The organism is Bradyrhizobium sp., assembly GCF_004799445.1.
Taxonomy (GTDB): Bacteria; Pseudomonadota; Alphaproteobacteria; order Rhizobiales; family Xanthobacteraceae; genus Bradyrhizobium.
The window spans coordinates 1-99,385 of record NZ_SSNA01000121.1 but is presented as its reverse complement, the minus strand read 5'-3'; the positions used below and the strand labels follow the sequence as shown (position 1 = coordinate 99,385).

Sequence of the window (99,385 nt, the reverse complement as noted above, 5' to 3'; positions counted from 1 at the left end):
CGGTAATCTGATTGAGCTTGGAGTAACGCGTGTTGGCGTCGTCGCCCTGCTGCATGACCCATTGCTTGGGATCCTTGGCCAGCTTGTCCAAAGCTTCGTCGGCACGTAACGCCGATCCATGCAAAGCCACGAGGCTGACACCGGTAGCGAGTAGCACCTTGCGCATAATGAATCCTCCCATTTGTGAACGAAGGGGTTCCGTAAAAACGGTCCACTTTTCAGTTGTGTTCGTCGGTATTCCTACCCGGTTCGGGAATAGGAAACTTGCCTAAGAGGGAAGTGCGTTTGCGCGAAAGCGAAACACAACGAACTTTTTGGCCGGCGCCCCTGATTTTCGCGGGCGGCCAGCCTTCCGTGCTGCGATGCGTCAGCCCTTTTGCCCCAATCCATCGGCGGATAACGCGCGAACCCTTGGGTTGAGGTTTCGCTTGACGGCGCTGAAACTAAGTCGGAGGATTATCAAAGGGATGTCAGGAAGCCTGCTGCTCAAATCCCAACGACCGCCTTAATTTGAGGTAAAAGTCACTCCATCATGACTCGATGCCTTGCGCGGCAAGTGGTCATGTTTTTGATCTCGAATCGGTGGCTGGATAATGTCCGACACGGTCCGCTCACTTAACACTTCCGGATTGGCGCCGAAGAAGCAGATCCAATGTTGGTCAGATGCACTGACCGATCTCTGCGGCCAATTCGACATTGATCCGATGGAGGCTTCGTCCTTCGAAGGCCGGATCAACTACACGACGGTTTCGAAGCTAAAGCTCTGTCAGATCGAGGCCAGCCAGCATCGGCTTGCCCATACCGCTTCGCGCGCAAAACTGGGCGGCCATCCGTTCGTCAAGATACATTTTCAGACTTACGGGATCTCGCATTTCGAGCAGGGCGGTCGCCGCATCGAGCTGACGCCCGGCGACTGTCTCGCCTACGATGTCTCCTGCCCGCACACGATCGTCAGCCCGACGCTGACGCGACACGATGTCGTCATCGTGCCGAAGGAACTGCTGCAGGAACGCGGCTTCCGCTCAGCGAAGATGTCGGCATGCAAGCTCTCGGCGCGCACTGGCACCGGCCGGATCGCCTATGACTTTGTCCATGCCGCGTTCGACGAAGCGACCAAGCTGTCGCCGAACAACGCGATCGGGGTGGCCGATTCGCTGATCGACCTGCTGCTGTTGCCGCTCCGCGAGCCCGACGCGATGTTCGATCGAGTCGGGCCCGAGGCGATGTATATCCGGGCGCAGTTCTTCATCCGCGAACATCTGCGCGACCCGGAACTTTCGATCGACCAGATTTCGGCGGCGTTGCGCTGCACCAAGCGCTATCTGCACATGTTGTTCAGCGACAGGGGCACCACCATCAGCGACTACATCCGGCACGCAAGATTGCAGAATTGTCGCCAGGAACTGGAGGCCCAGCCCGGAAAAACCGTCACGGACGTCGCATTTTCGTGGGGCTTTTCCAGTTCGTCGCACTTCAGCCGCGTGTTCCGGGAATATTTCGGAATTGTTCCGTCTGCGATTCACAAAGCACAGCACGACGGTCTGTCCACCGACTTTCCCTGCGAATAGAACTTCGGCTTCGGCGCGGCGAACGGATATCAGCCCTGCATGCGTGCCGACGCATGCTCTTCCGCATCACCGCCTGGGCACATGAATGCAAGGGTGGCAGGACACCGACCACGGCTCGACGCAGGCATCGCCGATCGAGCCGGGCCGGTGGTTTCGATGCGGTTTATTTGCGCGCTGCGCAGGCGTACATGTTGATTTCCATGCCGACCGGCACTTCGACAATTCTAGGGGTCTTCCAGGTCATTTCATCCTCCCAAGAGTTTTTCCAAGAGTTTTTGGCGCGAACTCCACGCCGAAGCTGAACCTAGGACCACGCCCGGCACCGCGCAAGTCTCCCCGCGCCAGGCCGGCCGGCGGAGATGGCAGGTTCAAATCCGCAGATATTGAAATCTGTTCTGGCGTGGCGTTCGTATCCGGCGGATCGGCGCGATGCTAGCGCGATGTTTTTGCAGACCATCCGGAGACCGCAAAACGACTGCTCGCACCGAGCGACGAAAACCCGGGATGTATCAGGGGTCGATCGCGCGCCATTCGCAATAAACGATCTTTATGCTATTGAAATCGCGTTGTAATTCTTCGCCGGTGACGCTGCAGCGCCTTGAAAAGGAAACGGCGCGCGGCGCTGCTGCGACCCCGCGTCAACCGCGGCTGAATTTCCCGCAATCGGACGGAAGAGATGCGTCGCAGCAGGCCACTCTCATGATATATGCCCAATATACGTCTGGGATGAAGACCATGCCGACTCGCGATTTTTTTCGCCGGCCAATACGAGGAACGTTTTGAAGTCGAAAACACCGAAGAAACGCCGGTCTCGAGAAGTCGAGGCAGAGGATGGTACGCTCACGGATCGCGCCTATCGCGAACTTGAAGAGATGATCGTCACGCTGCAATTGAAGCCGGCAACGGTGTTGTCGGAGCAGGCTCTCGCCCAGCGCCTGAAAATCGGCCGAACCCCGATCCGGGAGGCCCTGCAGCGGCTGGCGAGGGACGGGCTCGTCGTGATCATGCCCCGGCGCGGCATCATGGTTTCCGAGATCAATTTGAGACTGCAACTGCGGCTGCTTGAGGTGCGACGTGAGCTGGAGCGCTTGATGGCAAGCCTGGCGGCCGAGCGGGCCACCCCCGACGAACGTCACGAATTTGCCGAGGTGGCGGAAGCCATGCTCGCCGCCGCCACCAAGGCCGATGACCTCGCCTTTATGCGCCTTGACCAGCGTTTCAACATTCTGATCGCCACCGCCGCCCGAAACGAATTCGCGCGGCGGTCGATGGGGCTGATGAACGCGCTGTCGCGCCGGTTCTGGTACCAACACTATCAGGAGGTCGCGGACCTTCCGCTGGCCGCCAAGTTGCACGCGGCGGTCGCGCTAGCCGTCGCGCAAAAGAAGGTCAAGGCGGCGGCCACCGCGTCGGACCGGCTGATCGACTACATCGAGGATTTCGCCCGCAAGACGCTCGATACCTGAGCCATCAATCGAAGGTAATGACGCTGCGGATGGCTTCGCCGCGCTTCAAGGCGCCGAAGCCGTCGTTGATTTCATCAAGCGTGATGCGGCGGGAAATCAGCTCATCCAGCATCAGGGAGCCATCGAGATAGGCCCGCGCCAGCAGCGGGAAATCGCGGCGCGGCCGCGCGTTGCCGTAACTGACGCGGCGGATACGCTTCTCCTGCATCAGGGAGCCCCAGCGAAACGCGACGTCCTTGTTGACGTCGATCTTGCCCAGCCAGATCACCTGACCGCCGGGCCGCACGGCCCCGGTAGTGGTCCGAAAAGCCGCAGCGCTGCCCGCCGACTCGATAACGACGTCGACGCCGCGGCCGCACGTTTCGCGTTTTCCGGCTGCGACCGCGTCATCACTGGATGCATTTATGCCGTGGGTGGCGCCCAGCCGCCGCGCGAGTGCAAGTTTCGCCGGATCGAGATCGACGGCGATGATGACACTTGCGCCTGCCAGCCGCGCGCCTTGCACCGCGGAAAGACCGACCGCCCCGCAGCCGACCACCATCACGCTATCGCCGCGCGCGATCGCGCCCAGATTGAGCGCGGCCCCGACACCGGTCATCACCCCCGCAGCCGATCAGGCAGGCGCGGTCGAACGGGATCTGTTTCGGAACCGGAATGGCCTGCTGGTCGGACACGATGCAATATTCGCCGAACGAGCCGAGGAACATCAACTGCTGAAGCGGGCGGCCGTCGGCCAGATGGTTGCGCGCTTCGCCATCGAACGGCAGCGCTTTCGGTCCCTCGCCGAGATATTGCTCGCACAGGATCGGGCTGTCGCGGTCGCAATAAAAGCAGTGCCCGCAATGCGGATTCCAGGACAGCACCACATGGTCGCCTTGCTTTACCCCGCGCGCGGCGGCACCGACTTCTTCGACAACTCCGGCGGCCTCGTGTCCGAGCACGATCGGCAAGGGATAGCGCAGCGATCCCTCAATGACCTCGAGATCGGTATGGCAAAGGCCGGCGGCGCGGATTCGAACCAGCACGTCGGTCGGCTTCAACGCCGCCGCGGTGACGGTTTCGATCGACATGGGCGTGCCCGCCGCATGCAGCACAGCGGCGCGATACTGGAGTGCCATTTACGCGACCGCTTTTCCGTCAAGCGCGGTCAGCGCCAAATCGATGTCATCCGATGTCATCTCCCATTCATTGCCGAAATTCGCAACAATGGCGCGCATGAAGGATTCGACCGCATCCATCGCGGCCGCCTTGTCGCCGAGATGGTCGACCAATATTGCCAGCGCCAGTTGACGCGGTTCGGGTCCCTCATAGCTCCATTCGAAACCATTTTTGCTGAACTCCATCACATTCACGCTGGGATCGAGTGGCGCACCGTCCACGGTGACCTTGACGCCGTCGATGGTCCGGTCTCCCGAATAAACCTTCATGTTGTCCTCCTGTGTTAAGACCTTGCGCATCTGCCCCGGTCAGGAAGCGGCCTCGATCTTGCCCGCAATCACCCGCATGACGTCGCGGTCCCGATAGGCTTCCGCGAGCGATCCCGAAAACATCACCTCGCCCCGTTCCAGCACGTAGATGCGATCGGCGTAGTCGGGAATGTGATGGACATTCGATTCAGCCATCAGAACCCCCCTTCCCATCGCCCGGATCGAGGCGACCCCGGCTGCGATCGACGGAATGATCGCGGGCGACAAGCCTTCGAAGGGTTCGTCGAGAAGCAATAATTTCGGGTCGAGCGTCAATGCCCGGGCAATCGATACCATCTTGCGCTCGCCGCCGGAAAGCTGCGCGCCGCCGCGGGCGAGATAGTGGCGCAACTTCGGGAATACGGCGTAGGCCTCCTCGATGCGAACACCGGCCGGGCGGCCCGTTGGCCGGGTCCAGGTCGACAGTTCGATATTCTCCGCGACCGTCAGATCGGCATAGACTTCCGACTCCTCGGGCGAAAAGCCGATGCCGCTTTGCGCGATCTGCCAGGTCGGCAATTTGGTCAGGTCGGCGCCGTCAAGGCTGATGCCGCCCGACAGCGGGCGGCGATAGCCCATGATGGTGCGAAATGTCGTGGTCTTGCCGGCGCCGTTGCGCCCGACCAGACAGACGAGCTCGCCTGCCGCCACCGACAGGCTGATGCCATTGAGGATGCGGCTACCCTCGATGTCCACTTTCAGATTCGACAGCGTCAGCATCGTGTCAGCCTTCTCAACGTCCTTGCTCAAGTTCTCGGGCGAGTTCCGACCACCGCGGCAATCATCGCCGGATCGGCAAAGAACGCGTCGGGCGGCATGTCGCCAAGCACGCAGCCCGCCTGCAAGGCGACGATGCGATGCGAGTAACGCTCGACGAGGTCCATGTCGTGCTCGACCTGCACGATGGCGCGCACGCCCGCTGCCTTGGCGGCGCTGACGAGAACTTCCATGATGGCGTGTTTGTCACCGGTCGACACGCCGCTGGTCGGCTCGTCCAGAAGAATGACCTTCGGATCGAGCGCAAAGGCGCTCGCAATGTCGAGCAATTTCTTCTCACCCTGCGACAACGTCGAAGCCACGGTGTCAAGTTTGGCGCGCAGCCCCAGGACTTCGGCGATGCGTTCGGCATCCGCCTGCAGCACGTCATCGCGCTTGAGCGAGCGGAACGGATTGGAGACGCGGCGCAAACGCGAGGCGATGGCGACGCACAGCGTTTCCCGGACCGTCAGGGCGGGGAAGATGTTGACCAGTTGAAACGCCCGCGACATTCCGAGCCTGGCGAGTTCGACCGGCCCGATGCCGGCGATATCGCGGCCCTGGAAGCGAACCTCTCCGACGGTGGGTCGCAACAGACCGGTCACGACATTGACCAGCGTTGTCTTGCCGGCGCCGTTCGGCCCGACGATCGAGACGAATTCGCCGTCGCTGACCCGAAACGAGATATCGCTCAGCGCCTTGAACACGCCGAAGGCCTTGGAGACGTTGATGGTCTCGAACAAGGGCGCATCGCCGGGTGCGGCTGCGGGTTGCGGGTGCATCTCATCCCTCTCCATCGCGGCGGGCAACCAGATACCCGATGGTGCCGGCCAGACCTTGCGGCATGAAGATGACGAGAAGCACCAGCACGCTGCCCATCACAAACCGCCAGTATTGGGTGACGGCCATGACGAAATCCTGCAGCACGACGAACACCAGCGCGCCGATCGCCGGACCGGCGAAGGTCCCGCTGCCCCCGAGCACCGCCATGAAGACCAGATTGCCGGAATGGGTCCAATAGGCCAGTTCGGGATCGGCCAGGCCGGTGGTGACGGCAAGGATGGTACCGCCGATGCCGCCATAGACCGCCGAAATCACGAAGGCCGCCAGCCGCATGCGAAAAATCTCCACCCCGACATAGGCGGCCTTGCCGGCATTTTCGCGGATGGCACGCAGGTGCAACCCGAATGGCGACTGGGTGATGCGCCACATCGCCAGACCAAGCAGCGCGAACAAGATCAGGGCATAATAATAGAACGGGCCGGTGAGAAACGCCGTCTTGCCGCCGCGCCATTCCATGCCGAGCAACAGCGGCCGCAACACGCGCATGCCCTGGTCGCCGCCGGTGACGGCGTAGAACTTGAAGAGAAAGGAATGAAACAGCATGCCGAACGCGAGCGTCAGCATGCCGAAGAAAATCCGGGTGTAGCGGACGCACAGCATGCCGATCACCAATGAGACCAGGGCGGACAGCAGCGCCGCCGCGATCAGGATGAGCTCGAAGCTCAGAATGCCGAATTTCGAGGTCAGCGCCGCGGCGGTATAGGCTCCGACGCCGAGGAACAGCGCGTGCCCGAACGACAGCAGCCCGGTGGTGCCGAACAGCAGATTGAACCCGAGAAGCGCGATGCCGTAACCGACAAAGGGCAACATCAACAGCAGCGCATAGGGCGAGGCGGCCAGCGGCAGCAGCGCCATGACGGCGATCAGGGCGAGCAGGACCCACAATCCATTGACGCGCAACGTTCGCCGCACGGTCACCGGGGAAGCGATATCGACCGACGATTGGCTCACGCGGTCGCCTTTCCGAACAAGCCTGCCGGGCGGAGAATGAGCACCAGGACGACGACCAGATACACCGACAGCATTTCCAGTTCAGGGACCAGCGAAATCGCCGCCGCGCGCATCAGTCCGACGATGAGCGCGCCAACCAGCGCACCGCGCATGCTGCCGAGACCGCCGATGACGACGACGGCAAAGGACTCTACCACCAGATCGACCGCCATATCGAGCGATGCCGCGCCGGAGGGCACCACCAGCGCGCCGCCAACCGTGCCCAGCATGCAGCCGACGGTGAACACCAGCGCGAACACCTTCGAGGCGTTGACGCCGAGGCCTTCGGCCATATCGCGGTTTTCCGCGGTTGCGCGCACGATGCGTCCGGTCTTGGTCCGCTCGAGGAAAAGCCCGAGCAGCGCGGCGATGGCAAGACTTGCCGCTATCACCAGCAGATTGTAGGTCGGCACCCGAACTCCCAGAAAATGCGCCGTGCCGTAGGCGAGGTAGACATTGTCCATCGTTCGCGGCGTAGCACCCCACAAATAGCGAAACGCATCCTGAAACATCAAAAGAAAGCCGAAAGTGATCAGGAGCTGATAACTTTCGTCGCGGCGATAGACCGTGCGCAGCACGCGCTCGATCGGCAGTCCGACGAGACCGACCGCCAGCCCGGCAATGATCAGGACCGGGAAGAACAGCATGGGCGGCATGCCGAGCTTGATGGCGATGCCGACCGCGGTAATCCCGAAATAGGCGCCGAGGGCGTAGAACGATCCGCAGGCCAGATTAACGATTTTCTGGACGCCGAACACGAGCTGCAGCCCGGCGGCCACCAGAAACAGCACGGCCGCGTGGAAGGTCCCGCCGAGAACGACATCCACCAGTTCGGTCATGCGTCAGACCGGCATCTTTGCGGTCTTGATCCAATCCCAGAAATCCGCCCCCGGCGGCTTTTGCAGCTGTTCGGCCTGGAAGGTGTCGATCGAAGCCAGCGTCGGGAAATCGTATTTGTTGGTGTTGGTGGACGGCCCCTGATAGAAGACCTGCTCGGCGATCTTGTCCTTGCGGAAGCGGCCCTTGCCACCGAGGCTTTCGACCTCCAGGCCCGGCATCGCCTCGGCCACCTGCTCCGCCGTCGGCCATTTGCCCGCCGCCTTTTGCGCGGCCTCGACGCCGGCCTTGTAGGTGGCGAGGGCGAAATACGCCCTGTCGGCCTCCCAGTGCGGCACTTCCTTGTAACGGTCCTTGTAATCCTCGACGAAAGCCTTTTGCAGCGGCGATGCCTGGGGATGATCGAAATACAGCGTGTTGTGTCCGAAGATCACGCCTTCCGGCATGAATTCCTTCTTGAGCTGGTTGATCTGCCATCCGGCCGCCGGCAACACAAGTTTGACGCCATCGAACAGGCCGGCGGCATTGCCCTGCTTCATGAACACCGGCAAATCGGCGAACAGCATTGAAGAGAAAATCAGATCCGGCTTGGCGGCATTGAGGGCCGCGATATGCGAGGTCAGGTCCATGGTGCCGACCTTCGGCCATTGCTCGGCGACAAATTCCGCCTCGACGCCGTAGCGCGACAGGATCTGGCGAAATGCCTCCCAATTGTTCCGTCCGTAGGAATAATCGGGATTGATGCCGGCCACCCGCTTGAATTTTCCCTTGAAATGCTTGATCGCCAGCAGCGAGCCCATCACCGCTTCGCATTCATTGTCGGTTGAGCGGAACACGTAGCGCGGCTTCGGCATCGTCTCCTTGACGCCATCCTGGGTGGTGCCGTCCCACATCACGAGCAGCGCCTGCTCCTCCTCCGCCACCGGTGCTACACCGAGACTGACGCCGGTCGAGATCAGCCCGTGAACGGCCTCGACCTTTTCCTGCAGGATCAGGCGTCGAAAGCGCTCGATGGTATCTTTCGGGTTGGTCTCCTCCTCGAGCACCAGCTCGATCTTGCGGCCGGCGATGCCGCCGTCCTTGTTCATCCGCTCCGCCGCCCATTGCACCGCGCGAATTCCGCATTCGCCGGCGGTGCCGGCCACGCCCGATCGCGGCGCAATGATGCCTATTCTCAGCGGCTTTTGCTGCGCCAGCGCGGGCGCAAATATGGTCGGGGTTGCAGCCGCGAGGGCGGTGAGGCCGGCAAGCCCGGAAAAGTCGCGACGCGTGAGCTTCATAGGTGCCTCCCATCATGATGCGCATCTGTCGCGCGCTATGTTGGCATACCATAAATATATCAGGAACAGCGCAGCAAGCGCTTTTTTCGGGCCACAATAAATTCCGAAAACGGCTTTGCCGTCTAATAGATTGGTGATATATTAGGCTACGCCTTTGATATGCTGGAGACGTTGTATGGAACTATCATCAAGCCCGATGACCGAACGGCAGCGGAATTACCGGGCAACCTACCGGCACCGCATCGCGGGATGGTACAATGGCTGGCTCCACGCCTTCGTGATCTACGTGATCGGGCTAACCGCCCTGTCGGTGTATTTCGCCAATATCAGCGACCTGCGCTGGTGGGAATTGGCGATCGTTCCGGTGACCTTCCTGGCCGCGAATTTCTTCGAATGGTGGATCCACCGCTTCGTCATGCACCGGCCGTCGCAGGTGAAAGCGTTCCGCGCGATCTACAACAGGCATACGTTGATGCATCACCAGTTCTTCACCGAGAAGGAGATGCGTTTTGCCGATCACAACGACTGGCGCGTGACATTCTTCCCGCCCTACGCGCTGGTGACGTTCACGATGATGTCGATCCCGCCGGCGCTTGTGTTGGGCTGGCTGATCTCCCCTAATGTCGGCTGGCTGCTGATCTCGACCACGACATCGATGTACCTGATCTACGAGTTCATGCACTTCTGCTGCCACGTCGATGAAAACTGGTTCGTCCGGAACGCGCCGTTCGTCAATACAATCCGGCGCCATCATACCGCCCATCATGACCAGTCGATCATGATGGAGCGAAACATGAACCTGACGTTTCCGATCATGGACTGGCTGCTTGGCACGTCGGATCTCGATCGCGGACTGATCGGCCATCTCTTGAACGGTTATGACACCCGTTTTGTCAAAACCAACATGCGCAAGACCGCGCGGACGCCGAGGCCGGATCTGGCCGGGCCGTCCACGGGGTTTGCAACCCCGGCTGAATAGGCGCGTTCGAACGGCAGGAAGAGACATGGACGCGATCGAGCCGCACTGGATTTCGCTGCTCTGGTTCGCTGTGCTGGCGACGATCTGCACCGTCTCTTTCCTGGTTGTCGCCGGGATGTTTCCGCTTCATTCGCGCCCGGATTCGGCCAAATCGGGCGCGGCGACGCTGCTGGTGGCGGGCAACGCGTTGTTGCTGGCGGCATTGTCGATAGCGACCGGATTTTTCGGCTACTCCGAACTGAGATGGAGCACGCTGATCGTGGTCGCCGGTCTGGTGCTGCTGTTCGCGCCCGGACTGTTCGAGGCCTGGCCGTCGTCGTTCCGCGATGGGCGCAGCGGACTCATGGTGCTGATCGGTATTCAGCTATTGGCCCTGGCAACGCTTGCGAAAATCGCAGGACCGCCCTGGGCAAACCTGTCATAATTTCGTTCGGAGGAAATCGCGATGCCCGTCAAAATCAAGCTTGGCCTTTCGCTGGTGACCGTCCTGGTGACAGCCATCGCCTTTTATTATCAACATATCCTTGGGCACGATCGTATCCAGTATGTCGTCGCATTCCTCGGATTTTTCATGATCTTCGCGATGTGGCTGTTCCCCGAAGTCAAGCGCGAGGAATCGGCCGGCGGAGTTGGCGCTCCCTAGGGGAATCGAACCCCTGTTTCAGCCTTGAGAGGGCCGTGTCCTAACCGCTAGACGAAGGGAGCGTTGGGTTAGGGAATAGCCTCGAAATCCTGCCGCGGCAAGGCGGGTTTGGGCATTTTCGGCACGCGTGATCTTGTCGCCAAACCGCCTACACCCGGGTAGATCAGGCCTTTTAGGGCTCGCTCACAAATTTGAGCCGGCCGGTGGCTTTGAGCGTATGGGCGTCAAAGGTACGGATTTCGGTGGCCCCGCCGACATCCAGCGTCACCACGAGGCGATCGCCGGCTACGCCCGTGGTGACGATCCGTGCCCCTTTCGGCAGCGTTGCCGTGATGTCGGTGGCGACAGTGCTTCCCTCGGTGCGGAAAAGGCGGTAGCCGATGGCGATCAGAACGGCCGATACCGCCAGCGCCGTGGTAAGGCCCGCAATCAGCATCATCCGCCGTACCCGCGTAAACAGCGCGGCCTGTTCGGGTGTCGGTTCGGGCGCCACTGTTTCGGTCATGCAAGACTCTTCAAGGGATCGGCTCTTCTTTGGAACAAAACTCGAATAGCGCTCAAAGGCTGGACGTCATCGTCGCCGGCGACGAGGGATCGACCCGGCTCGACCGCGTGCTGGCGCTGCGGCTTTCCGGGCTGTCGCGATCGCGGCTGAAGGCGCTGATCCTCGCAGGCCAAGTCTCGATTAAAAACGTCTCGATTAACAGCGCCACCGTCAAAAGCGCCCCCGTTCGCGATCCCGCTTATCATGTCGCCGCCGGCGATACGATCACAATCGACGTGCCCGAAGCGATCGATCCCGAGCCCAAGGGCGAAGATATCGCGCTCGATATCGTCTACGAGGATGACGACATCATCGTCATCGACAAGCCGCGGGGGCTGGTGGTGCATCCGGCCGCGGGCCATGAGACCGGCACGCTGGTCAACGCGCTGATCGCCCATTGCGGCGCCAGCCTGTCCGGGATCGGCGGCGTCAGGCGCCCGGGCATCGTGCACCGGCTCGACAAGGATACCACCGGGCTGATGGTGGCGGCGAAGAACGATCGCGCCCACCAATCGTTGACCGAGCAATTTGCCGACCACGGCCGCACCGGCGCGATGCGGCGCGGCTACCTGGCCTTTGTCTGGGGAACGCCGAACCGGCAACGCGGCACCATCGACGCGCCGATCGACCGGCATCCCTTTGCCCGCGAGAAGATGGCGGTGCGTGACAGCGGCCGCGAGGCCGTCACGCATTGGGAGGTCCAGGAGTCCTTCAACGGACGCGACGGCAAGCCGGTCGCAGCCCTGCTCGCCTGCCAGCTCGAGACCGGGCGCACCCACCAGATCCGGGTGCATCTGGCCCATATCGGCCATCCTCTGCTGGGCGACGCCGTCTATGGCCCCCACTTCAAGACCAAGGCGAGCCATCTCGGGCCCCAGAGCCAGGCGGCCCTGACCGCCCTCGACCGCCAAGCGCTACACGCATACCTCTTGGCCTTGGAACACCCCAAAACCGGGGCGATTCTGGAGTGGATCTCGGATTTGCCCGCCGACCTCACCCGCTTGCGGGAGTCCTTGCGAGCGGCGCTATGACGCAGGCGGTTTTGAAAAGGTAAGCTATGACAATAGGTTATGGCAGCCACACGGGGACGTGACGGCGGCTATCCTTCCAAAAGCCCCCCGATTTGGTGTATGTTGCACCTGCGTTGAATATCCAACGCGGAACATCGCAGAGCGACTGGCTTTAACACAGCAGCCGTCTGCCGGGCCCGCCGCTATCGGGGGCCTGAACCACTGGAGGGCGCTAAATGGCCCGTACAGCTACCCTGCCGATTCTCAACGGAGAATCCGGCCTTTCCCGGTACCTCGCCGAGATCCGCAAATTTCCGATGCTGGAACCCCAGCAGGAATACATGCTCGCCAAGCGCTGGCGCGAGCATGACGATCGCGACGCGGCACATCAACTTGTCACCAGCCATCTCCGGCTCGTGGCCAAGATCGCCATGGGCTATCGCGGCTACGGATTGCCGATTTCCGAGGTCGTCTCGGAAGGCAATGTCGGCCTGATGCAGGCGGTGAAGCGGTTCGAGCCCGAGAAGGGCTTTCGACTCGCCACCTACGCCATGTGGTGGATCAAGGCGTCAATACAAGAGTACATCCTGCGTTCCTGGTCGCTCGTGAAGATGGGCACCACCGCGAACCAGAAGAAGCTGTTCTTCAACCTGCGCAAGGCGAAGAGCAAGATCTCCGCGCTGGACGAGGGTGATCTGCATCCCGACCAGGTCAAGCTGATCGCCAAGCGCCTCGGCGTGACGGATCAGGACGTTGTCGACATGAACCGCCGTCTCGGCGGTGATGCCTCGCTCAACGCGCCGATCCGCGACGACGGCGAGGCCGGCGAATGGCAGGACTGGCTGGTCGATACCTCGCCCAACCAGGAAGTCCTGATGGCCGAGCACGAGGAGTTCGATCATCGCCGCGAGGCGCTGACTGGTGCTATTCAAGTGCTCAACCCCAGGGAACGCCGCATCTTCGAGGCGCGGCGTCTGGCGGAAGATCCGATGACGCTGGAAGACCTCGCCGCCGAATTCGGCGTGTCGCGCGAACGCGTGCGGCAGATCGAGGTCCGCGCCTTCGAGAAGGTGCAGTCAGCCGTCAAGGGCACGATCGCCCGGCAGGAACAGGCCGCGCTGGAAGCCGCACACTAATCTTCGCGGCATACCGACGAGACACGAAAGCCGGCGGCAGCGCCGGCTTTTTTGTTGGCGCGGTACCGGTCCCGGCCCCTCAACGAAGGGTGCTGAGATAATCCGACAGTGTGGTGGGATCGCCAAACGTGCTCTGCCGCAAAGGCTGGCCGCTCAACAGCACGCCGGCCTGGGTCTTGTAGTCAGGAGGCACATGGTCGGTCGGCTTCAGCGGCGGGCTGAGAAGATTGCGATAGCGATCATAGGCCTGTTGGGTGCCGACGAAGATGCAGACGCAATGCTGCGGTTCGGCATACAAATAACGCAAGGCGTCGCCAACGCCGTTCGCGACGAAGCGATGCGCTGATAGCATACGCAGCGCTTTTTTCCCCGCCGGATCGTTGGCGACCTGGATACGAAAACCGGCAGACGACAGATAAAAGCTGTTCTTTTCCAGGAACGGCTTGCTCGGCTCCTCCGAGGCGGCCAGAACCGCGGCATGAAGCAACAGCACAACCGCCGGAACCAGGCGCAGGGCCTTGATGCCATGGACCCGAAATCGATGCCGACAGTCCGCCGCGACCGGCCATAGGGTCGATGCTGACACTACAAATTCCTCTGCCTTAAGCCTTGTCCACCGGTTACCCCGGCTATCACGCCGCGAACAGTGTGCCAGGATTGTGTTGAACCTCAAGCGGCATCCGTCCGACTAGGGGTAATACGCGTCTCGATCCCACCCAGGCAACGTCCGCGTCAAGGGACAGCCATGTCGATCACCCTGCAATCAACCGTCGGCGGCTTTTCGCCCGAATTCCTGCGCCGGCTGCCCGCCGTCGAGCAGGCGATGATCGCGCATGGGCTCGAGCCCGCGCAATTCGTGATCTCGAAGGACCGCGCCACGCCGCCCTCGGTGCCGTTCATCGGGCCATTCTTCTACGACTACACGGTGTTTGTCGGCGATGAGCACTTCACCGTCACCGAGCCGAACGACATGATATTCCTGGACTACTTCTACCAGCGCTGCATCGCCGAGGACGAGATGTCTCCCGAGCAGGAGCGGCGCAAGCGGCGCCCCGGCCTGATCCACCGCTTGCTCAATTGGATGGCGCAGCCGATTTGAAAACGAGGGCAGCGCCAGTGTAACCGTCGTCCCCGCGCACGCGGGGACCCATAACCACCAGCGCCTGTTGATATGGAAGGCGTCAGCCACATTGCCTGATTGATGAATCACGCGGTATGGGTCCCGGCGTTCGCCGGGACGACGTGAGACAGCCCTACTCGCCCCACTGCCTCGCCAGCGCCGCCAGCGCGCAGCCTTCGCAATAGCGCGCGTCCTTGAAGTCGATCCAGTTATGCGCATAGACGCGCTCGAGCGGGATACCATAGCGCGCCCGCAACACCTTGAGCAGGATCCGCCACGCCGCGATCTGGGCCTCGGTGGCGCCCCGCGTCACGTCGGGATAGTTGCCGGCGAATTCCACCCCGATCGAGGTGTCCTTGTTGACCTGGTGATAGGTCTTGCTGTTGTCGATATATTTGTTGTCGTTGCGGTCGGCGCCGTCGGTATGGGTGGGGACGAGATGATCCGGCACCGCCCAGTACACCGTGCCGTCGGTTTCCACCCAGACCATGACGCCGCGCCGTGTCGGGTTCTTCGACTGCGCGAGCGCGCCGCCGCGGGCCGAGCCGGCCGGCCCCTCGGTCTGGTGCACGATGATGTTGCGCCAGGGATGGGCCTTGGCGATATCGCCCCAGGGCGCGAGCCAGACCACCTTCAGCCCCGGGATCTCCGGCGTGCCGGACGCCCGCGCGATCGCCTCAAGGTCCGGCGATTGGGCTGCGGCTGGACAGATGAAGGCGATGGCGGAAAGCGCCATCGCCAGCAGACGAAACTTCATGGTTCAAGGCCTGGTGGACCCTCTGCCTAGCACGATTCAGGCGTGCCGGTGCGCCGCTACGTCCCGTCCCGTGTCGGGCTCGGGCACCATGGGCGGCGAGAGTTCGTAAACCGCATGGCGGTTCTTGCCCTGGTTCTTGGCGACGTAGAGCGCATGGTCGGCGGCGGCGATCAGGCGGTCCGGGAATGCGCCGATCTCCGGGGTCCATTGCGCGACGCCGATCGAGACCGCGACCGGAATCTCCGTCCCCACGCAGGCGGCGGCGTCGGCGCGGCAAACGTCGATGATCCGGCGCGCGATCATCGCACCCTCCTCCACTGTCGAGTCCGGCAGCACGACGCAGAACTCGTCGCCGCCGGTGCGTGCCAGCATGTCGCCGGGCCGCAACCTGGTCTGCGTCATCAGCGTGAAGTTCTGCAGGCAGGCGTCGCCCGCGGCGTGGCCGTGGGTATCATTGACCGCCTTGAAGCCGTCGAGATCGATCACCAGCAGCGCGAACGGCGCGTTGCTGCGCTCCGACCGCGCGCATGCCTCGGTCAAGCGCTGCAACAGATGCCGCCGGTTGCCGACGCCGGTGAGATCGTCCATCAGCGCCAGATCGGCGACCTCGTTGCGCAGCCGGTCGATCGCCATCAGCAGGAAACCGAAATTCCACGCCATCGACAGGAACATCAGCGCCAGGATCATGATCGACTGGGTCAGGTTGAACTGCACGAATGAGAAGTCGCCGCCGATACGGAGGATCTTGTCCACGGCGCGGAAGGCGTAGATCCCGATGGCGAACACGGTGATGATGCCCGCGAGCCGGGCCCCGGGATTGACCCGGCCATCCCGCGACGACAGCAGCAACCGCAGCGTCAGCGCCAGCGGAAGCGACTGGCCCACCGTATAGACCAGGATCCGCATCGTCGCGCTGTCGTAGCCGGCCAGGAAAAACGCCATACCGGCGAAGCTCAATCCGGTGATCAGCGCGGTGCCGCGCCAGGTCACCGGCTGGTCGTAAAACCGCTTGATGCCCATCGCGGCGAGGCAGGAGGCGAAAATCACGACCGTGCCGCCGGCCAGCAGCGGGACTAGCGAGTCCACCACCATGGTCAGCATCGCGATCGTCGTGCCGAGGGCGGCGGCGAATGCCGAGCCGGTCCAGAACCGCGCCGCCTCGAAGGCGGGGTAACTGCGCACGACATAGGCCCAGATCAGGCCGAGCGCGAGAAAATTGACAACGAACGCCGTCCACATCGTCGGAACGTTCAGCATCGCGAAACCAGAACACCCATGGTCCTGTCTCCCCAGTTATCGACCAGCCCGCCCACGACTATCCCCGTAGTCTTGCCGGCAACATGCGGCCGTGTCGCTTAACGGACTCTGACCCCCGGCGAAGCAATCGAAGCCGTGGTTTTGAAATGATGAAGATTGCGCGGCAGCCCTCGACCGAGACGGAACGCAGCGGCGCGTTGGCGCATCGTTAACCGCGATCTTTCACGCCTGTGCGTCGAAGATTCGCCGGCGTGGAGCCCATCGCGGCGCCGAAAACGGGTCAAAATGCATATCAGCTGTGGATAACGTGATGACACATGCGTGACAGCGCGGGGCAGCAGCCCGCGAATCTGTTGGGATCACGATTGAGGATGTTGCGAGGTTGGCCCTCCGCCGAGCATGCCTCGTGTCGCGTTTCCATCCATTAACCCAGATGAGGATGCTATGGCTAAGAAAGCGAAGAAGGCGAAGAAGGCTAAGAAGGCCAAGAAGTCGAAGAAGAAGTAACCTATCAGCCCGGGTGGAGCGCTCAGCTCCGCCCGGGCTCCCAAAGCGGGCGAGTTCAAAAAGCGGCGGGCCTTGAGCCCGCCTTTTGATTTTTGGGGGGACTTCTAGCTCGTCATTGCCCGCGACAAACGCGAAGCGTTTGCGCAAGGGAGCGATAGCGACGAAGCAATCCAGTCTTCCTGCGCGGCCCGATGGATTGCTTCGCGGAGCCTGTCATCGGGCGCGCATTCGCGCGACCCGTTGGCTCGCAATGACGGTGGAGGACCCGGGACACCCTCCCCCGCTCTTGCGCGGCGCGCGGCGAACCCGCAAAAAGTGCATTCCTTGTCCCGAACTGGAGCTTGCACCCCATGACCGCGATCCGTGGAGCCGCCGCAGCCGTCACCGGTGCTGCCAGCGGCATCGGCCGGGCGCTGGCGATCGAGTTGGCCGCCCGTGGCTGCGATCTGGCGCTCGCCGACCGCGACGAGGCCGGGGCGCAGGCGGTGGCCGCCGAGATCGCCAAAGCCCATTCGCAAAAAGTCAGCGTTCACCGCGTCGACGTCAGCGAGGCGAGCCAGATCGCCGGCTTCGCGCAGGCCGCGATCGCGGCCCATCCTTCCCTCAACATCCTCGTCAACAATGCCGGCGTGGCGCTGCTCGGCCAGTTCCACGAGATCGACCAGGCCCAGATGGACTGGCTGATGAACATCAATTTCTGGGGCGTGGTGCATTCGACCCGCGCCTTCCTGCCGCAGCTTTCGACCCGGCGCGAGGCCCATATCGTCAACCTCTCCTCGATCTTCGGCATCGTCGCCCCACCGGGACAGACCGCCTACGCCGCGGCGAAATTCGCGGTGCGCGGCTTTTCCGAAAGCCTGCGCCACGAGCTGCAGATGGCGGCAAGCCCGGTCCGGCTTTCGGTGGTGCATCCCGGCGGCGTGCTGACCAATATCGTGCGCAACTCCCGCGCCGGCACCGGCGTCACCGACAATGAGCGCCGCGCGCAAACCATCGAGCGGTTCGACGCCATCGCCAGGACCACGCCGAAGGACGCCGCACTTCGGATCATCCACGGCATCGAGAAGAACCAGCCGCGCATCCTGATCGGCGGCGACGCCCGCTTCATGGACCTGCTGCAGCGCTTCCGCCCCGCCACCTACTGGAACGTGATGGCGAAGCGGATCGCGAAGGCGGCGAACAAGGGGAAGAAGGCGAACGCGTGAGGCCCCACCCTCCCCTGGAGGGGGAGGGTCGGCGCGAAGCGACGGGGTGGGGTGATCTCTCAGCACGGGCACCGATCGTTTGGACAGACCGTCACCCCACCCCGTCTCGCATCTTGCTTCGCGCGATGCGAGCCGACCCTCCCCCTCCAGGGGAGGGTAAGGAACCGCGAAATCGTCCACGGAATTTTCGGATTCCATTTTCAAACAGCCAAGCGTGTTTTGAAACCGTCATTGCGAGCGATAGCGAAGCAATCCATGCAGCAACAAGGCGGTGGGAGTGGATTGCTTCGTCGTTTCACTCCTCGCAATGACGACCAAATACAGCTTCGCGATCTCGCCGCTTGTTTCGCGCGAGGTTTGGCCTGCTCGTTCCGCCCTCGCTTCAGAGGGCGCAGGGAATGCCGGGCGCCCGATGCGCCCGATAGCCGCGTGTGCAAGGTGAGTAGTAGAACGCACACGCGTTAGTCAGGTCACACCGGAATCACCCGGCATTCCCCGCGCAATGGTTTTACGGCTTATTTCGCGCTCTCCCCGGTGACCGGGCTTTCTTGCCACCGTCACCTCGCGGATACCTCCGCGAAGCTTGACACCAGCGTCGGGGTGTCAGGACCACACGACTTCGCCGTCCGCAAGCCCACGCTCTCGTCAGTAGCGTGGTTCGCGTCCACCGCATCCCGCCCCACGTCCGTGACGATCGCGAAACGCCCCTCTGTCGGGACGGGATGATTTGATTCTATTGCTGCGTCTACCAGTGCGTCAACAGCTATTTCGGAAAATCAGAAGTTGGCCAGGATTTCGGCGCACGGTTTCGCTGGGCGAGGAGCCGTCATACCCTCCCCTGGAGGGGGAGGGTCGACGCGAATGAAATGAGCGGCGGGGTGGGGTGACGGTCTCTCCTTTCGAGCAGCGCCCGAGTTGCAAGACCGTCACCCCACCCCGTCTCGCATCTTGCTTCGCGCGATGCGAGCCGACCCTCCCCCTCCAGGGGAGGGTAAGGACGGTGCCGCTCACCGGCCCACCAGCTGATCGGCAAAATACGCGATGGTCTTGCGGTAGATCGTGGCGTGGTTCCATTCGCGCATCGCCTCGAAATTCGCCGTCCCCTCCCCGTAGGGCGCGCCCATCTTGAAGCCGTTGGTGTGCAGCAGGTTGGCGGTGGAGGCGAGCACGTCGGCGACGCTGTGGCGCAGCTCGACGCGGCCGTCGCCGTCGAAATCGACGCCGTATTTGATGTAGGACGACGGCAGGAACTGGGTCTGCCCGATCTCGCCGGCATAGGCGCCGATCATCTGGCTGATCGGAAGGTCGCCGCGCTGCACGATCTTCAGCGCCGCGAGCAATTCGCCCTGGAACAGTTCGGTGCGGCGGCAATCATGCGCCAGCGTCGTGAGCACGCGAAACACCGGCAGTTTGCCCATGTCGCCCTTGCCGAAATCGGTCTCCAGCCCCCAGATCGCCACCAGAATCTGCCGCGGCACGCCGAACTTGGCCTCGATGCTCGACAACAAAGCGGCGTGGCGCTGCAGCATGGCGCGGCCGCCATTGATGCGCCCGGGGCCGACCCGGGTCGAGACGTACTGCTCGAAACTCTTGTTGAAGGTGTAGCGCTGGCGGCGGTCGAAATTCAGCACCGCCATGTCCTGGGTCACCCCGCCGAGCGCCTGCGAGATCACGCCCTGTGAGATGCCGCCGGACGCGGCTTCCGCCGAGATGTTCTGGACGAAGGCATTGAAATCGCCGCCGCAGCGGGCGGCGTCGGCGGAGGTGGCGGCGAGCAAAGCGCCGAACAAGACGGCCGAATGACAGAGGATAACCAAACGAGACCTGAGCATCATCGATTCCCTTCGAGTTGCCGCGATCATGGCACGGGAAAAACCGGCGCGTCAAAACTGACCGGCCTCCTGGCTCAAGCGTGCGCCGCAAACGCCCTTGATCCGCATCAATGCCGCTCGCGGGGCCTCTCTTAAGCTGAGACCAAAGGGAGAGCCGCCATGATCGGAATTACCCTGACCTCGGACCAGATTCGCAATGCGCCGGCTGACGTGCGGCGCTGGATCGAGCATGAGGTGATCGCGTCGTTGAGCCTGGCCGCGGACGTGCCGACGGCAGCCAGCCCGGCGCAAGCCGCCCATCTCGCCAACTGCAGCGCCGAAGAGGCCGCCGCCGTGGCGTCGCACATCCAGGGCATGATGGCCGCGGTCAATGTGTTCTTCGAATTCAGCCGGCCCGGAATCTCGTTCGGCCAGCCCGCCGTGATGGCGTACGGGCTGATCGACATTTTGCATCACACCCGGCTTGCGAATATCGAGCAGGTGATGGGCTGTCTCGAACTGATCAACCAGACGCTGGCGCAGCTGCGCGGCGATCCCTCGGCGCGGTTCTGCGGCTTTGACAGTGAAGGCCATTGCCTGATCGCGCCGCAAACGCAGGCGAGCATCGCCGCCCTCTGGCAGAGCGTGATCGCGAGCCAGCAGCCGGAGCCGAGCAGCGCGGCGGCGTAACGGTTTGTGCCGGCGGCCGAGCCGCTGCGAGTCCAGACGATCTCCGCAGGCTCAGTTCAACTCTCCCCTTGTGGGAGAGGCGCAGGCCGCCAAAGGCCGCCGTCTAAAGCGCCGTCATCCTTGAGCGCGACCAGCTTGAACGACCGCGGTGCGATACTAAAGCCGGGATGAATTTAGGTTGGGGTGCTTGCTCCCTCTCCCCGCTTGCGGGGTCGAGACGAGCGAAGCTCGCTCTTAGAGGGTCGGGGTGAGGGGGACTCACGTCAAAGCCGGACTCGCGGATAGTCCCCCTCACCCGATCACTTCGTGATCGACCTCTCCCCGCAGGCGCGGCGAGGTGACCGAACCATCATGGGCTCGGTTTCGTAATTGATTTCCCTCAAAGTGAGAGTCCGCAGCTTCCAATAATCTTAAAAAAAAGCACTGAGAATGCTGTGACGCGTGAGGGAGGAGGCGGACCATGGCCGAGATCACCCAGTTCGTGGTGATGCCGTTCGATTACGTCGGCACCGACCTCGTCGCGGGTGAACCCGTCAGATGTGCGAGCCCGGACGCCGCGATCGAGCGCGCGCAAGGACTCTGGAAAATCTTTGGCCATGCCGGTGCCATCGCCTTCAGCCGCACCAGCGATTTCGAGATCGGCAAATTCGACGACAGGCATATCCTTCGGCGATTTGGACACGTGCCCGGCGACTATTGACGATCAACCCCGGCGCGCACCCGATCCCGACGCGGGAAGCCCAAGGTGGGACCCGGAGAATATCGCCCCGGGCCCCAGCAAGAACCGGAACAGCACCCTCTGACCGCTCGGTGGTTGCTGGAAAAACCCTAGTCCGGCGAATCGCTGGCCACATTGACCCAAAGCAAGCTCCTGGGAACAACGGTAGTAGTACGGGATGTCTTTGGCTACGCGCGCCCTGGCGCATGATCCGCTTCGGTGGAATCCTGACCTCGGCCTCTTGGTTCGAGACCTCATCCCGAGAGTCTGACCGAAAATGCAGCCAGCAAAACAAGGCCTCTAAGACCGTCATTCCGGGGCGATGCAAAGCATCGAACTACGATGTGCAATTGCACATCGGAGAATCTCGAGATTCCCCGATGCGCAATTGCGCATCTGAGGTCTGGTGCTGCGCACCATCCCGGAATGACGCCGAATACGATGGGCTTGCATTTCGCCAAGAAACTGCGCGTCGTTGTCAGCTTGAACGATCACGGCGCGATCCTAGATGTGGGCGCACGACAAGCGAGCCGCGATGCCGAACGAGATACGCGACAGCCACCCATCATCCCGCCGGCTTTCGCTGTGGCGAACGCCGCTGTTTCGCCTGCTCGCGATCAACCTCGCGATCGGCACCATGCTGGCAGTGTTCCTGGTCGGCGGCCTGCTGTGGCTCAATCCCGGCGGCCTGCGCCACCTGATCTTCGCCGACCGCTCGCCCGCCACCGCACTCGGGCTTCTGCTGTTCGGCTTCATCGTCACCTTCGGCTCAACCGCGATGGGCACCGCGATCATGGCGATGGGGCGGCGGGAGGGGGAGGACGATGAGCCGCGCGGCGGAAGGCGGTTGATGGCGCAGGAGATTGGGCAAGCCTTGCGGCAGACACGTTCGCGATCCTAGCGCGACCCCAGGCGCCGAATCTTGATCGAGAAAAAAACGGCGGGCTTTCGCCCGCCGCTTTGTTTCGATGGATGCCCGGGTCATCTTGCGCCAAGACGCGCTTCGCGCTTTCGCCCGGGCATGACGATCTGAATTCTAGTTATCCAAAAAGCTCCGCAGCTTCCTGCTTCGCGACGGATGCTTCAGCTTCCTCAGCGCCTTCGCCTCGATCTGACGAATACGTTCGCGCGTCACCGAGAACTGCTGGCCGACTTCTTCCAGCGTGTGGTCGGTGTTCATGCCGATGCCAAAGCGCATGCGCAGCACGCGCTCCTCGCGCGGGGTCAGCGAGGCCAGCACCCGCGTGGTGGTTTCGCGCAGGTTGGACTGGATCGCGGCGTCGATCGGGAGGATCGCGTTCTTGTCCTCGATGAAATCGCCGAGATGCGAATCTTCCTCGTCGCCGACCGGGGTTTCCAGCGACAGCGGCTCCTTGGCGATCTTCAGAACCTTGCGCACCTTCTCCAAGGGCATGCCGAGCTTTTCGGCGAGTTCTTCGGGAGTAGGCTCGCGGCCGATTTCGTTCAGCATCTGGCGCGAGGTGCGCACGATCTTGTTGATGGTCTCGATCATGTGCACGGGGATGCGGATGGTGCGGGCCTGATCGGCAATGCTTCGAGTGATCGCCTGCCGGATCCACCAGGTCGCATAGGTCGAGAACTTATAGCCGCGGCGGTATTCGAATTTGTCGACCGCCTTCATCAGGCCGATATTGCCTTCCTGGATCAGATCGAGGAATTGCAAGCCGCGGTTGGTGTATTTCTTGGCGATCGAGATCACCAGACGAAGATTGGCCTCGACCATTTCCTTCTTGGCCTGGCGCGCCTCGCGCTCGCCCTTCTGCACGCCGTGCACGATCTTGCGGAATTCGCCGATCTCGAGCCCGGTCAGGGCGGCGAGCTGCTGGATCTCGCCGCGCAGCTCCTTGATGCGGTCCTTTTCGTGATGGACGAAATTCTTCCAGCCCTTGGCCGACAATTTCGAGACGCGGTTGAGCCAGCGCGGATCAAGTTCCGAACCCTGGTAGTTCTTCAGAAAGTCTTCGCGCGCGACGCCGTGGCTGTCGCCGAGCCGAAGCAGCCGGCCCTCGAACGACACCAGCTTCTTGTTGATGTCGTAGAGCTGCTCGACGAGTGAGTCGATGCGGGCCTGGTTGAGCCGCAGCGACTTCACCTCGACGATGATTTCGTCCTTCAGCTTCTTGTATTTGCGCTCCTGCGCCGGCGACAGCGTCTCGTTCTGCAGCTGGTTGGAGATGTCCTGCTCCTGCAGGCGGCGCAGCTTCTTGTAGTTGTCCGCAATTTTATCGAAGGTTTCGACCACCTTCGGCTTCAGCTCGGCCTCGATGGCGGCCAGCGACATCTGGTTTTCGAACTCGTCGTCGTCCATGTCGGAATCGGCTGACGCCTCCGAGGTGCTTTCACCCTCGGCGGCGGCGGCTGGCGCCGCGGCGGCACGGAACGGGGTCGGCGCCGGGGGCGCCGCGGGCGGTGCGGCCGCGGCCGGTACCGCCGCGCCATTGCCGTCGGCCGCAGCGACCGGCTGGCCGTCGGGGCCGACCGGGGCTGCGAGCAGCGGGTTCATGTTGTTCTTGGCGTCGGGGCCGGCATAGGTCGCTTCGAGATCGATGATGTCGCGAAGGAAGATCTTTCCCTCGTTGAGCTCGTCGCGCCAGATGATGATGGCCTGGAAGGTCAGCGGGCTTTCGCACAAGCCAGCGATCATCGCCTCGCGGCCGGCCTCGATGCGTTTCGCAATGGCGATTTCGCCCTCGCGCGACAAAAGCTCCACCGTGCCCATCTCGCGCAGATACATGCGGACGGGATCGTCGGTGCGCTCGCCGGGCTCGGACTTCTTGACTTCGGTGACGGCCTTCTGGGTGACTTCGACCAGTTCGTTGTCGGTCTCGTCCTCGGCCTCTTCCTTGTTCTCTTCCTCGGAGTCGGCGTCCTCGGCCTCGGAGACGTTGATGCCCATGTCCGAGAGCATCGACATGATGTCCTCGATCTGCTCCGGCGAGGTGGTGTCGGACGGCAGCACTTCGTTGAGCTGATCGAAGGTCACGAAGCCGCGCTTCTTGGCCTGCTTGATCATCTTCTTGACGGCGGCATCCGACAGATCGAGCAACGGCGACGGCGCTTCGGCGGAATCCTTCTCAGGAGCGTCGGCTGCCTTGTCGTCTTTTTCCTTGTCCTTAACCTGCAGCGTCTTTGCCTTGCTGGCCATTCATTGCTCCCAAACGCGCTTCAATCAGGATGCGTCGCCGCGCCCGCCTGAATCACTAGATGCCTTACGACGCGGAAAAGGCGGCGCACAACCTCGCCACCCCAAAATTGCGCTCACCGATTTCGAACTCTTAGCCCGGCGCGTATTCCGCAAAAGTGGCCTTCCGGTTTTGCGATCAGAATACGCGCCAGTTTATTTCTGACGCATTTTCTAACGGCGAACCGGCCTCCACTTCGCCGGAAAATGCTCCAAAGCCATTAAGCTTCGATTAACTCTGTTTTTGCCGCCAAACCATGGATTTGGCGAGTCTTTTCGCGGTTCCGGACCGTGCCGTCCGCATCATTTTTTAATCAGACGGTGCGCTGGAACCGGCCCGACGATTCGCCGAACCCCTCGATCAGGGCCTCGGTGCCGTCCACTTCCGCCATCCGGGCCTTGACGTCCCGCAGCCACGCCAGATTTGCCTCACTCGCCTCCTCACCCAAGGCGAGTTCGGCATCCTTCAATTCCCTAAGTAATGAGTGCCATTGGCGATGCAAGGAGACGAGCTGGTGCCAGGTGGAAAGAACGTCCTCCCGCGCCGCAGCCGGTTGCGCGCCCCACACCGCCGAGGTCGTGATCGCTCCTTCAACCCTTTGAAGTGCTTGCGAAAATCCACCCGCGGCGAGGTCGGCGCGCATCTTCTCGGTTTGTTCCGAGGGCTCCGGCGAGTGGTGATGGTCGTTGGCGAAGGCCGCGATGATGCCGGCGCGCAATTTGTGCGCTTCGGGGTGGGCCAACTCCAGTGCGGCGACCTCCTCGAGATGGTCGTGCAGCAGCCAGGGGTGATTGATCAGGGATTGCAGGATCAGCGCCTCCCGGCGCGACATCGCGCTGCGCTGGCCGCGCATGATCGGGCTGGTCGCGAGCTGCGAGCTCGCCGCCTGATAGGGCCCGCGGTTGATGGTCTGGCTGCCGGCGGAGGCCTGCGCCCGGCCGCCGGGGAAAGCGAATCGGCCCGCCGCGCCCGGGGTAAACGGGACCCGGGCGCCGGAGCGGCGGCCTGATTCGGCGCCGTAATTGCCGGCAGGCCCGCCGCGAAAGCCGCCCCTGGCGTAGCCGCCGCGGCCGCCTTCCGGCGCAAAAGCCCGCTGCAGACGTTCGCCGAGATCCTGACGGTAATAACGCCGCACCACTTCGTCGCGGATGCTGCTTGTGATTTCGCCGATCCGCTTTTCCAGCGCCGCGCGCCGTTCGGGGGTGGCGAAGCTGCCGCCTTCGATTTCGCGCGACCAGATCACTTCGGCAAGGCCGCGCGCGGCGCCGATCACCTCCTCGATCGCCGCCCGCCCGCCCGAGCGCGCGAGATCGTCGGGGTCCTGCCCCTCCGGCAGCAGCGCGAAGCGAAGACTTTTTCCCGGCAACAGATGCGGCAGCGCCAGATCGGCGGCACGCCACGCCGCCTTCTGCCCGGCCTTGTCGCCGTCGAAACACAGGATCGGCTCGTCCGCCATCTTCCACAACAGCGCCAGCTGGTTTTCGGTCAGCGCGGTGCCGAGCGGCGCGACGCTGCCGGGAAAGCCGGCGCCGACCATGGCGATGACGTCGACATAGCCTTCCACCACCACCAGCGGGCTGCCGTTATGGGTGGCGAGCCTGGCCGGCGCGAGGTTGTAGAGATTGTCGCCCTTGTGAAACAGCGGGGTTTCCGGCGAGTTCAGGTATTTCGCCGGCTGATCCTTCTCCAGCGCGCGGCCGCCGAATGCGATCACCCGGCCGCGCACGTCGGTGATCGGAAACATCACGCGGTCACGGAACCGGTCATAGGGCACCGGGATATCGTCGCCGCCGATCAAGAGGCCGGCTTCCACCATGTCCTCGACCGGAATGCCCTGCGCGCCGAGATATTCCTTCAGCGCAAAACGTTCGCCCGGCGCGTAGCCGATCCGGAACTGCAATTGGGTGTTGGGCGAAATGGCGCGGTCGGCGAGATAGCCGCGCGCCTTGGCGCCGTTGCGCGCGGCGAGCGTATCGGCAAAAAATTTGGCCGCGAGTTCCATCACATCGTACAGCGTCTTGCGGCGCTGCTCGTGGCGCGCGGCATCGGGCGTCACCGCCGGCAGCGGCACCCCGGCCATCGCAGCCAGACGTTCGACGGCTTCGGTGAAGCCGACGCCTTCGGTCTCCATCAGGAAGGAGATGATGTCGCCGTGCTTGCCGGAGGAGAAGTCGTGGTAAAACCCCTTCTGGTCGTTGACGGTGAACGACGGCGACTTTTCCTGTTGAAACGGCGACAGCCCCTTCCACTCCCGCCCCGCCCGCTTCAACTTCACGCGCCGGCCCACGACTTCCGAAACCGGAAGCCGGGCGCGCAGGTCATCGAGGAATTGGGGCGTAAAGCGCATTTGGCTAACGAGTTTGCGGTGAGTCGGGCGGTGCTGCCAACCGACTAGGGATATAGGGTGGCGGGCTCAAAATACGAAGATTATTGGCCTTCTTGCCGCTATTCACAGGGGCGCCTCCCCACCGTCATTCCGGGGCGATGCGAAGCATCGAACTACGATGTGCCATTGCACATCGGAGAATCTCGAGATTCCGGGATCGCGTCTTCGACGCGCCCCGGAATGACGTGCAAGAGGTCGGCCGCCCCTACTCCGCCAAGAACCGCCCCGAGGCGATGCGCGGCAGGTGGTCGACGGGCCAGTTGTAGAGATAGGTCCAGGCCTCGCTCGCCGCACCCTCGGCCGTCGTCACCGGGAACATCCGCCTGATATACTCGGTCGGCTCGGCAAAGCCTTCGCCGCAGGCTTCATACATGTCGAACTCGCGCAGCAGTTCGGCCGGTTGGCGCAGGCGAAACAGCTCGCCGGACACGACATCCCCGGCATTATCCGACGCTACCAGTCCCGGATAATGCTTGACGAGATAGAGCCGGCCGCGGCACCGCGCCTCGCCGACAAAATCCGCGCTGCGCGACAACAGCTGCGCCATCGGATGATCGAAGCCGCGCATCAGCGTGCCGTAGACGAAGAGCTGGTCGGAGGTCATGGAATTTCTATAACCGTCATTGCGAGCCAACGGGTCGCACGAACGTGCGCCCGATGACAAGCTCTGCGAAGCAATCCATAGAGCTGCACGCGAGGCTGTGGATTGCTTCGTCGCTCCGCTCCCTTGCGCAAACGCTTCGCGTTTGTCGCAGGCAATGACGACGTGAGACAAGCGAGCCTAAGCCGCCACCACCTCTTCGCTGATCACCACGAATTTCGCCAGATTCATCCGGCCGAAGCTCGTGGTCAGCGCCACGTCGGCGGCGTCGCGGCCGGTGCCCATCAGGATGCGGCCGATCCGCGGATGATTGTGCCGGGCGTCGAAGGTGTACCACTGGCCGGACAGATAGGCCTCGAACCAGCCGGAGAAATCCATCGGATCGGGCTCGGGCGGAATGCCGATATCGCCCATGTAGCCGGTGCAATAGCGCGCCGGAATGTTCATGCAGCGGCAGAAGGTCAGCGCGAGGTGGGCAAAATCGCGGCACACGCCGGTGCGCTGCTGGTAGACGTCGAACGCCGATTTCATGTGGTGGGCGTGCTGATAGCCGAAGGTGACGTGATCGTGCACGAAGCTGCAGATCGCGGCCACCCGCTCCCAGCCCGGCCTGGTATTGCCGAACAGCGACCAGGCGATGTCGATCAGCTTGTCGGTCTCGCAATAGCGGCTCGCCATCAGATACAGCAGCACCTCGTCGGGCAGCTGATCGATCGGCAGCTGCTGCGCGTCGGGCGCCACGGCGTCGGGCAATCCGGAATCGCGCACCAGCGCGCTGCCGCGCAGGGTCACGCCGCCGGCGGGGGCACCCAGGCGCCCGCAGATATTGCCGAAACTGTCGCGGTAGAATCCGATTGGCACATCGGGCTCGGCGATGACGGTCTCGGCGCCGATGATGTCATGGCGGCGCGAGGGATGGATCGACAGCATGATCACCATCGGCGTCGGCGCCACCGCGGCGTAGGCGATCTCGAAGCCGACCCTGATTTCCACGATCAGGCCTCCACCACGTGATCGGCAGAGACGACGTTGATGCTGACCTCCATGCCGGCAAAGGCGTCGGCCGAGCCGAGATAGCAGCCGTGCAGCGGGATGGCCTGGCGCGGATCGCGCGCCACCGCGACGCGCACGAGGTCACGGGTGCCGACGATGCCGTTGGTGGGATCGAACTCGATCCAGCCGGCGCTCGGCAGATAGACCTGAACCCAGGCATGGGTCGAGCCGCCGCCCTTGTAGCCATGGGCGCGATCGCCGGGGATGAACAGATAGCCCGACACGAAGCGCGCGGCGATGCCGAGCCGCCGCAGCGCCTCGATCATGAACAGCGCGTAGTCGCGGCAGGTGCCGGACCTCGTCTGCAGCGTATCGAGCGGATGCTGGGTGCCCTGCTCATGCCGCTTGCGATAGGTGAAGGCCTCGCGGATGCCATGGGTCATGCCCGAGAGAATCTTGAACGTCGGCGTCGGTCCCTCGGCGTCGAGAAAATTCCGCGCCCACGCCGACAGCTCGCCTTGCGGATCGCCATATTGCGGCGTGATGAACTGGACGAGGTCGGGAAACTCCTCGTCGTCGTAAAGGAACGGATAGAAATAGGCCGGATCGTCCGGGGTCAGCGCATACTCCTCGGCCGGATTGTGCTCGACGGTGGCGGTCGAGGTGAAGGTCAGGGTTTCGGCGCGCTCGTCGAAGATTGCGATCGCGACGCTGTTGCCGAACACGTCATGAATCCAGCGAAGCTGCATCGGCTGCGGCTCGATCTCAAGGTCGTAGGCGAGCACGCGCAGATCGTGCGTGTCGCGCGGGCGCAGCATGATCCGGTGTTCGCCGAACGCGACGGGGTGCGCGTAGCGATATTCGGTCTTGTGATGAATCGTCAGGAGCGGCATCGTTGATGCAATAATTATGACTTTGTGGGGTGTAATCTATACCGATCCCTGCACATTTCTAAATCGGCATGCTGATTCGATAGGCAAATGGGCAACGAACAATGAGTTTGGACGGCGCCGGCGACACATCATTACTCCTGGGCGAGGAAGATGTTCCACCGGTCGTGGAGCAAACGGCCTCCGGCTCCTCGCCGTTCCTCTTGACGTCGGATCATTACGGCCGGGCCATCCCGCGCGGTCTCGGCGATCTCGGCCTGCCGGAGGACGAACTGGCACGGCACATCGCCTGGGATATCGGCATTGCCGGCGTCGCCAACGCGCTGTCGAAACATCTCGATGCGCATCTGGTCGCGCAGCCCTATTCGCGGCTGGTGATCGACTGCAACCGGCCGCCCGACGCAGCAAGCTCGATCCCGCGCATCAGCGAATCAACCGTCGTTCCCGGCAATGAAGGCCTCGCCCGCGATGCCGCCGAGGCGCGGCGCCGACAGGTGTTCGATCCCTACCATCGCCGCATCCGCGAGGTGATCGACCACCGTCTTCGTCACGGCATCCCGACGGTGCTGGTGGCGCTGCACTCCTTCACCCCGGTCTATGCCGGGATCGCCCGGCCCTGGCATGTCGGCACGCTCTACCAGCGCGACACCGGCCTGCCGCCGCTGCTGCTCGGGGGTTTGCGCGCGCAAGGCGACCTCGTGGTCGGCGACAACGAGCCTTACGCGGTGAGCGACGAGACCGACTACACCATTCCCGTGCACGGCGAGGCGCGCGGCCTGATGAACACGGGAATCGAGATCCGGCAGGATTTGATCGCCGACGAGACCGGGCAGCAGCAATGGGCGGAGCGGCTGGCGACTATTTTTGGCGAGATCGAAATGGAGCTGCGCAAGCGCGGGCTTATCGTTCCCTCCCCCCTTGCGGGGGAGGGTTAGGGAGGGGGGCCACGAGTCCGGTGCTTGTGGCTTACCCCCCACCCCAACCCTCCCCCCGCAAGGGCGGAGGGAGCTCACCGTTCGCGTGGCAGATATCGAGAATGAATTGCGCTCAGCTACTGTTGGTGACTGGCCGCGTTCACCGCGCCCGCGTCAGCGCCAGCCAGATGCCGCCGCCGATCATGAAGCCGCCGGAGACGCGCGACAACAGCCGGGTGCGGCGCGCCGAGAAGAACCTTCGCGCGCGGCCGGCGAGCAGCGCGTAGATCGAGTCGGTGATCGCGCCGGTGACCATGAAGGTGACGCCGAGCAGCGCGACCTGCGAGACATGGTCCCTGCTCATGTCCATGAACTGCGGGATGAACGCGCCGAAGAACACCAGCACCTTGGGGTTGGAGAGCAGCACCAGAAATCCCTGGAGGAAGAACCCGCCGCGCGGCGGCGGCGGCGCCTCGGCCTCGACGCCCGCGACCGGCACCCGGATCAGCTTGATGCCGAGCCAGACCAGATAGGCCGCACCGGCAAAGCGCACCCAGTCGAACCAGTAGCCCATGGTGGCCATCAGCGAGGTCAGCCCGACCGCGACAATGCCGATCACGATCGCCAGGCCCGCCTGCACGCCGGCGATGTTGGTCAGCGCCGCGCGGGTGCCGTGGCGCAGGCCGTTGGCGATGACCAGCGTCACGACCGGACCCGGCAGCAGCGCCAGCGCAATGCAGGCGGCGACGAAAGCAAGGTAGACCTGGAGGGACATGGCGGGACTCGCGTTAATCGAGATGTGTTCTCGATTATGCATGGTTACTCCGACGAACGGAAGTCGCGGCGCTTCTCCCTCTCCCCGCTTGCGGGGTCGAGACGAGCGAAAGCTCGCTCTTAGAGGGTCGGGGTGAGGGGAATTCTCCTCGGGCTCGGTTCGCGGAGAGTACCCCTCACCCGATGCACTTCGTGCATCGACCTCTCCCCGCAAGCGGGGCGAGGTAAGGAACCGCGCGCCTCAACCCCCGTCCATCGCCTTCGTCATCCAGCGCGTGATGTCGCGCGAGGCGAGGAAATCCAGCGCCACGCGCTGGACGTCGGGCGCAGCCCCCGTTCCCTGCGCGACCGCGACCATGAGGTCGCAGCCGCGCGATACCGCGATGCCGATCGCGCTGTGCCGCACGCCGCCGGTCAGGTGCAGATCATAGGTCCGCAATCGCCCCTGCATATCGGCGACGCGGATCACCTCACCTTCCCGAAGCGGGACGAAACGCTCGCTGATCAGATCGAGATCGGCGACGCGGTCGACTTCGTCGTCGTCGGCCACCCCGGTGTCGCAATTGCAGAAGCCGATCTCGGGCCGCAGATAGACTTCGACCTCGCTGCCGCAGACTTCGGTTTCGCAACGGAAGGCGCGCCCGGCGGGCCAGCCATCGCGCGGGAACGGCCATGCGATTTCGCGCCAGCCCGCGCCTGTGGCGCGGACATGCTGATAACCGGCGACGCCTGAGGCGGCGAAAATCGCCACGGCAAACGCTGATATCAGCAGTCCACGCATCTTCATCGCATGCCCTATGGCAGGCCGGCCACGGCGCGCGCCGGGCCCGTCAGTTCCAGAATGTGCAGGCCGGTGTTGGCGCGATCGACGATATAGATATAGCCGCGCTCATCGGTCTCGACATTGTTGGTCTGGATCGCCACCTTGCAGCGATCCTTGCCGTCGATCTTGACGCAGCGTTTGTCGGTCGCGGCCGTGATCGCGGGGATGAAATAGCCGACCTCGGTCGGGTGGTAGGGATCGCGGATGTCGAGCGCGCGCACCCCGGCATTGAAGTACGAAATGAACGCCATCTTCTTGTAGAAGACCGGCGCCATGCTTTCGTTGGAGGAGTGCGCGCCGAACCGCCCTCCCCGGTCGCAGAACCCGCCACTGGCCTCCCGCGCGGTGTAGCTCGAAATCATCATCGGACGATTTTCAACCGTGACGTCGGCGAACCAGACCATCTGCCGCGGCTCGGCGCATTCGTTCAGGATCTCCTCGTCGACGATCATGACGATGTCGCGGTCTTTGCCGTCCTTGTCCTTGGCGAATTCGGCGATCGGCATTTTCAGCATCGGAAAGGTGGTGTGGGCGCCGTTGAAGGCCGACATCGGCATCCGGGAAATTTCCGGATAGCGAAGGTTGTCCGGCGTCGGCTCTTTCGGCCCGTTCAGCAGCTTGTCGCGATCGACGATCTGCAGGAAGCCGCCCTTGTCGGTGCCGTAGCCGAAATAGACGCGGTTGCCCTCGGGGCCCGCCGAGATCGGTCCGTGCACTTCGGTCGGCACCGCGCCGGTTGCGCCGGGCTCCTGGCCGGGAAGGCCGAAATCCCTGATCTTGACCGGATGCGCGGGATCGCTGAGATCGTAGATCATGGTCATGCGGCGGGTACGCCAGTCGGGCAGGCCCGACACCAGGAAGGCGATGCCGGTCTGGCATTCCCACCAGTTCTTGTGGGTGTCCTTCAGGCCGGCGATCCGCGTGATGAGCGCTGGATTGACGGGGTCGGCGACGTTCCAGATTTCATGGGCTTCGCCGCCGAAAGTGCGCAGCATGTAGACCGCATTCGGATCGCCCTTCGGCAATTGCTTGCCGTCGCAGACGCGCACCATCTGCGCGCCGCCGCCTTCGTACTTGCCTTCCTGTCCGGGAATGTGACGCAGGTATTTCGGATGCGCAGGATCGGTGACGTCGATGATCGAGGTGCCGTTCGGCTCGGCCTTTCCGGTCATCGGATTGACCGGATCGGGAATCTCGTCGGTGCCGCCGTGGTGGCCGACATAGGCGATCCAGCGGTCGCCCTGATGATGGATGGTCGGCTGATAGGCGCTGCGGGCCTGCAGGTCGCTGTACCCGACCAGTTTCATGTTGGAGGCTTCGGGCGGTGCCCCGATCACCTGACTCTGAATAATCTGGCTCTGGGCCCAAGCGCTGCCGCCGAGGAAGAAGAAGGCCGAAAGAAAAGCTGCCGGTTTGACGTAACGGTTCATGTTTTTTCCCACCCAGGCTGTCGAAACCAATCTGCGTTGGCTGGCGCTACATAGCACGCCAAAACGCATTTTGCGAAAACACCGCCCTTGACATGCAACCATTTGGTTGCCTATTATACTAGCGCCCACTTTCCGAAGTTCGCCATCCGTCTCAGCAACCACCTACGCGAACTTCGGAAAGATCATGGGCACTAGCAAAATGAGTTGATTTTAGTGCCGCTTTTCGATTTGAAGTCCCTGATACGAATTGCCGGTTGCACTGCAGGGACTTCAAATCGGCGGCACTAACCCATGGATGAAGTCTTCAAGGCACTGGCTGACGCGTCGCGGCGCTCCTTGCTGGACAGGCTTCACGCCAAAAACGGACAGACCCTGAACGAACTCTGCGACGGCCTCGCCATGACGCGGCAGGCGGTGACCAAGCACCTTGCGATCCTCGAGGCCGCCAACCTGGTCACCACCTTCAGGCATGGCCGCGAGAAGCTGCACTACCTCAACCCGGTGCCAATCCATCAGATCGGCGAGCGATGGATCAAGAAATTCGAGCGCGGCAAGTTGACCGCGCTCAGCGAACTGAAAAAGCAACTGGAGAAGCGCGATGAGTAAACCGGAATTCGTCTACACCACCTATATCGAGACCTCGGCGGAGAAACTCTGGCACGCCTTGACCGACGGCGACTTCACCGAGCGCTACTGGTTCGGCCACCGCGTCGCCTCGGACTGGAAGGTCGGATCGCCCTATCGCTTCACCCACCCGGAAAGGCCGTCGCCCAAGGGCAAGGTCTTGATATCGGATCCGCCGAGGAAGCTCGCCTATACCTGGGAAGCCTGCTCCGACGAGTTGAAGCATGAACGAATCTCACGCGTGACCTTCGATCTCGAACCGCGCGGCAATATCGTCAAATTGACTGTCAGGCATGACAACCTCGACGAAGGCGGCAAGACCTTCCTCGGTATTTCGGAAGGCTGGCCGATGGTGCTTGCGAGCCTGAAGAGCATCCTCGAAACCGGTCGCCCGCTGCCATCCGACCTCAAGTCGAGCTCGCAGAAGGAAGAGACCCATGCCTAAGCCCGAATTCATCTACGTCACCTATATCGAGACCACGCCGGAGAAACTCTGGCATGCCTTGACCGATGGCAACTTCACCGAACGTTACTGGTTCGGCGCCCGGCTCAGGTCGGACTGGACGGTGGGCTCCTCATTCGAGATGGTGCGAAGCGATGGCACCGTCTCCGACGCCGGCAAGGTCGTCGAATGCGACCCGCCGCGGCGGCTGGCCTATACCTTCGTGAATCAATCGGACAAGTACCGAAACGAATTCCCCGCGCTGGCGACGTTCATACTCGAGCCGTATGGCAAGCTCGTCAAGCTGACGCTGACCCATCAAGGCTTCGCCGAGGGCAGCAAGTTTTTCGAAGGCATCTCCAAGGGATGGCCCGCCATCCTGTCCAGCCTCAAGAGCATCCTTGAAACCGGACAGCCGCTCGATATCCCCTACGCCGCGCTGAAGCTCGACAGCTGAGGATGTGATGAACATCGATCATTTCAAACCCGCCACCGTCTACACCATCTACATCGCCGCCACGCCGGAGCAGGTGTGGCAAGCGCTGACCATGAGCGAATTCAGCCGGAAGTATTTCTTCGGCAACGCCGTCGAAATCGATCTGAGGGTGGGCGGCGCGTATATCGTGCGCACGCCGGATGGCGCGCTGCATATCAGCGGCGAGGTGATCGAATGCGATCCGCCGAAAAAACTCACCTTCACTTTCAACGTCAACTGGCCCGAGTTGATCGAGAAGCTGGGACCGACGCTCGTGAGCTACGAGATCGAGCCCGCCGGCGACGCGGTCCGGCTCACCATGACCGAGGCGCATGACCGGCCGCTCAGTGACGATATCCTGTCAGGCGGGCGTCAGGGCTGGCCGGCGATCCTCTCCAGCCTCAAGAGCCTGCTGGAAACCGGCGAAGCGCTCGTCATCAAGATGCAGCCGCCGCAGCGGATGCTGGCGGCGTTGAAGGAGATGGGGATCAAGACGCCGTAGTAGCCCTCACAAATCGATGTCATTCCGGGGCGCGCGTCAGCGCGAACCCGGAATCTCGTGCCAATCACCTCGAGATTCCGGGTTCGATGCTTCGCATCGCCCCGGAATGACGGTCAAGACGCCACCGGCGCCACGATGCGGCGATAGAGATGCCAGGTGGCGTGGCCGAGCACCGGCAGCGTCACCAACAGGCCGAGGAAGTAGGGCAGCGCCGAAACGACCAGCAGCACGACGACGATCGCCGCCCATCCGATCATCGGCACCGGGCTCATGACCACAGCGCGTACGCTCGTGACCATCGCGGTAACGAAATCGACGTCGCGGTCGAGCAATAGCGGGAACGACACCACCGTCAGCGAGAACAGAATCAGCGACAGCGCAGCACCAACGAGGTTGCCGATCGCGAGAAACACCAAGCCCTCATTGGTGGTCAGCACCACCGTGATGAATTCATGCAGGCTGGAGAACGAGGCATTGAGCCCGATCAGCAGCGCGATCAGCAGGCGCACCTGGTACATCCAGATCACGAACACGAACAGCGTGACAAAGGCCATCCATCCGATCTCGCTGCGTGACGTCACGGCCGACCAGATCCCGGCCATCGAGATCGGCTGCCCGGCCTCGCGCCGCCGGCTGACTTCGTAGAGCCCGATGGCGACAAACGGACCGATCAGCGCAAAGCCGGCCGCCAGCGGATAGGCCAGATAGACCAGGCCAAACGCGGTCAGGCAAAGCTGGATGACGATGCCGCCGCCGGCATAGAGCGCGCCGAACAACAGGCCGTAAAGCGGGGTGGCCTGGAAGTCGCGCAGGCCCTGCCCCAGCGCCTCGGCGATGTCGGCGGCCGTGATCCGGCGTACCACCGGATCAACCTTGCCGGAGATGGACGTCATCGGCTCCCTCCGAATTGTGTGCGTCCATTCACGCAGGGCAGCGGCGAAAGCGTGTTGATCTGGGTCAAAACAGCGCCAACTCTCGCGTCGTCCCTGCGCAAGCAGGGACTCCGCCATCGTCATTCCGGGGCGCGCGTCAGCGCGAACCTCAGATGTGCAATTGCACATCGGGGAATCCCGAAATTGGCTTGCGTCCTTCGACCCACTTCGAGATTCCGGGTCTGCGGGCTTCGCCCGCATCCCGGAATGACGGCGCTACGCACCGTCACCCCAGCGTCCGCAGCTCCCGCCGCAGCACCTTGCCGGTGGCGGTCATCGGCAAGGTGTCGGTGAATTGCACGAAACGCGGATATTCGTGCGCGGCGAGCTGCACTTTCACGAACTGCTGGATGTCGCGCGCCAGCGCCTCGTTCGGCGCAAAACCCGGACGCAGCACGATCCACGCCTTGATCGATTCGGTGCGCACGGGATCGGGAATTCCGACCACCGCCGACATCGCCACCGCCGGATGCTTCATCAGCGTATTTTCGATCTCCGACGGTCCGACGCGATAGCCGGCCGTGGTGATCACGTCGTCCTCGCGGCTGACGTACCAGAAATAGCCGTCCTCATCCCGGACGCCGAGATCGCCGGTGAGCAGGAATTCGCCGGCAAATTTCTTTTCCGTGGCTTCCTCGTTCTTCCAATAGCCGAGCATGGTGCAGGGATTCGGCTGGCGCACCCCGATAATGCCGCGGCTGCCGGTCGGCAATTCCTCGCCGCGCTCATTGACGATGCGGACGTCGAATCCCGGCGTCGCCTTGCCCATCGAACCGGGGCGGATCGGAAACAGTCTTGAGTTGTTGCCGACCACGAGGTTGCATTCGGTCTGGCCATAGACCTCGTGGGCGTCGATGCCGAAGGTCGCGCGCACCCATTGCAGCAGTTCGGCGCCGAGCGACTCGCCGCCCGAGAGCATGCTGCGCAGCTTCACACCGGAATGCCCGACCTCCGCCTGCCGCATCAGCTTCAGCGCGGTCGGCGGCAGGAACACGTTGCGCACGCCGTGATCGGCCATCAGCTGCATCGCCGCCTGCGGCTCGAATTTCCGCGCGCGGTACCCGACCACGGGCACGCCGTGATACCAGGCCGGAAACAGCGCATCGAACAATCCGCCGATCCACGCCCAGTCGGCCGGCGTCCACATCACGTCGAAGGGCTTTGGCATGAAATCATGCACCATCTCGACATTCGGCAGATGGCCGAGCAGCACGCGATGGGCATGCAGCGCGCCCTTTGGATTGCCTGTGGTGCCTGAGGTGTAGATGATGATGGCGGGATCTTCCGCCGAGGTATCGAGCGTCGAAAATTGGTCGGATGCGGCGTCGACCGATGACCAGAACGATTTGGTGCCGGCCGGAGCCGTGCCGCCGGTGACGTAGACATGCTGCAGGTCAGGCAGCCGGTCGCGGATCTTCGCGATCTTCTCCCAACCCGCCTCGTCGGTCACGATCGCCCTCGCGGCGGAATTCGACAGCCGGAATTCCAGCGCATCCTCGCCGAACAGCGCAAACAGCGGGATCGACACCAGGCCGGAACGCCACGCCGCCAGATGCACGACCGGCAGTTCCAGCGACTGCGACAGAAACACCGCGACCCGGTCGCCGCGCGTCAACCCACCGGCCTTCAGCACATTGGCGAAACGGCGCGACATCGCGGCCAGCTCGTCGAACGAGGTGCGCCGGGCGCCGCCGTCCTCGTCGACATAGATCAGCGCCAGGCGGTTGGTGCCGTCGGCGTGGCGGTCGCAGCAGGCGGTCGCCATGTTGAACCGCGCCGGAATCTGCCAGCGGAAATCGCGGGTGAGTTTTTCGTAGTCGGTGGTCTCGGTGAGCATGAATGTCAGACTAGACCATTGCCATTGCAGCACCAACAGCTTCCACTCGCCGGAAGGAAATCAGCGCGCCGCCCGCTCCATCCTGATCTCCGCCTCGAGGCTTGCGACATCGCGATAGATCGAAGCGACCGCGAGCACGCGTCCGCCGCTCTTGTATCGCAGCAGGCAATCCTTCGCGGCGATATCGCCGTCCACGGCGATTTCGTCCCACTTCTCGGCGTGACCGACATAGTTGATCGGCACGTCGTAATGCTGGCTCCAGAAGAACGGCACGGCCTCGAAGGCCTCGCGCTGTCCCAGCATGTTGCGCGCGGCGGTCTGGCCCTGGCGTTCCGCCACCACCCAGTGTTCGACACGAATGGTTTCGCCGGAATGCGGATCCGGCCAGCGCGCAATATCGCCCGCCGCGTAGATACCGGGGATGCTGGTCTCGAGATACGCATCCACCGTGACGCCGCGATCGATCGCGAGCCCAGCCTTCTCGGCCAAAGCCAGGCGCGGGCGCACGCCGACACCGATCACTACAACATCGGCATCGAGCACGCCGCCGCTCTTCAGCGTCGCGCGCTTGCCATCGATCGATGTCACGGTATCGCCGAGATGAAAGATGACGCCGTGCTCCTCATGCAGCGCCCGAACGAAGTCTCCCATCTCGGGTCCGAGCACGCGTTCCAACGGCCGCTGCTCCAGCCCTACGACGTGCACCTCGATATCCCGGGCTCGCAGCGACGCCGCGGCCTCGAGTCCGATGAAGCTCGCCCCGATCACAATCGCGCGGCGCGCGCCGTTCGCTGACGCGATGATCGCGCGGCAATCGGCCAGCGAGCGCAACACATGGACATGGGGCTGGTCCACGCCTGAAATCGGCAGGCGCACCGGCTCCGCCCCGGTAGCCAGCAGCAGACGGTCATAGGGAACAGTTTCGCCTCCGGCGAGAACCACGTCTCTGGCCCTGGCGTCGATCGATGCGACCTCGGTCCCGAGCCGCAAATCGATCCCCGCGTCGGCGTAAAAGCCCTCGGGGCGCAACGGCAGCCAGTCCTCGGGCGCGCTGCCGGCGAGGTAGTCCTTTGACAGGTTAGGCCGATCCACCGGTGCGGCCGCCTCATGGCTCAGCATCACGATGCTGCCGCGATAATCCTGCCGTCGCAGCATCTCGGCGGCGGCAAACCCCGCCGCACCTCCGCCGACAATCACGATTCTGGCAGGCGCATCGACAGCGCCCTTGATGCCGGGTTTAGGCTGTTCGCGCTTTTGCCTGACAAAAATGCGCTCGCCCTCCCGCTCCACCTTCCAGACCGCAATGGCTGAGAGCGCCGGGGCGCGGGTCGCTTCCCCGGTACGCAAGTCGAAACAGGCATGATGCCAGGGACAACGGACGCTCTCGCCGTCCACAAGGCCTTCGGCGAGCGGGCCGTGATAATGGCTGCAGTGGGCGTCGATGGCGAAAATCTCGGATCCCGAACGCACCAGCAGCACGTCTTCGTCGCCGACATGCCCAACCAGCATGTCGCCGGAGAATTCGGAGGGCATGACACCCTGGGACAGATCGGGACCGGCGGGTGGAGCTTGCTGATCTGCCATATCGACCTCCGTTATTGTTGAATCACCCCGTCAGCGCCGCCTTCACCAGGCCGCTGGCCTTGCCGAAATCCATCTGGCCGGCGTATTTCGCCTTCAAGACCCCGATCACCTTGCCCATGTCCTTCATTCCGGCAGCGCCGGTTTCGGCGATGGCGGCCGTGATCGCCGCGTTGACGTCGGCTTCCGACATCTGCTTCGGCAAATAGGCGGAGATGATCGCGATCTCCTCGCGCTCCTGCGCGGCGAGCTCGGCGCGACCGCCCTTGTCGTAGAGCTCGACCGATTCCTGGCGCTGCTTGATCATTTTCTGGAACACGCCGAGCAGGTCCGCGTCGGACAAAGGTGGCTTGCCTTCGCCGCGCGCGGCGATGTCGGCATTCTTGATGGTCGAATTGACCATCCGCAGCGTCGAGAGCTTGCGCTCGTCCTTGGCCCGCATCGCGTCCTTGACCGCGTTGTTGATGTCGTCGCGCAGCATCGTCTGTTGTCCTCTCACTGGCCGTCACGCCGTGGTGGCCGAAGTCCCTGATCTAGGCCGTTCGCGGCATTCACACAACTAGCTCCCCATCCATTCGACCAGGGCGTCCGCGGTCGCCTCGGGCTGTTCGACCTGCGGAAGGTGGCCGCAGTGCGAAAGGATTGTCAGCTTCGCCCCGTGAATGCCGTCCGCCATCTCCACCGACAGCTTGTTCGGGATGGTGTTGTCCTCGTCGCCGGACACCACCAGCGTCGGGCATTTGATCCATGCCAGCGCCGGGCGCGAATCCGGCCGGCTCATGATGGCGGTTTGCTGGCGGACGAAGGCCTCGGCGCCGATGTCGTCGCCCATGTCGTAGACCAGCTGATGCAGCTCGGCGTTGCCGCGCCGCGACGGATGCACGAAGCCCGGAAACAACTCATCGAGGATGGCGCGATATTCGCCCGCCTGCGCCCGCGCGATCTGACTTCTGCGGCGAGTCGTCGCCTCCGGCGTATCCGCGCGCGCCTGGGTGTTGATCAGCGCCAGCCTCGCCACCCGCTCCGGCGCCTGCCGCATGATTTCGAACGCGATGTAGCCGCCCATCGAATGCCCGGCCAGCGCGAAGCGCGGCGGCGCCTCGGCGAGAATCCGCCGCGCAATCGCACCCATGTTGTCGTCACGAACGTGATTGGCGACCGTCACCGGCCCGCAGCGCCACAACGCGGGAACGACCGGGGCGAAGATCCGGGGCGACGACACCAGCCCCGGAACCAGCAAGATCGGCATCGCATTGTCCATTCCAAGGCTCCGGAATCGGTAAATCTCGGGGAAATCGGCAGGCAGGCGCGGCCGGCAGATTAAGAGCGGGGCATCGCCTGTCAAATATGCGCAAACTGCATGTGAATCGGCGGTTTACGGCTTTGACGCCCGCGCATGCGAAGACTATGTAATGCGCTCATGACATCAACCGAAAACGCCTCAGCCTGGCCGGACCACAAGCCGACCGCGCTTCTCGTGCTGGCCGACGGCACCGTGCTGGAAGGTTTTGGCCTCGGCGCCGAGGGCCATGCGGTCGGCGAAGTCTGCTTCAACACCGCGATGACCGGGTATGAGGAAATCCTCACCGATCCCTCCTATGCCGGGCAGCTCATCACCTTCACCTTTCCGCATATCGGCAATGTCGGCACCAACGACGAAGACATCGAGACGGTGAACATGGCGGCAACGCCGGGCGCGCGCGGGGTGATCCTGCGCGCCGCCATCACCGCCCCCTCGAATTACCGCGCCACCCGCCACCTCGACCAATGGCTGAAGGCACGCGGCATCATCGGCCTTTCCGGCATCGACACCCGCGCCTTGACCGCGTTGATCCGGAGCAACGGCATGCCCAATGCCGTGATCGCGCACGCCGAGGATGGCGCGTTCGATCTGCACGGCTTGAAGGAAGAGGCGCGCGAATGGCCGGGCCTCGAGGGCATGGACCTGGTGCCGATGGTGACCTCGGCCCAGCGCTTCACCTGGGACGAAACCCCGTGGGCCTGGGAAAAAGGCTTCGGCCGGCAGACCGAGCCCGAATTCAACGTCGTCGCCATCGACTACGGCATCAAGCGCAACATCCTGCGGCTGCTCGCCGGCGTCGGCTGCAAGATCACGGTGGTGCCGGCAACCACCTCGGCCGAAGACATCCTGGCGATGAAGCCCGACGGCGTGTTCTTGTCGAATGGCCCCGGCGACCCGGCCGAGACCGGCAAATATGCGGTGCCGGTGATCCGGAAGGTCATCGACTCCGGCACGCCGACCTTCGGCATTTGCCTCGGCCACCAGATGCTGGGGCTGGCGGTCGGCGCCAAGACCAAAAAAATGCACCAGGGCCATCACGGCGCCAATCACCCGGTCAAGGACGAAACCACCGGCAAGGTGGAGATCACCTCGATGAACCACGGCTTTGCCGTGGATCAGGCGACGCTGCCGAAGGGCGCCACGCAGACCCATATCTCGCTGTTCGACGGCTCCAATTGCGGCATCCAGATCGAGGGCAAGCCGGTGTTCTCGGTGCAGTACCACCCGGAAGCTTCCCCCGGCCCGCGCGACTCGCATTATCTGTTCAAGCGGTTTGCGGATCTGATGCGGGCCAAGCGCGCGTAGCATTCCAGCACGGCAGTCGTCATCCTGAGGTGCTCGCCGTCTTCGGCGAGCCTCGAAGGATGAGACTTTTATACGCGTGGCCCATCCTTCGAGGCGCGCAAGGGCGCGCACCTCAGGATGACGGCGCGGCGCTCGGAAACATGATGCGCAAAACGCTGGTGCAATAACGCTCAGTTTTATATGATATACATCATTGCAAAATAGGACCAGCATCAATGACCGCCCCACCCGCGCGCAAGATCGAATACGGCGTGACGCCTCCCGAAGTCATGGCGTCGATGGCGGGGATCGATTTCGTCCGCGCGATCTTTGACGGCAGGCTGCCGTCGCCGCCGATCATGCAGCCCATCGAGCCCTTCGATTTCACCGCCGAGCCGGGCGTGGTCGCGTTTCACAGCACGCCGGCCTTCCGGCACTACAACCCGATCGGCTCGGTGCATGGCGGCTACGCCGCGACGCTGCTGGATTCCGCGATGGGCCTCGCCGTGCATTCGATGCTGCCGGCGGGGACCGGCTATACCACGCTGGAATTCAAGATCAGCTTTATCCGCGGCATGACCAAGGATACCGGGGTGGTGCGCAGCGAAGGCCGCATCCTCAACGTCGGCCGCCGCGCCGCCACGGCCGAGGCCCGCATTACCGATGCCAAGGGCCGGCTGCTGGCGCATGCCACCACGACCTGCCTGGTGTTCGAACTTCCAGCCGAAGGCGCGAAGGGGATGTGAAACCTACGCCGCGTTGCTGCCTTCCTGACGGCTGGCCTCGAACAGGAACCAGGTGCGCCGCTCGGTCTCGTCGATGAACGTCTCGAGCAGGCCGGCGGTGCCGGAATCCTCGTGATCATCGCAGAGCTTGTGGGCTTTTCGCATCGCCGCCGCGACGTGCTTGTTGTCTTCCATCAATTCGCGCAGCATCTCGCGCGGCGGCACATAGGCCTCGTTGTTGTCCTGAATGGTCTGCAATTTCGCGATCTGGCCGATCGAGCGCAGCGTGGTGCCGCCGAGCTTGCGGACGCGTTCGGCGAGCTGGTCGGTGGTCGCGAAAATCGCGTCCGACTGCTCGTCGAGCATCAGATGATAGTCGCGGAAATGCCGGCCGCTGACATGCCAATGGAAATTCTTGGTCTTCAGATAGAGCGCGAAGGCGTCGGCCAGCAGCGTGTTGAGCGCGGCCGATATCTTCTCGGATGCGGCCTGCGGCAGATCGGTCGGGGTATCGAGATCGGGAGAAACTTTGGCGGACCTGTTATCGGGCTTGGCTTTGCTCACGATGGACCTTCCTGTTAGGAACCGGGACACTTAAGAACAGACACGGGCGGCGATGGACATCGGCGGCCGGACCATCTAACGCATCGAGTGCGCCCCCGGTTCCATCGACCGGAACCCGTTTTACCGGACCTCTGCGACACATGGACGACTGGATCGACTATTACGATTCCACGCATACAATTTATGCGAGCAAGCTGCATCGTGACCTGCATTTCCAGCTGATCGCCAGGGATATCATCGGCTACATCGCCTCACCCGATGCGGTGGTGCTGGACTATGCCTGCGGCGAAGCGCTGTCGGCGGCCAAGGTGGCGGATGCCTGCGGCAAGCTATACCTGGCCGAGCCGGCGCCGGGCGTGCGCGGCCGGCTGATCGCGCGCTTTGCCCCGAACACCAAGATCCGGGTGCGTTCGCTGGAAGATTTGCGAAAAATGCCCGAAAAATCCGTCGATCTGGCGATCATGAACTCGGTCGCCCAATACATGACATCGGAAGAACTCGATACCGCGTTCGCGACGGTCCGGCGGCTGCTGAAGCCCGGCGGCCGCCTGATCGTCGGCGACGTGCTGCGCCCCGAAGTCGGCATGACCAGGGATGTCATTGCGCTGCTGCGTTTCGCGCTCACCCACGGTTTTCTGAGGGACGCGCTGATCGGGCTGGTCTCGACCGCGTTGTCGGACTACCGGCAATTGCGCAGCCGCGTCGGCCTGCAGCGTTACGGCGAGGCCGAGATGATCGCGAAACTCGCCGCCGGCGGATTTACCGCCTCGCGCGCGCATTTCAATATCGGGCACAATCCGTGGCGGATGACGTTCGTGGCGCGCCATGCGTTTTCGCCCCAATAATTTTGGGCGCGGTCGGTTAGGGTTAACCGCAGCTCGGCATGGCCCACCGCGGGGCGATCGACCATGATGCGACCGGCCCGGTGGCGGAAAGCGTCGACGCGAGAGCAGTGCATCGCTCTTTATCCTGGTTCAAATCCAGGCCGGGCCTCCAGCCTTCGCTGCTAGCGCAGCTTCGGCTCGGCAGGCCTCAATTGCGGCGAAGGCCGCGCGTTGCTCGAAGAGCGAAGGCGGGTCGCTGCCCACGAGCTTCGGCCCGGCAACCAGCCCCGATCAGCCTTTCGGCGGACCAGCCTGCCCAAACCGGCCCTAGCCGCGCCCAAGCTGCCGCGAAGGCGGGAAAATGCCGGTTGATGGGGTCTCTAATGCCCTTTCGCGGCTGCGGAATCTGGTCTAAAGACCACCCGCGCGCGAGGTTGATCCCAAGCGCCGGGTTGAGGGGACGCGCGGTAGGCGCGCCCTTTTTTTGTGCCCGTTTTTCTGTTCCCGCGAGACTTGATGCCCAAAAGAACCGACATCTCCACCATCCTGATCATCGGCGCCGGTCCCATCGTGATCGGTCAGGCCTGCGAATTCGATTATTCCGGCACCCAGGCGGTGAAGACGCTGAAGGACGAGGGCTACCGCATCGTCCTGGTTAATTCCAATCCGGCGACCATCATGACCGACCCGGAACTGGCTGACGCCACCTACATCGAGCCGATCACGCCGGAGATCGTCGCCAAGATCATCGAGAAGGAACGTTACGTCATCCCCGGCGGCTTCGCGTTGCTGCCGACCATGGGCGGACAGACCGCGCTGAACTGCGCGCTGTCGCTGCGCAAGCAGGGCACGCTGGCAAAATTCGACGTCGAGATGATCGGCGCCACCGCCGATGCCATCGACAAGGCGGAAGACCGCGGCCGCTTCCGTGAAGCCATGACGCGGATCGGACTGGAAACGCCGCGCTCGATCCAGACCAAGAACCTGCCGGACGCGCTGCGGGCGCTCGATGATATCGGCCTGCCCGCGATCATCCGTCCGTCCTTCACCATGGGCGGTACCGGCGGCGGCATTGCCTACACCAAACATGAGTTCATCGAGATCGTCGAGCGCGGCATCGACGCCTCCCCCACCGACGAGGTCCTGATCGAGGAATCGGTGCTGGGGTGGAAAGAGTTCGAGATGGAGGTGGTGCGCGACAAAAAGGACAACTGCATCATCATCTGCTCGATCGAGAACCTCGACCCGATGGGCGTGCATACCGGCGATTCCATCACGGTGGCGCCGGCGCTGACGCTCACCGACAAGGAATACCAGATCATGCGCGACGCCTCGCTGGCGGTGCTGCGCGAGATCGGGGTCGAGACCGGCGGCTCCAACGTGCAGTTCGGCGTCAATCCGGCCGACGGGCGCATGGTCGTGATCGAGATGAATCCGCGGGTGTCGCGCTCTTCCGCGCTGGCCTCGAAAGCCACCGGCTTCCCGATTGCGAAGGTCGCGGCGAAACTGGCGGTCGGCTACACGCTGGACGAGATCGCCAATGACATCACCGGCGGCGCGACGCCGGCCTCGTTCGAGCCGACCATCGATTATGTCGTCACCAAGATTCCGCGCTTTGCATTCGAGAAGTTTCCCGGCGCCTCCACCACGCTGACCACCTCGATGAAGTCGGTCGGCGAAGTGATGGCGATCGGCCGCACCTTTCAGGAGAGCCTGCAGAAGGCGCTGCGCGGTCTGGAAACCGGCCTCACCGGTCTCGACGAGATCGAGATCGAGGGCCTCGGCCGCAGCGACGACAAGAACGCGATCCGCGCCGCATTGGGCACCCCGACGCCGGACCGCATCCTGCAGGTGGCGCAGGCGATGCGGCTCGGCTGGAGCAATGAGGAGATCTTCACCTCCTGCAAGATCGATCCGTGGTTCCTGGCGGAGATGCGCGGCATCGTCGAGATGGAAGCCAAGATCACGCACAACGGCCTGCCGGCGAATGCGTTTGGCCTGCGGACCCTGAAGGCGATGGGGTTTTCCGACGCGCGGCTGGCGGTGCTGACCGAGACCACCGAGGCCGAAGTCACCGCGCGCCGCCACGCGCTCGGGGTTCGTCCGGTATTCAAGCGCATCGATACCTGTGCCGCGGAATTCGCCTCGCCCACCGCCTACATGTATTCGACCTATGAAGCGCCGTTCGCAGGTGCGCCGGCGGACGAGAGCGCGCCTTCGGACAAGAACAAGGTCATCATTCTCGGCGGCGGGCCCAACCGGATCGGCCAGGGCATCGAGTTCGACTATTGCTGCTGCCACGCCTGTTTCGCATTGCACGACGCCGGCTATGAAACCATCATGATCAACTGCAATCCGGAGACGGTGTCGACCGACTACGACACCGCCGACCGATTGTACTTCGAGCCGCTGACCGCCGAGGACGTGCTCGAAATCATCGCGACCGAACGGAAGAACGGCACGCTGCACGGCGTGATCGTGCAGTTCGGCGGCCAGACCCCGCTCAAGCTCGCCCACACGCTGGAGGCGGCCAATGTGCCGATCCTCGGCACCTCGCCCGACGCCATCGATCTGGCCGAAGACCGCGACCGCTTCAAGCGCGTGCTCGACAAGCTGCGCCTGAAGCAGCCGAAGAACGGCATCGCCTATTCGGTCGAGCAGGCCCGCCTGGTGGCCGCCGACCTCGGCCTGCCGCTGGTGGTGCGCCCGTCCTATGTGCTGGGCGGCCGCGCGATGCAGATCATCCGCGAGGACAGCCAACTCGGCGATTACCTGCTCGGCACCTTGCCGGAACTGGTGCCGGGGGACGTCAAGGCGCGCTATCCCAACGACAAGACCGGACAGATCAACACCGTGCTCGGCACCAATCCGCTGCTGTTCGACCGCTATCTGTCCGACGCCACCGAGATCGACGTCGACTGTCTTTGCGACGGCAAGGACACCTTCATCGCCGGAATCATGGAGCATATCGAGGAAGCCGGCATTCACTCCGGCGACTCGGCCTGCTCGCTGCCGCCGCACTCGCTCGACGCCCAGATGATCGCCGAGCTCGAGCGGCAAACCCGGGAGCTGGCGCTCGGGCTCGACGTGGTGGGCCTGATGAACGTGCAGTATGCCATCAAGGACGGCGAGATCTACGTGCTCGAAGTCAACCCGCGCGCGTCGCGCACGGTGCCGTTCGTCGCCAAGGTGGTCGGCATGCCGGTGGCGAAGATCGCCGCGCGGCTGATGGCCGGCGAGAAGCTCAGGGACTTCGATTTGAAGAAGCGCAAGCTCGGCCATGTCGGCGTCAAGGAATCGGTATTCCCGTTCGCCCGCTTCCCGGGCGTCGACACCGTGCTCGGTCCGGAGATGCGATCGACCGGCGAGGTGATGGGGATCGACCGCTCGTTCGAGGTGGCTTTTGCCAAGAGCCAGCTCGGCGGCGGCACGCGCGTACCGCGCAAGGGCACCGTGTTCGTTTCCGTCCGCGATACCGACAAGACCCGCATCGTCGACGCGGTGCGGCTGCTATATTCGCTTGGCTTCAGGGTGATGGCGACCTCGGGCACGCAGCGTTTCCTCGCCGATAGCGGGGTACCGACCGAAAAAGTGAACAAAGTGCTGGAGGGACGGCCGCATATCGTCGACGCCATCACCAATGGCGACATCCAGCTGGTCTTTAATACCACCGAAGGACCGCAGGCGATGGCCGACAGCCGCTCATTACGGCGTGCTGCCCTCTTGCATAAAGTACCATATTACACCACTCTTTCAGGTGCCGTGGCGGCTGCCCAAGGCATCCGCGCCTATCTGGGCGGGGACCTTGAGGTCCGCACCCTGCAGAGTTATTTTTCCGAAACCTGATCCCTGGGCCGGGACTTCGCGTCCGGCAATCGATCGGCAATGAAGCCCTCATGACCGGAACTCGTCCGTCATGAGGGTGTTCTGTTTCGGCGTTTGTGCGTGCCGCGGATTGGTCCGCATGAAGTTGAAGGACAAAGACAGATGATCGAAAAGGTTCCGATGACCGCTGGCGGCTATGCCGCTCTCGAGGTCGAATTGAAGCAGCGCCAGTCGGTGGAGCGTCCGCGCATCATCGAGCATATCGCCGAGGCGCGCTCGCATGGCGACCTTTCGGAGAACGCGGAGTATCACGCCGCCAAGGAAGAGCAGTCCCACAATGAAGGCCGTATCGCCGAACTGGAGGACAAGCTCGCGCGCGCCGACATCATCGACATCAGCAAACTGTCCGGCGACACCATCATGTTCGGCGCCACCGTGACGCTGGTCGACGAGGACACCGACAAGAAAGCGGTGTGGCAGATCGTCGGCGAACCGGAAGCCGATGCCAAGAAGGGCCGCATCTCCATCACCTCGCCGCTGGCGCGAGCGCTGATCGGCAAGAAGAAGGGCGCGTCCGTGGAAGTCGTCGCCCCCGGCGGCGCCAAGGCCTACGAGATCACCAAGGTCGAGTGGCGCTGATCCCGGCGCAATTGAATTGAACGAATCGGCATTGGAGAAGGCTGCGCGGCTTGCGCGGCCTTCTTGCTGCGCTGCGAATGCGGTTTCCCGCCGGAATATTTTTCATGTAAGAGTGTTTTGGCCGCAGCGCGCGATGGGGTTGCGTGCACTGCAAAACGAAGATGCGTGTCAAACAGGGGGATATGACATGGACCAGATGCTTTCCAAATTTCAGCCGGTGGCACTCAGCCTGTTTCGCTTTGTGACCGGCTTGCTGCTGTTTCAGTATGGCATTGCCAAGATCCTGAAGTTTCCGGTGCTGCCCAATTTCGCCGACCCTCCTCCCTTGATCCTGACCGCAGGCGGCCTCGAACTGGTGCTCGGCGCGCTACTGATGGTCGGCCTGTTTTCGCGGATCGCGGCTTTCATCCTGTCGGGCGAAATGGCGTTTGCCTATTTCATTGGACATTTTCCGCGCGGCTTTCTGCCGCTGATCAACAATGGCACCGCGGCGATCCTGTTCTGCTTCGCCTGCCTCTATCTGGCGACCGCAGGCGGCGGGCCGTACAGCCTGGACGCGATGATGGGCAAGAAGAGCTGACGGCGCGGTTCGTCATTGCCTGCGACAAACGCAAAGCGTTTGCGCAAGAGAGCGTTAGCGACGAAGCAATCCATTCTTCCTTTGTGAATCGATGGATTGCTTCGCGGAGCCTGTCATCGGGCGCGCATTCGCGCGACCCGTTGGCTCGCAATGACGAGGGAGCAATAAGCGCTAGCGCGGCACTTTCAGATCAAGCGGCACCGCGGCCTCGTATTTCGAATTGTGCAGCACCAGCGATGTTCTGACATTGCGCACGTGCGGCGCGGCGGTCAGATGGGTGACGAAATTCTGGAACGTCGCCATGTCGGGCGCCACGCATTTCAGGATGAAGTCGACTTCGCCCGACAGCATCCAGCATTCCCGCACCAATGGCTCGGCGCGCACGAAATCCTCGAACGCGCGCAAATCCGCATCCGCCTGACTGGACAGATGCACCGAAGCGAACACGGTCACGTCGAAACCCAGCCGCCGCGGATCCAGCAGCCCGCGATAACCCTGGATATAGCCTTCTTCCTCCAGCGTCCGCACCCGGCGCAGGCAGGGCGGCGGGGAAATCCCGACCCGTTTGGCCAGTTCGACATTGGTGATTCGGCCATCGGCCTGAATTTCGCTGAGGATTTTGAGGTCGATCTCGTCAAGGTTCTTCGACACGCGGTTCCCGGTCCTGTGGGCTGAGAAAGCTTAGCGGTAATAACGGCAACACTCTTAGCGCAGCTGACCGCGCGGACGCAATTTTATTGCGCGTGCGCTGCGCCATATTCCCTGTTCACGGGAAATTTCGCGGATTTGGATTGCAATTCTTGCATAGCTTGCCAGATACCCTAGACTTGGATTTGACACTTTCGGCGCCGTCGCGATGCGTTTGCGGGCGCAATCCGCTCAAGCACTGACCAAATTCCCTTAAGAGAGGGATCTACCCATGCCTGCCCCTATCCATGCGAAGGTCGTGATCATCGGTTCCGGCCCGGCCGGTTACACCGCCGCGATCTACGCTGCCCGCGCCATGCTCGAGCCGGTTCTGATCCAGGGCATTCAGCCGGGCGGCCAGCTCACCATCACCACCGACGTGGAAAACTATCCGGGCTTCGCCGACGTCATCCAGGGACCCTGGCTGATGGAGCAGATGGAGAAGCAGGCCGCCCATGTCGGCACCAGCATCGTCACCGATCTCGTCACCAGGCTCGAACTGGCCCAGCGGCCGTTCCGGCTGACCTGCGACAGCGGCGACGTCTATCTCGCCGAGACCGTCATCCTGGCCACCGGCGCGCAGGCGCGCTGGCTCGGCATGCCCTCGGAAGAAAAATTCAAGGGCTTCGGCGTCTCGGCCTGCGCAACCTGCGACGGATTCTTCTATCGCGGCAAGGAGGTCGTCGTGGTCGGCGGCGGCAACACCGCGGTCGAGGAAGCGCTGTTCCTCACCAATTTCGCTTCGCAAGTCACCATCGTGCACCGTCGCGATCATTTCCGCGCCGAGCGCATCCTGCAGGACCGCCTGTTCAAACATCCCAAGATCAAGGTGGTGTGGGACAGCGCGATCGACGAGATCTGCGGCACCGAGAACCCGGGCAAGGTCACCCATGTCAGGCTGAAGAACGTCAAGACCGGCGCGGTCACGGAAGTGGCGGCCGACGGCGTCTTCATCGCGATCGGTCACGCGCCCGCGACCGACCTCGTCGCCGGCCAGATCAGGCTGAAGCCGTCCGGCTATGTCGAGGTGGCGCCGAATTCAACCGCGACCTCGGTGCCCGGCGTATTCGCCGCCGGCGACGTCGCCGACGAAACCTGGCGCCAGGCGGTCACGGCCGCCGGCCTTGGCTGCATGGCCGCACTTGAGGCCGAACGCTTTCTCGCGCTTCGCGCGAGCGACCGCGCGGCGGCGGAATAATCATGGCTCGAACCCGCGACGGATTTACCGACATGGACTGGGATAAGCTGAAGGTGTTTCACGCGGCGGCTGAAGCCGGAAGCTTCACCCATGCCGGCGAGCAGCTTGGCCTGTCGCAATCGGCCGTTTCCCGGCAGGTCAGCGCGCTGGAGCAGGAGCTTTCGGTATCGCTATTTCACCGCCATGCCCGCGGCCTGATTTTGACCGAACAAGGCGACCTGTTGTTTCGCACCGCGCATGACGTGTTCATGCAGCTGCAGGCGGCGCGCGCCAAACTCACCGACAGCCGCGAGCGGCCGAGCGGCGACCTCAAGATCACGACGCCGCCGGCCCTCGGCATCAACTGGCTGATTCCGCGGCTCCACGAATTCACCGCGCTTTATCCGGAGATCCGGATTTCGATGATCGTCACCGACGAGGAGCTCGACCTCTCGATGCGCGAGGCCGACGTCGCGATTCGCACCCGCAAGCCGACCCAGCCCGACCTGATCCAGCGCAAGCTGTTCTCGATCGGTTTCCACGCCTATTGCTCGCCGGAATACATCAAGCACTTCGGCACGCCCCGCACGCTCGACGACCTCGACGCCCATCGCATCATCATGCTGAGCGATACGCAGGTTCAACCGCATTTGCAGAACCGCAGCTGGCTGATCGATGCCGGCCGCAACGGCTCCGGTCCGCGCGAGGCGTATTTCAAGGTCAACAACATCCTCGGCCTGGTGCGCGCCTGCCAGCAGGGGCTGGGCATCGCCGCGCTACCGGACTACCTGGTCGAAGAAAATAACCGGCTGGTGCAGCTGTTCGGAGAATCGGATTCTATTCAGCTCGATACCTACTTCGTTTATCCCGAAGAGTTGAAGACCGTGGCGCGGGTCCAGGTGTTCCGCGACTTCGTGGTCAGCAAGGCGCAGCGCTGGCCGTCTTAATTATCGCCCGATAACCCTCGGAGTCCGCATGACTGACATGCGGCATGGGCGGTTGCTGCAAGGCACCCACGCGGCCCATAATGTTTCCACGCTGAGCATTCGCGTTGCGCTATGTCCCCCTCCTCCAGTGGCGCGAGCGCTCAGTTATCCCTCTTGGAAGGTGATTGTGTCGGCCTCACATGGCCAATACCTTAAGCCGGGCTCTCGTGAGCCCGGCTTTTTTTCATGCGAAGGTGGTTTGCGCGCGCTCGCGAGCCCCGGCTGCTCGCGCTGCATTGATTCCCCTCACGGCGCCGTTACTGCCGTTGACAGAATCCGTGACGCCAAGCATCATCGCCGCATGATCACAAATTCGTGCATCGCAGCGCTGTCGAAAAAAGCCTCCCTTCCGGGGGCTTCGGATCGACGCGTGCGATAGATTTCTCGCTTTTGCCCGATCTGCAAAACCCCGCCGCGAGGTCCGGGGTTTTTTCTTGTCCCGTCTCCGGCTCAAGCCCCTCAAGGAGATGGACCCATGACTGACCTCGAATCTTCCGGCCTTCGATCCCTGCTGCACGGCCTCTGGCTGCCGCTGATTACGCCGTTTCGCGACGGCGTTCTCGATGAGGCCTCGCTGCGGCGGCTGGTGCGGCACTACGCGGCGCTGCCCGTCAACGGGCTGATCCTCGCCGCCACCTCGGGCGAAGGCCTGACGCTCGGCATGGCCGAGCTTGAATGGATCGTCGAACTGACGCGATCCGAGACCGTGGGCAACAAGCGTTATATGCCGATCTGTCTCGGACTATCCGGCAGCCACACACGGAAGATGTGCCACACCCTGGATGAGACGGCGGCCTGGCCGATCGATGGCTATCTGATCGCGAGCCCGTATTACTCGCGACCATCGCAACGCGGCCTCAAGCAACATTTCAGCGCGCTCGCCGATCACGCCGCCTGGCCGATCGTGCTCTACAACATTCCCTACCGCACCGCCGTCAATCTTGCCAACGAGACGCTGCTCGAGCTCGCCGCACATCCGAACATTGTCGGCCTGAAGGACTGCTGCGCCGACCGCGCGCAGTCGATCGACCTGCTGCGCCGGCGGCCGGCCGGGTTTCGGGTTCTGACCGGCGAGGACGCCCTATGTTACGAGGCGCTGACCGACGGCGCCGATGGGGCGATCCTGCTCTCGGCCCACATCGAGACCGAGAGCTTCGCGGCCGTGGCCGCGCTGCTGAAGCAGGGCCAGCGCGACGCCGCACATGCACGCTGGGAGAGCGTATCCGATCTGACGCGGCTGTTATTCACCGAGCCAAGCCCGGCCGCGGCGAAATATTGGCTATGGCGCACGGGCCTGATCGACAGCGCCGAGGTTCGCCTGCCGATGGTGGAAGCCAGCCGCGAACTCGCGGCGCGGCTTGATGCGGAGATCGAGCGGCGGCTTCCCGGCATTGCGCCGAGCCAACCGGTCGCGCCGATGCGCGTCCGATGACAGCCTCAGCGTCTATTTTTCAATTCTCAAGGGGCTGAAATTCATGCGATAGCTTTGCGTGATGAAAGCCGCGACGGACAGGATCGAGCTATCCCGAAGGTGAGGCGTCAGATGTCGACGACAATTCGAGCCGGACGGACGGCTTTGTGCGGCCTCGCCGCGCTGCTTGTCCTTGATGCCGGGTGCTTCGCTCAGGCACCGGCCTACAATCCGTACCGCCCGGTCAAGGGCTTGGCGGACGGAGGCGGCCCCAGCACGCCGGGCGGCGAATGGGCGAAACTTCCCGGCGGCCGCGAGATGGGGCCGCCGGCGTCTCTGAGCGTCGACGTCGACGGCGAGAGCATCTGGGCCTTTATCCGATGTGACGAGACCGATCCGGTGACGGTCGCAAAGGGCGGCCGGTTCGGCATCGACTGCATGCTGCCCGACGGCAGGCTCAAGCCTCACGACACCATCTTCAAGTTCGATCCGAAGGGCAACGTCGTCAAAAGTTTTGGCGCCGGAATGTTCATCTGGCCGCATGGATTGCATGTCGATCGCGACGGCAATGTATGGGCGACCGATGCGGCCGGCGAAGACGCCGTCGCAACGGCCGCCAAGGCGGTGGTAAAAGCCGGGCACTTCGTCCGCAAGTTCTCGCCGGATGGGCAAGTGCTGATGACGCTCGGCGAACCCGGCGTCGCCGGAGACGACGAGTACCATTTCAGGTCCCCGGCCGCCGTGGTGACCGCGCCCAATGGAGATATCTTCATCGCCGACGGTCACGGCTCGAACAACCGCATCGTGAAGTACTCCAAAGACGGAAAGTTCATCAAGGCCTGGGGCAAGACCGGGTACGCGCCGGGCGAGTTCCGGACGCCGCACTGCATTGCCATGGACAAAAGAGGCCGGTTGTTCGTGTGCGATCGCGCCAATACGCGGATACAAATCTTCGACCAGGACGGCAAATTCCTGGCGGCGTGGCACCAGTTCGGCATGCCCAGCGGGATCGCCTTCTCCGCCAACGATGAAGACCTGATCTATGTCTACGACTCGGAGTCGGACAATGTGGAAAATCCGGGATTCGAACAGGGCATCAGAATTGGCGATGCGCTGAGCGGCTGGGTGAAATATTTCATTCTGGATCCGGGCGGTAACCCGGCCACGACGACAGGGAGCGGAGCCGAGTTCGGCGCAGTGGACAAGTTCGGCAACGTATTCGCGGGCGAACCGCGGCCGCGCCTGCTGCGGAAATATGTCAAGGTCAGGTAGTTACGATTACCGCGCGGGGGCTTGTGCGCCGCACGGTCCGCAACGAGAATATCCGCAAGAAAAATAACAGAGTTCTGCCGGGGAGAAATCGTCATGCTTGGATCATTCAAGGCGCTGTGGCTTGCCGCGATCATCGCAAGTCTTGCGGGCCCCGCTTTTGCCCAGCCATTGCCTGCGCCGATGGGACAACCCTCTCAAGCGCCCGGGGTCCCGAAATTCCGGCCTGAGCCGTACTGGCCAAAGCCATTGCCCGGCAACTGGATCGTGGGGCAGGTCTCGGGCATCGCGGTCGACCGCAACGATCACATCTGGATCATCCATCGGCCTTCGACCCTGTTTGACGATGAGAAAGGCGCGACCAAGAATCCGCCCGAGACCAAATGCTGCACGGCGGCGCCGCCGGTGCTGGAGTTCGACCAGGAGGGAAACCTGCTGAGATATTGGGGCGGCCCCGGCGCGGGTTACGATTGGCCAAAATCGGAGCACGGTATTTTCGTCGACAGTCAAGGCAATGTCTGGCTGGCCGGCAACGACAACGCCGATAACCAGATCCTCACCTTCACGGGTGACGGAAAATTCCTCCAGCAGATCGGCAAGGCCAATGTGACCAATGGCTCCAACAGCCAGGACAGTCTTGGCAGGCCGGCGCACATGATGCTGGACGAGCCGGCGGGCGAACTCTACGTGGCGGACGGCTACAAGAACCGCCGGGTCATCGTGTTCGACGCCAAATCCGGCGCCTTCAAGCGGCTGTGGGGGGCTTATGGGCACAAGCCGAGCGATGAAAAGATGGCGGCCTACAAGCCTGACGCCCCGCCGTCGGAGCAGTTCTCGAACCCGGTGCATTGCGTCCGGATATCCAATGACGGTCTGGTCTATGTCTGCGATCGCGCCAATGATCGCATCCAGGTTTTCCGCAAGGACGGCAGCTTCGTGAAGGAATTCCGGATCGAGCCCGAGACGATGCAGAACGGTTCGGTCTGGGATCTCGTGCTTTCGGAGGATCCGGGGCAGAAATACATTTTCATTGCCGATGGCGCCAACGGTCAGATCACCACGATCAGCCGGGACGATGGCAAGGTGCTCACCCAATGGGGCCGTCATGGCCACCAGCCCGGCCAGTTCAAATGGGTGCACAACATTGCGATCGACTCGAAGGGAAACATCTACACGGCGGAAGTCGGCTTTGGGCACCGCACGCAAAAATTCCGCCGGGTGGAGTGACATCGAGTGGCGCGGGCTCGGTCCCAGGCTAGCTCGATTGAATCAAACGGAAGGCCTCGTCCAACAGATGCGGGGTGTGCTTCCCGGGCGAGAACTTGCACGCGCGGTCGAAGTAATCCCTGAGCGCGGGCCGGAATGATGGATGCGCCGTGTTGTTGATGATGAGCCCGGCCCGCTGTTTCGGAGACAGGCCGCGCAGGTCGGCGAGGCCGTGCTCGGTCACCACGATCTGCACGTCGTGCTCAGTATGATCAACATGAGTCACCATCGGGACGATGGATGAGATCGATCCGTGCTTGGCGGTCGAGGGCGTCATGAAAATCGAGAGATAGGCATTGCGGGCGAAATCACCGGAGCCGCCGATGCCGTTCATGATGCTGGTGCCGCGGATGTGGGTCGAGTTTACATTGCCGTAGATATCGGCCTCGACCATCCCGTTCATGGCGATCACGCCGAGCCGCCGGATGACCTCCGGATGGTTGGAGATTTCCTGCGGCCGTAGCACGATGCGGTCCTTGAGCGTGTCGAGTTCGCGGTTGAACAGCATGGCGGCGTCGGAACTGAGCGACAGCGCGGTGGCGGATGCGAGCACCATCCGGCCGGACCGGATCAGGTTTAGCATGCCGTCCTGCAGCACTTCCGTGTACGCGGTCAGCCCCGTGAACGAACAGTCTTCGAGTCCCGCCATCACCGCGTTGGCCACGTTGCCGACCCCGGACTGGATCGGAAGCAATTCTGGCGGCAACCTTCCGCGGCGGACCTCGTGGCCGAGAAACTCGATAATATGGCCGGCGATCGCCCTCGATGTCTGGTCTGGCGGGGCGAAGGCCGTGTTGCGGTCAGGCGCATTGGTCTCGACCACCGCGATCACCTTGCTCGGGTCGCAGCGAAACGTGGCCTCGCCGATCCTGTCGCCGGGGGCGAGGATGGGAATTGGCGTCCGGTGCGGCGGCAGCCTGGTGCCGTAGTAGATGTCATGCATGCCCTGCAACGCCGGGTTCATCCACGAATTGACCTCGAGAATGATGCGGTCGGCCTGATCGAGCCAGGTCTTGTTGTTGCCGATGGAAGTCGAGGGCACCAGACTGCCGTCGGGCAGGATGGCTGCGACCTCGACCAAAGCCACATCCAGATGCCCGAGAAAGCCGAACCAGACGAACTGCGCGACGTGGCTGAGGTGGATATCGATATACTCCATGGTCCCGGCATTGATGCGTTCGCGCGTGACCGGGTCGGACTGGTAGGGAAGGCGCAACTCGATGCCGTCGACCTTGGCCAGCGCGCCATCCAGTTCGGGCGCGGTGGAGGCGCCGGTCCACACGCCGATCCGGAACGGCTCCCCGCGCGCGTGAGCTTCCTCGATCCGGCGCGCCAGCGCCTGCGGTACGGCCTTTGGATACCCTGACCCGGTAAAGCCGCTCATGCCCACATTCGCGCCATGCGGCAGCAGCGCCGCGGCATCGTCAGCCGACATGATTTTTGAGCGAAGTGCCGCCGACATTACCCGCGAACTATCAATCGTCATTAAAGGCCCCGTAATCAAAAGAATTCTTCCCTCAACTCGCTCCAGCAGCGAGGAGGACGGAAAAGCCAGTCTGGCAACATCGACCATCACGTCTTTAACGCCGACAACAGCTGGAGCATTTGACGGACATCAAACAAGGCCGATCAGTCAGCAAGATCGCGGAGCTCATGGACTGTCGGCGGCGCCGGGCGCTAGTCCGGCATCGGTCATCTCTGAGGTTGCCCCCTGTGGTTAATGCATGGTGACCGCAGCCATTCAAATTCGCCCCATGCGGCGGTCCCCATCTTCAGAATTTGAGGCTAATTGACGTCCCCAGCGGCAAAAGGCGGGGAAAACAATGACCACTCAAAAAACCAGATATCCGAATTCCGAACGCGCCGAGAGGATGCAGGATCTTCTTCTGGTGTCGTCGTTCGGATTGTGGGCGGCGCTGCTCGGCCTGTCGCCGGTGCTGGCCTTCCGCCTCTTGATGGGAAGCTGAGACGGCATTAGCCCGGCCCGAGCAGGCCTGAAGCGGTCGGGCTCTATTCTTGTTCGACGCGTTTTCTTGACGCGAACCGGTACCCACCCCCGGATCAAAGTCCGAGGGCATGCTTCGCTCGAAAACGCTGCTCTATCTGACGCGTTTTCTTGACGCGAACCGGTACCCACTTCGCTCGAAAACGCTACCGCTGTGGTTAATCCTCGGTAGCACCTGTGTTCAAAATGCGAGCGATGTTGCCGCCGGCTTTTTAAAATTCCGCGTGTATCCATGCCGCCATAACAGCAAGAAGCGCGGGGCATCATGAGCAATCAGAACGATTCCTTACCCGAACACCGGGGCTTTAGCATGCAGGACATTCTTTGGGCGGTCGGCATCTGGTCGGTCATCCTGAGCCTGTCGCCGGTCATCGTGTTCTATATGCTGATGGTGGCTTGAGGTCGCGCGTCCTGCGCCTGGTGCCGGTTAGAGCAAGATCGGTTCTGATTGCATCAGAACCGACGCTCTAATCTTTTTTTGACGCGTTTTCTTCACGCAAACCGGTATCCAGTTCGCTCGAAAACGCTCTAGCCCGCCGCTCCGCGCCAATGCGCGCCCGATGACGGGCGCAATCCATGCGCGACCGGAAAAGATTGGATCGCTTCTAGCGTTGCCCGCAATGACGATGGATGCGTGGTCGCGTGCGGACCACAACAGAAAAACGCGCGGAGCCCGCGCGTTCTTTGTAGAACTGGCCGTGCGGCGAAACTACGCCGCCTGCTTGTGCATCGTGCCGCTCGCCGACGCCGTGCCGCGGATCGCCTTCACCGAGCGTTCGATCGCAGCCCATAACCGGCTGATCTCTGCCGCTGCGCGGCCTTCGGCGTAATATTCGCGGGCACCTTCACCCTTGCCGAGTGCCATCAGCAGATCGGCGCGGTTGGTGATCTGGCCGCCCCACACCGGCGCACGGAACTTGGTCAGCGCTTCCCGCGCAAGCGTCACGATGCGACTCTCCACCTCGTCCCTGCGTGCCGGGGCGCCGTTGATCACGACTGCATAGGGCTTGCGCGCGGCGCGGCAGGTCTGAATCGTTTCCTGCACGGCGTTGACGTCGAAGACCCCCGGCCGCGCCGGAATGATCACCATGGTGGCGTTCCTGATGGCATCTTCCACGACCGCTGACGTGTTCGGCGGCGTGTCGATGAACACCCATTCGAAGCCGTCACGCTTGGCGGCGGCGACGATGCCGCTGACGGAATTGACCGCCGTCTTGATCGGCGGCTCGTTGGTTCCCCGCAACTTGTGCCAGAGCGTGAGCGATCCCTGCGGGTCGGCATCGACCATCAGGCATGGCTTCGCTGCTTTATGGATATGCGCGGCAAGATGAGCAGCCAGGGTACTCTTTCCCGAGCCGCCTTTACGCGATGCAAAAACAATGACGTTCATACCTTGGCCTCCAGATTGCCCCCAGATATGGAAAATGAATCAGCGCGCTGATTCGTGAAAGAAAAATCTACAATCAACCACAACAAAGCCGCGATTTATCGGAGAGGCTGCTTTTTGAGTCACACCATGCACTGCGGCATGCCCGAAAATTGAATCGCGAGGGCGTTTTTTGAATCGCGATGCGCGATTTTCCTGCCGGCTTCGGCAAATCCGACGCGGTTCAACCTATCCGAGTATCGACGCCGTCCCATTCATATGGCCAACGGCGGGCGCCGGGCGCGAACAAACCGAGTCCGGATGACGCGAGGCCGCCTTCGCGGCAGGCAGATGCGCGCGCCGACAATCCGGCCGCATCCATCATCAAATGCATGTGGACGCCGCCGTTCAGCGGCCAACGCTAGAGCATGATCCGGACCCGAAGGGCCGCGTTAGCGCAAAGTGGGCTGCGGTTTTCCGAAAAGATCATGCTCAAACAAAAAGATAGAGCGAGATGACGATTCAACGAAAAGTCATTTCGCTCTAGGTGGGCTTTCTGGGTTTGCGCGGTTTTCGCAGGTGGCCCGGCCTGATGCTGAGCGGTCTTCCCGCAGCAACCGGCACGACCTCAGGTTCGGCCCGGAAGTATGCCCGGCAACCCGGACTGAGCTGGGATTGCTTCCTGACCATGCAGGCCGTGACGCGGTCGACATCCGGAATCTCCGCGTTGCACAGCTGGAACGCATCGCCGCTGCAGGCTTGCTCCTCCTCAGGCGTGTAGGCCCGGCTCGCGGCAGGCCACATCAGCAATGACAGCGCCACCGCCGACATCAGCGTGAACTGGAAATTTCCGGGCCGGACGGCAAAGCCGAACATGAATCCCCCAAGCGTTGATTCGCGAAGTGTGGGTGAACGAAGCGGAGGTGGCAAGCAGAAGCGGACCCCCTGCGTCAGCCTGTAGCGGCAAGCCGCGCGCTCGGGGACGACAGGCTCTTCACCCCACGAGATGCAATCTTGCGCCATGTTTTGCGCGCGTGCCGCGAAAGGCAGGACGAGCGGCATGGCAGGTGATCAGCCGGACGTCGTCACGGCGTTGCGTTTCGGGATAAGGCTAAGTGGTACAGTTGGGTGGGCTCGAACCACCGACCTCCTGTTCCACAGACAGGCGCTCTAACCAACTGAGCTACAACTGCATCCCTTGCGCGGCCCCAAAAAGGGGTCGCGAACCGGGCGGAAACTAGGTGCAACGCCGCACTTTGGCAAGGCCGGGCGACCCTACTTATGTCGTCCCCGCGAACGCAGGGACCCATACACCGTGCCGGTGCGATATAGGCCAGGAGGCCGCGGCGAGATTTCCTCCTAGCCGCTCAAAGTGGTGATTATGGGTCCCTGCGTTCGCAGGGACGACACCATTTTTAACCTCAACCTCGCGCCGCAGCCTTGCCCGCGCACCGCCCAAAACAAAAAGCCCGGGCTTATCGCCCGGGCCTTTTTTGCAATGGTGAAGGCTGGCGCGATTACGCCGCCGGCTTGAACAGCTTCGACGCGCTGGTCTTGATCGGCTCGACGGTTTCGGCCGCGACCTTCTGCGACAGTTCGGCGAGCTCCTTGCTGTAGGCGGTGAAGGCCTCGTACTGCTTCTTGGCGTGGGCGGTCCACAACTCCATCGCTTCCGAAGGCGATTTAACGCCGATCAGTTGCTGGGCGAAGTCGAGTGTCGCGGTGCTGTTGGACTTCATCATTTCCATCAGCTTGGCGGAGTAGGCGCTGGCGCCCTTGTTGGCGCTGGCAAACACCGCCTCGATGGTGCCGTTGTGGGTTTCGGCGACGTCCTTGAACTTGGCATAGCTGTCTCGCGCCTGCGAGACACCCTTTTCGGCGAACGCGCGCATCTGCTCGGGGACCTCGAACGGGATGATGGAGGCGGAGAAGGGATCAGTGGAATTGGCCATGGCATTTATCCTTCGCAACGGGGTGAAAAGGTGTGACCCCTTGCGCGCCCGGTTACCTCCGGGAACGTCGACTTGGATCACCTGGTGGGAGCGCCCTTTGTGTCGGGCTTCCGACAGATAACACCCTTATCATGTCAATTTTGTGCAATGCAATGCAATTTAAGGTGCAAAGCGGTAATAGCAGACACGTGCGGGGTGCACCCTTGAGGCCGGGGGGGTCGCGCCATGAGCCTCCCCCGGCCTTCCGCCAGCAGAGAAAGCCGGCCGGCGCCTGGGGCCCTTCAGCCTCTCAAACTCTGCCGGTCTTCGGCAATCCTCAGGTTTTGGGTTTGGCGGCCTCCAACGTCGCGTGGCTGACAATCTGGCCCATTTCGCTCGCCTGCTCGGCCAGCGACCGCATCTGCGATTGCACGTATTCGCTGTGCAGCCGCATCACTTCGGTGAGATCCTTGGCGTGCAGCAGCGATTGCGCGTAGTCGAGCGCGGCCTGCACGTTCTTTTCGGCATAGGACATCGCCTTGGCGCCGATGTCCCTGGCGCCGGCGCGAACGGTGGCGCCGCGCTCCTCGAGCGAGCCCGCGGTCGCCTGCGCGCCGGTGAGGAATTTCTCGAAAGCCTTGCGGGCCTGGTCGAAGCTGGCCTCGGCCATCGATCGCATTTCCTTGGGAATCTCGAAACGGTCATGCCCATTTTCGCTCATGGTTCCACTCCCTGCAGGGCCATTCACAGCCCGGTTGTCGGTACGCCCCAGCCTATCGGCATAACGCTGCGCCGACATGACGCGGGGCCCTGCTCGTGGAGATTTGATGCTTGCAGCACCCAACGCCCGAGCCTAAGGGCAAGGTCCAACAAGTTAAGGTTATCGGGCCTTTGCAGACCGCTCCCGCGACCAGGCCGTGGACCTGCGGTCGCGCGCGGGCGATACTAACGGTCCGTTAAGGCTGTCATCGTCTGGCCGCCGCTATCTGACGCCATGATCGGGCAACAGCCAAACCAGTCGGTCATATCACCACAATGAACAATGCGGAATTCCAGTTGCAAGGCGTCGGCGATCCGCGACTGGCGGTGCATGCAACGAGCCCCCTCCCCGCATGGCTGTGGTCGACCGACGGCACGCGGGTGCTGTGGGCCAATCCGGTCGGCGCCAGGCTGTTCGGCGCGGCCAATGGCGCCAGCCTCGCCAAAAAAACATTCGGCCCGGCGGATTCGCATCGGCGTCAGGTGGCGCAACTCGCCCACCGGCTGCCGCCGACAGGAACGATCCGGCTGCAGCGTCTGCGCGGCTTCGGCACGGCGCTCGGAGCGCTCATCACCTGCGGCTGCGCGCGGCTTGAATTTGCCGACGGCAGCCACGGCATTCTGATCGTGGCCGCCGAGCCGGTCGGCCGGCCGATGCCGCTGGTCGAGCGGCTGCAACGCCTGGTCGAAGACATCGACAGCCCGATCGCCGCCTTCGCCCGCGACGGCATGTTCGTCGGCGCCAGCGACGCCGCGCGTTCGCTGCTCGGTTTTAGCAATCTGTCCGAAGCCGGCCTCGACGACGCGCGCGAAGGCGCGCTGAAGCAGGGCCGCTCCGAAATGCCCGTTGGCATCGGCCACATGGTGCTGCAGCGGGTCGGCAGCGGCGCCGATGTCGGCCTGGTTGCGCTGATCGCAACCGGCGCAACGCAGGCCGCGCACCTCAGGCATCCCGCGCCAGATGCGGCGGCGACGCCGGCACAGCAACCGATCGCTGCGCCCGGCGATCTGCCGATCCCCGACTATGAACGACCGGCGATCTCAGGCGAAGCGCCGGCCGAGTTCGCCTTGATCGACGAATTCGCCGAAGCGCCCGATAGGTCCGCGGTCGAACCCATCGCTGCCGAACCACCGCCTGTCGCAGCCGTGGCCGATGCGCCGGCGCCTGCGGCCGTGGCCGAGCCACCGGCCGTGAATGAGGCGCCCGTCCCGCCCTCGGTCGCACCGCAGCCGGTCGAGGCGCCGCAGTTCGACGAGCCCTCGCCGCAGCCGCGCCGGCATCCGCTGCGCTTCATGTGGCAGATGGATGCCGATGGCCGCTTCGCGCTCGGCTCCGACGAATTCACCCGCCTGATCGGCGCGCGCACCGCCGCCGGCTTCGGCCGGCCGTGGAGCGACATCGCCGAGACCTTCGGGCTCGATCCGGAGGGCCGCGTCGTCAAGGCGATCGCCACGCGCCATACCTGGAGCGGCATCATCCTGGACTGGCCGGTCGATGGCGGCAGCCACCTGGCGGTGGAATTGTCCGGATTGCCGGTCCATGACCGCGCGCGGAATTATGCCGGCTATCGGGGGTTTGGCGTCTGCCGTGATCTCGACGGCCTGGCGCGGCTTGACGCGCTGCGCCGCCAGGAAACCTTAAATCAAGCATGCTTGACTCAGGAATGCTTTAACGACGCGGCGACGGCGCCGGAGACCGTCCCGCAGCTTGCCGTTGCCGCCGACCTTGCCCAACCCTGGCCTGCCGCGGAGCCGCCGGCGGCGCCAGATGTCGCTGCCTCCGCCGCTGCGCTGGAATCGCCGACCCGTCCCGAGACTTCACAACCAACCGATTTGGAAACACCTGTGGAACCGCCCAAGGAAGTGCCCAAGGAAGTGCTGAAGAACGTCGTGCCGTTCCGGCCGATCAGCGAACCGAGAGCGCCGGTGCTGTCGCCGGTGGAAAACAGCGCCTTCGACGAGCTCGCCCGGCAATTGTCGGCGCGGCTCGAGAACGAGAACGGCGCTCCCGCCGCGGCGGAGGCGGCTGTCGAGCCGCAGGCCGCACCCGAAACTCCCGAGAAGATCGCCGAGCAGCCGAGCTGGCTGGCGCGCCCCGAGCCGCCGGCGCGCGGCGAGACCCGGCGCGACCGGATGCTGCTCGATCTCTTGCCCGTGGGCGTCCTGATCTATCGGCTTGACCGGCTGCTTTATGCCAATGCGGCGTTCCTCGAGCGCGTCGGCTATCCAAGCCTTTATACCCTGGAGCAGGCCGGCGGTCTCGACGCGCTCTATGTCGAGCCCGGCGTCTCCAGCGCCAGCAGTACATCGGACACCGGGACGCCGGTGACGATTGCCGCGCCGCAAGCCGCGGGCGAACACACCTCGGCGATCGACGCGCGCCTCTACACCATCAGCTGGGACGACGAGAGCGCGCTGGCCTTGATTTTCTCCGGCGCGGGCACGCAAGGCGCAGGTTTGGAAAGTGGAAAGGTCGCGGCCGCGATCGGCCATGCCGTGCCCGCGCCGGAACCATCCGCCGTCGGCCACGCCGATGCCGAAGAGCTCGGCGCCATCCTCGATACCACGGCCGAAGGCATCGTGATGTTCGATGCCGAGGGCCACATTAACTCCTGCAATCGCAGCGCCGAAGCGCTGTTCGGCCACGACGGCGCCGAACTGGTGCGGCGCAATGTCGCCGAGCTGTTTGCGCCGGAGAGCCAGTCCGCGGTCAAGGACTATCTCGGGGGCATCAAAGGCAGCGGCGTCGCCAGCCTCCTCGATCACGGCCGCGAAGTCCTCGGCCGCGTTCGCGGCGGCGGCCTGATCCCGCTGTCGATGACCATGGGACGGACCCGGCCCGATGGTCCGAATTTCTTCGCCGTGTTCCGTGATCTGTCGCAGAGCAAGACCAGCGAAACCGAACTGCGCGAGGCGCGGCGGCTGGCCGATCGCTCGGCGAACGCCAGGGCGGACCTGCTGGCGCGGATCAGCCACGAAGTCCGCACGCCGCTCAACGCCATCATCGGCTTTGCCGAAGTGATGATCGGCGAGCGGTTTGGCGCGCTCGGCAATGAGCGTTACGTCGAATACATGAAGGACATTCGCGCCTCCGGCGAACGCGTGATCGCCATCATCGACGACCTTACCGATCTCAGCCGGATCGAGACCGGCAAGCTCGATCTCGCCTTCGCCAGCCAGAACCTCAACGACCTCGTCGAAAGTTGCGTCGCGGTGATGCAGCCGCAAGCCAACCGCGAACGCATCATCATCCGCACCTCGCTGGCGCACATGTTGCCGCCGGTCGTCGCCGACGCGCGCGCGTTGCGGCAGATCGCGCTGAATCTGATCGGCAATTCGATCCATCTCGCCAATGCCGGCGGCCAGGTCATCGTCTCCACAGCGCTGACGGATTTCGGCGAGGTGGCGCTGCGGGTCCGCGATACCGGCCACGGGCTCAACGACAACGAGGTCGCCGCCGCGCTGGAGCCGTTCCGGACGCAAGCCCCCTCGGATCAGGCGCCGGACGGCTCCGGCGTCAGCCTTTCACTGACCAAGGCGCTGGTCGAAGCCAACCGCGCACAATTCCATATCAGGACCGGTGCGCGTTCCGGCACGCTGATCGAAGTGGTGTTTTCGCAGGCGATGGCGAGGGCGTGAGGCGCACCTCGACAACGGTCGATCAAATCGTGGCGCAATTCAGTTCCGGCGAAATGTGCTGAACTGAAATTTCTGCACCGCGCCCCATGGCGTGGCGTGGTCGTGCCGCCGCGCGTCGATCAGTTTGAAATCAGTCCCGAGAATTTCCGACAGGGAGCCTGCGTCGTAGCGGACGATCGGCAATCCGCTGCACTTCTCCGGGCCGTCCAGGGCGAAGGTGCCGATCACGACATAGCCGCCGCGCTTGACGGCCTTTTTCAGCCGCTCGACATAGGCGGACCGATCGGCCGGATCGGTCAGGAAATGAAACGCGGCACGGTCGTGCCACAGATCGTAAGTTTGGGTTGGCTCCCAGGTGGTGATATCGGCAGCCACCCATTGGACTTCGGCCGCCCTGCTGCCGAGACGCTTTCGGGCTGCATCGAGCGCGGCGGCGGAAAGATCCAAAACCGTGATCGGCCCGAGATTCCGCTCGACCAGGATATCAACGAGTCGTGACGCGCCGCCTCCGATATCGATGATGGAGGCAGCTTCGGAAAGACCTGCGAGAGCGATCAGTTCAAGCGACGGCGCGGGATTATCCTGAAACCAGCTGACTTCTCTTTCGCCCTTGGTGGTGTAAACGTTCTCCCAGTGGGATTTTCTGCTGACATCACCCATGAACGTCTCCTTCCTCGCAAATGCTGCAAGGTCCGACAAAGATGGTTACGCCTCCTATACTAGACAACAAGAGCCCGTCGTCGCCTTCCATTTTCCTGCCCTCCGCGCTGTTGCGCGAGGCGCGGCGCCAAAAGAACCTCCCGGCCGCGGAGGTGCCGGCGGTATGCATTCTCGATCCCGATGGCGACATTGTGCGCACGCTTCGGAAAAGAGGAAAAACCAGACGCTTTGCGGATTGGCCCTGTTATCACACGGAACTGGATACTTTCGCGCTTGCCGGGCAAGAGGTCGGCATTATCGGACGGGTCGTTGGCGCGGCGTTCGCGGTTCTGGTGGCGGAAGAATTATTCGCAAGCGGCTGCCGCCTGCTGGTCAGCCTTACATCGGCCGGTCAGATCGTGGCTTCGGGACCGCCGCCCTATTTTGTCATCATCGACCGGGCGTTGCGCGACGAAGGGACGAGCTACCATTACGCAACTCCTGCCGAGTTCGCCGAGGCTGACCCCCGGCTTGTCGAAACCGCGGAGAAGGCCAGCCCGAAAGGCGGACCGCGCGTGGTCGTCGGGGCCACCTGGACGACGGACGCGCCGTTTCGCGAGACGGCGGAAGCGATTGAGGCCGCCCGAAACAAAGGAATTCTTGGCGTCGAGATGGAGGCGGCGGCGCTCTACGCCTTCGCGCGATCCGCCGGCGTGCCGCTGCTTTGTCTCGCGCATATCACCAATACCATGGGCCGGGATGGCGCTGACTTCGAGAAAGGCGAAGCCGATGGCACAGAGGACGCGCTGAGAGTACTGGAAAGCATGATTGATGCGCTTTGTCGCGAGGCTGCCCGCGCCAAGGATTCCGCCAGCTAACGAAGGTAGTGCAGGCTTAAGCCACCATCTTCGGCGCTGATTTCCTGCGCCGGTCGACGCCGGCGAGCAGCGGCCCGTACGCGACGGCGAATCCGAAGAACGCGGCCGCCCAGGCCAGCGCGGCAAGGTGCAGCAAGGGCTCGCTATGCGCGGGCTCGATCACCGCGCAAATACGCGACACCGCCGCGACGACGACCGCGGCGTAGATCGCCTCGGTGGCGAGCGAAGCGGTGAGCGGCTGGCCGGTGTGCCCAAGCGTCGCGCGGCTCATCACCGCGAGCGTCATGATGCCCGCAGCTCCCACCATCCAGGCGTGAATGCCGGCGCCGACCGGAACTAGGTCAAAAGCGGACGCGGCATTGAGCAGGAATCCAAGGGGTATGAAGGCATAGCCGACGTGCAGGATCAACAGCAGCCGCTCGCGCCAGGTCCGGTCCCCTGCCCAGCGTCCGAGCCGCACCAGATGCAGCACTCCGGCCAACGCGAGTGCGCTGCCGGTGAGACCGCCCACCGGGCTGACGACCCAGCACAATGACGCCAGCGCGCCGACGGCGACGACGATGATGTCGAAGCGGCCGAACGGCACCGGCAGGCGGCCGGGATTTTCGCGCACCAGCCAGTTGCGGGTGAAACTCGGAACGATGCGCCCGCCGATCAGCGCGATCAGCAATACGACCACCGCGATGCCGAAGCGGACGGCGATATCGGCCGCGCCATGAAAATGCGCCTCGAGGTGGAAAGCGACATTGCCCGCGAGCAGCAGCAGCAGCACCATCACCACGTTGAGATTTCGCCAGTTGCGGCCGGCGAGGATTTCGCGGGCCGCTGCCGCCGCGACCAGCAGCAGAAAGCCGCTATCCACCAGCATCGCGACCAGCCAGCCGGTGTGTGCCGAGAACGTCACGCCGGCACGGCCCGCCAGCCAGACCGCGACCAGAGCCATCAGCGGCTTGCCCTGGATCGGCAATCGTCCGGTCCAGTTCGGGATCGCCGTGAACAGGAAACCGGTAATCACGGCCGGCAGATAGCCAAACAGCATCTCGTGCACGTGCCAGTCGCGCGGCGCAAAACCCGAGGTCAGCGTGATCTCGCCATGGAACACCGGCAACCAGACCAGAATGACAAGCCCCGCGTAGATCGATCCGAGCAGGAAGAACGGCCGGAAGCCATAGGAGAACAGCGGAAGCCCATCATAGGTTCGCCTTTGCGGAGTTGCGGTCACGGCTGTTGCTGTCCGATCTTGGTTCCGCCCTGGTGCGGTCTGGACGGCGCGCACGTCGCGAGGCCGGCCAGCATCCCTTCTAGGGTCAATCCGGGTGCCATTGTTGCGCCAGCGCAAACTTCCGCTTGATCGGGAACCTCAATCGCAGTCTAGATTCTTGATTGGACGCGTTTTCTTGACGCGAACCGGTCTCCACTTCGCTTGAAAACGCTCTAGATTCGATTGAAATGACGGAATGCTGCGGGGGAACATGGCCACTGTCGATCATTCGCTGGTTGCCAAGCTGCCGCTGTTTGCGGGTTTCGGCACCGAAGAGCTCGATGAGATCCTGCGCGAAGCCCGCTCGCTGCGGATTGCAAAGAACCGCAACGTCTTCGAGCAGGGCGAAGACGCCCATTCATTCTTCGTGCTGCTGCACGGCCATGTCCGCGCCAGCAAGACCACGCCGATGGGGGAACAGGTCGTGGTGCGCTATGTCGCGCCCGGCGAGACCTTCGGCGTCGCGATGGCGATCGGGCTGCAGCGCTATCCGGCCACCGCCACGGCGGTCGACGACAGTGTCGCGCTGGCCTGGCCGTCGGCGACCTGGCCGCGCCTGGTGGCGCGATTTCCGGCGCTCGCCGCCAACACATTGCAGACCATCGGCAGCCGGCTGCAGGAAACACAAACCCGCGTGGTCGAGATGTCGACGCAACAGGTCGAACAACGCGTCGCCAACGCGCTGCTTCGGCTCGCCAAGCAATCCGGGCACAAGGTCGAGCACGGCGTCGAGATCGGTTTTCCGATCAGCCGCCAGGACATCGCGCAAATGACCGGCACCACGCTGCATACGGTCAGCCGAATCCTCAGCAGTTGGGAGAGCCGCGGGCTGGTCGAGGGCGGGCGGCAGCGCATCGTGCTGCGCGAGCCGCACAAGCTGTTCATGCTGGCCGAGCCATCCCCTGACGGCAGCGAGCCGCCGGCCCGGCCGTAGCGAAACCGCCTCACACCAGGGCGCCTCATGCGCAGGCGCGCAGCGCCTCCAGAAAGGCGCCGCGGTCGACGCCATGCTCGCGGCAGGCATCGTCCACGGTATGGAAGCAGGCGATCGGACAACCGACGCAGCGCATCCCGAATTGAAGAAACACCCTGATGGTCTGCGGCGATCGGCTCATGACATCGTCGACCAGATCGTCAAATCGAATGGGCATGCCCGCCTCCGTTCTGCAACGAATGGTAAGGCGGCGGTCCACACGGCTCTTTGTCCCGGCGCAAGCTTTGCAGCGGTTCCCGGAGCGTTGATGAGATGAGATCGAGAGCCTGAATTAGTCCGCGGCGACGCCATCAAACGGCCATGGCCCGTGGCGAAGCCGCTGATGTCTGAATCTACTTTCGGCTTTCGGCGGCACAGCGGACATCGTCAATCCCCTGCTGTCTCGACCCGCTCGTGAATGACCTAACTGAGACATCGGGCCGCTCAGTTTTCGTCGCTGGTTGGTTGCTATTTTCACACCCCGCTGGTCGCAAACTGGTGGTCCCTTGCACAGGCAACGTATGCGGCGGCGCGAATTTCATCACACTTCTAGGCGGCGCGGCGGCTACGTGGCCGCTGTCTAATCCGCGCGGGTTACGCCGCTCGTGGATCGTTGAGTGCCGCCGCCACGCGAAGCTCCATCGGGTCTCGTTCGCCAGTAGCCGCACGATCCAATATTTGTTTGGCGATACGAGCTTGAGCGACCGGCGTGCGCATTTGGGGTGGCAGATCGCTAACTGCTTCGTCAAAAATATCGCGAAACAAGCTAAGCTCCTCTGGTTGGAAAACGCCATGTACCATCACAACCTCCGCACTCGTGGACAGGAACCTAAAACTTATGCCCAGGGAGAAATAGAATTGTCGGTCTATTTGCCGACTCAACGATGAAAAACTTTTTGCGACGACTGCTTGAACGCATTGCAGCAGAAGTCGAAAATTCAGACTTGGCTAAAAATGCCTTGGAGCATCGCAGATTGGTCTAAGAGCCTTTTATAACACTCACACGAGATCTGCTCTAGCTTATGGCGATCCAGTATATGAATCACGCCACGGGAGTAATTAGTAACCCCCTGATCATGAAGCGTTTTGCCGACTGCGGTCACCGACGTCCGCCGTACGCCACCCGCGCCTTGATCTAGATCATGAGCCTCGCGCGACGGCAATGCTTTCCTGCGTACGCAGCGTTCCGAATGGAGATTAGCGCGAGACCGCGAACGGGAGGCGCAGATGACCTACCATTTCTCCAAGACTATCGACATGAGATTTGATGACGCAGTGGTCTGCACGAAGGAAGCGCTCAAACGGCATAAGCTCACAGTGCTTTCGGAAATCGATATGAAGGATACCTTGAAGAAGGCGATCAATATCGACTTTCATCCGTATCTGATCCTCGGCGTATGCAATCCACAACTCACCTATCGAGCGCTTCAGGCGGAAGACAAGATCGGAGCCATGTTGCCCTGTAACATCGTTCTGCAGCAGCGAGATGATGGTCGCGTTGAGATATCCGCGGTTGATCCTGTTGCTTCCATGCAGGCCATCACACACGTCGTTGTGGACCAAGTCGCCCGAGAGATCCGCTCTCACTTGCAGAGATTGATCGATGAAATTGGCAATGCAACCGAACCAGCAGGCGCCAGAAAAATCGGCAAGCGCCTCCGATAGAACCAAAAATACACTCGAATGGAACGTATTAAATCGTTCGGGCGCATGATCAAAGTGACTTTCTGGTGGTCATCCCGGTACCTACGTGTGTTGCAGGAGTGAGCTGAAGTAACAGCCGGTGATCTTTCAATTTGGGCGTATTCAAATCCTGGAGGAGGGTTCATGATCAAAGATGTCATCCTCAACCTAGAGCGCCACAAGTCTCGGGACTGCGTTCGCGACTATGCGATTACGGTTGCGAGGACGTTCAATGCGCATCTGGCAGGAGTGGCTTTCGCCGACGGAGCGAATATTCCATTGGGGGCTTTTGGCGACGGAGCGAATATTCCAGTTTTCATCGTGTCGGGACAAATGTCGATAGGATTACCCCCCAACGTTATTGCGGACATACTGGCCGAAAATGAAGAGGCTGCACGCAGCGCAATCCAGCGTTTCGAGGCGGCGGTCAAGGGCAGCCTTCTTTCGGTCGAGCATCGACTGGTTGAAGTGCCCGCCTCATTTTCGGAAATGGCGCGACGTTACGATCTAAGCATCGTCATGCAATCCGATAATAAGAATGGGGTGAACAATGACATTTTAATCGAGGCGGCGCTGTTTGAGTCCGGGCGGCCTGTCATTGTTGTGCCCTACATCCAGAAGGAAGGAATGAACCTAGATCGGATTGTGTGCTGCTGGGACGGCAGCCGCGCTGCGGCGCGTGCCATCAACGATGCATTGCCGCTGCTGCAAAAGGCCCGCGCCGTCGAACTGTTCATCGTCGCCAACGAGAAAACCGGAAATGGGCGGGAGATTCGCGGCGTCGCAATCGGCAGTCACCTTGCCCGTCACGGTATCAAGGTCGAGGTTGTAACCCTTCCGGCCGCCGATATCGACGTGGCCAATGTCATTTTGTCGCGGGTCGCAGATTGTTCGGCGAGCATGATCGTGATGGGCGGTTACGGGCATTCGAGGTTTCGCGAATTCATACTTGGCGGTGCGACACGCGGCGTATTGACCACGATGACCGTTCCCGTATTTATCTCGCATTAGCCGGCTATTCGACCAAGTGGGGCGGCAATCGGTTCTTCGCATGCGGTGTTCTGATCGAGTAACGTTGATGATTTCCGCAATTGGCACTTCGCGTCATGTCGCTGCCCTGCGGAATTTGGTCGCGATCGGGGCAAAGCGGACATCGGCCAAGCCGTGTCAATCAAGCTCGATTGATGCGTGCGCGCCTGGAGCCCTTGCGGTTTCGATTGAATCAAAACGGGGCTCTGGATTCTTGATCTGACGCGTTTTCTTGACGCGAACCGGTTTCCGCTTCGCTTGAAACGGCCTAGACCGCGCGGCTATGCAGCTGCTTCGATCCGTCGAGATGCGCGTCGAATGCGGCCGCGACGCTGCGGACCAGAAAGCGCGAATCGTCCCGCACCGCCAGCGAGGCGCCGTCGAGTTCGACGACGCCCGAGGAAATCAGATCCTTCAGGCGGGACGAGGATTTCAGCATTTGTTCCGGAGCCTGGCCGTGCCGCGCGCAGATCGGGTCGAGGTCGACGCCGAAGTCGCACATGATGCGCTCGATGATCTCGGCGCGCAGCCGGTCGTCGTCGGTCAGGGCATAGCCCTTGACCGTCGCCAGTCTGCCGCCGGCGATGGTTTCGCAATAGGCGCGGGTGGGGACGTCGTTCTGCACATAGCCCTGCGGCAGATGCCCGATGGCGCTGGCGCCGAACCCCAGCAGGACGTTGCTGGCATCGGTGGTATAGCCCTGGAAATTCCGGCGCAGCGTGCCCTCGCGCTGGGCCACCGCCATGGCGTCGTCGGGCAGCGCGAAGTGATCGAGCCCGATCTGCTGGTATCCGGCCTCCTTCAGCGCGTTGGCGATCGCATAGGACTGATCGAGCCGGGCGAGGCTGTCAGGCAGCCAGGCTTCGTCGATCTTGCGCTGATGCTTCTTGAACGATGGGACGTGGGCGTAGCCGAAAACCGAAAACCGATCCGGACGAAGCTCGACGCAGCGCCTGACGGTATCGAGGCAGGAGGCGACGGTCTGATGCGGCAGTCCGTAGATCAGATCGAAGTTGACGCCGGTGATGCCGGCTCGCCGCAGGCCCACGGTCGCATTTGCGGTCTCCTCGAAACTCTGCACCCGATTGATGGCGCGCTGGACCACGGGATCGAAGCTCTGCACGCCAAGGCTCGCCCGGTTGACGCCGCCAAACCCGAGCGCGTCGATCATCGCCCCGGTCAGCGTGCGTGGATCGATCTCGACGGCAATCTCGGCCGAGGAAAGCACAAAGAAGGCCTGCCTGATCGAGCCGATCAGATCCATGAACAGTTCAGGCGCCATGATCGTCGGCGTGCCGCCGCCAAAGTGGATATGATCGACCTGCATGCGGCGTTCGATCTGCCTCGATACCAGATCGAGTTCGCAGCGCAGCGCCGCGGCATAGACCGCAATTGGCTCGTCGCGGCGAACCACCGAGGTGTGACAGCCACAATACCAGCACATCGACCGGCAGAACGGGACATGCAGATAGAGCGAAGCGCTGGCGTCGCGCGGGATCGCCTTCAGCCATTCGGCATAGGTCTCAGGGCCGATGGCGGCCGAGAAATGCGGGGCGGTCGGATAACTGGTATATCTCGGTAAACGCTCCTGTCCGTAACAGGCGGCAAGATCCGGTCTCATTCGTATTCGTCTTCCCATTGAATCGCGTCGGTGGGGGCCTCGTCCGCCCCCGGTTCGACATTCAATAGCCCGGGAAAGGGGGAGCCACTTTGCGCTCCCTCAAAGACCGGCGCGCATTTTCGGACAATGCTGAATAATCGAGCGATTAATCGGGAGCCAAGGCCATGAGCCTGTTCGTCCTGGATGCCATTTTCCGGGTTTTCGGGATCCGCGGCCCTATCCCCGGACCCGACGACTTCCACGGCGGTCCAGAAAGATCGCCGCTCGCCGCCAATGGACATTCCCTGACGCAAATTCTGGCGGTCTTCGTCGCCGTCGCCACGCTGCTGTCGCTGGTGGTGTGGGCGGCGGTCTGGCTGGCGATCAGATCGCTATAGGCGCCCTGCCCAGGATCGACCCAAGATTCGAGCGATCAGTTGGCCGCATGCGACGCCGGCAGGAAATCGCCGATCGCGTCCAGGAACGCCTCGGGCGATTGCAGCTGGGGGACGTGCGCGCAGCCGCCAAGAACCTTCAGACGCGCGTTCGGCAGGCCGGCGGCCAATTCCCGGGACATCGGCGGCGGCGTCGCCTCGTCATGCTCGCCGACCAGCACCAGCACCGGCACCTCGACCCGCGCCAGCTCGCTTCGAAGATCGAGTTCGGCCAGCTGCGCGCAGGCGGCCTGAAGCACGTGCGGATCGGTCTTCAGGAACGCCTCGCGGCGATCCAGCATCAGATCGGGATGCTGCGCCTGAAACTCCGGCGCGAACAGCCGGCGCATCGCCACATCGGTGATCGCAGCCAGCCCCTTGGCCCTCGACGCCGCCGCCATGTTGCGAAAGGCTTCGCGCCCGCTTTCCGAAAACGCCGCCCCGCAATCGGCGAGAATGAGTCGGCTGGCGATGGCGGGATGGCGGATCGCCATCTGCAACGCCACGAACCCGCCATAGCCGTTGCCGAGCACGATGGTCTCACTGCCGGCGGCCGCCTCCTTCACCGCCTCGGCCATCCGGTCGGCGACCGCGGCGAGGCCGCCATCGACGGGCTTTGAGGCGCCGAAGCCGGGTAATTCCGGGACGATCACCCGATGCGACCGCGACAGCGTTGGGAGGATGGCGTCGAAACTCGCCCGGTCCGACAGCAGCGAGTGAAACAGGAACAGCACTGGCGCTTGGCCGGATCCCTGACCGGATCCTTGGCCGGATTGCGCCGCGTTGACCGTGCCATTGGCGAAAAGTCGGTCCATGCCGGTCTCTTTCTTTCAAGCTGAGCTGGAGGCGGCCCCGATCGAGGGTGGGGTCCGGTGGTGCGGACCGATTGATAAATCAAAATTCAGCCTTTTCAAGCCTTTGTCGCTTGACGTGATATTTCACGACTGCGAGACTGAGCACGTATCCAGAGAAATTATGATGCTTTTGCGCGACAATGTCTATGAAAGCCTGCGGGCTGATATCCTGACCTGCCGGCTCGCGCCCGGCGATGATATGCGCGAGCAGGAGCTCGCCGAGCGCTATGCCGTCAGCCGCCAACCGGTGCGCGAGGCCCTGCTCAGACTGGAGCGCGAACACCTGGTCACGGTGCAGCCGCGCCAGGGCTACAGGGTCAATCCGATCTCGCTGTCGGACGCACGCGACCTGTTGCGCTTCCGCTTCGCGCTGGAGCCGGCCTGCGTCGCGGAAGCCATCGAGAACGCCGCCGACAGCGTGCTGGCGGCGCTCGACGAGTTCAGGCGCTTTGCCGGCGACCACGAGGAATTCATCGCCTACAACCGCGCCTTTCACGCCGCGCTGGCGCATGCTTCCGGCAACCGCCGCATGGCGCAAGCCTTGTGCGACCTGATCGGACAGGCCGACCGTCTGGTGCGGGTCAGCGTCGCCAATGTCAGGGATCACGATCCGACCCAATTGGTGGCCGAGCACGTCAGCTTGATCGAGGCGATGCAGCGCCGCGACGCGCGCGGCGCCGCGCGGATCATCAAGGCCCATATCAGCCAGACCGAAAAGCGCGTGCTGCCGGCGCTCAAGCGCAACGCGGTTGTGATCGAAGCATGATCCGGAAAAGTGGGAACCGGTTTTCCGAGAGGATCATGCTCAAACGTGGAGAGATGAGATCATGATCCGCGCTCGGGATAAACGTGAAGCGTTTGCCCGGGGATCAGGATCGAAGGAGAGACCTATGAATATTTCCACAAAGCCAGCGACGACCGACGTCGAAATCCACGGCAATTTCGTCGACGGCCGCGAGATCGAGGCCGGCGCCGGCGAAATGCTCGACGTCCGCAATCCCGCCACCGGCGAGGTGATCGCGCGGATTCCGAACTCGACCGCCGATGACGTCGACCGCGCGATGAAAAGCGCGCGCGCTGCCTTCGAAGGCCGCCCCTGGGGCGGCATGGACATTCGTGCCCGCGCCCGGCTGGTCAATCGCCTCGCCGATGCGTTCGAGGCCAATCTCGAGCCGCTCTACCGGCTGGAGACGCTCAACAACGGCCGGCCGCTCAACGAGACCCGCGCGCAGCTGTCGCGGCTGCCGGATTTCTTCCGCTACTTTGCGGGGCTGGCGCTGGCACGGCGCGACGCGGTGATCCCGGTCGAGGGCGCCTACCTGAATTATACGCTGCGCACGCCGATCGGCATCGTCGCCAACTGCACGCCGTTCAACCACCCCTTGATGATCATGTGCAAGTCGCTCGCGGCGGTGCTGGCGAGCGGCTGCGTCACCGTGGTCAAGCCGTCGGAATATACCCCGCTGACGACGCTGAAGCTGGCGCAGATCTTCGCCGAGGCCGGGCTGCCGCCCGGCGTGTTCAACGTCGTGCTCGGTCTCGGCCAGACCACCGGCAAGCTGCTCGCCGAGCATGGCGACATCAACAAGCTGGTGTTGACCGGCGGCACCGAAGCCGGCCGCATCGCCGGCAGTGCGGCGGCGAAAGTGTTCGCGCATCAGACCATGGAGCTCGGCGGCAAGACGCCGGTCATGGTGTTCGACGACTTCGACGTCGACCAGGCCGTCAATTATGCGGCGTTCGGCGCCTTCATCGGCGCCGGCCAGACCTGCGTCTGCGCCTCGCGCCATCTCGTGCAGGCCTCGGTCTATGACGAATTCGTCGAGAAGCTGACGGCCAAGACAAAAAGCATCCGGATCGGCGATCCCTTCGATCCCGCCACCCAGCTCGGGCCGGTGATCTCGGCGCGGCAGCGCGACCGCGTGCTGTCCTATTGCCAGTTCGGCCGCGACGACGGCGCGCGGCTGGTGGCCGGCGGGGCGGCGGCAAAAGTGCCCGGCCATGACAACGGCTACTTCGTGCAGCCGACGGTGTTTGCAGATGTGAAATCCGACATGCGGATTTTCCGGGAGGAAGTATTCGGGCCCTTCACCTCGGTGACGCCGTTCCAGGACGAGGCGGACGCGCTGCGGCTCGCCAATGATTCGCCGTTCGGGCTCGCGGCGGCGATCCGCACCCGCGACGTCGGCCGCGCCCATCGGCTCGCCGCCCACGTCAAGGCCGGCATCGTCTGGGTCAACGACCATCACCGTCTCGACCCGGCCTCGCCGTGGGGCGGCGTCGACGACTCAGGCGTGGGGCGTGAATTCGGCACAGAGAGTTTTGACGACCACTTCAACACCAAGAGCGTGATGGTCGCGACCCACAACCAGCCGTTCGACTGGTACCGCGACACGGCGACCCAGCGGCGGTTGAATTGAACGACCGGTGTTACTTCGTCATGGGTGGCTCTATCCCCTCATCCTGAGGAGCCTGCGCGAGCAGGCGTCTCGAAGGATGAGGCCGCCACCGGGGCCTCATGGTTCGAGACGGCGCAAAAGCGCCTCCTCACCATGAGGGTCTAGTGACGCAGATCTACTTGAATAAACGAGAAGAGATAAAAACGATCAACGGGGGAACACTTCAAATGGCTCACGCAGTAAACGCCGGCGCACGTCTCGACCGGCTGCCGATCTCATCGTTTCACTACCGGATTTTCGGGCTGGTCGGCGCCGGCATGTTTTTCGACGGCTACGATCTCTACGTCGCCGGCGGCGTGCTGGCGTCGGCGGTCCAGAGCAAGTTCTCGACCGTTCCGCAGAACCTGCAATTCATTTCGCTGACCTTTGTCGGCATGACGCTGGGCGCGCTGATCACCGGATTTGTCGGCGACAAATACGGCCGGCGCTTCACCTACCAGATCAACCTGTTGATCTTTGGGCTGGCGTCGCTGGCGGCGGCGTTCGCGCAGGACATGAACCAGCTGATCGCCTGCCGCTTCGTCCAGGGCCTCGGCTTAGGGGCCGAAATCGTGGTCGGCTATTCGACGCTGACCGAATTCGTGCCGCCGAAGACGCGCGGGCGCTGGCTGTCGATGATGGCTTTCATTGTCGTGGCGGGCTTTCCGGCAACCTCGCTGCTCGGCTATTTCATCATCCCGAACTTCGGATGGCGGCCGATGTTCGTGATCGCCGGGGTCGGCTCGCTGATCGTCTGGTACCTGCGCAAGAACCTGCCGGAATCGCCACGCTGGCTCGAATCGGAAGGCCGCATGGAACAGGCCGAAACCCTGATGCAGGCGATCGAACAGGAGGCCTCGGGCGGCAAGCCGTTGCCGCCGGTGGTGGTGCCGGCGCCGGTTGCGCAGGTCGCCGCGGTCGACCTGATCAGGCCGCCGCTGCTGCAACGCATGCTGGTCGGCTCATGGGTGCTGATCACGATCAATACGCTGATCTTCGGCTTTGTGATCTTCCTGCCGCAATTCTTCCTGCGCCAGGGACTGACCATCACCAATTCGCTGGCCTATACACTGGTGCTGTCGGCCGCTTCGCTGGTCGGCTGCGCGCTCGGCGCTTACACCTCCGACGCCATCGGACGGCGCTGGAGCATCATCGGCGCATCGATCGTCACCATCGTGGCCGGCTATGTCTATGCCCGCTTCGATGCGACGGCAGATCCGGCGATCGTGCTCTCCGTCGGCTTCATCCTGGTGGTTGCGATCTACGTGCAGACCGCGATCCTCTATGGCGTCTATACCCCGGAGCTGTTTCCGACCGAGATCCGGCTGCGCGCCAACGGTATCTGCAACACGTTCGGACGCGGCGCCACCGTGGTGTCGCCGTTCATCGTCGGCGCGCTGATGGCGTCCTACCAGCTGCCGGGCGTGGTCTGGCTGATGATCGGCCTGGTGGTCGTTCAGATCGTGGTGGTGTGGGCCTGGGGCGTCGAGCCGCGCAACCGCGGGCTGGAGGATGTCGCCGCCGCGACGGCCTAGTTCACCGTCATTGCCTGCGACAAACGCGCAGCGTTTGCGCAAGGGAGCAAAGCGACGAAGCAATCCAGTCTTGTTGCGGCTGTATGGATTGCTTCGCGGAGCCTGTCATCGGGCGCGCATTCGCGCGACCCGTTGGCTCGCAATGACGAATTAGAGAACAGCCTGCCTTACGCGTTCTGTCGTCCCGGCCAAGCGAAAGCGCGAGCCGGGACCCATACGCCGTGTCGCTCGTTTTGAGAGACGCTGTTCGACGGCTTTCGCACAACAATTAAGGCTTGTGGTGATGGGTCCCTGCTTTCGCAGGGACGACGATAACCACCAGCAAGCCTCACGCGTTCTTCAGCGCCACCCGGAAATCGGCTTCGGTCTTCGACTTCACCTCGTCGAGCGTGACGCCGTCGGCGAGCTCGATCAGCGCCATGCCGTCCTTGCCGTGCTTGTCGATGGTGAAGACGGCGAGATCGGTCACCACCATGTCGACCACCTTCTCGCCGGTCAGCGGCAAATTGCACTTCTTCAGGAGCTTCGGGCCGTCCTTGGCGGAATGTTCCATCACCACCACGACGCGCTTGACGCCGGCGACCAGATCCATAGCGCCGCCCATGCCCTTGACCATCTTGCCGGGGATCATCCAGTTGGCGAGATCGCCGTTCTGCGCCACCTGCATCGCGCCCAATATAGAGAGGTCGATGTGGCCGCCGCGGACCATGCCGAAGGATTCGGCCGACGAGAAATAGCTGGTCGACGGCAATTCGCTCACGGTCTGCTTGCCGGCGTTGATGAGGTCGGCGTCTTCCTCGCCCTCATAGGGAAACGGCCCCATCCCGAGCATGCCGTTCTCGCTCTGCAGCTGGACGTCGATGCCGTCGGGGATGTAGTTCGAGACCAGCGTCGGAATGCCGATGCCGAGATTGACGTAATAGCCGTCGCGCAATTCCTTGGCGGCGCGGGCGGCCATCTGTTCACGGGTCCAGGCCATCAGACTTCCTCTCCGGTTGCGGCGACCGCGTCGCGCTTGCGTGTATTGCGGAACTCGATGCGCTTGTTGCCGGTGCCGACCTGGATGATGCGCTTGACGAAAATACCGGGGGTGTGGATGTGGTCGGGGTTGATCTGGCCGGCCGGCACCAGATGCTCGACCTCGGCCACCGTGATCTTGGCGGCGGTGGCCATCATCGGATTAAAATTCCGCGCGGTCTTGCGGTAGACCAGATTGCCGGCGGTATCGCCCATCCAGGCGTGGACGATGGTGAGGTCCGCGAACAGCCCGCGCTCCATCAGGTACTTCTCGCCGTCGAATTCCTTCACTTCCTTGCCTTCGGCAATCAACGTGCCGACGCCGGTCTTGGTGTAGAACGCCGGAATTCCGGCGCCGCCGGCGCGGATCCGCTCGGCGAGCGTGCCCTGTGGATTGAATTCGAGTTCGAGTTCCCCGGCGAGGTATTGCTGGGCGAACAATTTGTTCTCGCCGACATAGGACGAGATCATCTTCTTGATCTGGCGGGTTTCGAGCAGACGGGACAGCCCGATGCCGTCGACCCCGGCATTGTTGGACACTACCGTGAGATTTTTCACCCCGGAGTCGCGGATCGCGTCCGACAGCGTCTCGGCGATGCCGCACAGGCCGAAGCCGCCGGACATGATCATCATGCCGTCCTTCAGGATGCCGTCGAGGGCCGATTTGGCGTCGGGATAGACCTTGTTCATGATAGGCGACCTGATGGAGGGAGGCGCCAGCCAATGCAGACCGGCGCGCTTTCCAGCGATTATTAGGCGAATTCTTCGCAATGCGTCAATGACGGGGGCTCGCGCTGTCATTCCGGGGCGATGCGCAGCATCGAACCCGGAATCTCGATATTCCGGGTCTGGTGCTAACGCATCATCCCGGAATGACAGCGTGAAGGGGTCAATGACGGGGCTGGATGCTTACGGGTCACCTCGCCCCGCCTGCGGGACAGCGTGACACGCCCTCTCCCCGCCTGCGGGGAGAGGGTCGGGGTGAGGGGGGCCCTCCATGCATTCGACTCGCGGAGAGTCCCCCTCACCCGATTTGCACCGGACGACGCTGCGCGTCGCCGACGCAAATCGACCTCTCCCCGCAAGCGGGGCGAGGTGACCCCGGGGAGAGGGGGACAGCCAACGGCCTTGAAAGCGTCAAGAAAACCCATCAAGTTGCGCGGGTTGGCGTCGGATTTCGTGTCCTGCCCGGCTTTTCGGCAGTGACCCCTGACATCGAGCCGACGTAAGGTTCAACCGGACCTGTTCCAACCAGATTAGATTTAACCGGACTTTGGATATCTCATTGACGATAGCCCAGGGAATAAGGCGCTTGGGGATGCCGATTGCGGCGTTTCTCGGCGTGGCGCTGATCGGCCTGATCGCGACCTCCTGGTTCCTCAACCGGGATGCGCTGCGCCAGGCGGTGGAGGCGCAGATCCGCGCCGTCACCGGGCTCGATCTGGTGGTATCAGGCACCACCGAGATTTCGGTGTTCCCGGCCAGCTATATCAGCTTTCACGATGTCGGCCTGAAAGGCGGCGCGGCCGCCGACCCGGCGCTCGCCGTCGACGTGCTGACCGCGAATCTGCGCCTCTTGCCGCTATTGCTGCAGCGGTTCGAGATCTCCGACGTCATGATGCTGCGGCCCCACATCCATGTCGTGCGCGACGCCAAGGGCGACAGCAACTGGACGCCTTTCATCTCCACCATCGCGCGCACCATGAAGCCGGGCGCCGAGAATCAAGTGTCGTTCTCCGAGATCAGGATCCAGGACGGCACGCTGACCTACGAGGATACCGGCCACCAACTCACCGAGCGGCTCGACGACATCGACCTGTCGCTGGCGTGGCCGTCGATCTCGCGCTCCTTTGCCGCCACCGGGCAATTCGACTGGCGCGGCGAGCGCGTCGACGGCTCGATCTCGGCCAGCGACTTCATCGCGGCCTTGTCGGGCGACCGCTCCGGATTGAAGGCGCGGCTCTCCAGCGCACCCCTAAAGCTCGCGTTCGACGGCACGGTGGCCAACCGCACCAGCCTGATGATGGAAGGCACGCTGACAGTGGATTCGGCTTCCTTGCGCAATGCGCTGCGCTGGACCGGGCAGCCGCCGCCGGGCTATGGCGGCTTCGGCCGCTTCGCGCTGAAGGCGCGCGCCAATCTCGTCGGTCCCTCGATCGCGCTCACCAATGTCAATGTCGAGCTCGACGGCAATGTCGCCGAGGGCGTGATGACCTATGCCAATAACGGCCGCCAGTCGCTGCAGGCGACACTGGCCGCCGACAGCCTCGACTTCACGCCCTATATCTCGACCTTCCGCCTGCTCGCCTCCGGCGCGCATGACTGGAACCGGCAGCTGTTCGACCTGAATTCGCTGTCGACCACCGACCTCGACATGCGGTTGTCGGCGGCGCGGGTCACCGTCGGCCCGACCAAGCTCGGGCGGACGGCGTTCGGCGCCAATTTGCGCGGCGGCGCGCTGGCCTTGAGCGTGGGCGAGGCGCAGGTCTATGGCGGCATCGCGCGGGGTTCGTTCGGCGTCGCGCGCACCGACGCCATGGCCGACGTCAAGGCCCAGTTCCAGTTCACCGATGTCGACCTGCAAGCCTGCGCTAGCGAATTGTTCGGCATCAACAAGCTAAGCGGCCGCGGCAATCTCAGTGTCTCGCTGGTCGCCTCGGGCTCGTCGCCGTTCGGGCTGGCGTCATCGCTCGACGGCACCGCGACCCTGACCGGCCATGACGGCGCGATCTCGGGCTTCAATGCCGAGCAATTGCTGAAGCGGCTGGAGCGCCGGCCGCTGTCCGGCGGCGGCAACTTCCGCTCCGGCTCGACGCCTTACGACAATCTCAATGTCGCGGTGAAATTTTCCGATGGCATCGCCACCGCCGAGGATGTCCGCGTCGAGGGCCCCGCCGCGCGCCTGACCCTGACCGGCACGGCTTCGGTGCCGGCGCGCGAGTTCGACCTCAAGGGCACCGCCAGCCTGACCTCCGCGCCGAACGCCGCGCCCGGCTTCGACCTGCCGTTCGTGGTGCAGGGCCCGTGGGACGATCCCTTGATCTTTCCCGATCCCGAAAGCCTGATCCGCCGCTCGCCCGCGAGTGCGCCGCTGTTAGATGCGGTGAAGGACCGCAAGACGCGCGATGCCGTGAAATCGGTGCTGGAGCGGTTCACCGGCGGCGGCAAGGCCGTGGTGCCGGAAGCCGCGGCGCCGGCGAGTGCACCGGCGGTGGGGAATGCGAAGGCGAATTGAGGGCTGGCAGGTTTGCTGAAGCCAAAAGGGGAAACGACGCCGCTGACCCGCGATAACAGATATTCAGGTTTGAGGCATCATGCGAAGGTGCACTCGTTTCGGATCGTCACGGTGATCCTGGCCTGGGTGTTTATCGCCGCTGCCTTTTACCAGTGGCCAGAGCTGCTCACAGGCCTTCAACGCGCGATACAGTGGGGCATGGAAGCCATCGGCGATAGCATTCCGTCTCCATGGGGTCCGCGAATCGAATTCGTCTTCAGGGAGATCGGTGGCTTCGTCTGGCTCCAGATTACTTTGATCGTTGTTTTTCTACGTATGATCTTGTCCGGCATTGCAAGCATCTGGCGTTTGCTGAGAGCACGTAGGCTGGATTAGCGAAGCGTAGCCCGCATGAGCGCAGCGACATCCGGGAGCTTCTTTCCTCCAATCCCGCATATCGCTGCGCTCATGCGGGCTACTTGCTAACGATACGCCACGGAATTCGTCTCTACGAGCCAACGATCCGCACGAGGGATTATAGCTTGAGGCGGACGCTCGACAACCAAGCGAGCAAATCCGCCTCCTCGCGAAAGATTTGCCGGAGAGCGCCCTCGATCATCGGATTAACGATTGCGCTACGCATTCGCAATGGGCAAGATCTGCGTCGGTCTCAAGACGGACTCGAGAACGCTGTTTCCGTTCGGCGACAACCGCTCAATAACGGACCGAGCGCTCTCTTTTGTAGGCTTACACCTCAGAGAAGATGCGTCGATCGCCTAGTTGACGCGGCCTTCTCCACAGCTTGCGGATTCTAGGTCATATCGCGATCATCACCAGACAGCCGCGACGCAAACACGCGAGGTTGATTGGCGCGGCTTGATCCGGCGTTTACCAGCCAAATAAGACGTGGCTCTTTATGCTACGGAAGGCCGTCCGACCCGCTTTCCATCTCTGCGCCTAAAAACTAATTTCCTGAACCGGATCAGGCTGATGCTAGCTGTCCAGTCCCCCTCCGCAAAAATATTTCCCTTCTCGCTTGCCCCAAATCACATCCATATTCCCGCCATCCCGTCCCACTCAGAGGGGCGTTTCGCGATCGTCACGGACGTTGGAACGGGATGCGGTGGACGCGGCGGCGGCGCAAGACGAGCGGCGCTGATCCGCCTTCCCCGAAGGCTTCGGCGGGACGGTACCAAAACCGCCGGGTGCTTTTGGCTAGAAGGCGTTCGCGGACGGCGAAGTCGTGTGGTCCTGACGCCTCGACGCCGGCGTCAAGTTTTCGCAGGGCGACTTGCGAGAGCGACGGTGACAAGAAAGCCCGATCACCGGGGAGAGCGCGAAGGAAACCGTTAAAACCATCCGCGTGCGGGAATGCCGGGTGATCCCGGTGCGACCGTGGTGACTAACGCGCGTGCTTTCTACACACCACGCGCGGCTGCGGGTGCAACGGGCACCCGGCATTCCCCACGCCCTCTGTTTTTCGGGGCGGAAGATTGAAGCACACCCCGGGCGCGATGGCGCCGCGGGAGGTTTTCGGCTGTTTGAAAATCTGGATTACCAACAGTCGATCCGTCATCCTGAGGTGCGAGCGTAGCGAGCCTCGAAGGATGAGCGGCCCGGGGCCGTCGTCCTTCGAGACGGCCGCGTTGCGGCCCCCTCAGGACGACGGTTCCGGGGTCGACCGATCCGCCTCCTACGCCCTACCTACGTCTGACAACATCCCGCTAGATCGCGCCGCCGCACTGCGCTAGGCTTTCACCCAACCGGTTAAAAAAGCTGGGTCAATCAGGGAGAACGACGTGCAATCCAGGGTAACAAGGGCGCTTTCATTGGCGATGGTGGCTGGCGGGCTGTTTCTTGCCGCGGCGCCTGCGATCGCGCAGGAAAAGATCACGGTCTGGTGGAGCAAGGGCTTCTACAAGTCCGAGGACGACGCGCTGATCGCGGCGATCAGGAAGTTCGAGGCCAAGACCAATATCAAGGTCGAGCTGTCGCAATACGCCATCCAGGACATGATCCCGAAAACCGTGGCGGCGCTGGATTCCGGCACCGTGCCAGACGTCGCCTTCTCCGATAGCTACGACGTGCAGGCGTCCGGCAAATGGGCGTTCGAGGGCAAGCTCGAGGACCTCTCCGACATCCTGGTGCCGATGAAGGCGGCGTTCGCGCCGAACACGCTGGAGACCGCGTACCTCTATAACGACGTCACCAAGAAGCGGGCCTATTACGGCTTCCCGATGAAGCAGCAGAGCATGCATGTGCAGATCTGGGGCGACATGCTGGCCCAGGCCGGCTTCAAGCAGGCCGACATCCCGACCAAGTGGGAGGATTACTGGTCGTTCTGGTGCGACAAGGTGCAGCCGGCGATCCGCAAAGCCACCGGCCAGCGCATCTACGGCGTCGGCCAGCCGATGGGCGTGGAATCCACCGACAGTTTCCAGTCGTTCTACACCTTCATGGACGCCTACAACGTCAAGCTGGTCGACAATGACGGCAAGCTCTTGGTCGACGATCCCAAGGTGCGCGACGGCCTGATCCACGCGCTGAAGGATTACACCGACACCTACATCAAGGGCTGCACGCCGCCCTCCTCCACCACCTGGAAGGACCCCGACAACAACGTCGCCTTCCACAACCGCACCATCGTGATGACGCACAATTTCACGATCTCGATCGCGGCCAAGTGGTTCGAGGATTCCACCAATCCGGCGCTGACCGACGAGCAGCGCGCCGCCGGCAAGAAGGCGTATGAGGAGACCATCATCACCGCCTCGTTCCCCAACAAGCCGGACGGCACCCCGATCAAATACCGCTCCGACGTCAAGACCGGCTCGATCTTCACCGCGGCGAAAAACAAGGCGGCGGCTAAGCAGTTCATCAGCTTCATGATGCAGGAGGACAATTTGCGGCCCTATGTCGAGGGCGCGCTCGGCCGCTGGTTCCCGGTCACGACCGCGAGCCAGGCGAGCCCGTTCTGGCAGGCCGACCGCCACCGCAAGGCGGTCTGGACCCAGTTCACCGGCGGCACCACGCCGTTCGACTTTACCAAAAACTGGAAGTTCACCATCCTCAACAACGAGAACGTCTGGGCCAAGGCGATGAACCGCGTGGTCAGCGAAAAGGTCCCGGTCGACAAGGCGGTGGACGAACTGATCGCGCGCATCAAGGAAGTGGCGGGGTGAGGCTTGTTTCTCCCTCGCCCCGCTTGCGGGGAGAGGGTCGGGGTGAGGGGGACTCTCAGCGAGCGCGATTGGTGGAGAGTCCCCCTCACCCGCCGCTTCGCGCCGACCTCTCCCCGCAAGCGGGGCGAGGTGCATCGAGTTCGCGTCAATACTGATGGCATCTCGTTTCTAGAGTAACACCATGGCGATCACGCTCTCCGCATCCGACATGCCCTCGGCCCCGCTCGCGGCGCGGCTGACGACGCCGCAGGTCTGGGGCATCGTGATGGTGACGCCGTATCTGCTGGTGTTCCTGGCGTTCGTGGTCTATCCGGTCGGCTACGGGCTGTGGCTGGCGCGGGCGCCGGCGAACTATGTCGCGCTCTACCATGATCCGATCTTCGCGCGCGCCGCGGTCAATACGCTGATTTTTCTCGTCATCGGCATCAACATCAAGATGCTGATCGCGCTGTTTTTGTCCGGCTTCTTCGTGCAGCAGCGCGCCTGGATCAAATGGCTGTCGGTGCTGTTCATCCTGCCCTGGGCGGTGCCCTCGATCCCGACCATCCTGTCGGTGCGCTTCATGCTCAATCCGGAATGGGGCATGGTCAACCAGCTGATCTTCAAGTTCACCGGCGAGGACGGCCCGAACTGGCTGAACGATCCGGCGGTGGCGCTGACCATGGCGATCGGCGTGCACATCTGGAAATCGCTGCCGTTCTGGACCCTGATCCTGATGACCGGGCGGCTGGCGATCTCGCAGGACCTGTTCGAGGCCGCCGAGGTCGACGGCGCCAACTGGTGGCAGAAATTCCGCTTCATCACCTGGCCGTCGATGCAGACGCTGTACATCACCTGCACGCTGCTCTCGATGATCTGGACGCTCGGCGATTTCAACAGCGTGTACCTGTTGACCGGCGGCGGGCCGGCCGATCTCACCCATGTGCTGGCGACGCTCGGCATCCGCTATCTCAGGCTCGACCAGCTGAGTCTGGCAATGGCCTCGATCGTCTGCGCGCTGCCGCTGGTGGCGCCGCTGATCTATTTCATGATGAAACGGTTGTCGCGATGAAGCTCGCCTCATTACGGGACATCACCTTGCGCGACGTCGGCACCGAGGCGCGGCTGCTGCTGATCGGCATCCCCGTGTTCATCTGGACCATGATTCCGATCTACCACATGTTCGTGTTCGCGATCTCGCCGAAGGAAGACGCCTTCTCCGGCAAATTGTGGCCGACCCATCCGACCCTGCACAATTTCCACATCGTGTTTTACCAGCAGCATTATTTCCTGCGGGATTTCTGGATCCAGTTCTGGAATTCGCTGGTGATCGCGGTTTCGGTCGGCGCGCTGACGCTGTTGATCGCGACCTTCGCGGCGTTCTCGATCTCGCGGCTGCGCGTTCCCGGCGGCCGCTGGGTGATGAATCTGGCGCTGTTCACTTATTTCATCCCGGCGGCGTTCCTCGCGGTGCCGATGTACCGGACCATGGGCAATTACGGCCTGCTCAACAGCCACTGGGCGCTGATTCTGGCGATGGTGACGATCGCCTCGCCCTATGCGATCTGGGTGCTGAAGCAGGCCTCCGACAAGCTGCCGGTCGAGCTCGACGAGGCCGCCGTGATGGACGGCGCCACCGCTTTGCAGATTTTCCGGCTGGTCTACATCCCCCTGATGATGCCCTCGCTGGTGGCGATCGGCACCTATGCCGTGCTGCTGGCGTGGAACGAATATCTCTACGCGTTCCTGCTGTTGTCGAACGACAAGGAGATCACGCTGCCGGTGGCGCTCGGCAACTTTCTCTCCGCCGACGATTCGCCGTGGGAACTGCTGATGACCACCGGCTTCATCTACGCGCTGCCGCCGGCCGCGATCTACTACGCCTTCAAGCGCTACATGGTCGGCGGGCTGACGGCGGGCGCGGTGAAGTCGTGATAGCGAAGTCGAAACGACTCTGCCGTCATTGCGAGGAGCGCAAGCGACGAAGCAATCCATTCTTTCTTTACGCGGCCAGATGGATTGCTTCGCGGAGCCTGTCATCGGGCGCGCATTCGCGCGACCCGTTGGCTCGCAATGACGGAGGGCTACAACGGCGCCGCACTCTCGCCGCGCGCATCCGACAGCTTCGCCGCCAGCGAGGCGCCGACGATCACTACCGCGATCGCGCCGATGATCAGCGTGCAGATCGCGTTGATCTCCGGCTTCACGCCTAGCCGCACCTCCGAATAGATCCGGATCGGCAGCGTTGAGGAACCAGGTCCGGTGGTGAAGCTCGCGATCACGAGGTCGTCCAGCGACAGCGTGAACGCCAGCATCCAGCCCGCCGCGATCGAGGGCAGGATCAGGGGCAGCGTCGCCGCCAGGAACGCGCGCAGGGGATCGCAGCCGAGATCCATCGCCGCCTCCTCGAGGGTCGGATCGAGCGCGCCGAGGCGCGACTGCACCACGACCGCGACGAAGCACAGGGTGAGCGTGGTGTGGGCGATGGTGACGGTCCAGAAACCGCGCTCGGCGTCGAGCGCCACGAACAAGAGCAGCAGCGACAGCCCGGTGATGACCTCGGGCATCACCAGCGGCGCATAGAGCATGCCGGAAAACAGCGCCCGTCCTCTGAAATTTGCTCCGCGCGACAGCGCCACCGCGGCCAGCGTGCCGAGCAGCGTCGCCAGCGTTGCCGAACTCGCCGCCACCCGAAAACTCATCCAGGCGGCATCGAGCATGGCGCGGTCGTTGAAGAACTCCACGTACCAGCGCAGCGACCAGCCGCCCCACACCGTCACCAGCCGTGAAGCATTGAACGAATAGATCACGAGGATCACGATCGGCAGATACAGAAACGAAAACCCCAGCGCCAGCGCGGTGATGTTGAAAGGTGAGAGTTTGTTCGATCCGCGCGCCATCATCGCGCCTTCCGCAACGAGACGCGACGGCCTCTCCGTTCCCTCCCCCCTTGCGGGGTTCGAGGCGAGCGAAAGAGCACGATCATGCGCATCATCACCGCGCCTCCAATTGCCGGCGCTGCAAGCGGTCGTAGAGCAACAGCGGCGCCAGCAGCAACAACAGCAGCACGACCGCGGCGGCCGACGCCACCGGCCAATCCTTGTTGGTGAAGAATTCCAGCCACAGGGTCTGGCCGATCATCAGGGAGTCCGAACCCGCCAGAAGATCGGGGATCACGAATTCGCCGACGATGGGAATGAAGCAGAGCAGCGCGCCGGCGGCCACGCCCGGCAGCGACAGCGGGAACGTCACCAGCCAGAACGCGCGGGCCGGGGACGAGCCGAGATCGCTCGCCGCCTCCAACAGCGCCGGGTCGAGTTTGGCGAGCGTCGCGTAAAGCGGAAGGATCATGAACGGCAGATAGGAGTAGACGATGCCGAGATACATCGCGCTGTCGGTCGAGAGCCACACCACCGGCGCCGATACCAGATGCAGCGCCAGCAGCACCTGATTGAGCAGGCCGTCATGCTGCAGGATGTTGATCCAGGCATAGATGCGGATCAAAAACGAGGTCCAGAACGGCACGATCACCAGCATCACCGCCACGCTCTGCCAGCGACGCGGCAGCCGCGCCATGCCGTAGGCGATGGGATAGCCGATCGCCAGCAGGATCGCGGTCGAGACCGATGCGACGACCAGGCTGCGCAGATAGGACAGGACATAGAGGTCGTCGGAGACGAGGAGCCTGAAATTGTCGGCCGAGAGCGCCGCGAACGCCGCCTTGATCGCCTCCCACCCCGCCGTCAGGTCGAACACCGGCGTGTAGGGCGGTTGCGCGATCGCGGTCTGCGACATGCTGATCTTGAGGACGAAGGCGAACGGCACCAGGAAGAACAGCGCCATCCACAGATAGGGCGCGATGACGGCGAGCCGCGCCGGGCGGGTGAAGATGGATGGCGCGCTCATTGCTCCAGCACCACGCAATCGTCGGGCGTGAACCACGCCACCACGCGCTGGCCCGGGCTATAGGCGTCGAGATCGAGCCGCGCGGTATTGGCCATCGACGAGCGCAGCACGGCGCCGCTGTCGAGCTTCACCTTGTAGGTGGTCAGACCGCCGAGATAGCCGACATCGGTCACCACCCCGTCCAGCCGGTTGATCGCACGCGCGTTGACCGCGTCCGACGCCGGGCCACGGCGCGACAGCTTGACCTTTTCGGGGCGGATCGCGACGCAGACACTGGCCTTGGTGACCGGCTGCCGCGGTTCGGCGACAAAGACGGTTCCGGCGTCGCGCGTGGCGATCGCCAGCCGGCTGTTCTCGCGTTGCTCGACCTGGCCCTCGAACAAATTGACGTCACCGACGAATTCGGCGACCCAGCGCGAACCGGGCGCCTCGTAGAGCTCGCGCGGCGTCGCCACCTGTTCGAGGCGGCCGGCATCCATCACGCCGATCCGCCCGGCCACCGTCATCGCCTCTTCCTGGTCGTGGGTGACGATGATGAAGGTCAGGCCGAGCCGCCGCTGCAGCTCCATCAGTTCAAGCTGGGTGCTTTCACGCAGCTTCTTGTCGAGGGCCGCGAGCGGCTCGTCGAGCAGCAGCACCTGCGGCCGCCGCGCCAGCGACCGCGCCAGCGCCACCCGCTGCTTTTGACCGCCGGAGAGCTGGTCGGGCTTGCGTTTCTCGAGACCCTCGAGCTTGACCAGCGCAACCATCTCGGCGACCCGGGTGTCGTGCTGGGGGCGCGGCATGCCCGCGCGTTTCAGTCCGAACGCGATATTGTCGCGGACGTTGAGATGGGGAAACAGCGCGTAGTTCTGGAACATCATGTTGACCGGCCGCTGATGCGGCAGCACCTGGGCGATGTCCTTGCCGTCAAGCAGAATGCGGCCTTGGTCCGGCGTCTCGAAACCGGCGAGCATCCGCAGCAGCGTGGTCTTGCCGCAGCCGCTCGGGCCGAGCAGGGCGAAAAACTCGCCGGCGCGGATGTCGAGCGACAGCCGGTCCACCGCACGGAAGGCGCCGAACTTCTTTACCACCGCGTCGATGCGCAACAGCGGCACATCGGCCGCGGGTTGCGGTTCGGGTCTTGCCGAATCCGCATCCCATGCCGCCTTCGCTGCGTCGTCGGTCATGATGCCAGCCTGCCCCATCGTTGCCGCAAGCTAGCGGCGGAACCGCCCCGGCTCAACCGCAGCGCTGTGGATGGCCGCATTATTATCGACCATGTTACGCCGCCGTCGCCATGAACGCGGCCAGCGCCTCGCGATCGGCTGGCCCCATGGTCAGGCCAAGCTTTGAGCGCCGCCAGAGAATGTCGTCCGGGAAACGCGCCCATTCGTGGATCATGAGATAGCGCACCTCCGCGCCCGTCAGCTCCGGCCCGAAGGCCGGACCAAGATCGGCCCGGTCACGGGCGTCCCCAAGCACGACATCAAGGCGCGAGCCGTAGGCCGAGACCAAACGAAGGGCCTGATGCTCGGTCAGGAATTTCCAGCGTTCGCGCCCACGCTCGACCTCGGTCTCGAATTGCGCCGAGGCAAAATCGCCGCCCGGCAGCGCAGCGTCCGCGGTCCAGCGCGGCGACATCGGGTAGAACGGCGTGAGCCGGGAGACCGCGCGCTCGGCGCGCAGCCGCGAGGTCGTGACGTCGCCGCCGAAGATCGTCAACAGCGGTGCCCTGCCGCGCCGCGCGTCGAACGCCATCGCACCATCACGCTTGCCGGCCGGGCCAGTGACCATGTTGGCGCCGGAGACGCTCCTGATCACGTCGGAAGGATCGACCCGCTCGCGAAAATACCGGTTGGCCGCATCACAGAGATAGGTGATTTCGTCGGCGTCCATCGACACTGCGGCCGGATCGCCCCTGAACATCTTCGCCACGGTGCCGATCAGCGTGAAATCGCGCTGGTAGGGACTGGCGAAGATCAGCCGGCGATCATGGTTCTGGAAGACATAGACGTTGTCGGTCTCGAACAGGCGCCTGACGATGATCTGGCTCATCTTGGTCACGACGGCGCGCGGCGGCGGCATGCGCAGCACGGTTTCCGCGACCGAGCCGGCCCAGGCACCCGACGCGTTGGCCAGCGACCTTGCCGTGATCACCCGCCGGTGGCCGCGATCGATCACCACGAGCCGCCAGGTCTCAAGCCGGTCGGCGCGAACGCAGCGCGCGCCGGTATGGATCGCCGCGCCCCGCTCGGCGGCATCGACCGCATTGGCGACCACCAGCCGCGAATCGTCCACCAGGCCATCGGAATATTCGAACGCGGTGCCGAACGGCCGCTTCAACGCGTTGCCGATCGGATGGTGTGTGACATCGATGGTTGCCGACGCCGGCAGACCGCCCTGCGGGGCGAGCCGGTCATAGAGCAATAACCCCAGCCGCAGCAACCATGGCGGACGCTCGTCCGAATGGGCGGGGATCACGAAACGGATCGGACGCACCAGATGCGGCGCGATCCGCCTCCAGGTGTCGCGTTCTGCCATTGCCTCGCGAACGCGCCAAAACGCCCTCCGCTCCAGCGCGGCGAGATCGCCATGGATCAGCCGTGGCGTGGCGCACGAGGCGGCGCCACCGAGGTCGCCCTGCTCCAGCAGAATGACCCTGAGCCCGCGTCCCGCCGCGTCGCGTGCGACGCTGACACCGTTCAAGCCGCCGCCGATGATCGCAAGATCGTAGTCCGCCATCCCGGGACCATAGCGTTTTCGAGTGAAGGGGATAGCGATTCGCGTCAGGAAAACGCTTCAAACAATAAGGCAGTGCCTGGTTCTGATTTACCTGGAGCCGAGGATCTAGCCGGTCTTGCGCGCGGGCTCAGCTGCATCTCCATCGTCACGGCCGACCAGCGCGGCGTATTGTCCGATCGGCAGAGGCTTGCCGAGGAAATAGCCCTGCACCGCGTCGCAGCCCACCTCGGCGAGGAAAGCGAGTTGCTCCTGGGTTTCCACGCCCTCGGCGACGATCGACATTTCCAAACCGTGACCAAGGCCGATCACGGCGCGGACGATCGCCGCCGATTGCGGATTGCGCCCGAGATTCACGACAAAGGCGCGATCGATCTTGATCTTGTCGAACGGAAACGCCTGCAGATAGCTCAGCGAGGAATAGCCGCTGCCGAAATCGTCCATCGAGATGCGCACGCCGAGCGCTTTCAGCCGCCGCAACAGCGCCAGGCCGCGGTCGAAATCCTCGATCAGCACGCCCTCGGTGATCTCAAGCTCCAGCCGGCCCGGCGCCAGGCCGGTTTCGAGAAGAATCGAATGCACGAGACTGACGACGTCGCCGTGCATGAATTGCGCCGGCGACAGATTGACCGCGATCTGCAGCGGCAGCGGCCATGAGGCGGCCTCGCGGCAGGCCTCGCGCAGGATCCATCCGCCCATCTCGACGATCAGGCCGCTCTCTTCTGCGATCGGGATGAAATCCGAGGGCGGCACGAAGCCGCGCACCGGGTGCAGCCATCGCGCCAGCGCCTCGAAGCCGATGATTTCGCTCGAGGCGACGTCCTGGCCCGACTTCGCCTGCGGCTGATAATGCAGCGACAATTCGCCGTTCCTGATGGCAGCCGAGAGGTCCTGGTGCAGCACGCGACGATCGCGAATCTGCTGGTCCATCTCGGGCTCATAGATGCTGATCGAGCCGCGGGATTTCGCCTTGGCGCGAAACAAGGCCGCGCCAGCGTTCGCAAGCAGGGAAGCTGCGTCGGCGCCATTGTGCGGGAAAATCGAGATGCCCGTTGTCACGCCGGTACGAACCGACTTGCCTTCTATCACGAACTCCTTGGCGAGGATTTCGGCGAGCTGCTCGGCGAGCAGCATTCCGGCAACGGGCTGCTTGCCGTCGATGATCAACCCGAACTCGTCACCGGAAAGCCGCGCCACAACCCCGCCGCGCGCCGAATCCTGGATGCGGCGCGCCACTTCGATCAGCAATTTGTCGCCGGTCGCATGGCCGAACACATCGTTGATTTCCTTCAGGCCGTCGAGGTCGAGGGACAGCACCGCGAATTCCTCATCGGTACCTCCACAGGCCTCGATCATCTGCGCCAGCGCCTGCAGGAATGCCGCGCGGTTCGGCAGATCGGTCAGGCCGTCGTGATATGCCATGTGGGCCATGCGCGACTCGGTCTGCCGGCGGTCGGTGACGTCCTCATGGGTCTTGATCAGATATTGCGGCTCGCCCGCATCGTCGAGCACCGTCATGCGGCGCGTCAGGAACAGCCGCAGCCCGTCCTTGGTACTGATCGGGTGTTCCTCGGTGAGCAGGCCGCGCTTCTTGATCGCCGCCTCGTCGCGCGCGATGATCAGCTTGGCTTCCCGCGGGTTGAAAATATCCGCCGCGGTCAAGCCGGTGGCTTCCTCGCGGCTCCGGTTGAGGATGGTCTCGGCACTGCGGTTGGCAAGAAGGTATCGCCCGTCGCTGACGCGCTCGACGATCAGCGAGACCGGAATGTTGTCGACGACCAGCTCGAGAAATTTCTTGGTATTTTCCAGCTCGTGGGAAAGCGATCTGCGGTCGGTGACATCATCAAACAATGCGATCAGGAATTCCGGCTCGTTCTTGTGGTTACGCGCGATTACGCGGTTGCTCGCAAGAATGCGCTTCTTCGAACCGCGCTCGACGGCGAATTCGTTGCGGTACTGGCCTTCGGGCGCGGCGAGCGCCGCCCGGTCGGCCGCCACGATGCTCGCCGCCGTCTCGGGCTGGAAGATCTCGTCGGCGCGCTTGCCGACAATATAATCGCTGGAAAAACGCGAGAACCGCTCGAACGCGCGGTTGGCGAATATGTAGCGGCCATCCTCGATGTTCTTGGCGGCCACGCACACCGGAACATTCTCGAGCACCGATTCCAGGAACTGCTTGGTCGATGCGAGCTGTCTCGAAAGCTTGCGCTGCTCGCTGCAGTCCTCGTGCGTTGCCACCGATCCGCCGTTCGGCAGCATAAAATGTTTGACCAGAACCGAGCGTCCGCAGGGCAACTCGGTAATGAGACCCTCCGGGGTGCCGGCAAGTACATAGAAATCCTCGACGCTGACGTCGAGGACGCCGCGCTGGCGCCGCAATTCCAAGAGTTCCGGGCCGGTCATCTGCGGGGTAATATCCGAACGCACCAGGCTGTAGATCTCGAGATAGCGGTCGTTCAGGAACACGATCCGCTTTCGCGGATCGGTTATCACCACGCCCTGGTTGAGGTTGTTGAGGGCGGAACTGACGAACGCATTCCTGCGCAATTCCGAAAGCTTGACCTTGCGCAGCGCCGACAGGATCCACAGCGCAATGGAGACCAGAAAGCAGCAGACCACGATGCCGCCAATCAGCGCCTCCCAGACCAAGCTGGGATCGGCGGCGCCGGCATAATCCGCCAGCGCGGGTCCAGGGCTGGCTCCCCGGGAGGCCTCGAACGGCGCAATGGTGACGAAAAGGCACACCAAGGCCCGCGCGGAATTCAATATCCTGCCGCCTGCCTGCCAGTTCTTGTCAGCCATCAGTCACCCGCCGATTTCTGTGGCGGAGTGTCTGGCTTCGCGGGTTTGGATCAGGTAAATGCCTACCCACGCGGCCCGAAAATGCGACTTAAATTACGGCAATTGCCCTGACATGATTAATGCTTCACTAACAATCCGCTTCGGCAGAGTTCCGACATGAATCCAATGGGTTGTACGAAACGGAAATCTACAACCGAAGCGACAGTCAATGCGCGCCATGGCTCTGAGCGCGCGCCATCCGAACCAGGCCCGCGCAAGGCCAGATAGACAGCAATCCCGGATCCGAACGGCGAATGGACAAGGTCGAGTGCGTCGTTATCGGTGCGGGGGTGATCGGTCTTGCGGTCGCGCGACGGCTGGCGCAGGCCGGCCGCGAGGTGATCGTGCTGGAGGCGGCCGAAGGTATCGGCACCGTGACCTCATCGCGCAACAGCGAGGTGATCCACGCCGGCATCTATTACCCCGCCGGAAGCCTGATGGCGCGGATGTGCGTCGGCGGCAAGCGGGCGCTCTATCAATATTGCGGCGATCACGGCATCCCGCATCGCAATTGCGGCAAGCTGATCGTCGCAACGACGCCGAAGGAAACCACAAAGCTGCAATCGATCAGGGCGCACGCCGAAGCCAACGGCGTGGCCGACCTGCAAACCCTGACCGGTGATGCCGCACGCGCGCTGGAGCCGGCGCTGAACTGCGACGCGGCCCTGCTCTCGCCTTCCACCGGCATCATCGACAGCCACGCCTATATGCTGGCGCTACGCGGCGACGCTGAGGATGCCGGCGCGGCCTTTGCCTTTCATACACCGCTGTCGGGCGCCAAGGCGCACGGGTCGCGCATCCAGCTCGACGCCGGCGGCGACGCACCGATGTCGCTTCAATGCCGGCTTCTCGTCAACGCCGCGGGGCTCGCCGCATCGACGGTCGCGCGCAGCATCGACGGCATGCCGATCGACCTGATCCCGCCGGCATATCTGGCAAAGGGAAACTATTTCAGTTGCAGCGCGCGCGCGCCGTTTTCGCATCTGATCTACCCGGTACCCGAGCCCGGTGGGCTCGGCGTGCATCTCACCCTCGACATGGCGGGACAGGCCCGGTTCGGTCCCGACGTCGAATGGGTCGATCGCATCGACTATGCCGTCGATCCGGCGCGGGCGGAACGATTTTATCCGGCGATCCGGCGTTACTGGCCGGCGCTGCCGGACGGCGCGCTGATGCCGAGCTATTCGGGAATGCGGCCGAAGATCGTACCGCCGGCGGTTGCGGTACAGGACTTCCTGATCCAGGGGCCGCGGGATCACGGCATCGACGGGCTGATTAATCTGTTCGGTATAGAATCGCCCGGACTGACATCGTCATTGGCGATCGCGAACCATGTCGGCGAACTGGCGGGGATGTGAGCGCGGCCATCCGTGCCGCTGGCGCGAGCCGGCAGGAAGATTCCACAGCTGAAACAATGTTGGATACGCAAAACTCGTAACGCGACAAGCCGGGTGGCGCTCAAGGCGCCGACCCGCTGGCGGGCGACGAAGGCGATAGGCCTGTGCTATCGGTTAGTGCAGTGTCTCACTGGCGGTATGTCTCAACCGCTCGATCTCATCCTTAACCATCAACTTGCGGCGCTTTAATTCGACAATTTGCAGATCGTCCGTTGAAAGGTGCACGAGAGCTTCATGCAATTCGTTTTCGAGAACCTTGTGTTTCCGTTCCAGTTCAACGAGATGCGCCTGAATTGCCATTCGAAACCTCCTCGGTTGGATTAAGACCTCAGATTCGATCCGGACAAACAAGTTTACACGAACCCCCGAATCTGTCGATGGGTATCGAAAAGTGCACCCTCATATTTCGAGTATCATCTGTAACGAACCGTGAGTAGGGAACCCGGGACCGCGATCCGGACCCGGTGCGCCGCGTTAACGCATGGCGGGAAAAAAACACGCGAAGGCATGAGATCTTGATCCGATTCGGTTTGCCCGGACCATGATCGAGCGCGTCTTCAAGCGAAGCATGCCCCCGGACTTGATCCGAGGGTGGCTACCGGGTCGCTCGAGAAAATGCGTCAAAACAAATAATTAGAGCCGCGGTTCTGATTATTCAGAGCCGATCAGGTTCTGGCCCGCCCCCGGAATCCGGGCTCGCCAAATCCCCCCGTGCGCGAACCTGCTTGCGGACCGGGCTGTCAGGGAGGATATTCGCTTTTCGGCGTTCGCAACCTTTCGCAATCTCATCCGCGTTTTCAATTAAGTACACCATGACCGACGAAGATGAGCGCGAACTCGAATCCGAGCTCGCACGGCTGCAGCAGGAGCACCGCGACCTCGACGCGGCGATCGATGCTCTGCACCAATCGCCCGCGCCGGATTTGTTGCGCCTGCAACGGCTGAAGAAGCGCAAGCTGCAGCTCCGCGACCGCATCGCCTTCATCGAAGATCAGATCACGCCGGACATCATTGCGTGACTTTTGTCATGCGGCGGCCGTCAGTTCGCGCAGCATGCCTGTGACCTGGTGCGGACTATACGGCTTCGGCAGGAACCGCCCGCCTTCGGGCAAATCCGGCTCCCCCACATTGGGGCGGCCGGAGGTTGCGATGATCTTGATCGGCGGCCAGCGCCCACGGATCGCGCGGGCGAGTTTCAACCCGTCCATCGAGCCCGGCATCTGGATATCGGTGAAAACCACCGTGACGTCAGGACGAGCTTCCAGAATTTCGATCGCTTCATCGGCATTGCCAGCTTCAATAACCTCGAACCCGGCGGCAGCGACCATATCGACCGCGTCGATACGCAACAGAAACTCGTCCTCGACGACCAGCACCACAGGTCTTTTGGACTTTGAAAGACCCATAGGTCTGATCCCACTCGCCGTGCACACAGGCATTAAGCGTCGGATATTGTTTTCGTTCCCGCGCCAGCCTGTTCGGACCGCCTGCCCTTGGCCCGGCCGCAGCTCCCCCTGGCCTGCTGGCGAGGAGCGGTGGAAATCGACCATGACACCCGATTTAACCCGCTTGAC

Annotated in this window: 94 protein-coding genes and 3 tRNA genes; 46 read left to right on the top strand and 51 right to left on the bottom strand. The window is 63.0% G+C overall.

Annotation, left to right across the window (positions count from 1 at the left end; translation table 11 throughout):
• Nucleotides 1–593: 593 nt before the first annotated feature.
• The gene (locus E8A46_RS16645) at nucleotides 594–1,568 is read left to right on the top strand and encodes a helix-turn-helix domain-containing protein (RefSeq protein ID WP_291562848.1); all 975 of its coding nucleotides are present in this window, start codon (nucleotides 594–596) and stop codon (nucleotides 1,566–1,568) included.
• 163 nt (nucleotides 1,569–1,731) lie between these two features.
• Here E8A46_RS16645 and pqqA read toward each other — a convergent pair whose 3' ends face one another.
• Nucleotides 1,732–1,812, bottom strand: a complete 81-nt coding sequence (gene pqqA / locus E8A46_RS16640) for a pyrroloquinoline quinone precursor peptide PqqA (protein WP_291562868.1) — start codon at nucleotides 1,810–1,812, stop codon at nucleotides 1,732–1,734.
• Between the two features lie 535 nt (nucleotides 1,813–2,347).
• On the opposite strand from pqqA, the gene E8A46_RS16635 reads away from it, so the two are divergent.
• Entirely contained in the window at nucleotides 2,348–3,034 is a 687-nt protein-coding gene (locus E8A46_RS16635) for a GntR family transcriptional regulator (RefSeq protein ID WP_291562847.1), read from the top strand.
• A gap of 4 nt (nucleotides 3,035–3,038) precedes the next feature.
• Here the strand turns inward: E8A46_RS16635 and E8A46_RS16630 are convergent, their stop codons facing one another.
• The 8 genes from E8A46_RS16630 to E8A46_RS16595 are packed head-to-tail and all read right to left on the bottom strand — an operon-like array spanning nucleotide 3,039 to nucleotide 9,206.
• Nucleotides 3,039–3,632 (bottom strand): zinc-binding dehydrogenase, encoded by a 594-nt coding sequence (locus E8A46_RS16630; protein WP_291562844.1) that lies wholly within the window; start codon nucleotides 3,630–3,632, stop codon nucleotides 3,039–3,041.
• Complete coding sequence (locus tag E8A46_RS16625) at nucleotides 3,580–4,104, bottom strand: alcohol dehydrogenase catalytic domain-containing protein (RefSeq protein ID WP_291562842.1); 525 nt, start codon at nucleotides 4,102–4,104, stop codon at nucleotides 3,580–3,582. The genes E8A46_RS16630 and E8A46_RS16625 overlap by 53 nt, the downstream gene beginning before the upstream one ends.
• A 48-nt stretch (nucleotides 4,105–4,152) precedes the next feature.
• A complete protein-coding gene (locus E8A46_RS16620) occupies nucleotides 4,153–4,461 on the bottom strand; it encodes a DUF6166 domain-containing protein (protein ID WP_291562839.1) in 309 nt (102 codons plus the stop codon).
• 39 nt (nucleotides 4,462–4,500) lie between these two features.
• Entirely contained in the window at nucleotides 4,501–5,220 is a 720-nt protein-coding gene (locus E8A46_RS16615; protein ID WP_291562836.1) for an ATP-binding cassette domain-containing protein, read from the bottom strand.
• A gap of 26 nt (nucleotides 5,221–5,246) precedes the next feature.
• On the bottom strand, nucleotides 5,247–6,038 hold the full coding sequence (locus E8A46_RS16610; RefSeq protein WP_291562834.1) for an ABC transporter ATP-binding protein: 792 nt from the start codon (nucleotides 6,036–6,038) through the stop codon (nucleotides 5,247–5,249).
• A 1-nt stretch (nucleotide 6,039) separates the two neighbouring features.
• Nucleotides 6,040–7,050 carry a branched-chain amino acid ABC transporter permease gene (locus E8A46_RS16605; RefSeq protein ID WP_291562830.1) on the bottom strand — a complete coding sequence of 337 codons (1,011 nt, stop codon included), beginning with the start codon at nucleotides 7,048–7,050 and terminating at the stop codon, nucleotides 6,040–6,042.
• Nucleotides 7,047–7,928: a branched-chain amino acid ABC transporter permease gene (locus tag E8A46_RS16600; RefSeq protein WP_291562827.1), complete on the bottom strand. Its 882-nt coding sequence runs from the start codon at nucleotides 7,926–7,928 to the stop codon at nucleotides 7,047–7,049. Before E8A46_RS16600 ends, E8A46_RS16605 begins: the two co-directional genes overlap by 4 nt.
• A 3-nt stretch (nucleotides 7,929–7,931) precedes the next feature.
• A complete protein-coding gene (locus tag E8A46_RS16595) occupies nucleotides 7,932–9,206 on the bottom strand; it encodes an ABC transporter substrate-binding protein (protein WP_291562824.1) in 1,275 nt (424 codons plus the stop codon).
• Nucleotides 9,207–9,381: 175 nt separating this feature from the next.
• Between E8A46_RS16595 and E8A46_RS16590 the strand changes: the two genes are divergently transcribed.
• Genes E8A46_RS16590 through E8A46_RS16580 form a run of 3 tightly spaced genes read left to right on the top strand, consistent with a single transcriptional unit; the run spans nucleotide 9,382 to nucleotide 10,828 of the window.
• Nucleotides 9,382–10,185 (top strand): sterol desaturase family protein, encoded by an 804-nt coding sequence (locus E8A46_RS16590; RefSeq protein ID WP_291562822.1) that lies wholly within the window; start codon nucleotides 9,382–9,384, stop codon nucleotides 10,183–10,185.
• Nucleotides 10,186–10,210: 25 nt separating this feature from the next.
• Nucleotides 10,211–10,609: a hypothetical protein gene (locus tag E8A46_RS16585; RefSeq protein ID WP_291562819.1), complete on the top strand. Its 399-nt coding sequence runs from the start codon at nucleotides 10,211–10,213 to the stop codon at nucleotides 10,607–10,609.
• A gap of 21 nt (nucleotides 10,610–10,630) precedes the next feature.
• On the top strand, nucleotides 10,631–10,828 hold the full coding sequence (locus E8A46_RS16580; protein ID WP_291562816.1) for a hypothetical protein: 198 nt from the start codon (nucleotides 10,631–10,633) through the stop codon (nucleotides 10,826–10,828).
• Here E8A46_RS16580 and E8A46_RS16575 read toward each other — a convergent pair.
• A tRNA-Glu gene (locus E8A46_RS16575) sits at nucleotides 10,816–10,890 on the bottom strand. The two genes, E8A46_RS16580 and E8A46_RS16575, sit on opposite strands and share 13 nt — an antisense overlap.
• A gap of 110 nt (nucleotides 10,891–11,000) precedes the next feature.
• Nucleotides 11,001–11,333, bottom strand: a complete 333-nt coding sequence (locus E8A46_RS16570) for a hypothetical protein (RefSeq protein WP_291562813.1) — start codon at nucleotides 11,331–11,333, stop codon at nucleotides 11,001–11,003.
• Nucleotides 11,334–11,362: 29 nt separating this feature from the next.
• Here E8A46_RS16570 and E8A46_RS16565 point away from each other — a divergent pair, with 29 nt between their 5' ends.
• Both E8A46_RS16565 and rpoH read left to right on the top strand, forming a co-directional pair.
• The gene (locus E8A46_RS16565; protein ID WP_291562810.1) at nucleotides 11,363–12,403 is read left to right on the top strand and encodes an RluA family pseudouridine synthase; all 1,041 of its coding nucleotides are present in this window, start codon (nucleotides 11,363–11,365) and stop codon (nucleotides 12,401–12,403) included.
• 215 nt (nucleotides 12,404–12,618) lie between these two features.
• Nucleotides 12,619–13,518, top strand: coding sequence for an RNA polymerase sigma factor RpoH (rpoH, locus tag E8A46_RS16560; protein ID WP_291562807.1), 900 nt, complete (start codon nucleotides 12,619–12,621; stop codon nucleotides 13,516–13,518).
• Between the two features lie 79 nt (nucleotides 13,519–13,597).
• Here the strand turns inward: rpoH and E8A46_RS16555 are convergent, their stop codons facing one another.
• Nucleotides 13,598–14,104 carry a hypothetical protein gene (locus E8A46_RS16555; RefSeq protein WP_291562804.1) on the bottom strand — a complete coding sequence of 169 codons (507 nt, stop codon included), beginning with the start codon at nucleotides 14,102–14,104 and terminating at the stop codon, nucleotides 13,598–13,600.
• A 159-nt stretch (nucleotides 14,105–14,263) separates the two neighbouring features.
• Here E8A46_RS16555 and E8A46_RS16550 point away from each other — a divergent pair, with 159 nt between their 5' ends.
• Nucleotides 14,264–14,617 carry a hypothetical protein gene (locus E8A46_RS16550; protein WP_291562801.1) on the top strand — a complete coding sequence of 118 codons (354 nt, stop codon included), beginning with the start codon at nucleotides 14,264–14,266 and terminating at the stop codon, nucleotides 14,615–14,617.
• A gap of 154 nt (nucleotides 14,618–14,771) precedes the next feature.
• On the opposite strand, the gene E8A46_RS16545 is transcribed toward E8A46_RS16550, so the two are convergent.
• Nucleotides 14,772–15,395: a peptidoglycan recognition family protein gene (locus tag E8A46_RS16545; protein WP_291562797.1), complete on the bottom strand. Its 624-nt coding sequence runs from the start codon at nucleotides 15,393–15,395 to the stop codon at nucleotides 14,772–14,774.
• Nucleotides 15,396–15,431: 36 nt separating this feature from the next.
• Nucleotides 15,432–16,652, bottom strand: coding sequence for a GGDEF domain-containing protein (locus E8A46_RS16540; RefSeq protein ID WP_291562795.1), 1,221 nt, complete (start codon nucleotides 16,650–16,652; stop codon nucleotides 15,432–15,434).
• Nucleotides 16,653–17,509: 857 nt separating this feature from the next.
• On the opposite strand from E8A46_RS16540, the gene E8A46_RS16535 reads away from it, so the two are divergent.
• Nucleotides 17,510–18,364 (top strand): SDR family oxidoreductase, encoded by an 855-nt coding sequence (locus E8A46_RS16535; protein WP_291562792.1) that lies wholly within the window; start codon nucleotides 17,510–17,512, stop codon nucleotides 18,362–18,364.
• 1,007 nt (nucleotides 18,365–19,371) lie between these two features.
• On the opposite strand, the gene E8A46_RS16530 is transcribed toward E8A46_RS16535, so the two are convergent.
• Nucleotides 19,372–20,196: a lytic murein transglycosylase gene (locus E8A46_RS16530; RefSeq protein WP_291562865.1), complete on the bottom strand. Its 825-nt coding sequence runs from the start codon at nucleotides 20,194–20,196 to the stop codon at nucleotides 19,372–19,374.
• Nucleotides 20,197–20,355: 159 nt separating this feature from the next.
• Between E8A46_RS16530 and E8A46_RS16525 the strand changes: the two genes are divergently transcribed.
• The 3 genes from E8A46_RS16525 (at nucleotide 20,356) to E8A46_RS16515 (ending at nucleotide 22,484) form a co-directional block, all read left to right on the top strand.
• Nucleotides 20,356–20,865 carry a hypothetical protein gene (locus tag E8A46_RS16525; RefSeq protein WP_291562789.1) on the top strand — a complete coding sequence of 170 codons (510 nt, stop codon included), beginning with the start codon at nucleotides 20,356–20,358 and terminating at the stop codon, nucleotides 20,863–20,865.
• A gap of 460 nt (nucleotides 20,866–21,325) precedes the next feature.
• Entirely contained in the window at nucleotides 21,326–21,565 is a 240-nt protein-coding gene (locus E8A46_RS16520; RefSeq protein ID WP_291562786.1) for a hypothetical protein, read from the top strand.
• Nucleotides 21,566–22,118: 553 nt separating this feature from the next.
• On the top strand, nucleotides 22,119–22,484 hold the full coding sequence (locus tag E8A46_RS16515) for a hypothetical protein (protein WP_291562784.1): 366 nt from the start codon (nucleotides 22,119–22,121) through the stop codon (nucleotides 22,482–22,484).
• A 135-nt stretch (nucleotides 22,485–22,619) separates the two neighbouring features.
• Here the strand turns inward: E8A46_RS16515 and rpoD are convergent, their stop codons facing one another.
• The 5 genes from rpoD to E8A46_RS16490 form a co-directional block, all read right to left on the bottom strand.
• Nucleotides 22,620–24,749 carry an RNA polymerase sigma factor RpoD gene (rpoD, locus tag E8A46_RS16510; RefSeq protein ID WP_291562781.1) on the bottom strand — a complete coding sequence of 710 codons (2,130 nt, stop codon included), beginning with the start codon at nucleotides 24,747–24,749 and terminating at the stop codon, nucleotides 22,620–22,622.
• 350 nt (nucleotides 24,750–25,099) lie between these two features.
• Nucleotides 25,100–27,133, bottom strand: a complete 2,034-nt coding sequence (gene dnaG / locus E8A46_RS16505) for a DNA primase (protein ID WP_291562779.1) — start codon at nucleotides 27,131–27,133, stop codon at nucleotides 25,100–25,102.
• Nucleotides 27,134–27,377: 244 nt separating this feature from the next.
• Nucleotides 27,378–27,776, bottom strand: coding sequence for a gamma-glutamylcyclotransferase family protein (locus E8A46_RS16500; protein ID WP_291562776.1), 399 nt, complete (start codon nucleotides 27,774–27,776; stop codon nucleotides 27,378–27,380).
• 177 nt (nucleotides 27,777–27,953) lie between these two features.
• A complete protein-coding gene (locus E8A46_RS16495; protein ID WP_291562773.1) occupies nucleotides 27,954–28,766 on the bottom strand; it encodes a transglutaminase family protein in 813 nt (270 codons plus the stop codon).
• Between the two features lie 2 nt (nucleotides 28,767–28,768).
• Nucleotides 28,769–29,659, bottom strand: coding sequence for a transglutaminase family protein (locus tag E8A46_RS16490; protein ID WP_291562770.1), 891 nt, complete (start codon nucleotides 29,657–29,659; stop codon nucleotides 28,769–28,771).
• 101 nt (nucleotides 29,660–29,760) lie between these two features.
• Here E8A46_RS16490 and E8A46_RS16485 point away from each other — a divergent pair, with 101 nt between their 5' ends.
• A complete protein-coding gene (locus tag E8A46_RS16485; RefSeq protein WP_291562768.1) occupies nucleotides 29,761–30,591 on the top strand; it encodes an N-formylglutamate amidohydrolase in 831 nt (276 codons plus the stop codon).
• 139 nt (nucleotides 30,592–30,730) lie between these two features.
• Here the strand turns inward: E8A46_RS16485 and E8A46_RS16480 are convergent, their stop codons facing one another.
• The 3 genes from E8A46_RS16480 to E8A46_RS16470 all read right to left on the bottom strand — a co-directional run bounded on the left by E8A46_RS16480 (nucleotide 30,731) and on the right by E8A46_RS16470 (nucleotide 33,597).
• Nucleotides 30,731–31,345, bottom strand: a complete 615-nt coding sequence (locus E8A46_RS16480; protein WP_291562765.1) for a LysE family translocator — start codon at nucleotides 31,343–31,345, stop codon at nucleotides 30,731–30,733.
• 240 nt (nucleotides 31,346–31,585) lie between these two features.
• Nucleotides 31,586–32,131: a hypothetical protein gene (locus E8A46_RS16475; protein WP_291562762.1), complete on the bottom strand. Its 546-nt coding sequence runs from the start codon at nucleotides 32,129–32,131 to the stop codon at nucleotides 31,586–31,588.
• Between the two features lie 8 nt (nucleotides 32,132–32,139).
• The gene (locus E8A46_RS16470; RefSeq protein WP_291562761.1) at nucleotides 32,140–33,597 is read right to left on the bottom strand and encodes a hypothetical protein; all 1,458 of its coding nucleotides are present in this window, start codon (nucleotides 33,595–33,597) and stop codon (nucleotides 32,140–32,142) included.
• A 291-nt stretch (nucleotides 33,598–33,888) separates the two neighbouring features.
• Here E8A46_RS16470 and E8A46_RS16465 point away from each other — a divergent pair, with 291 nt between their 5' ends.
• Genes E8A46_RS16465 through E8A46_RS16450 form a run of 4 tightly spaced genes read left to right on the top strand, consistent with a single transcriptional unit; the run spans nucleotide 33,889 to nucleotide 35,640 of the window.
• Nucleotides 33,889–34,203: a metalloregulator ArsR/SmtB family transcription factor gene (locus tag E8A46_RS16465; protein WP_291562758.1), complete on the top strand. Its 315-nt coding sequence runs from the start codon at nucleotides 33,889–33,891 to the stop codon at nucleotides 34,201–34,203.
• A complete protein-coding gene (locus tag E8A46_RS16460) occupies nucleotides 34,196–34,666 on the top strand; it encodes an SRPBCC family protein (RefSeq protein WP_291562755.1) in 471 nt (156 codons plus the stop codon). The genes E8A46_RS16465 and E8A46_RS16460 overlap by 8 nt, the downstream gene beginning before the upstream one ends.
• Complete coding sequence (locus tag E8A46_RS16455; RefSeq protein WP_291562752.1) at nucleotides 34,659–35,120, top strand: SRPBCC family protein; 462 nt, start codon at nucleotides 34,659–34,661, stop codon at nucleotides 35,118–35,120. The genes E8A46_RS16460 and E8A46_RS16455 overlap by 8 nt, the downstream gene beginning before the upstream one ends.
• Nucleotides 35,121–35,127: 7 nt before the next feature.
• Complete coding sequence (locus E8A46_RS16450) at nucleotides 35,128–35,640, top strand: SRPBCC family protein (RefSeq protein WP_291562747.1); 513 nt, start codon at nucleotides 35,128–35,130, stop codon at nucleotides 35,638–35,640.
• 113 nt (nucleotides 35,641–35,753) lie between these two features.
• On the opposite strand, the gene E8A46_RS16445 is transcribed toward E8A46_RS16450, so the two are convergent.
• The 5 genes from E8A46_RS16445 to E8A46_RS16425 all read right to left on the bottom strand — a co-directional run bounded on the left by E8A46_RS16445 (nucleotide 35,754) and on the right by E8A46_RS16425 (nucleotide 41,251).
• Nucleotides 35,754–36,533 carry a DUF2189 domain-containing protein gene (locus E8A46_RS16445; protein ID WP_291562744.1) on the bottom strand — a complete coding sequence of 260 codons (780 nt, stop codon included), beginning with the start codon at nucleotides 36,531–36,533 and terminating at the stop codon, nucleotides 35,754–35,756.
• A gap of 265 nt (nucleotides 36,534–36,798) precedes the next feature.
• On the bottom strand, nucleotides 36,799–38,409 hold the full coding sequence (locus E8A46_RS16440) for an acyl-CoA synthetase (protein WP_291562742.1): 1,611 nt from the start codon (nucleotides 38,407–38,409) through the stop codon (nucleotides 36,799–36,801).
• 60 nt (nucleotides 38,410–38,469) lie between these two features.
• Nucleotides 38,470–39,993, bottom strand: a complete 1,524-nt coding sequence (locus E8A46_RS16435) for an FAD-dependent oxidoreductase (RefSeq protein ID WP_291562739.1) — start codon at nucleotides 39,991–39,993, stop codon at nucleotides 38,470–38,472.
• Between the two features lie 22 nt (nucleotides 39,994–40,015).
• Nucleotides 40,016–40,471 carry a GatB/YqeY domain-containing protein gene (locus E8A46_RS16430; RefSeq protein WP_291562736.1) on the bottom strand — a complete coding sequence of 152 codons (456 nt, stop codon included), beginning with the start codon at nucleotides 40,469–40,471 and terminating at the stop codon, nucleotides 40,016–40,018.
• A 78-nt stretch (nucleotides 40,472–40,549) separates the two neighbouring features.
• Nucleotides 40,550–41,251, bottom strand: a complete 702-nt coding sequence (locus tag E8A46_RS16425; protein WP_291562733.1) for an alpha/beta hydrolase — start codon at nucleotides 41,249–41,251, stop codon at nucleotides 40,550–40,552.
• 159 nt (nucleotides 41,252–41,410) lie between these two features.
• On the opposite strand from E8A46_RS16425, the gene carA reads away from it, so the two are divergent.
• The gene (gene carA, locus E8A46_RS16420; RefSeq protein ID WP_291562730.1) at nucleotides 41,411–42,598 is read left to right on the top strand and encodes a glutamine-hydrolyzing carbamoyl-phosphate synthase small subunit; all 1,188 of its coding nucleotides are present in this window, start codon (nucleotides 41,411–41,413) and stop codon (nucleotides 42,596–42,598) included.
• A gap of 215 nt (nucleotides 42,599–42,813) precedes the next feature.
• Entirely contained in the window at nucleotides 42,814–43,323 is a 510-nt protein-coding gene (locus tag E8A46_RS16415) for a PaaI family thioesterase (protein ID WP_291562727.1), read from the top strand.
• Nucleotides 43,324–43,326: 3 nt separating this feature from the next.
• Here E8A46_RS16415 and E8A46_RS16410 read toward each other — a convergent pair whose 3' ends face one another.
• Nucleotides 43,327–43,866, bottom strand: coding sequence for a DNA starvation/stationary phase protection protein (locus E8A46_RS16410; RefSeq protein ID WP_291562724.1), 540 nt, complete (start codon nucleotides 43,864–43,866; stop codon nucleotides 43,327–43,329).
• A 140-nt stretch (nucleotides 43,867–44,006) separates the two neighbouring features.
• Here E8A46_RS16410 and E8A46_RS16405 point away from each other — a divergent pair, with 140 nt between their 5' ends.
• From E8A46_RS16405 to E8A46_RS16385, 5 genes are all read left to right on the top strand, one after another.
• Complete coding sequence (locus tag E8A46_RS16405) at nucleotides 44,007–44,711, top strand: class I SAM-dependent methyltransferase (protein ID WP_291562721.1); 705 nt, start codon at nucleotides 44,007–44,009, stop codon at nucleotides 44,709–44,711.
• Between the two features lie 74 nt (nucleotides 44,712–44,785).
• Nucleotides 44,786–44,862, top strand: a tRNA-Ala gene (locus tag E8A46_RS16400).
• 344 nt (nucleotides 44,863–45,206) lie between these two features.
• A complete protein-coding gene (carB, locus tag E8A46_RS16395) occupies nucleotides 45,207–48,536 on the top strand; it encodes a carbamoyl-phosphate synthase large subunit (protein WP_291562718.1) in 3,330 nt (1,109 codons plus the stop codon).
• Between the two features lie 141 nt (nucleotides 48,537–48,677).
• Complete coding sequence (greA, locus tag E8A46_RS16390; protein WP_291562715.1) at nucleotides 48,678–49,154, top strand: transcription elongation factor GreA; 477 nt, start codon at nucleotides 48,678–48,680, stop codon at nucleotides 49,152–49,154.
• A gap of 187 nt (nucleotides 49,155–49,341) precedes the next feature.
• A complete protein-coding gene (locus E8A46_RS16385) occupies nucleotides 49,342–49,734 on the top strand; it encodes a DoxX family protein (protein WP_291562712.1) in 393 nt (130 codons plus the stop codon).
• Nucleotides 49,735–49,905: 171 nt separating this feature from the next.
• Here E8A46_RS16385 and E8A46_RS16380 read toward each other — a convergent pair whose 3' ends face one another.
• The gene (locus tag E8A46_RS16380) at nucleotides 49,906–50,385 is read right to left on the bottom strand and encodes an Lrp/AsnC family transcriptional regulator (protein WP_291562709.1); all 480 of its coding nucleotides are present in this window, start codon (nucleotides 50,383–50,385) and stop codon (nucleotides 49,906–49,908) included.
• A gap of 268 nt (nucleotides 50,386–50,653) precedes the next feature.
• On the opposite strand from E8A46_RS16380, the gene trxB reads away from it, so the two are divergent.
• From trxB to E8A46_RS16355, 5 genes are all read left to right on the top strand, one after another.
• Nucleotides 50,654–51,619, top strand: a complete 966-nt coding sequence (gene trxB / locus E8A46_RS16375; RefSeq protein WP_291562704.1) for a thioredoxin-disulfide reductase — start codon at nucleotides 50,654–50,656, stop codon at nucleotides 51,617–51,619.
• A gap of 2 nt (nucleotides 51,620–51,621) precedes the next feature.
• Nucleotides 51,622–52,545: a LysR family transcriptional regulator gene (locus E8A46_RS16370; RefSeq protein ID WP_291562701.1), complete on the top strand. Its 924-nt coding sequence runs from the start codon at nucleotides 51,622–51,624 to the stop codon at nucleotides 52,543–52,545.
• Between the two features lie 514 nt (nucleotides 52,546–53,059).
• Nucleotides 53,060–54,016 (top strand): 4-hydroxy-tetrahydrodipicolinate synthase, encoded by a 957-nt coding sequence (dapA, locus tag E8A46_RS16365; protein ID WP_291562698.1) that lies wholly within the window; start codon nucleotides 53,060–53,062, stop codon nucleotides 54,014–54,016.
• 111 nt (nucleotides 54,017–54,127) lie between these two features.
• On the top strand, nucleotides 54,128–55,267 hold the full coding sequence (locus E8A46_RS16360; protein WP_291562695.1) for a peptidyl-alpha-hydroxyglycine alpha-amidating lyase family protein: 1,140 nt from the start codon (nucleotides 54,128–54,130) through the stop codon (nucleotides 55,265–55,267).
• Nucleotides 55,268–55,360: 93 nt separating this feature from the next.
• Nucleotides 55,361–56,491 carry a hypothetical protein gene (locus tag E8A46_RS16355; RefSeq protein ID WP_291562692.1) on the top strand — a complete coding sequence of 377 codons (1,131 nt, stop codon included), beginning with the start codon at nucleotides 55,361–55,363 and terminating at the stop codon, nucleotides 56,489–56,491.
• A 28-nt stretch (nucleotides 56,492–56,519) separates the two neighbouring features.
• Here E8A46_RS16355 and E8A46_RS16350 read toward each other — a convergent pair whose 3' ends face one another.
• A complete protein-coding gene (locus E8A46_RS16350; RefSeq protein WP_291562862.1) occupies nucleotides 56,520–58,010 on the bottom strand; it encodes an acetyl-CoA hydrolase/transferase family protein in 1,491 nt (496 codons plus the stop codon).
• Between the two features lie 343 nt (nucleotides 58,011–58,353).
• Between E8A46_RS16350 and E8A46_RS16345 the strand changes: the two genes are divergently transcribed.
• Nucleotides 58,354–58,497 (top strand): hypothetical protein, encoded by a 144-nt coding sequence (locus tag E8A46_RS16345; RefSeq protein WP_291562689.1) that lies wholly within the window; start codon nucleotides 58,354–58,356, stop codon nucleotides 58,495–58,497.
• Nucleotides 58,498–59,244: 747 nt separating this feature from the next.
• Here the strand turns inward: E8A46_RS16345 and E8A46_RS16340 are convergent.
• The 5 genes from E8A46_RS16340 to E8A46_RS16320 form a co-directional block, all read right to left on the bottom strand.
• Nucleotides 59,245–59,925 (bottom strand): ParA family protein, encoded by a 681-nt coding sequence (locus E8A46_RS16340; protein WP_291562687.1) that lies wholly within the window; start codon nucleotides 59,923–59,925, stop codon nucleotides 59,245–59,247.
• A gap of 519 nt (nucleotides 59,926–60,444) precedes the next feature.
• Complete coding sequence (locus E8A46_RS16335) at nucleotides 60,445–60,777, bottom strand: hypothetical protein (protein WP_291562648.1); 333 nt, start codon at nucleotides 60,775–60,777, stop codon at nucleotides 60,445–60,447.
• 240 nt (nucleotides 60,778–61,017) lie between these two features.
• Nucleotides 61,018–61,094: transfer RNA gene (locus E8A46_RS16330), tRNA-His, on the bottom strand.
• A gap of 324 nt (nucleotides 61,095–61,418) precedes the next feature.
• Nucleotides 61,419–61,853, bottom strand: coding sequence for a phasin (locus E8A46_RS16325; protein WP_291562645.1), 435 nt, complete (start codon nucleotides 61,851–61,853; stop codon nucleotides 61,419–61,421).
• 316 nt (nucleotides 61,854–62,169) lie between these two features.
• Nucleotides 62,170–62,553, bottom strand: a complete 384-nt coding sequence (locus E8A46_RS16320) for a phasin (RefSeq protein ID WP_291562641.1) — start codon at nucleotides 62,551–62,553, stop codon at nucleotides 62,170–62,172.
• A 314-nt stretch (nucleotides 62,554–62,867) separates the two neighbouring features.
• Between E8A46_RS16320 and E8A46_RS16315 the strand changes: the two genes are divergently transcribed.
• The gene (locus E8A46_RS16315; protein WP_291562639.1) at nucleotides 62,868–66,230 is read left to right on the top strand and encodes a PAS domain-containing protein; all 3,363 of its coding nucleotides are present in this window, start codon (nucleotides 62,868–62,870) and stop codon (nucleotides 66,228–66,230) included.
• A gap of 39 nt (nucleotides 66,231–66,269) precedes the next feature.
• On the opposite strand, the gene E8A46_RS16310 is transcribed toward E8A46_RS16315, so the two are convergent.
• Nucleotides 66,270–66,890: a methyltransferase domain-containing protein gene (locus E8A46_RS16310; protein ID WP_291562635.1), complete on the bottom strand. Its 621-nt coding sequence runs from the start codon at nucleotides 66,888–66,890 to the stop codon at nucleotides 66,270–66,272.
• A gap of 41 nt (nucleotides 66,891–66,931) precedes the next feature.
• Here E8A46_RS16310 and E8A46_RS16305 point away from each other — a divergent pair, with 41 nt between their 5' ends.
• Nucleotides 66,932–67,747: a nucleoside phosphorylase gene (locus tag E8A46_RS16305; protein ID WP_291562632.1), complete on the top strand. Its 816-nt coding sequence runs from the start codon at nucleotides 66,932–66,934 to the stop codon at nucleotides 67,745–67,747.
• Nucleotides 67,748–67,763: 16 nt separating this feature from the next.
• On the opposite strand, the gene E8A46_RS16300 is transcribed toward E8A46_RS16305, so the two are convergent.
• Nucleotides 67,764–68,969, bottom strand: a complete 1,206-nt coding sequence (locus E8A46_RS16300; RefSeq protein ID WP_291562629.1) for an NnrS family protein — start codon at nucleotides 68,967–68,969, stop codon at nucleotides 67,764–67,766.
• 250 nt (nucleotides 68,970–69,219) lie between these two features.
• On the opposite strand from E8A46_RS16300, the gene E8A46_RS16295 reads away from it, so the two are divergent.
• Complete coding sequence (locus E8A46_RS16295; RefSeq protein WP_291562626.1) at nucleotides 69,220–69,942, top strand: Crp/Fnr family transcriptional regulator; 723 nt, start codon at nucleotides 69,220–69,222, stop codon at nucleotides 69,940–69,942.
• A gap of 25 nt (nucleotides 69,943–69,967) precedes the next feature.
• Here E8A46_RS16295 and E8A46_RS16290 read toward each other — a convergent pair whose 3' ends face one another.
• On the bottom strand, nucleotides 69,968–70,159 hold the full coding sequence (locus E8A46_RS16290; RefSeq protein ID WP_291562624.1) for a DUF1858 domain-containing protein: 192 nt from the start codon (nucleotides 70,157–70,159) through the stop codon (nucleotides 69,968–69,970).
• 416 nt (nucleotides 70,160–70,575) lie between these two features.
• Complete coding sequence (locus tag E8A46_RS16285) at nucleotides 70,576–70,782, bottom strand: hypothetical protein (RefSeq protein ID WP_291562622.1); 207 nt, start codon at nucleotides 70,780–70,782, stop codon at nucleotides 70,576–70,578.
• A 426-nt stretch (nucleotides 70,783–71,208) separates the two neighbouring features.
• On the opposite strand from E8A46_RS16285, the gene E8A46_RS16280 reads away from it, so the two are divergent.
• A complete protein-coding gene (locus E8A46_RS16280) occupies nucleotides 71,209–71,646 on the top strand; it encodes a DUF302 domain-containing protein (RefSeq protein ID WP_291562619.1) in 438 nt (145 codons plus the stop codon).
• A 162-nt stretch (nucleotides 71,647–71,808) separates the two neighbouring features.
• Nucleotides 71,809–72,675: a universal stress protein gene (locus E8A46_RS16275; RefSeq protein ID WP_291562616.1), complete on the top strand. Its 867-nt coding sequence runs from the start codon at nucleotides 71,809–71,811 to the stop codon at nucleotides 72,673–72,675.
• Between the two features lie 286 nt (nucleotides 72,676–72,961).
• Here E8A46_RS16275 and hemN read toward each other — a convergent pair whose 3' ends face one another.
• A complete protein-coding gene (gene hemN, locus E8A46_RS16270; protein WP_291562614.1) occupies nucleotides 72,962–74,314 on the bottom strand; it encodes an oxygen-independent coproporphyrinogen III oxidase in 1,353 nt (450 codons plus the stop codon).
• A 164-nt stretch (nucleotides 74,315–74,478) separates the two neighbouring features.
• On the opposite strand from hemN, the gene E8A46_RS16265 reads away from it, so the two are divergent.
• Nucleotides 74,479–74,691 carry a hypothetical protein gene (locus E8A46_RS16265; RefSeq protein WP_291562612.1) on the top strand — a complete coding sequence of 71 codons (213 nt, stop codon included), beginning with the start codon at nucleotides 74,479–74,481 and terminating at the stop codon, nucleotides 74,689–74,691.
• A 35-nt stretch (nucleotides 74,692–74,726) separates the two neighbouring features.
• Here the strand turns inward: E8A46_RS16265 and E8A46_RS16260 are convergent, their stop codons facing one another.
• The gene (locus E8A46_RS16260; protein ID WP_291562610.1) at nucleotides 74,727–75,542 is read right to left on the bottom strand and encodes an alpha/beta fold hydrolase; all 816 of its coding nucleotides are present in this window, start codon (nucleotides 75,540–75,542) and stop codon (nucleotides 74,727–74,729) included.
• 163 nt (nucleotides 75,543–75,705) lie between these two features.
• On the opposite strand from E8A46_RS16260, the gene E8A46_RS16255 reads away from it, so the two are divergent.
• From E8A46_RS16255 to E8A46_RS16245, 3 genes are all read left to right on the top strand, one after another.
• The gene (locus E8A46_RS16255; RefSeq protein ID WP_291562608.1) at nucleotides 75,706–76,347 is read left to right on the top strand and encodes a GntR family transcriptional regulator; all 642 of its coding nucleotides are present in this window, start codon (nucleotides 75,706–75,708) and stop codon (nucleotides 76,345–76,347) included.
• 124 nt (nucleotides 76,348–76,471) lie between these two features.
• On the top strand, nucleotides 76,472–78,001 hold the full coding sequence (locus E8A46_RS16250; RefSeq protein WP_291562606.1) for an aldehyde dehydrogenase: 1,530 nt from the start codon (nucleotides 76,472–76,474) through the stop codon (nucleotides 77,999–78,001).
• Nucleotides 78,002–78,207: 206 nt separating this feature from the next.
• Nucleotides 78,208–79,554: an MFS transporter gene (locus E8A46_RS16245; RefSeq protein WP_291562603.1), complete on the top strand. Its 1,347-nt coding sequence runs from the start codon at nucleotides 78,208–78,210 to the stop codon at nucleotides 79,552–79,554.
• Nucleotides 79,555–79,882: 328 nt separating this feature from the next.
• Here the strand turns inward: E8A46_RS16245 and E8A46_RS16240 are convergent, their stop codons facing one another.
• Entirely contained in the window at nucleotides 79,883–80,533 is a 651-nt protein-coding gene (locus tag E8A46_RS16240; RefSeq protein ID WP_291562602.1) for a 3-oxoacid CoA-transferase subunit B, read from the bottom strand.
• On the bottom strand, nucleotides 80,533–81,261 hold the full coding sequence (locus E8A46_RS16235) for a CoA transferase subunit A (protein WP_291562600.1): 729 nt from the start codon (nucleotides 81,259–81,261) through the stop codon (nucleotides 80,533–80,535). The genes E8A46_RS16240 and E8A46_RS16235 overlap by 1 nt, the downstream gene beginning before the upstream one ends.
• Before the next feature lie 628 nt (nucleotides 81,262–81,889).
• On the opposite strand from E8A46_RS16235, the gene E8A46_RS16230 reads away from it, so the two are divergent.
• From E8A46_RS16230 to E8A46_RS16210, 5 genes are all read left to right on the top strand, one after another.
• A complete protein-coding gene (locus E8A46_RS16230; protein ID WP_291562860.1) occupies nucleotides 81,890–83,806 on the top strand; it encodes an AsmA family protein in 1,917 nt (638 codons plus the stop codon).
• Between the two features lie 12 nt (nucleotides 83,807–83,818).
• A complete protein-coding gene (locus E8A46_RS16225) occupies nucleotides 83,819–84,181 on the top strand; it encodes a hypothetical protein (RefSeq protein ID WP_291562597.1) in 363 nt (120 codons plus the stop codon).
• Nucleotides 84,182–85,584: 1,403 nt separating this feature from the next.
• Nucleotides 85,585–86,967 (top strand): ABC transporter substrate-binding protein, encoded by a 1,383-nt coding sequence (locus E8A46_RS16220; RefSeq protein WP_291562595.1) that lies wholly within the window; start codon nucleotides 85,585–85,587, stop codon nucleotides 86,965–86,967.
• Between the two features lie 181 nt (nucleotides 86,968–87,148).
• Complete coding sequence (locus tag E8A46_RS16215) at nucleotides 87,149–88,018, top strand: sugar ABC transporter permease (RefSeq protein WP_291562592.1); 870 nt, start codon at nucleotides 87,149–87,151, stop codon at nucleotides 88,016–88,018.
• A complete protein-coding gene (locus tag E8A46_RS16210) occupies nucleotides 88,015–88,881 on the top strand; it encodes a carbohydrate ABC transporter permease (RefSeq protein WP_291562591.1) in 867 nt (288 codons plus the stop codon). The genes E8A46_RS16215 and E8A46_RS16210 overlap by 4 nt, the downstream gene beginning before the upstream one ends.
• A 149-nt stretch (nucleotides 88,882–89,030) precedes the next feature.
• On the opposite strand, the gene E8A46_RS16205 is transcribed toward E8A46_RS16210, so the two are convergent.
• The 5 genes from E8A46_RS16205 to E8A46_RS16185 form a co-directional block, all read right to left on the bottom strand.
• Nucleotides 89,031–89,846, bottom strand: coding sequence for an ABC transporter permease subunit (locus tag E8A46_RS16205; RefSeq protein WP_291562855.1), 816 nt, complete (start codon nucleotides 89,844–89,846; stop codon nucleotides 89,031–89,033).
• Nucleotides 89,847–89,940: 94 nt separating this feature from the next.
• A complete protein-coding gene (locus E8A46_RS16200; RefSeq protein ID WP_291562588.1) occupies nucleotides 89,941–90,852 on the bottom strand; it encodes an ABC transporter permease subunit in 912 nt (303 codons plus the stop codon).
• A complete protein-coding gene (locus tag E8A46_RS16195; RefSeq protein ID WP_291562584.1) occupies nucleotides 90,849–92,021 on the bottom strand; it encodes an ABC transporter ATP-binding protein in 1,173 nt (390 codons plus the stop codon). The genes E8A46_RS16200 and E8A46_RS16195 overlap by 4 nt, the downstream gene beginning before the upstream one ends.
• Before the next feature lie 94 nt (nucleotides 92,022–92,115).
• Complete coding sequence (locus tag E8A46_RS16190; RefSeq protein ID WP_291562581.1) at nucleotides 92,116–93,576, bottom strand: glycerol-3-phosphate dehydrogenase; 1,461 nt, start codon at nucleotides 93,574–93,576, stop codon at nucleotides 92,116–92,118.
• Nucleotides 93,577–93,681: 105 nt separating this feature from the next.
• Nucleotides 93,682–96,375 (bottom strand): EAL domain-containing protein, encoded by a 2,694-nt coding sequence (locus E8A46_RS16185; RefSeq protein ID WP_291562579.1) that lies wholly within the window; start codon nucleotides 96,373–96,375, stop codon nucleotides 93,682–93,684.
• A gap of 293 nt (nucleotides 96,376–96,668) precedes the next feature.
• On the opposite strand from E8A46_RS16185, the gene E8A46_RS16180 reads away from it, so the two are divergent.
• On the top strand, nucleotides 96,669–97,772 hold the full coding sequence (locus tag E8A46_RS16180) for an NAD(P)/FAD-dependent oxidoreductase (protein ID WP_291562577.1): 1,104 nt from the start codon (nucleotides 96,669–96,671) through the stop codon (nucleotides 97,770–97,772).
• Between the two features lie 153 nt (nucleotides 97,773–97,925).
• Here the strand turns inward: E8A46_RS16180 and E8A46_RS16175 are convergent, their stop codons facing one another.
• Nucleotides 97,926–98,111 carry a DUF465 domain-containing protein gene (locus E8A46_RS16175; protein ID WP_079600085.1) on the bottom strand — a complete coding sequence of 62 codons (186 nt, stop codon included), beginning with the start codon at nucleotides 98,109–98,111 and terminating at the stop codon, nucleotides 97,926–97,928.
• A 512-nt stretch (nucleotides 98,112–98,623) separates the two neighbouring features.
• On the opposite strand from E8A46_RS16175, the gene E8A46_RS16170 reads away from it, so the two are divergent.
• Complete coding sequence (locus E8A46_RS16170) at nucleotides 98,624–98,830, top strand: DUF465 domain-containing protein (protein ID WP_291562571.1); 207 nt, start codon at nucleotides 98,624–98,626, stop codon at nucleotides 98,828–98,830.
• Between the two features lie 6 nt (nucleotides 98,831–98,836).
• Here E8A46_RS16170 and E8A46_RS16165 read toward each other — a convergent pair whose 3' ends face one another.
• Nucleotides 98,837–99,217, bottom strand: a complete 381-nt coding sequence (locus E8A46_RS16165) for a response regulator (RefSeq protein WP_291562852.1) — start codon at nucleotides 99,215–99,217, stop codon at nucleotides 98,837–98,839.
• Between the last annotated feature and the right edge of the window lie 168 nt (nucleotides 99,218–99,385).

Bases quoted from the DNA above. Each gene is read 5' to 3' on its own strand.
- E8A46_RS16480 (WP_291562765.1), bottom strand. From the start codon at position 31,345: ATGTCCCTCCAGGTCTACCTTGCTTTCGTCGCCGCCTGCATTGCGCTG.
- E8A46_RS16170 (WP_291562571.1), top strand. From the start codon at position 98,624: ATGACCGACGAAGATGAGCGCGAACTCGAATCCGAGCTCGCACGGCTG.
- E8A46_RS16515 (WP_291562784.1), top strand. From the start codon at position 22,119: ATGCCGAACGAGATACGCGACAGCCACCCATCATCCCGCCGGCTTTCG.
- E8A46_RS16535 (WP_291562792.1), top strand. From the start codon at position 17,510: ATGACCGCGATCCGTGGAGCCGCCGCAGCCGTCACCGGTGCTGCCAGC.
- E8A46_RS16625 (WP_291562842.1), bottom strand. From the start codon at position 4,104: ATGTCGATCGAAACCGTCACCGCGGCGGCGTTGAAGCCGACCGACGTG.
- E8A46_RS16310 (WP_291562635.1), bottom strand. From the start codon at position 66,890: ATGGGTGATGTCAGCAGAAAATCCCACTGGGAGAACGTTTACACCACC.
- E8A46_RS16345 (WP_291562689.1), top strand. From the start codon at position 58,354: ATGACCACTCAAAAAACCAGATATCCGAATTCCGAACGCGCCGAGAGG.
- E8A46_RS16405 (WP_291562721.1), top strand. From the start codon at position 44,007: ATGGACGACTGGATCGACTATTACGATTCCACGCATACAATTTATGCG.
- E8A46_RS16340 (WP_291562687.1), bottom strand. From the start codon at position 59,925: ATGAACGTCATTGTTTTTGCATCGCGTAAAGGCGGCTCGGGAAAGAGT.
- E8A46_RS16580 (WP_291562816.1), top strand. From the start codon at position 10,631: ATGCCCGTCAAAATCAAGCTTGGCCTTTCGCTGGTGACCGTCCTGGTG.
- E8A46_RS16295 (WP_291562626.1), top strand. From the start codon at position 69,220: ATGGCCACTGTCGATCATTCGCTGGTTGCCAAGCTGCCGCTGTTTGCG.
- E8A46_RS16355 (WP_291562692.1), top strand. From the start codon at position 55,361: ATGCTTGGATCATTCAAGGCGCTGTGGCTTGCCGCGATCATCGCAAGT.
- E8A46_RS16205 (WP_291562855.1), bottom strand. From the start codon at position 89,846: ATGGCGCGCGGATCGAACAAACTCTCACCTTTCAACATCACCGCGCTG.
- E8A46_RS16425 (WP_291562733.1), bottom strand. From the start codon at position 41,251: ATGGACAATGCGATGCCGATCTTGCTGGTTCCGGGGCTGGTGTCGTCG.
- E8A46_RS16190 (WP_291562581.1), bottom strand. From the start codon at position 93,576: ATGGCGGACTACGATCTTGCGATCATCGGCGGCGGCTTGAACGGTGTC.
- E8A46_RS16610 (WP_291562834.1), bottom strand. From the start codon at position 6,038: ATGCACCCGCAACCCGCAGCCGCACCCGGCGATGCGCCCTTGTTCGAG.
- carB (WP_291562718.1), top strand. From the start codon at position 45,207: ATGCCCAAAAGAACCGACATCTCCACCATCCTGATCATCGGCGCCGGT.
- E8A46_RS16200 (WP_291562588.1), bottom strand. From the start codon at position 90,852: ATGAGCGCGCCATCCATCTTCACCCGCCCGGCGCGGCTCGCCGTCATC.
- E8A46_RS16430 (WP_291562736.1), bottom strand. From the start codon at position 40,471: ATGCTGCGCGACGACATCAACAACGCGGTCAAGGACGCGATGCGGGCC.
- E8A46_RS16230 (WP_291562860.1), top strand. From the start codon at position 81,890: ATGCCGATTGCGGCGTTTCTCGGCGTGGCGCTGATCGGCCTGATCGCG.
- E8A46_RS16440 (WP_291562742.1), bottom strand. From the start codon at position 38,409: ATGCTCACCGAGACCACCGACTACGAAAAACTCACCCGCGATTTCCGC.
- E8A46_RS16595 (WP_291562824.1), bottom strand. From the start codon at position 9,206: ATGAAGCTCACGCGTCGCGACTTTTCCGGGCTTGCCGGCCTCACCGCC.
- E8A46_RS16465 (WP_291562758.1), top strand. From the start codon at position 33,889: ATGGATGAAGTCTTCAAGGCACTGGCTGACGCGTCGCGGCGCTCCTTG.
- E8A46_RS16285 (WP_291562622.1), bottom strand. From the start codon at position 70,782: ATGGTACATGGCGTTTTCCAACCAGAGGAGCTTAGCTTGTTTCGCGAT.
- E8A46_RS16500 (WP_291562776.1), bottom strand. From the start codon at position 27,776: ATGACCTCCGACCAGCTCTTCGTCTACGGCACGCTGATGCGCGGCTTC.
- E8A46_RS16210 (WP_291562591.1), top strand. From the start codon at position 88,015: ATGAAGCTCGCCTCATTACGGGACATCACCTTGCGCGACGTCGGCACC.
- E8A46_RS16240 (WP_291562602.1), bottom strand. From the start codon at position 80,533: ATGGCCTGGACCCGTGAACAGATGGCCGCCCGCGCCGCCAAGGAATTG.
- E8A46_RS16620 (WP_291562839.1), bottom strand. From the start codon at position 4,461: ATGAAGGTTTATTCGGGAGACCGGACCATCGACGGCGTCAAGGTCACC.
- E8A46_RS16445 (WP_291562744.1), bottom strand. From the start codon at position 36,533: ATGACGTCCATCTCCGGCAAGGTTGATCCGGTGGTACGCCGGATCACG.
- E8A46_RS16570 (WP_291562813.1), bottom strand. From the start codon at position 11,333: ATGACCGAAACAGTGGCGCCCGAACCGACACCCGAACAGGCCGCGCTG.
- E8A46_RS16280 (WP_291562619.1), top strand. From the start codon at position 71,209: ATGACCTACCATTTCTCCAAGACTATCGACATGAGATTTGATGACGCA.
- E8A46_RS16540 (WP_291562795.1), bottom strand. From the start codon at position 16,652: ATGCTGAACGTTCCGACGATGTGGACGGCGTTCGTTGTCAATTTTCTC.
- E8A46_RS16530 (WP_291562865.1), bottom strand. From the start codon at position 20,196: ATGCTCAGGTCTCGTTTGGTTATCCTCTGTCATTCGGCCGTCTTGTTC.
- hemN (WP_291562614.1), bottom strand. From the start codon at position 74,314: ATGAGACCGGATCTTGCCGCCTGTTACGGACAGGAGCGTTTACCGAGA.
- E8A46_RS16450 (WP_291562747.1), top strand. From the start codon at position 35,128: ATGAACATCGATCATTTCAAACCCGCCACCGTCTACACCATCTACATC.
- E8A46_RS16245 (WP_291562603.1), top strand. From the start codon at position 78,208: ATGGCTCACGCAGTAAACGCCGGCGCACGTCTCGACCGGCTGCCGATC.
- E8A46_RS16550 (WP_291562801.1), top strand. From the start codon at position 14,264: ATGTCGATCACCCTGCAATCAACCGTCGGCGGCTTTTCGCCCGAATTC.
- E8A46_RS16325 (WP_291562645.1), bottom strand. From the start codon at position 61,853: ATGGCCAATTCCACTGATCCCTTCTCCGCCTCCATCATCCCGTTCGAG.
- E8A46_RS16255 (WP_291562608.1), top strand. From the start codon at position 75,706: ATGCTTTTGCGCGACAATGTCTATGAAAGCCTGCGGGCTGATATCCTG.
- E8A46_RS16385 (WP_291562712.1), top strand. From the start codon at position 49,342: ATGGACCAGATGCTTTCCAAATTTCAGCCGGTGGCACTCAGCCTGTTT.
- pqqA (WP_291562868.1), bottom strand. From the start codon at position 1,812: ATGACCTGGAAGACCCCTAGAATTGTCGAAGTGCCGGTCGGCATGGAA.
- E8A46_RS16175 (WP_079600085.1), bottom strand. From the start codon at position 98,111: ATGGCAATTCAGGCGCATCTCGTTGAACTGGAACGGAAACACAAGGTT.
- greA (WP_291562715.1), top strand. From the start codon at position 48,678: ATGATCGAAAAGGTTCCGATGACCGCTGGCGGCTATGCCGCTCTCGAG.
- E8A46_RS16320 (WP_291562641.1), bottom strand. From the start codon at position 62,553: ATGAGCGAAAATGGGCATGACCGTTTCGAGATTCCCAAGGAAATGCGA.
- E8A46_RS16250 (WP_291562606.1), top strand. From the start codon at position 76,472: ATGAATATTTCCACAAAGCCAGCGACGACCGACGTCGAAATCCACGGC.
- E8A46_RS16435 (WP_291562739.1), bottom strand. From the start codon at position 39,993: ATGGCAGATCAGCAAGCTCCACCCGCCGGTCCCGATCTGTCCCAGGGT.
- E8A46_RS16315 (WP_291562639.1), top strand. From the start codon at position 62,868: ATGAACAATGCGGAATTCCAGTTGCAAGGCGTCGGCGATCCGCGACTG.
- E8A46_RS16615 (WP_291562836.1), bottom strand. From the start codon at position 5,220: ATGCTGACGCTGTCGAATCTGAAAGTGGACATCGAGGGTAGCCGCATC.
- E8A46_RS16165 (WP_291562852.1), bottom strand. From the start codon at position 99,217: ATGGGTCTTTCAAAGTCCAAAAGACCTGTGGTGCTGGTCGTCGAGGAC.
- E8A46_RS16470 (WP_291562761.1), bottom strand. From the start codon at position 33,597: ATGAACCGTTACGTCAAACCGGCAGCTTTTCTTTCGGCCTTCTTCTTC.
- E8A46_RS16600 (WP_291562827.1), bottom strand. From the start codon at position 7,928: ATGACCGAACTGGTGGATGTCGTTCTCGGCGGGACCTTCCACGCGGCC.
- E8A46_RS16275 (WP_291562616.1), top strand. From the start codon at position 71,809: ATGATCAAAGATGTCATCCTCAACCTAGAGCGCCACAAGTCTCGGGAC.
- rpoD (WP_291562781.1), bottom strand. From the start codon at position 24,749: ATGGCCAGCAAGGCAAAGACGCTGCAGGTTAAGGACAAGGAAAAAGAC.
- E8A46_RS16545 (WP_291562797.1), bottom strand. From the start codon at position 15,395: ATGAAGTTTCGTCTGCTGGCGATGGCGCTTTCCGCCATCGCCTTCATC.
- E8A46_RS16490 (WP_291562770.1), bottom strand. From the start codon at position 29,659: ATGCCGCTCCTGACGATTCATCACAAGACCGAATATCGCTACGCGCAC.
- E8A46_RS16215 (WP_291562592.1), top strand. From the start codon at position 87,149: ATGGCGATCACGCTCTCCGCATCCGACATGCCCTCGGCCCCGCTCGCG.
- E8A46_RS16360 (WP_291562695.1), top strand. From the start codon at position 54,128: ATGTCGACGACAATTCGAGCCGGACGGACGGCTTTGTGCGGCCTCGCC.
- E8A46_RS16415 (WP_291562727.1), top strand. From the start codon at position 42,814: ATGACCGCCCCACCCGCGCGCAAGATCGAATACGGCGTGACGCCTCCC.
- E8A46_RS16185 (WP_291562579.1), bottom strand. From the start codon at position 96,375: ATGGCTGACAAGAACTGGCAGGCAGGCGGCAGGATATTGAATTCCGCG.
- rpoH (WP_291562807.1), top strand. From the start codon at position 12,619: ATGGCCCGTACAGCTACCCTGCCGATTCTCAACGGAGAATCCGGCCTT.
- E8A46_RS16195 (WP_291562584.1), bottom strand. From the start codon at position 92,021: ATGACCGACGACGCAGCGAAGGCGGCATGGGATGCGGATTCGGCAAGA.
- E8A46_RS16475 (WP_291562762.1), bottom strand. From the start codon at position 32,131: ATGAAGATGCGTGGACTGCTGATATCAGCGTTTGCCGTGGCGATTTTC.
- E8A46_RS16180 (WP_291562577.1), top strand. From the start codon at position 96,669: ATGGACAAGGTCGAGTGCGTCGTTATCGGTGCGGGGGTGATCGGTCTT.
- dapA (WP_291562698.1), top strand. From the start codon at position 53,060: ATGACTGACCTCGAATCTTCCGGCCTTCGATCCCTGCTGCACGGCCTC.
- carA (WP_291562730.1), top strand. From the start codon at position 41,411: ATGACATCAACCGAAAACGCCTCAGCCTGGCCGGACCACAAGCCGACC.
- E8A46_RS16520 (WP_291562786.1), top strand. From the start codon at position 21,326: ATGGCCGAGATCACCCAGTTCGTGGTGATGCCGTTCGATTACGTCGGC.
- E8A46_RS16305 (WP_291562632.1), top strand. From the start codon at position 66,932: ATGGTTACGCCTCCTATACTAGACAACAAGAGCCCGTCGTCGCCTTCC.
- E8A46_RS16455 (WP_291562752.1), top strand. From the start codon at position 34,659: ATGCCTAAGCCCGAATTCATCTACGTCACCTATATCGAGACCACGCCG.
- E8A46_RS16235 (WP_291562600.1), bottom strand. From the start codon at position 81,261: ATGAACAAGGTCTATCCCGACGCCAAATCGGCCCTCGACGGCATCCTG.
- E8A46_RS16485 (WP_291562768.1), top strand. From the start codon at position 29,761: ATGAGTTTGGACGGCGCCGGCGACACATCATTACTCCTGGGCGAGGAA.
- trxB (WP_291562704.1), top strand. From the start codon at position 50,654: ATGCCTGCCCCTATCCATGCGAAGGTCGTGATCATCGGTTCCGGCCCG.
- E8A46_RS16460 (WP_291562755.1), top strand. From the start codon at position 34,196: ATGAGTAAACCGGAATTCGTCTACACCACCTATATCGAGACCTCGGCG.
- E8A46_RS16590 (WP_291562822.1), top strand. From the start codon at position 9,382: ATGGAACTATCATCAAGCCCGATGACCGAACGGCAGCGGAATTACCGG.
- E8A46_RS16290 (WP_291562624.1), bottom strand. From the start codon at position 70,159: ATGCCCATTCGATTTGACGATCTGGTCGACGATGTCATGAGCCGATCG.
- dnaG (WP_291562779.1), bottom strand. From the start codon at position 27,133: ATGCGCTTTACGCCCCAATTCCTCGATGACCTGCGCGCCCGGCTTCCG.
- E8A46_RS16265 (WP_291562612.1), top strand. From the start codon at position 74,479: ATGAGCCTGTTCGTCCTGGATGCCATTTTCCGGGTTTTCGGGATCCGC.
- E8A46_RS16585 (WP_291562819.1), top strand. From the start codon at position 10,211: ATGGACGCGATCGAGCCGCACTGGATTTCGCTGCTCTGGTTCGCTGTG.
- E8A46_RS16645 (WP_291562848.1), top strand. From the start codon at position 594: ATGTCCGACACGGTCCGCTCACTTAACACTTCCGGATTGGCGCCGAAG.
- E8A46_RS16370 (WP_291562701.1), top strand. From the start codon at position 51,622: ATGGCTCGAACCCGCGACGGATTTACCGACATGGACTGGGATAAGCTG.
- E8A46_RS16260 (WP_291562610.1), bottom strand. From the start codon at position 75,542: ATGGACCGACTTTTCGCCAATGGCACGGTCAACGCGGCGCAATCCGGC.
- E8A46_RS16335 (WP_291562648.1), bottom strand. From the start codon at position 60,777: ATGTTCGGCTTTGCCGTCCGGCCCGGAAATTTCCAGTTCACGCTGATG.
- E8A46_RS16525 (WP_291562789.1), top strand. From the start codon at position 20,356: ATGATCGGAATTACCCTGACCTCGGACCAGATTCGCAATGCGCCGGCT.
- E8A46_RS16630 (WP_291562844.1), bottom strand. From the start codon at position 3,632: ATGACCGGTGTCGGGGCCGCGCTCAATCTGGGCGCGATCGCGCGCGGC.